The sequence below is a fragment of the Rhodococcus sp. KRD197 genome, from assembly GCF_017168235.1.
Taxonomy (GTDB): domain Bacteria; phylum Actinomycetota; class Actinomycetes; order Mycobacteriales; family Mycobacteriaceae; genus Rhodococcoides.
This window is the reverse complement of sequence record NZ_JABFAO010000004.1, coordinates 975,475-1,090,817: the sequence shown is the minus strand read 5'-3', so window position 1 is coordinate 1,090,817 and position 115,343 is coordinate 975,475. Positions and strand designations below refer to the sequence as shown.

107 protein-coding genes (2 of these 107 only partly in view) are annotated in these 115,343 nt (G+C 64.7%); 67 read left to right on the top strand and 40 right to left on the bottom strand.

The window, feature by feature from the left end:
- Together J1M86_RS11435 and J1M86_RS11430 are read left to right on the top strand one after the other, a co-directional pair.
- Positions 1–657, top strand: partial view of a hypothetical protein gene (locus J1M86_RS11435; protein WP_206509894.1) — the 3' portion only. 183 nt of this gene lie to the left of the window's left edge; only the last 657 of its 840 coding nucleotides appear in the window; its start codon lies beyond the left edge, outside the window; the stop codon is at positions 655–657.
- The gene (locus tag J1M86_RS11430) at positions 654–836 is read left to right on the top strand and encodes a hypothetical protein (protein WP_206509893.1); all 183 of its coding nucleotides are present in this window, start codon (positions 654–656) and stop codon (positions 834–836) included. Before J1M86_RS11435 ends, J1M86_RS11430 begins: the two co-directional genes overlap by 4 nt.
- Here J1M86_RS11430 and J1M86_RS11425 read toward each other — a convergent pair.
- Positions 833–1,183, bottom strand: a complete 351-nt coding sequence (locus tag J1M86_RS11425; RefSeq protein WP_206509892.1) for a hypothetical protein — start codon at positions 1,181–1,183, stop codon at positions 833–835. The genes J1M86_RS11430 and J1M86_RS11425 overlap by 4 nt on opposite strands.
- On the opposite strand from J1M86_RS11425, the gene J1M86_RS11420 reads away from it, so the two are divergent.
- From J1M86_RS11420 to J1M86_RS11345, 16 genes are all read left to right on the top strand, one after another.
- On the top strand, positions 1,184–1,357 hold the full coding sequence (locus tag J1M86_RS11420; protein ID WP_206509891.1) for a hypothetical protein: 174 nt from the start codon (positions 1,184–1,186) through the stop codon (positions 1,355–1,357).
- A 337-nt stretch (positions 1,358–1,694) separates the two neighbouring features.
- Positions 1,695–1,856, top strand: a complete 162-nt coding sequence (locus J1M86_RS11415) for a hypothetical protein (protein ID WP_206509890.1) — start codon at positions 1,695–1,697, stop codon at positions 1,854–1,856.
- 46 nt (positions 1,857–1,902) lie between these two features.
- The gene (locus J1M86_RS11410; protein WP_206509889.1) at positions 1,903–2,256 is read left to right on the top strand and encodes a sigma factor-like helix-turn-helix DNA-binding protein; all 354 of its coding nucleotides are present in this window, start codon (positions 1,903–1,905) and stop codon (positions 2,254–2,256) included.
- 46 nt (positions 2,257–2,302) lie between these two features.
- Positions 2,303–2,563, top strand: a complete 261-nt coding sequence (locus J1M86_RS11405) for a hypothetical protein (protein WP_206509888.1) — start codon at positions 2,303–2,305, stop codon at positions 2,561–2,563.
- A 325-nt stretch (positions 2,564–2,888) separates the two neighbouring features.
- Complete coding sequence (locus J1M86_RS11400; protein ID WP_206509887.1) at positions 2,889–3,833, top strand: hypothetical protein; 945 nt, start codon at positions 2,889–2,891, stop codon at positions 3,831–3,833.
- Between the two features lie 142 nt (positions 3,834–3,975).
- Positions 3,976–4,293, top strand: a complete 318-nt coding sequence (locus tag J1M86_RS11395; protein WP_206509886.1) for a hypothetical protein — start codon at positions 3,976–3,978, stop codon at positions 4,291–4,293.
- Positions 4,290–4,622 (top strand): hypothetical protein, encoded by a 333-nt coding sequence (locus tag J1M86_RS11390; RefSeq protein ID WP_206509885.1) that lies wholly within the window; start codon positions 4,290–4,292, stop codon positions 4,620–4,622. The genes J1M86_RS11395 and J1M86_RS11390 overlap by 4 nt, the downstream gene beginning before the upstream one ends.
- Positions 4,619–5,053, top strand: a complete 435-nt coding sequence (locus tag J1M86_RS11385) for a hypothetical protein (RefSeq protein ID WP_206509884.1) — start codon at positions 4,619–4,621, stop codon at positions 5,051–5,053. Before J1M86_RS11390 ends, J1M86_RS11385 begins: the two co-directional genes overlap by 4 nt.
- Positions 5,050–5,727, top strand: coding sequence for a hypothetical protein (locus tag J1M86_RS11380; RefSeq protein WP_206509883.1), 678 nt, complete (start codon positions 5,050–5,052; stop codon positions 5,725–5,727). Before J1M86_RS11385 ends, J1M86_RS11380 begins: the two co-directional genes overlap by 4 nt.
- A gap of 85 nt (positions 5,728–5,812) precedes the next feature.
- The gene (locus J1M86_RS11375) at positions 5,813–6,334 is read left to right on the top strand and encodes a hypothetical protein (protein ID WP_206509882.1); all 522 of its coding nucleotides are present in this window, start codon (positions 5,813–5,815) and stop codon (positions 6,332–6,334) included.
- 518 nt (positions 6,335–6,852) lie between these two features.
- Positions 6,853–7,125, top strand: coding sequence for a hypothetical protein (locus tag J1M86_RS11370; protein ID WP_206509881.1), 273 nt, complete (start codon positions 6,853–6,855; stop codon positions 7,123–7,125).
- A gap of 212 nt (positions 7,126–7,337) precedes the next feature.
- Positions 7,338–7,571 (top strand): glutaredoxin family protein, encoded by a 234-nt coding sequence (locus J1M86_RS11365; RefSeq protein ID WP_094681194.1) that lies wholly within the window; start codon positions 7,338–7,340, stop codon positions 7,569–7,571.
- Between the two features lie 51 nt (positions 7,572–7,622).
- On the top strand, positions 7,623–7,769 hold the full coding sequence (locus tag J1M86_RS11360; RefSeq protein ID WP_206509880.1) for a hypothetical protein: 147 nt from the start codon (positions 7,623–7,625) through the stop codon (positions 7,767–7,769).
- Complete coding sequence (locus J1M86_RS11355; protein WP_206509879.1) at positions 7,766–8,062, top strand: hypothetical protein; 297 nt, start codon at positions 7,766–7,768, stop codon at positions 8,060–8,062. Before J1M86_RS11360 ends, J1M86_RS11355 begins: the two co-directional genes overlap by 4 nt.
- 33 nt (positions 8,063–8,095) lie before the next feature.
- Complete coding sequence (locus tag J1M86_RS11350) at positions 8,096–8,692, top strand: DnaB-like helicase N-terminal domain-containing protein (RefSeq protein ID WP_206509878.1); 597 nt, start codon at positions 8,096–8,098, stop codon at positions 8,690–8,692.
- Positions 8,689–9,672 carry a DNA adenine methylase gene (locus J1M86_RS11345; RefSeq protein ID WP_241259762.1) on the top strand — a complete coding sequence of 328 codons (984 nt, stop codon included), beginning with the start codon at positions 8,689–8,691 and terminating at the stop codon, positions 9,670–9,672. Before J1M86_RS11350 ends, J1M86_RS11345 begins: the two co-directional genes overlap by 4 nt.
- A 164-nt stretch (positions 9,673–9,836) precedes the next feature.
- On the opposite strand, the gene J1M86_RS11340 is transcribed toward J1M86_RS11345, so the two are convergent.
- The 3 genes from J1M86_RS11340 to J1M86_RS11330 are packed head-to-tail and all read right to left on the bottom strand — an operon-like array spanning position 9,837 to position 11,523.
- Entirely contained in the window at positions 9,837–10,172 is a 336-nt protein-coding gene (locus J1M86_RS11340; protein WP_094681197.1) for a hypothetical protein, read from the bottom strand.
- Positions 10,169–10,588: a hypothetical protein gene (locus J1M86_RS11335; RefSeq protein ID WP_307786607.1), complete on the bottom strand. Its 420-nt coding sequence runs from the start codon at positions 10,586–10,588 to the stop codon at positions 10,169–10,171. Before J1M86_RS11335 ends, J1M86_RS11340 begins: the two co-directional genes overlap by 4 nt.
- Positions 10,585–11,523 (bottom strand): methyltransferase, encoded by a 939-nt coding sequence (locus tag J1M86_RS11330; RefSeq protein ID WP_206509877.1) that lies wholly within the window; start codon positions 11,521–11,523, stop codon positions 10,585–10,587. The genes J1M86_RS11335 and J1M86_RS11330 overlap by 4 nt, the downstream gene beginning before the upstream one ends.
- Positions 11,524–11,710: 187 nt before the next feature.
- On the opposite strand from J1M86_RS11330, the gene J1M86_RS11325 reads away from it, so the two are divergent.
- Complete coding sequence (locus J1M86_RS11325) at positions 11,711–11,923, top strand: hypothetical protein (RefSeq protein ID WP_094681200.1); 213 nt, start codon at positions 11,711–11,713, stop codon at positions 11,921–11,923.
- A gap of 20 nt (positions 11,924–11,943) precedes the next feature.
- Here the strand turns inward: J1M86_RS11325 and J1M86_RS11320 are convergent, their stop codons facing one another.
- Both J1M86_RS11320 and J1M86_RS11315 read right to left on the bottom strand, forming a co-directional pair.
- Positions 11,944–12,450 carry a hypothetical protein gene (locus J1M86_RS11320; protein WP_307786606.1) on the bottom strand — a complete coding sequence of 169 codons (507 nt, stop codon included), beginning with the start codon at positions 12,448–12,450 and terminating at the stop codon, positions 11,944–11,946.
- A 127-nt stretch (positions 12,451–12,577) separates the two neighbouring features.
- Positions 12,578–13,117, bottom strand: coding sequence for a hypothetical protein (locus J1M86_RS11315; RefSeq protein ID WP_206509875.1), 540 nt, complete (start codon positions 13,115–13,117; stop codon positions 12,578–12,580).
- A gap of 272 nt (positions 13,118–13,389) precedes the next feature.
- Between J1M86_RS11315 and J1M86_RS11310 the strand changes: the two genes are divergently transcribed.
- The gene (locus J1M86_RS11310; protein WP_206509874.1) at positions 13,390–14,607 is read left to right on the top strand and encodes a putative nuclear RNA export factor SDE5; all 1,218 of its coding nucleotides are present in this window, start codon (positions 13,390–13,392) and stop codon (positions 14,605–14,607) included.
- 105 nt (positions 14,608–14,712) lie between these two features.
- On the opposite strand, the gene J1M86_RS11305 is transcribed toward J1M86_RS11310, so the two are convergent.
- Positions 14,713–15,357, bottom strand: a complete 645-nt coding sequence (locus tag J1M86_RS11305; protein WP_206509873.1) for a M48 family metalloprotease — start codon at positions 15,355–15,357, stop codon at positions 14,713–14,715.
- A gap of 5 nt (positions 15,358–15,362) precedes the next feature.
- Positions 15,363–15,746, bottom strand: a complete 384-nt coding sequence (locus J1M86_RS11300; protein ID WP_206509872.1) for a hypothetical protein — start codon at positions 15,744–15,746, stop codon at positions 15,363–15,365.
- A 79-nt stretch (positions 15,747–15,825) separates the two neighbouring features.
- Here J1M86_RS11300 and mobF (J1M86_RS11295) point away from each other — a divergent pair, with 79 nt between their 5' ends.
- The 3 genes from mobF (J1M86_RS11295) (at position 15,826) to J1M86_RS26840 (ending at position 29,696) form a co-directional block, all read left to right on the top strand.
- Positions 15,826–21,630, top strand: coding sequence for a MobF family relaxase (mobF, locus tag J1M86_RS11295; RefSeq protein ID WP_206509871.1), 5,805 nt, complete (start codon positions 15,826–15,828; stop codon positions 21,628–21,630).
- A gap of 180 nt (positions 21,631–21,810) precedes the next feature.
- Entirely contained in the window at positions 21,811–22,449 is a 639-nt protein-coding gene (locus tag J1M86_RS26335; RefSeq protein ID WP_241259761.1) for a hypothetical protein, read from the top strand.
- 656 nt (positions 22,450–23,105) lie between these two features.
- Positions 23,106–29,696: a helicase-related protein gene (locus J1M86_RS26840; protein ID WP_307786621.1), complete on the top strand. Its 6,591-nt coding sequence runs from the start codon at positions 23,106–23,108 to the stop codon at positions 29,694–29,696.
- Between the two features lie 87 nt (positions 29,697–29,783).
- On the opposite strand, the gene J1M86_RS11285 is transcribed toward J1M86_RS26840, so the two are convergent.
- Entirely contained in the window at positions 29,784–29,984 is a 201-nt protein-coding gene (locus J1M86_RS11285; protein WP_094681208.1) for a hypothetical protein, read from the bottom strand.
- Positions 29,985–30,326: 342 nt separating this feature from the next.
- Here J1M86_RS11285 and J1M86_RS11280 point away from each other — a divergent pair, with 342 nt between their 5' ends.
- Positions 30,327–30,788, top strand: a complete 462-nt coding sequence (locus J1M86_RS11280; protein ID WP_094681209.1) for a helix-turn-helix transcriptional regulator — start codon at positions 30,327–30,329, stop codon at positions 30,786–30,788.
- An 85-nt stretch (positions 30,789–30,873) separates the two neighbouring features.
- Positions 30,874–31,698, top strand: coding sequence for a zeta toxin family protein (locus J1M86_RS11275; protein ID WP_179276378.1), 825 nt, complete (start codon positions 30,874–30,876; stop codon positions 31,696–31,698).
- Positions 31,699–32,193: 495 nt separating this feature from the next.
- Here the strand turns inward: J1M86_RS11275 and J1M86_RS11270 are convergent, their stop codons facing one another.
- The gene (locus J1M86_RS11270; protein WP_206509869.1) at positions 32,194–33,003 is read right to left on the bottom strand and encodes a pentapeptide repeat-containing protein; all 810 of its coding nucleotides are present in this window, start codon (positions 33,001–33,003) and stop codon (positions 32,194–32,196) included.
- 1,177 nt (positions 33,004–34,180) lie between these two features.
- A protein-coding gene (locus tag J1M86_RS11265; protein ID WP_206509868.1) for an IS3 family transposase occupies positions 34,181–35,361 on the bottom strand; the annotation gives its coding sequence in 2 pieces (ribosomal slippage) (positions 34,181–35,094 and positions 35,094–35,361; 1,182 coding nt in all).
- Between the two features lie 311 nt (positions 35,362–35,672).
- Here J1M86_RS11265 and J1M86_RS11260 point away from each other — a divergent pair.
- Positions 35,673–36,668: a hypothetical protein gene (locus J1M86_RS11260; RefSeq protein ID WP_206509867.1), complete on the top strand. Its 996-nt coding sequence runs from the start codon at positions 35,673–35,675 to the stop codon at positions 36,666–36,668.
- 315 nt (positions 36,669–36,983) lie between these two features.
- Positions 36,984–38,426 (top strand): hypothetical protein, encoded by a 1,443-nt coding sequence (locus J1M86_RS11255; RefSeq protein ID WP_206509866.1) that lies wholly within the window; start codon positions 36,984–36,986, stop codon positions 38,424–38,426.
- Positions 38,427–38,476: 50 nt separating this feature from the next.
- Here J1M86_RS11255 and J1M86_RS11250 read toward each other — a convergent pair whose 3' ends face one another.
- The 14 genes from J1M86_RS11250 to J1M86_RS11185 are packed head-to-tail and all read right to left on the bottom strand — an operon-like array spanning position 38,477 to position 51,415.
- Positions 38,477–39,364 (bottom strand): hypothetical protein, encoded by an 888-nt coding sequence (locus J1M86_RS11250; RefSeq protein WP_206509865.1) that lies wholly within the window; start codon positions 39,362–39,364, stop codon positions 38,477–38,479.
- Positions 39,361–39,864, bottom strand: coding sequence for a hypothetical protein (locus tag J1M86_RS11245; protein WP_206509864.1), 504 nt, complete (start codon positions 39,862–39,864; stop codon positions 39,361–39,363). The genes J1M86_RS11250 and J1M86_RS11245 overlap by 4 nt, the downstream gene beginning before the upstream one ends.
- On the bottom strand, positions 39,809–40,588 hold the full coding sequence (locus tag J1M86_RS11240) for a thermonuclease family protein (RefSeq protein WP_206509863.1): 780 nt from the start codon (positions 40,586–40,588) through the stop codon (positions 39,809–39,811). The genes J1M86_RS11245 and J1M86_RS11240 overlap by 56 nt, the downstream gene beginning before the upstream one ends.
- A complete protein-coding gene (locus tag J1M86_RS11235) occupies positions 40,585–41,280 on the bottom strand; it encodes a hypothetical protein (RefSeq protein WP_206509862.1) in 696 nt (231 codons plus the stop codon). Before J1M86_RS11235 ends, J1M86_RS11240 begins: the two co-directional genes overlap by 4 nt.
- Positions 41,281–41,326: 46 nt before the next feature.
- Entirely contained in the window at positions 41,327–41,725 is a 399-nt protein-coding gene (locus J1M86_RS11230; protein WP_206509861.1) for a hypothetical protein, read from the bottom strand.
- A gap of 31 nt (positions 41,726–41,756) precedes the next feature.
- Entirely contained in the window at positions 41,757–42,596 is an 840-nt protein-coding gene (locus tag J1M86_RS11225) for a DUF4913 domain-containing protein (protein ID WP_206509860.1), read from the bottom strand.
- Positions 42,586–44,544: a type IV secretory system conjugative DNA transfer family protein gene (locus J1M86_RS11220; RefSeq protein ID WP_206509859.1), complete on the bottom strand. Its 1,959-nt coding sequence runs from the start codon at positions 44,542–44,544 to the stop codon at positions 42,586–42,588. Before J1M86_RS11220 ends, J1M86_RS11225 begins: the two co-directional genes overlap by 11 nt.
- Positions 44,544–44,942 carry a hypothetical protein gene (locus tag J1M86_RS11215; RefSeq protein ID WP_206509858.1) on the bottom strand — a complete coding sequence of 133 codons (399 nt, stop codon included), beginning with the start codon at positions 44,940–44,942 and terminating at the stop codon, positions 44,544–44,546. Before J1M86_RS11215 ends, J1M86_RS11220 begins: the two co-directional genes overlap by 1 nt.
- Positions 44,943–44,953: 11 nt before the next feature.
- Positions 44,954–45,502: a hypothetical protein gene (locus tag J1M86_RS11210; protein WP_206509857.1), complete on the bottom strand. Its 549-nt coding sequence runs from the start codon at positions 45,500–45,502 to the stop codon at positions 44,954–44,956.
- Positions 45,499–46,182 carry a hypothetical protein gene (locus J1M86_RS11205; protein WP_206509856.1) on the bottom strand — a complete coding sequence of 228 codons (684 nt, stop codon included), beginning with the start codon at positions 46,180–46,182 and terminating at the stop codon, positions 45,499–45,501. The genes J1M86_RS11210 and J1M86_RS11205 overlap by 4 nt, the downstream gene beginning before the upstream one ends.
- A 43-nt stretch (positions 46,183–46,225) precedes the next feature.
- Complete coding sequence (locus J1M86_RS11200; protein ID WP_206509855.1) at positions 46,226–47,848, bottom strand: M23 family metallopeptidase; 1,623 nt, start codon at positions 47,846–47,848, stop codon at positions 46,226–46,228.
- A gap of 4 nt (positions 47,849–47,852) precedes the next feature.
- Positions 47,853–48,122, bottom strand: a complete 270-nt coding sequence (locus J1M86_RS11195) for a hypothetical protein (protein ID WP_206509854.1) — start codon at positions 48,120–48,122, stop codon at positions 47,853–47,855.
- Position 48,123: 1 nt separating this feature from the next.
- Positions 48,124–49,896: a hypothetical protein gene (locus tag J1M86_RS11190; RefSeq protein ID WP_206509853.1), complete on the bottom strand. Its 1,773-nt coding sequence runs from the start codon at positions 49,894–49,896 to the stop codon at positions 48,124–48,126.
- 1 nt (position 49,897) lies between these two features.
- Positions 49,898–51,415, bottom strand: a complete 1,518-nt coding sequence (locus tag J1M86_RS11185; protein ID WP_052058295.1) for an SCO6880 family protein — start codon at positions 51,413–51,415, stop codon at positions 49,898–49,900.
- A gap of 74 nt (positions 51,416–51,489) precedes the next feature.
- Between J1M86_RS11185 and J1M86_RS11180 the strand changes: the two genes are divergently transcribed.
- The 14 genes from J1M86_RS11180 to J1M86_RS11115 are packed head-to-tail and all read left to right on the top strand — an operon-like array spanning position 51,490 to position 62,323.
- A complete protein-coding gene (locus tag J1M86_RS11180) occupies positions 51,490–51,768 on the top strand; it encodes a hypothetical protein (protein WP_206509852.1) in 279 nt (92 codons plus the stop codon).
- A gap of 37 nt (positions 51,769–51,805) precedes the next feature.
- Complete coding sequence (locus J1M86_RS11175) at positions 51,806–52,102, top strand: hypothetical protein (RefSeq protein WP_206509851.1); 297 nt, start codon at positions 51,806–51,808, stop codon at positions 52,100–52,102.
- Positions 52,099–52,284, top strand: coding sequence for a hypothetical protein (locus J1M86_RS11170; protein ID WP_206509850.1), 186 nt, complete (start codon positions 52,099–52,101; stop codon positions 52,282–52,284). Before J1M86_RS11175 ends, J1M86_RS11170 begins: the two co-directional genes overlap by 4 nt.
- The gene (locus J1M86_RS11165) at positions 52,281–52,547 is read left to right on the top strand and encodes a hypothetical protein (RefSeq protein ID WP_206509849.1); all 267 of its coding nucleotides are present in this window, start codon (positions 52,281–52,283) and stop codon (positions 52,545–52,547) included. The genes J1M86_RS11170 and J1M86_RS11165 overlap by 4 nt, the downstream gene beginning before the upstream one ends.
- Before the next feature lie 53 nt (positions 52,548–52,600).
- Positions 52,601–53,242, top strand: coding sequence for a hypothetical protein (locus tag J1M86_RS11160; RefSeq protein WP_206509848.1), 642 nt, complete (start codon positions 52,601–52,603; stop codon positions 53,240–53,242).
- The gene (locus tag J1M86_RS11155) at positions 53,239–54,072 is read left to right on the top strand and encodes a hypothetical protein (protein WP_206509847.1); all 834 of its coding nucleotides are present in this window, start codon (positions 53,239–53,241) and stop codon (positions 54,070–54,072) included. Before J1M86_RS11160 ends, J1M86_RS11155 begins: the two co-directional genes overlap by 4 nt.
- Positions 54,060–55,637: a hypothetical protein gene (locus tag J1M86_RS11150; protein WP_206509846.1), complete on the top strand. Its 1,578-nt coding sequence runs from the start codon at positions 54,060–54,062 to the stop codon at positions 55,635–55,637. Before J1M86_RS11155 ends, J1M86_RS11150 begins: the two co-directional genes overlap by 13 nt.
- Positions 55,634–55,978, top strand: coding sequence for a hypothetical protein (locus J1M86_RS11145; RefSeq protein ID WP_206509845.1), 345 nt, complete (start codon positions 55,634–55,636; stop codon positions 55,976–55,978). Before J1M86_RS11150 ends, J1M86_RS11145 begins: the two co-directional genes overlap by 4 nt.
- The gene (locus J1M86_RS11140; RefSeq protein WP_206509844.1) at positions 55,975–57,480 is read left to right on the top strand and encodes an SCO6880 family protein; all 1,506 of its coding nucleotides are present in this window, start codon (positions 55,975–55,977) and stop codon (positions 57,478–57,480) included. Before J1M86_RS11145 ends, J1M86_RS11140 begins: the two co-directional genes overlap by 4 nt.
- 50 nt (positions 57,481–57,530) lie before the next feature.
- The gene (locus J1M86_RS11135) at positions 57,531–59,399 is read left to right on the top strand and encodes an ATP/GTP-binding protein (RefSeq protein ID WP_241259760.1); all 1,869 of its coding nucleotides are present in this window, start codon (positions 57,531–57,533) and stop codon (positions 59,397–59,399) included.
- The gene (locus J1M86_RS11130) at positions 59,399–59,743 is read left to right on the top strand and encodes a transposase (protein ID WP_206509843.1); all 345 of its coding nucleotides are present in this window, start codon (positions 59,399–59,401) and stop codon (positions 59,741–59,743) included. The genes J1M86_RS11135 and J1M86_RS11130 overlap by 1 nt, the downstream gene beginning before the upstream one ends.
- Entirely contained in the window at positions 59,740–61,365 is a 1,626-nt protein-coding gene (locus tag J1M86_RS11125; RefSeq protein ID WP_206509842.1) for a M23 family metallopeptidase, read from the top strand. The genes J1M86_RS11130 and J1M86_RS11125 overlap by 4 nt, the downstream gene beginning before the upstream one ends.
- A 47-nt stretch (positions 61,366–61,412) precedes the next feature.
- On the top strand, positions 61,413–61,772 hold the full coding sequence (locus J1M86_RS11120) for a hypothetical protein (protein WP_206509841.1): 360 nt from the start codon (positions 61,413–61,415) through the stop codon (positions 61,770–61,772).
- Positions 61,769–62,323 carry a hypothetical protein gene (locus tag J1M86_RS11115; protein WP_206509840.1) on the top strand — a complete coding sequence of 185 codons (555 nt, stop codon included), beginning with the start codon at positions 61,769–61,771 and terminating at the stop codon, positions 62,321–62,323. The genes J1M86_RS11120 and J1M86_RS11115 overlap by 4 nt, the downstream gene beginning before the upstream one ends.
- 994 nt (positions 62,324–63,317) lie before the next feature.
- Here the strand turns inward: J1M86_RS11115 and J1M86_RS11110 are convergent.
- Positions 63,318–63,743, bottom strand: a complete 426-nt coding sequence (locus J1M86_RS11110; protein ID WP_206509839.1) for a hypothetical protein — start codon at positions 63,741–63,743, stop codon at positions 63,318–63,320.
- A gap of 55 nt (positions 63,744–63,798) precedes the next feature.
- Positions 63,799–64,569 (bottom strand): FAD-dependent thymidylate synthase, encoded by a 771-nt coding sequence (locus J1M86_RS11105; RefSeq protein ID WP_206509838.1) that lies wholly within the window; start codon positions 64,567–64,569, stop codon positions 63,799–63,801.
- 171 nt (positions 64,570–64,740) lie between these two features.
- Between J1M86_RS11105 and J1M86_RS11100 the strand changes: the two genes are divergently transcribed.
- A complete protein-coding gene (locus J1M86_RS11100) occupies positions 64,741–65,556 on the top strand; it encodes a hypothetical protein (protein ID WP_206509837.1) in 816 nt (271 codons plus the stop codon).
- A gap of 1,135 nt (positions 65,557–66,691) precedes the next feature.
- Here J1M86_RS11100 and J1M86_RS26835 read toward each other — a convergent pair.
- Together J1M86_RS26835 and J1M86_RS11090 are read right to left on the bottom strand one after the other, a co-directional pair.
- Complete coding sequence (locus J1M86_RS26835; RefSeq protein WP_206509836.1) at positions 66,692–67,993, bottom strand: nucleotidyltransferase; 1,302 nt, start codon at positions 67,991–67,993, stop codon at positions 66,692–66,694.
- Positions 67,990–68,604, bottom strand: coding sequence for an SLATT domain-containing protein (locus tag J1M86_RS11090; protein ID WP_206509835.1), 615 nt, complete (start codon positions 68,602–68,604; stop codon positions 67,990–67,992). The genes J1M86_RS26835 and J1M86_RS11090 overlap by 4 nt, the downstream gene beginning before the upstream one ends.
- Before the next feature lie 480 nt (positions 68,605–69,084).
- On the opposite strand from J1M86_RS11090, the gene J1M86_RS11085 reads away from it, so the two are divergent.
- Both J1M86_RS11085 and J1M86_RS11080 read left to right on the top strand, forming a co-directional pair.
- Positions 69,085–73,122: a hypothetical protein gene (locus J1M86_RS11085; protein WP_206509834.1), complete on the top strand. Its 4,038-nt coding sequence runs from the start codon at positions 69,085–69,087 to the stop codon at positions 73,120–73,122.
- Positions 73,119–76,505: an SNF2-related protein gene (locus tag J1M86_RS11080; RefSeq protein ID WP_206509833.1), complete on the top strand. Its 3,387-nt coding sequence runs from the start codon at positions 73,119–73,121 to the stop codon at positions 76,503–76,505. The genes J1M86_RS11085 and J1M86_RS11080 overlap by 4 nt, the downstream gene beginning before the upstream one ends.
- Before the next feature lie 178 nt (positions 76,506–76,683).
- On the opposite strand, the gene J1M86_RS11075 is transcribed toward J1M86_RS11080, so the two are convergent.
- Positions 76,684–76,905 (bottom strand): hypothetical protein, encoded by a 222-nt coding sequence (locus J1M86_RS11075; RefSeq protein ID WP_206509832.1) that lies wholly within the window; start codon positions 76,903–76,905, stop codon positions 76,684–76,686.
- A gap of 376 nt (positions 76,906–77,281) precedes the next feature.
- Here J1M86_RS11075 and J1M86_RS11070 point away from each other — a divergent pair, with 376 nt between their 5' ends.
- Positions 77,282–77,752: a hypothetical protein gene (locus J1M86_RS11070; protein WP_206509831.1), complete on the top strand. Its 471-nt coding sequence runs from the start codon at positions 77,282–77,284 to the stop codon at positions 77,750–77,752.
- Between the two features lie 276 nt (positions 77,753–78,028).
- Here the strand turns inward: J1M86_RS11070 and J1M86_RS11065 are convergent, their stop codons facing one another.
- On the bottom strand, positions 78,029–78,316 hold the full coding sequence (locus J1M86_RS11065; RefSeq protein ID WP_206509830.1) for a hypothetical protein: 288 nt from the start codon (positions 78,314–78,316) through the stop codon (positions 78,029–78,031).
- A 1-nt stretch (position 78,317) separates the two neighbouring features.
- Positions 78,318–78,755 carry a hypothetical protein gene (locus J1M86_RS11060; RefSeq protein ID WP_206509829.1) on the bottom strand — a complete coding sequence of 146 codons (438 nt, stop codon included), beginning with the start codon at positions 78,753–78,755 and terminating at the stop codon, positions 78,318–78,320.
- A 265-nt stretch (positions 78,756–79,020) separates the two neighbouring features.
- On the opposite strand from J1M86_RS11060, the gene J1M86_RS11055 reads away from it, so the two are divergent.
- Both J1M86_RS11055 and J1M86_RS11050 read left to right on the top strand, forming a co-directional pair.
- The gene (locus tag J1M86_RS11055) at positions 79,021–80,193 is read left to right on the top strand and encodes an ATP-binding protein (protein ID WP_206509828.1); all 1,173 of its coding nucleotides are present in this window, start codon (positions 79,021–79,023) and stop codon (positions 80,191–80,193) included.
- 47 nt (positions 80,194–80,240) lie between these two features.
- A complete protein-coding gene (locus tag J1M86_RS11050; protein ID WP_206509827.1) occupies positions 80,241–80,816 on the top strand; it encodes a hypothetical protein in 576 nt (191 codons plus the stop codon).
- A gap of 71 nt (positions 80,817–80,887) precedes the next feature.
- On the opposite strand, the gene J1M86_RS11045 is transcribed toward J1M86_RS11050, so the two are convergent.
- The gene (locus J1M86_RS11045) at positions 80,888–81,121 is read right to left on the bottom strand and encodes a hypothetical protein (protein ID WP_206509826.1); all 234 of its coding nucleotides are present in this window, start codon (positions 81,119–81,121) and stop codon (positions 80,888–80,890) included.
- Between the two features lie 280 nt (positions 81,122–81,401).
- On the opposite strand from J1M86_RS11045, the gene J1M86_RS11040 reads away from it, so the two are divergent.
- The 6 genes from J1M86_RS11040 (at position 81,402) to J1M86_RS11015 (ending at position 92,389) form a co-directional block, all read left to right on the top strand.
- Positions 81,402–81,914 carry a hypothetical protein gene (locus tag J1M86_RS11040; RefSeq protein ID WP_206509825.1) on the top strand — a complete coding sequence of 171 codons (513 nt, stop codon included), beginning with the start codon at positions 81,402–81,404 and terminating at the stop codon, positions 81,912–81,914.
- A 440-nt stretch (positions 81,915–82,354) separates the two neighbouring features.
- On the top strand, positions 82,355–83,023 hold the full coding sequence (locus J1M86_RS11035; protein ID WP_206509824.1) for a TraI DNA relaxase: 669 nt from the start codon (positions 82,355–82,357) through the stop codon (positions 83,021–83,023).
- Complete coding sequence (locus tag J1M86_RS11030; RefSeq protein ID WP_206509823.1) at positions 83,017–84,906, top strand: type IV secretory system conjugative DNA transfer family protein; 1,890 nt, start codon at positions 83,017–83,019, stop codon at positions 84,904–84,906. The genes J1M86_RS11035 and J1M86_RS11030 overlap by 7 nt, the downstream gene beginning before the upstream one ends.
- On the top strand, positions 84,903–85,319 hold the full coding sequence (locus J1M86_RS11025) for a DUF4913 domain-containing protein (protein WP_307786604.1): 417 nt from the start codon (positions 84,903–84,905) through the stop codon (positions 85,317–85,319). The genes J1M86_RS11030 and J1M86_RS11025 overlap by 4 nt, the downstream gene beginning before the upstream one ends.
- A 234-nt stretch (positions 85,320–85,553) precedes the next feature.
- On the top strand, positions 85,554–86,168 hold the full coding sequence (locus tag J1M86_RS11020) for a hypothetical protein (RefSeq protein ID WP_206509822.1): 615 nt from the start codon (positions 85,554–85,556) through the stop codon (positions 86,166–86,168).
- Between the two features lie 32 nt (positions 86,169–86,200).
- A complete protein-coding gene (locus J1M86_RS11015; protein ID WP_241259758.1) occupies positions 86,201–92,389 on the top strand; it encodes a helicase-related protein in 6,189 nt (2,062 codons plus the stop codon).
- Between the two features lie 189 nt (positions 92,390–92,578).
- Here the strand turns inward: J1M86_RS11015 and mobF (J1M86_RS11010) are convergent, their stop codons facing one another.
- A complete protein-coding gene (gene mobF, locus J1M86_RS11010) occupies positions 92,579–98,800 on the bottom strand; it encodes a MobF family relaxase (RefSeq protein ID WP_206509821.1) in 6,222 nt (2,073 codons plus the stop codon).
- Positions 98,801–99,002: 202 nt separating this feature from the next.
- Between mobF (J1M86_RS11010) and J1M86_RS11005 the strand changes: the two genes are divergently transcribed.
- From J1M86_RS11005 to J1M86_RS10980, 6 genes are all read left to right on the top strand, one after another.
- Entirely contained in the window at positions 99,003–99,467 is a 465-nt protein-coding gene (locus tag J1M86_RS11005; RefSeq protein WP_206509820.1) for a hypothetical protein, read from the top strand.
- A 3-nt stretch (positions 99,468–99,470) separates the two neighbouring features.
- The gene (locus tag J1M86_RS11000; protein ID WP_206509819.1) at positions 99,471–99,743 is read left to right on the top strand and encodes a hypothetical protein; all 273 of its coding nucleotides are present in this window, start codon (positions 99,471–99,473) and stop codon (positions 99,741–99,743) included.
- 93 nt (positions 99,744–99,836) lie between these two features.
- Positions 99,837–100,952 (top strand): tyrosine-type recombinase/integrase, encoded by a 1,116-nt coding sequence (locus J1M86_RS10995; RefSeq protein WP_206509818.1) that lies wholly within the window; start codon positions 99,837–99,839, stop codon positions 100,950–100,952.
- Positions 100,952–101,281, top strand: coding sequence for a helix-turn-helix transcriptional regulator (locus tag J1M86_RS10990; protein ID WP_206509817.1), 330 nt, complete (start codon positions 100,952–100,954; stop codon positions 101,279–101,281). Before J1M86_RS10995 ends, J1M86_RS10990 begins: the two co-directional genes overlap by 1 nt.
- A gap of 1,253 nt (positions 101,282–102,534) precedes the next feature.
- A complete protein-coding gene (locus J1M86_RS10985; RefSeq protein WP_206509816.1) occupies positions 102,535–103,689 on the top strand; it encodes a hypothetical protein in 1,155 nt (384 codons plus the stop codon).
- A 105-nt stretch (positions 103,690–103,794) separates the two neighbouring features.
- Positions 103,795–104,433 carry a hypothetical protein gene (locus tag J1M86_RS10980; RefSeq protein WP_241259757.1) on the top strand — a complete coding sequence of 213 codons (639 nt, stop codon included), beginning with the start codon at positions 103,795–103,797 and terminating at the stop codon, positions 104,431–104,433.
- 19 nt (positions 104,434–104,452) lie between these two features.
- Here J1M86_RS10980 and J1M86_RS10975 read toward each other — a convergent pair whose 3' ends face one another.
- Genes J1M86_RS10975 through J1M86_RS10965 form a run of 3 tightly spaced genes read right to left on the bottom strand, consistent with a single transcriptional unit; the run spans position 104,453 to position 108,320 of the window.
- Positions 104,453–106,843, bottom strand: coding sequence for an ABC transporter permease (locus J1M86_RS10975; protein ID WP_206509815.1), 2,391 nt, complete (start codon positions 106,841–106,843; stop codon positions 104,453–104,455).
- A complete protein-coding gene (locus J1M86_RS10970) occupies positions 106,840–107,622 on the bottom strand; it encodes an ABC transporter ATP-binding protein (RefSeq protein WP_206509814.1) in 783 nt (260 codons plus the stop codon). Before J1M86_RS10970 ends, J1M86_RS10975 begins: the two co-directional genes overlap by 4 nt.
- Before the next feature lie 14 nt (positions 107,623–107,636).
- A complete protein-coding gene (locus tag J1M86_RS10965; protein WP_206509813.1) occupies positions 107,637–108,320 on the bottom strand; it encodes a DedA family protein in 684 nt (227 codons plus the stop codon).
- 174 nt (positions 108,321–108,494) lie between these two features.
- Between J1M86_RS10965 and J1M86_RS10960 the strand changes: the two genes are divergently transcribed.
- The 5 genes from J1M86_RS10960 to J1M86_RS10940 all read left to right on the top strand — a co-directional run bounded on the left by J1M86_RS10960 (position 108,495) and on the right by J1M86_RS10940 (position 112,099).
- Positions 108,495–109,715: a sensor histidine kinase gene (locus J1M86_RS10960; protein ID WP_206509812.1), complete on the top strand. Its 1,221-nt coding sequence runs from the start codon at positions 108,495–108,497 to the stop codon at positions 109,713–109,715.
- Entirely contained in the window at positions 109,706–110,350 is a 645-nt protein-coding gene (locus J1M86_RS10955) for a response regulator transcription factor (protein ID WP_206509811.1), read from the top strand. The genes J1M86_RS10960 and J1M86_RS10955 overlap by 10 nt, the downstream gene beginning before the upstream one ends.
- 205 nt (positions 110,351–110,555) lie before the next feature.
- On the top strand, positions 110,556–111,140 hold the full coding sequence (locus J1M86_RS10950) for a GNAT family N-acetyltransferase (protein ID WP_206509810.1): 585 nt from the start codon (positions 110,556–110,558) through the stop codon (positions 111,138–111,140).
- Positions 111,141–111,287: 147 nt separating this feature from the next.
- Entirely contained in the window at positions 111,288–111,653 is a 366-nt protein-coding gene (locus tag J1M86_RS10945; protein WP_206509809.1) for a hypothetical protein, read from the top strand.
- Positions 111,654–111,763: 110 nt separating this feature from the next.
- A complete protein-coding gene (locus J1M86_RS10940; protein ID WP_206509808.1) occupies positions 111,764–112,099 on the top strand; it encodes a hypothetical protein in 336 nt (111 codons plus the stop codon).
- 372 nt (positions 112,100–112,471) lie between these two features.
- Here the strand turns inward: J1M86_RS10940 and J1M86_RS10935 are convergent, their stop codons facing one another.
- Positions 112,472–112,867 carry a hypothetical protein gene (locus J1M86_RS10935; RefSeq protein WP_206509807.1) on the bottom strand — a complete coding sequence of 132 codons (396 nt, stop codon included), beginning with the start codon at positions 112,865–112,867 and terminating at the stop codon, positions 112,472–112,474.
- Positions 112,868–113,145: 278 nt separating this feature from the next.
- On the opposite strand from J1M86_RS10935, the gene J1M86_RS10930 reads away from it, so the two are divergent.
- From J1M86_RS10930 to J1M86_RS10920, 3 genes are all read left to right on the top strand, one after another.
- Positions 113,146–113,580, top strand: coding sequence for a hypothetical protein (locus J1M86_RS10930; protein WP_206509806.1), 435 nt, complete (start codon positions 113,146–113,148; stop codon positions 113,578–113,580).
- Positions 113,581–113,704: 124 nt separating this feature from the next.
- Positions 113,705–114,634, top strand: coding sequence for a methyltransferase (locus J1M86_RS10925; RefSeq protein WP_206509805.1), 930 nt, complete (start codon positions 113,705–113,707; stop codon positions 114,632–114,634).
- Positions 114,631–115,005, top strand: a complete 375-nt coding sequence (locus J1M86_RS10920) for a hypothetical protein (protein ID WP_206509804.1) — start codon at positions 114,631–114,633, stop codon at positions 115,003–115,005. The genes J1M86_RS10925 and J1M86_RS10920 overlap by 4 nt, the downstream gene beginning before the upstream one ends.
- A 78-nt stretch (positions 115,006–115,083) precedes the next feature.
- Here J1M86_RS10920 and J1M86_RS10915 read toward each other — a convergent pair whose 3' ends face one another.
- Both J1M86_RS10915 and J1M86_RS10910 read right to left on the bottom strand, forming a co-directional pair.
- Positions 115,084–115,293: a hypothetical protein gene (locus tag J1M86_RS10915; protein ID WP_206509803.1), complete on the bottom strand. Its 210-nt coding sequence runs from the start codon at positions 115,291–115,293 to the stop codon at positions 115,084–115,086.
- Positions 115,290–115,343, bottom strand: the 3' end of a protein-coding gene (locus J1M86_RS10910; protein WP_206509802.1) for a ribbon-helix-helix domain-containing protein. It continues 402 nt past the right edge of the window; the window shows 54 of its 456 coding nt (coding positions 403–456); the start codon falls outside the window, past its right edge; its stop codon occupies positions 115,290–115,292. Before J1M86_RS10910 ends, J1M86_RS10915 begins: the two co-directional genes overlap by 4 nt.

Below are 115,343 nucleotides of genomic sequence, written 5' to 3'. Positions count from 1 at the left end.
GAACCGCTCATCGCCGCTGTACGCGGCAAAACCCTGCGGACCATGCCCGTGCCGCGACCACTGGCCGAACTGCTCCCACGCGGTGCCCTGGCCCGCGGAACCGCCATCGCCGTCACCGGTGCCGGATCGATGCTCATCGCCCTCATCGCCGAAGCATCCGCCGCAGGCCACCACGTCGCCCTCGTCGGCCAACCCCGCTTGAGCCTGCTCGCCGTCCACGAACACGGCGGCAATCTCGCGAAGATCCATCTCGTAGATCCGGGATCGACCGACCCTCTCGATGCCGCGTCGATCTGTCTCGACGGCATAGATCTGGTCGTGACGACCGTGCACGGTCGAGACGTACCACCCACGCGCGCAAGAGCTTTGCTTGCCAGGAATCGTCGGCACGGCAGCATCCTGGCCGTCACGGACGGACGCATGCCCGGTATCGATCTCACCATCGCATCGACCGTCCACAGCTACGGCGGCATCGAGCAGGGGAGGGGCCGCATCAAGTCGATCACCCTCGACACCACCGTCCACGGACGTGGAACGCAGCACCGCACCGGCCGCTACACCCTCACCGCCCCAAGTTTCGGCGAGCAAGGCCTGCGGTGGACACCCGCACCCGCCGACGAACTCGCCGGCCGACGACCGCTCGCGGCAGCGCAATGACCACCGACAACGAGGCCGGCATCTTCGACGCCTGGCCCACCACCTTCGAGCCACCCACCCGCCGCATCGTCGATCCACCGATGTCAGTGAACGTGAACGTGGCAACCGCGATCGGACGATCCCGAGGCGGACGATTCCGCGACACCACAGCTCTCAAAGTGAGAGCCGAAGGTCTCTAGCCAGTGAAGTGTTGTTGCTGCGAGAAGTACGCGTGCCAGTAGGCCGCTGAACTGCTGGTTTGCTTGACCACTCGATCCGGGGCAGTGGGTGCCGGCCACAGTTGCAACAAGTAATCATCGGAATCTGCGACGAAATTGGTGGATGCGGGATGGGCATTGTCCGTTCCCGAAGCGCTGTACCGCACCCGGTAACTGCCGGCGGACAGGTACGTGGCATCCCCGAGTGCGGCTCCGGACCACTCCACGATGGAGTACGCCGAACGCTCAGGGACGATCATGGTTGCTTCCACGATGTCCTCCCATCGGTCGTCGAGAGCGGGTTCGCGAGTGTGGAGCACGGCGCGCACATGCGGATCGCCTACGTTCGGCCCGGTGATCAGGACGAGCTGACCTGGCGTTGCTGCACCGCACAACCCGTTGCGCTGACCAACAAAAGCTTCATCGAACTCGCACCCGCCCTGTCCATCAGGGGATCGAAAATAGAACTGGCCGTAATCGAGCTGGACGCTGCCGTCGAATAGGACAATGCACCCTGGGACGTCGGCGGTGCTCGACCCATCCGGAACCGAAGGCGGAGGTAGGGACATCGGTCGATCGTAAGCTGATCGGCCGACACCCGCACTCGCGCTTGCCGTGTCGTCGATCACTGCTGCAAAACTCAGAACCACCCCGGACAACAAACAACGCCCAGCGATCTCCCGCGCGAAAGAAAAAAGACACCCGACAAGCACAAACGGCATGCCCCTTCAACCACCACACCACACCCGCCGGTTCCACGGCAGGACGACGGCTTCACCCCTCAACGAGATACGGCCCCAGCAACAGTGCCGGACAGGCGAGAGATCCGAAGGGCTCGCGATGGACACCATTGTCGAGGGGACCTTGTACGCGTGGGCCCGCACGAACGTCGGGGATTGGCTTGCGAGCGTGACGTTTTCGATACCCACGGGCAACAAGATGGGGCGGCTCGACCTCGATCGGCAGTGGGTGCCCGCCGACGCGGTCACGCCGCGGCCGTAACCATCTGGGCATTGCGGTACCAGACGTGTACCGGCATACTGGACGCATGACCGCCACACCCGACGTCGACACACTTGCCGAACAACGCCGACGATCACGCAGATTCGTCCAGCAATTCACCTACCTTGCCGACAACTACGTCGACCAAGCATTGGTCAAAACCGCACTCCTACAGGGGCTCAGTCAATCCGAGACCGCGAAAGCGCTCGGCATGAGCAAGAAGACCGTCAACACACACGCCCGACGCCCCTGGGTGCCGACCGCCGCCGCGAAAGGGTTGGAGCTGCCCGACGCCACGCCGTTCTACCGCTACATCTGGGGATCCGACGACGCTGCAGCCGCAGCCATCGCCACGTGCAAGCGATACGACCGCGAACGACTCCACATCGAAACATACTGATACGCAGCACCATCCGATTCGTCCACACCCGAACGAAGGATCGACCATGACATCCGCAGACCGTTTCGCCACCGACTGGCTCGACAAAGCCCGATTTGCCCGCACCTGCAACGATCGGGACGAACCCTGGCCCGCCTGGTCCACCGGCGAAGTCCTCGCCGTCGCCGTCCTCCTCCGCGACACAGCCATGCTCACGCGCCTCGGCTACACCGAAGTCGAAGCACTCGACCGACTCCGGTACGACATCGGCAAACCCGACCTCGACACAGCAGCGCAGTGGTTCGCAGACATCCGAGCCCGCCTCTGACCCGCCAGTGCTAGCCGTCCGCCGAACCGGCCTCACGCCTGAGGGCCCGCCTCGCAGACGCCACACCACGTGCCCGCAGAAACGCACTCAACGTCACACCCTCAGCCGCCGCAGCAGCCGACACCTCGCCATGCTCGGACTCGGTAAACCTCACCGGCACAACCCGATCCCTCGTCGGCTCCGTCGACTTCGGCCTACCGCGCTGACCCATGCTCGCAATATTACCTGACTACGATAAATGGTTGCTCCGCACTATTTAATCGACTACAATAAAGCGTGGACAGAGTCGGGGATCGACTGCAGTTGGCAATGATTCGGGGAACTCATGCAAAACAATTACGTCGCCACGTCGAGCGAGCAGTTCGTCGTCGTCCTCTCGTACCTGATGTGGGGATGCACCCTGCTCGGTCTCCTAGGCATGGCCTACGGCGCAGCCATGGTTTTTCGACCTCAGTATTCAGGTGGTGGAGTCAGTAAGGCCCTACCGATCTGCGGTGGAGGGCTCCTCTTCGCCATCGCCGCCACCGCAGTCCGAGTGATGCTCTTTCCGGTGTCGACCGAGGAGGCGACGGACCTGACGGACCTGCCGTCCGCCGACCCGCCCGCGATTCCGGCAGCCCCGGCACCGCCGACGGTCGATGCCGCCCCCGACGTTCCGATGGACTGGACTCCGCTGGTCTGGATCGTCGTGGTTGTGCTCGCCCTCGCATTGGCCGCGTACCTGATCGTTCGGACCCGCAGCCATGTCGTCGACCGCCGCAACGCCAAGAAGGCACTCGAAGCCGACTACGCCGCCGCTCACGCGGTCTACAGCGAGGTCGCGGACGCCTACGCCGCCTACCTGGCCGACCCGTACTCCATCTTCATCAGGCCCCTGCTCGACGACCTCACCGAGCCCCGCACTGCGGCCTTCATCGACGCCTTCGCCGCCATGAACGATGTTCGGCTCGAACAGTGCCCCGACACCGCAGAGCGCGTGCAGGCCTTCGCGGTCGCCGCGCAGAAAGCACGCACCGCCTGGCGCAGTGCCGACGGCTACGCCCGCACCATGGGCCTACGCGTGACAAGCGTCGAGGGCCAACGCACCGTTCGCCGGATCCGCAGCGCACTCGGTATCGCCCTCGACACCTCGGCCACCGGGCAGGAACGCGAGACAGCGCTACGCACCGTCGAGGAACTCGCGGCCGGGATCGTCACCCTCCCCGACCGCATCTACGACAACGTCAAGATCGCCATAGAAACCACCACACGCAAACAACTCACCAGCTGACCCCAACCCGGCCCCGGTGGCGGTCGACACCCAGCAATGTGTCGGCCCCACCTGGCAACATGACCCACCGACAACACAACGACGGACACAACTGTCGATCACGGCAGACTCGAGTCGACACAATGCAAGGGGGGCAGACCACATGCTCATCACCGCCGGAATCGCGCTGATCTTCGCCGCAGCCGTCGTCAATCTCGCTTTTCGCACCAAGGACAAGACCACCCTGGCGAACTGGGCGTTCCTGCTCATGATCGTCGGCAACATCGTCACCATCGCAGGGCTCTGGACCCAGCTCGACGATCCCCACAACGTCGTGCACTGGATCATGAAAATCGGCGGCACCGCAGCAGTGGCCATGATCGCCGCCGCAGGTGTCCACGCGCTCCGCCGCACCGGCCCTGCCGCCTTGCTCGGCACACGACACGGAACCGCCGAACCCGAATCAGGTGAACACGCATGAACCTGGTCAACACCACAGCCTTCATCGTGTTCGTCGTACTCGTCACCGGGTCCTACGCCGTTGGGGCCGTCTACGTACGCAAGCCGTCCCGAGTGACACTGCACGCCAACGCACTCGCCCTCATCGGCCTCGCCGTAGTCGCCGCCAGCGTCTTCGCCCTCACCTACCCCGACCTCATCTTCGAATGGAAAGCGGCCCTCATCGCAGGCTCCATCCTGTTCGGCTACCTGACCGCACGGCAGTTCAACAGCACCCGCGCCGAATACGAAGCCGACCAGCAACGCAGCTTCACCCAAGCCACCCTCGACGACGACAGGAACCACCGATGACACTGCCCCACGCACTCTGGATCGCAACCATCGACACCCTCACATCCACTGCCTACGTCGCCATCTCGGCAATCCTGATCACCACCGTCACCATCAGCAAACTCGTCCACTACTACCGAACCCGACCCACCCACGACACCACCAACCGACGCCGAGCCATCCTCGGATGCATCGCAGCAGCCATCGCGGCCCTCTGCTGGATCACCCTCAACCTGCCCACCAAATTCATCGCAGTATTCGACCCCGACAGCAACTACAGCCAAGTCCCAATCATCGTCCTACTGCTGGCCATGGCCGTCGCACTGGCCGTCCCCGCCCTGCTCGCACGCCACCTCACAGACACGATCACCGGCCGATACGACTACGCCACCCGCGAACCACACACCGGCCACACCCAGACCGTCGACCATCGCGACAGGAACAACCGATGAACACACGCAAGCAATACGCATTCTTCGCACTCACCGGCATCATCGGACTCGGCATCGCAGCCCTGGTGATCTGTTTCGCCTACTCAGGCAACGACAATCCCGACAGTAGCGGGATCCAACCGCAGATGCCCAGCCTCGGCACCTTTCTGTTCAGCGTCGGCGCGGCGATCTCACTCATCTTGGTCGCCTTCGTGATCTGGGTGGAAGTCATCACCCCCCCTACGAGTAGAACGCGCGCACCGCAAGGGCCTCAACGGAAGCCACGAGACCATCGACCCCACGGGCGGCAACCGATGAACCCGTTCACCGCGTTCCGCGACCACGCCCGGATCCGCCACGAATTCCTGTTCGACGACAGCGCAGACAACGCCGAACGTTACTTCGAATCCGCGGACGCGATGGACCGGCTTCGGATCGGGCTCAACAGATTTGCCGCTGTTGTGGTAGGCATCCTCGGGGTGGCCGCAGCCGCGTACAACGTCAAGATGGGCTTCGACGGATCTGGCGTCAGCATCATCGAGCTCTTATTTCCCGCTCTTGCAGTGGCATTGGTGTTCGCTCTTGTACGTATCGGCAACGAACTGGGCTCGAAAGGTACGAAAGAGGTCGTCGCCACCGCGAACAGGGCCAAGTTCATCGGCGATCAACGCCGAGCGAGCGCGTCCGACCACTGACCGCCCGACTCAACCAGGGGGGAACACACCGCACCCGACCCTACGAACTCGACTACTGACGACCGACACCCAGCGAGAAGCCGACATGCCTGCAGCAATGCGCTACAACGTCATCAGACGCAAACACGCCATCACACGAAAAGCCCTCCGCTACTACAACATCAAGACCGCCGCAACGCTCGCCGCCGTCCTGACCCTCGGAAGCGGAGTCCTCACACCAGCTGTCGCCCAATGGTGCAAGGAGACCGTCGAACACGCCGACCCCGACAACCCCGCCTCGGCAGTCCTGGCCTTCACCGTCAGTCTCGGATTCGCCATCTTCACCCTCGCCAGCCTCGCAGCGCGACTCGCCACCATCGTCATCATCGTGACCGCTCTCGTAGCTGCAGTCGTCGGATACGCATACAACCGATTCGCCAAAGCAACCAGCCGCTGGCCCTACGACATTCCCCCGCTCGGAGTCGAAACCCTCCGCACCCGACACGGCAACGACATCCCCATCGACTACGACCCCCACACCGGCACCAGCACCGCCTACCACCCCAACGGCCAAATACTGCAACAAATCCAACACGACGCCGACAAGAACCACCCACACCCATACTGACGCCCACCGCACACCCACCCAGGCAACACCGAAGAGCTACCGCGACACCCAGCGTCCTCACCCTCCGTCGCTCCCGCACAATCACCTTCCCAGCCGTACCCCACTATCGCGCCGCCGTAGAGCACCAGCTCCGGCGGCGTTTCGCGTCCCACCACTAGAGGCCGGCACCGCTCACAGGCAGGCCCTGGCGGGCTACACGTACCCCTACGGGCTGCACCGAATCGAACTCCGCTGCGCTCCGCACTCACAAGAGCGAGAAGAATCAATTTCTTTGACGTAGGTGGCTTCTCCGAGCATCCATCACCCGGGCCCGCCGCCTCAACCCCTCGCTCCGCTGCGCTACGGCCAAGGCTCCGAACACTTTTCGTCCCGTACTCGCTGCGCTCCCACGAAAACTGTCCGAGACGAGGGATTGCCCCGTCGTTCCCGTGCGCTGGTTTCTCTCCCCAGCCACCACGGCAAAAGAAATTGGCAGGGCAGCAGGTCCTGTCACCAGTCGAGAAGGAAGAGGGCCCGTCATGCACGAGGACCACAATGCAGCAAGTGACGACAACACCACCGGGCTCTACGCAGGCACTCTCTGCGACTGCCGCGACTACAACTGCCCCGCAGGTGCCATCCCCGGACTCCCGTGCCTCCACGAAGACACACGCGGCGCTACCGACAACTCACCATGCGAAGACCACGACTGTCCCACCTGCTACGAGCACACCATCGACTGGTTCGACGTAGCCGTCACCGGCCAATCCATCACCGACAGAATCCGCCGCTTCCTACGACGCATTATTTGAATGCCATAGCCGCCGATATTGGCGGAGATACAGAAATTTCAGCAGTATTCGGAACGCGCAAATAGGAAACTGTGGAGCGACATAATGCGCGGTCCGAATCACGTTATGCAGCAATCGAATAGATGCAAATTACGGTTAGAAAGGGATGGCACAGCGGGCCTTATTGAAGTAGAATGGAAGCCAACAGAAACAATTCTCACCAGGAGAAACCTATGTCGATCACCGTCTACACAAAACCGCAATGCGACCCCTGCAGCGCAACCAAAACAATGCTCGACAACAAGAAGGTGAGCTACCGAATCATCGACGTCACCGAAGATCCCGACGCCTACCGATTCATCACCGACGAACTCGGCTACCGACAGACCCCCGTCGTCTACGTCGACGAGAACAACCACTGGAGCGGGTTCCGGATCGACGCGCTGAAGAAGCTCGCGGCAGCCTGAAACGTACAAACCCACAAACCCACACACCCGCCGACACAGGAGAGACCCGCCATGCGACTCGTACCCGCCTACACACCGGACCCCGACTACATCGACCGACAGATCGACGCCGAACTGGCCGCAGAACACGACCAGGCGCAGGCCCCCACCCAGCAGTCCGGCACCGGGCAGTCCGACACCGACAAGATCGCATCATGACCACACTGAGCAGCGCGGACACCGACGTCGACGACTCCACCCCGAGCCGGCCCACCCTTGCGCTACGCAGGGCAGTGGAGGCCGTCGAAGAGCTCGACGACAGCCTCGAGGATGCATTGATGGTTCTCGGCCCCACGCAGAAGATCCTCCACGGACTCCGAGGCCGCACCACCGGACTCGTGCTGTCCCACGAGGACGCAGCGGCCACCGCCGAGCGCCTCGACGACGTCCGCACCACGCTCGAAGCGATACGCGCCGACCTCGCCCACACGCTCGACAACCACAACTTCTGACCGCCCAGACCACCGACACGAACGAGGCCCGCAATGACACCGCTACGCGCAGTCCCCACACCCGGCGACGACGCGGGCCAGGCACACGCGGACCTCGCACCCGTCGAGCACGTGCTACAGGTCCTCGCGGACGAAGTCGGCTACAACCCCGCCACCGACCCCGAAGCACTGCTGCTGTGCGCGCTGATGTGGAGCAACAACACCGGGGGAGTGTCCACCGAAGACCACCGCGTCGCGACCATCGTGACCGCCGACGACTTCGACAATCCCGCCTACCGGCGCATGTTCACCGTCATCGCCGACCTCATCACCGCAAGCCAGCCGTACGACCCGGCCAGCGTCACCGCCGCCCTCATGCGATCCGGAGCCGACGGAGCCAAAGACTCAGCACTGCGACGACGCCTCAACGAAGTCATCACCACCGGAGCCGACGGACTGGCCGTCGCCCACTACGCCGGCATCGTCCTGTCCCAGAGCTACCGACGCAGCTTTCACACCGCCGGCCAAGCGATCATGCAGGGCGCCGAAGAACTACCCGAGGAAGACCTGTTCGAGCAGATGCTCGACTACGGACGCCGCCAACGCGCAGCGTTCAACCGGCTCAACGCTTTTCGGCAGCCCCGCCCATGACGATCGCCAGCCCGCCGCTACGGCCCCCGATGGTCTACTACGGCGGCAAGACGCGACTGGCACCGTCCATCGTCGCGGCACTGCCCGAGCACGTGCACTACGTCGAACCGTACGCAGGATCACTGGCCGTCCTGCTCGCCAAGCAACCGAGCCGACTCGAAACGGTCAACGACCTCGACGGCGACATCGTGCACTTTTGGAAGATGCTGCGCGATCGCCCCCACGATCTCGCCCGCGCCTGCGCCCTCACCCCGCACTCACGTACCGAACGATCCGACGCGCTGCACCGACGCGGACCTCTCGACGACATCGAACGAGCACGCCGGATCTGGGTATGTCTGACCGAAGGGCGCACCGGCACCCTGCGCAACACCGGGTGGCGGCACGACACCGCCGACACCCCCACCACCTCGATGCCCCGACGGCTCGACGCCTACGTCGCCCGCATCGAAGCATCCGCGCAACGCCTGCGGCAGGTCTCTCTCGAGCACCGCGCCGCCGTCGACGTCATCGACGCCTACGGCACCGGTCGACGCACGCTCATCTACGCCGATCCGCCCTACGTCGGCGGTATCCGCGCGCGGAACTACCGAACCGAAATGGCGAGTACGGCAAAGCATCACGAACTTGCCGAACACGTGCGCGCCTGCAACGCCACCGTGGTGGTGTCCGGCTACGCGTGCGATCTGTACGACCGCGAGCTCTACCCCGACTGGTACCGCACCGAACTGGCCTCCCACACCAGCCAAGGCGGAACCTGGAAGGCGCGTACCGAAGTGCTGTGGTCCAACAGTCCACTCCGCACCCCACCCGCTACGTGTAACGAAACGCAGCCCGTCACCGCCGAATGTAACGAAACTCTGTGCGCTGCTCTCGACTGCAGGATGGTGCTCACTCAACCCGTCACCGGACGACGTCGCCGGTTCTGTTCGACCTCCTGCAGAGTCCGCTCCCATCGAGCCACCGCCGCGAACGACTGAGCACTTCGCCGGGGACCCTGAGGCGGGGGAGTATGAGGGTCGCTGCGCGCCCGACGGTGCTGATCGCCAGGCAGTGAGGGCAAACAGAACCCCTCCGAACGCCGAAGCCCCACAGGCCAATGTGCGCCTGTGGGGCTTCGGTGCGTGAGGAACGGGCGTGGCAGTCACGCTCGGTGGTAGGTCCGCAAAAGCTGCGCGACAGAAAGTGCGGTGATCGGATGGTCGAGGCGTGACGCGACGGACTCGACGAACTCGAGGTCCGACGAATCCTCGATCGCCTCGAGCAGATTCAGAGACGCGGCATCGGCGAAATTCGGGCCCGACAGTCCGTTGATGATCGAGAGCAAGTCGGCGAACCGCGCCGCATTGGACGGGCGGATGCTGGCATGCATCATCTCGAACGCGGCCACCGCTTCGGGGGAACACAGTTCAGTGAGGACCGCCAGTTCCAGACTGTCGATCTCAGACAGTGCGGCGGTGGAGGATTCGGATGAACTCATGGTGTGGGTCCTTCGGTCGATACGTCACCGGTGGCCGGCGGCGCAGGGTGGACAAGATGCAATGGGGATACCGCGTGTCCGCTGGCCAGATCCAGCTGTATCCGCGCGGCCATGCGGTGTTGGTGTGCGAGGTAGGTCAGCAGCTCGGAGACGAGCAGTGCAGCACCGGCAGGGCCGCCGTACTGCTGAGCCCACTGTTCACCATCACGATCGGGGGAATGCAACAGTCGGTTCGGATCACTGAGAACCTCCTCGAGGATCTCCGCAGTGACACCGCACGCCCGAAACCGCTCGACAATTTCGGGGATCTCCTCGGCCGTGCGGTGGCCCAGCAGCCCGACATACCAGCCGACCTCGATCACGTCGCTGCGCTCGGATCGTCGACCATGCGACTCAGCAGGCCCGTCATCGCTCACCGTCCGAGATCGTGTGCAGCGCGCGGTTGAGCGGATTGCACCGGTGGGGCCGCTTCGCGTGGGTGACTCGGCTGGCGATTGAGCACTGCCCGCAACGAGGGAGGAGTCGACGATACGGCGGGCTCGCCGGCAACTGGCGCGCGTGACCGACCCAGCGCCGCCGGGTCGTCCATCGGCGCGATGTCCGGCCGTGGCTCGAACGACTGCATTCGCTTCTGCAGATCGTCCAGTTCGCCACTGAGCGCGGAGACATGGTCGCGGTCTCGCACCGTGTCCAGGGTTGCGATGTTCGCCCGAAGCGAGGCGATGCGATGACGCCGCTCGACTGCCTCACGCTCCTGCGCTGCGATCGGTGCCGCATGGCTGACGGTCAGTGTTTGGCTCCCGGGATCTGCGGTGACCGAACCGCCGACCCGTTCGGCGATCGCGGTGGCAATGCGCGTTGCGTCCGCTGTCGAGTACACCCCGACCACGGTCCGCGAATCGGGAATCGGCTCCGGACGGGTCGACTGCACTCGGACCTCACTCACGTCCGGGGCGGTAGGAGAAGCGTCGATCCGTGAGGGTGCCGAGTCGGCGAATCGAGCGATCACCTCGGCTACTGCGGCCGGGGCCGGCACCTGCGCCTTGCGCACACCCGCCGCGTACCCGGGTTCGCTGCTGAGCATCACCGCCAATTCGTTGGGAGTCCCGGTGAAGGGGAGCTCGGTGTGTGCACCGTCGCGCGCCCGAACGCTGACCGTGGCGGCGATACGGTCGATTTCCCTGCCGGCGGAGAGCATCGCGGCTTGGCTGACGGCGAAGGACGCAGCCGCTGTCCGCGACTGGAACTCGGCGCGAGCGAACACATGTCCGGGATCGTTGTGCTGATCGAGGGTCGCGACCTCGACCGTGATCAATTCGGAGCGGGTAGGGCGATTTCGTGGAGAAGTCATGAGGAGTGATCCTTTGTCGTCGTGCGCGCGTGTTCTCCCGAAGACGGCACGCGCGGAAGAAGTGCGAAAGTGTGTTGGTTCAGCCGGCGTCGACACGCCGGCTGGAACCGAGCGCGCGGAAACCTGTCGGTGGCGTGGTGTCTACTGGCCGCCACACGGGGCGACCCCCAGAACGAGAAGTGAGGTAATGATCGTGGTGATCGCGATAGTGGTCGGCATCGTCATCGTCGTTGCGGTGTTGCGCGCCGGCGTCACCGACGACGGCGGCTGGCGATTCGCACCGATGCGCGCCACGGGCATGGTGTTCGGAATGGGCTTCCGACTCGTGGCCGTGGTGGTCGGGATCCTGTTCGCCATGGCCGTGGCCGTCGTGGCCAGTGCTTTCAGCAGCCCACTGTGACCTCGCGCCCGGCCCCTGTGTCAGAACAGCGTGGGAGTACCGCTCTCCAATAGAGCTGCCTGTACCGCTGCGTCGTCCCAACCCGTGCGGACCGCGGCACGTAGCCGACGCGATCGAGCCGCACGCGCGGCTCGATCCGGCCCGTACCAAAGCCCGGGTTGGCGACGTCCACCGCCGCGTCCCTTCGCGGCCATGTCTCGCAGATTCTGCGACTGATTCCCGTCGACGACGTGAAGCGGCTGTTGCTGCGCCTCGTCGAGCGTGACCCGAACGCAGATCGGGTTGTCGCACATGTGCAAGGCGTTCACCGTGTCGTCGATCGACCCACCGAGTTCGATCGCAAGCGCGTAGCGGTGCGGGCGAACCACCCGCTGCCGTCCATCGCGTGCAACCCAGAATCGGCCGTACCCGTCGTCGGCAATGGCTCCGATCCAGATCGCACACGAGGACCGATGCGGCCCGTGCACGATGTAGCTGCGGAACCGAGCTCGTTCGTCGGCGTCGCCCACTGCTAACGGTTTCGGCACGAACTCCCCACCCACCTAACGCTTCCCGGCCGTTCGGCCTGTCGTGGACACGACGACCGCTGTGCGCCAACGACTTCTCGCCGCGAGCACGGCCCGCTGTCGAGGATCTCATGACCCGTCGCCCGCGCTATCCGGTGTAGGCCAGTGACTGTACGTCGGGAGCGTTGCCGGTGTGCCCGTGTTCGTTCTGCAGCTGGTGTTCCGGGGGAGTCGTACCCGGTTCGGTGGAGCCTTGTTCACCGGCGTTGGTCGACGCCGCGTCTTCGCTGGCGTTCAGGCTGATCCGGGGGCGCTTCGGTGTGGTGCTCGCACTGCGTTTGCGCGACTCCGACGTTTTACCGCCGGCGGCGGCAGCGATGACCGATGTCGGCACGGTGAGCCCGATGTCGCGGAGCTCGGCTGCAGTCCATCCGCCCGTCAGCGCTTCTTTCATGGCGGTGTGGACGGCCTTCTTGCTGACCTCGACCGATTTCGTTGCTGCGCGTTTGGTTGCTTCGGCGGCTTTGATCGCGGCGTCGGCTTCGGCTCGTTGCTTGGCGGCGTTCTCCTCGGCGGTGCCGACTGCTTGCTGGGCAGTGACGATGGCTTCGGCCAAGGCGACACGTCCGCGAACGGCAGCCTCCGCTGCGGCATAGATGGCGTCTGTGTTGATGGGGGTGGCACTCATGAGTTGCGGGCCTTTCAAGTCGCCCGAACCGTCGGCAACATCGGCGCGACGAGTTCGGTGGGTACACGAATCGGCGCTTGAAGGATCGACCCGCAACGGCATCCTCAGCGCCGCCGAGTCTACCCGGTAAAGGCCGCACACACACGGGTCGAACGACGGCATTCCTCCGCGATCGAGAACGACGGAACGCCGCATCGATATGGCGAGGTGCGCGACGGCAGGTGGCTACTCTCGCGGGTGCACCGTTGTTCGAGATCGGAAGGCCCCTTTAGATGACGCGCACAGACGAGACGTGGTTCCGCCTCCGAGAGTGGACGCAAGGCCAGACTCCATCGGAACGCCTCGCGGCGCACGTCCTCGACGCGGAGGGGTACGAGAACATCGACCCCTCACACCCGCTCGGCGGCAAGGACGGCGGCAAAGACGCCGTCGCCACCAAGGACGGAAAAAGCTGGATCATGGGTGTGTACTTCCCCAGAGGGCAGCAGACGTTCACCACGATCAAGAAGAAGTTCACCGAGGACCTGGCCGGTGCAAAGACGCACTCACCGCATGGCTTCGTCTTCGTCACCAACCAGGAGCTGACCTTGGGTGAACGAGCGGACCTGGAAGATCTCGGAGACGGAACCGCGGTTGAGCTCTACCACCTCGAGCGAACCACTGGTGTCATCGATCGGCCCAAGATGGCGCAGATCCGCAAGCAGTACCTCGACATCGAGGCCGGCCCACCGCCCATCGACGTATCACTGTCCATCGACGGCGCTGCTCGCTACTTCTCCAATGGCGACGCTGCGCGAGCGCATTTCACTTCCGCGGTCGGTGACATCGAGAGAAAGCAATTCGCCGAGGCCGACGAGGCTGCGCGAAAGGCATCGCCGTTCGGTGTCCCGCCCCACCTCTCAAGCTTGTTGGGAATCGAGAGCGACTCACAGCCGCGAACGAGAGCAGACCTCGACAACCGTCTAAATCAGTGGTCTGAGGAAGTGCGAGAAGGCTGGGCCGACAGCGAGCAGTACCTGGCCGCAATCACGTGGCCGGGCATGCGACTGCGTCTACGAAACATTGAGAAGGTTTTTCTCAACGACGTTCAGGTCATCATCACGATCAAGGGCGCGCAAGGTCTCGACTGGGTGGATCGCGATGCCTTCGAGTTCAGCGAGTTCATCCCCCCCGTCTCGCCACCCGGAGAGCCATTGTTCGACTCCTTTCTTCGACCCCCGGTGATGGGCTACAGCAAAGGCTTGCAACTTGCAGGCGCGCCCCTTGAGTGGGAGAACGTCGACGACGAGACGGTCGTCATCACAATCGATCTGCAACACCTCCGCCCCGACCAGACGTGGACAAGCGACGACGAACTGCTGATCCTGCACGCGATCGATCACACCGCGTCCTCTCTGACCGCTGAGTGGACCGTGACCGCGCAAACCTACGGCGAGTCCTACAGCGGAGCGCCAATCAACATCCCGGTTCAGGCCGGGACCATCCGGTGACAGCTACCAAGCGGCGGTCGCACAGTCCGATCAGACCTGATCGACACAGGCGTGGAGGGGTGAGCGAAGAAACCCGCCCGTCCACGTGCTCTCGTGCCGGGCAACCTAACGTCTCTGGGTTTCGCGGCGGCGTTGCCGTGCGATCCGCATGCGGTGTGAGGGGTGCGTGTGCGACGGCCAGACGGTCGAACGAGGACCGTTGGCGGCGTACACGGCCAAGCATGCCGCAACACCGTCACTGCCGAACAGACGCGCCGCCACACCGTCCGCGTAGTACTCACGCGGCCAACTCATCACCATGAGCGAGACCACGATGGCAACACCCATCGACGCAATGAACAAGGGGAACCACACCGAGCCGGCCAACCCGCCGTTGGCATCGCGCGTCGACGACACGAACGCGGCGGCGCAGCCACCGAGCAGGATCACCACCAGAACGACGTACGCCACGTAGTAGAGCCGGCGGGCGCGACGCAGCTTGGTCAAGTCCTCGCGGTGCCCCAGTTCGTGGGCCAGCAATGCCGACGACGGCAACGACCGCGGATCCGGCTCTGCACTGATCCATCCGTCCGTGACACCCAACGTGTCGGTGCCGTGGTGATAGCGAGCACCCATACCCAACGGACCGGGCAGGAACTCGACGGACGGGGGAGTGGACTGACCGAGTAGCGCCGCAAGCTCACCGACACGAGCCACCCACACCTCGCGCTGCTCGGCAGTCGTCGCCGACTGCGGCACCGACCGACGCACGGACCTCACCCGCCTCCGCGCTCGGTGCCATCGGCAGCCACACGCGAGACCAAGGCCCGCGCCGACTCGGCATCCAGGCCCACCATCTCCGCCGCCACGTCCAGGCCACCGACATGGGACTGCAACTCGATCAACGCCGCCACCATCGCCCGCTCCGCCGCGACCACTTGGGCGTGCGCTGCCAGAAACGATGCCACCGCCGGACGCGCCGACACGGCTGCATCGGCCACTTTCGCCGCTGCCGCCGCGCGGAGCTGAGTCCGTGTGGAGATCCGATCACCCGACTTGCTCACCGCAGTCCCCACCTCCAACCCAGACGCCAGCCTGACCTCGTCACGGCCCCACAGGCCCTCGCCTGCAGTTCCGTTCTCGTCGCCACACCATTTCACCTCACGAACCCAAGATCAAGCCCCACAGACCTCTTGCATTAAGGATAACGACACGATAACAGCAGCTATGATCTTTTTCGTGACCGCGACGATGCACAAGCTGACGGCCGGGGACGGGTACATGTACCTGATCCGGCAGGTCGCTGCGCACGACGCCACCGCACGTGGACGCGACACCCTCGCGGACTACTACTCCTCGAAAGGCGAGTCACCCGGCCTCTGGATGGGCTCGGGGCTGCCCACCCTGCGCACCATCGGGGCAGGCGACGAGGTCACCGAAGCGCACATGCTCGCCCTGTTCGGCGAAGGCAAGCACCCCGACGCCACCGCCATCGAGGGCAGGCACGCCACCGCCCTGGTCGCCGACGGTGCCAGCAAGAAGGACGCCGCCGCGCTCGCGCTGCGGGAGAGCAAGCTGGGCAACCCCTTTCGCATTCACTCCGGCGTCACCGAGTTCCGCAAGGCGGTCGGCGAAGCGTTCACCGAACACAACGCAGCCCTCGGTCTGCCCTCCCACGCGCCGGTCGACGACGATGTCCGCGCGCAGATCCGCACCCGTATCGCCCGCGACATGTTCGAGACCGAACTCGGCCGCGCGCCGCTCGACGACCGCGAACTCAGCGGCTGGGTCGCCAAGAACTCCCGCGCCAAGACCACCGCCGTCGCCGGATACGACGTCACCTTCTCCCCGGTGAAATCGGTCAGTGCCCTGTGGGCGCTGGCCCCGCGCGAGATGTCCGAAGCGATCGAAGCCGCGCACCACGACGCGGTCAAAGACGCGCTCGACTGGTTCGAGAACAACGCCCTGCTCACCCGGCTCGGCACCGACGGTGTGCAGCAGGTCGACACCGAAGGGATGCTCGCCGCCGCCTTCACTCACCGCGACTCCCGCGCCGGCGAGCCCGACCTGCACACCCACGTCGCGATCTCGAACAAGGTGAAAGTCAAAGGGCAGAACAAGTGGCTCGCCATCGACGGCCGGCCTCTGCACAAAGCGATGGTCGCGATCTCCGAGACCTACAACACCCGCCTCGAGGGATACCTCCGCGAACGTCTCGGGGTCGACTTCGCCGAACGCGCCGGCACCGACCCCGGCAAACGCCCGATCCGCGAAATCATCGGCGTCGACGCCGATCTGGCGGCCCGCTGGTCCTCCCGCGCCGGCATGATCGACCTGCGCCGCGGAGAGCTCGCCGCCGAGTTCCAACGCGAACTCGGCCGCGAACCCACACCCGCCGAAGCTCGCAAACTCAACCAACGCGCCAACCTCGAAACCCGCGAAGCAAAACACGAACCCCGCTCCCTGGCAGAGCAACGCGCCGCCTGGCGCGCCGAAGCGATCGAAGTCCTCGGAGACGAACGCGCCCTCTCGGAGATGATCCGCCGCACCACCCACGACCACGGACCCGTACGCGAACCCGTCACCGTCGACGCGCAGTGGATCGCCGAGAGCGCCGACCACGCCCTGTCGGTGGTCGGTCAGAGCCGCGCCCGCTGGCAGGAATGGCATGTGCGCGCCGAAGCGGCCCGTATCGTGCGCGCGCACTCGGTCCCGAGCGAGCAGATGGAATACGCCATCACTGCCATCACCGATGCTGCGTTGGACCCGCAGCGATCGGTCGCCTTGGGACCGGACGACGACCTCGACGAGCCGGAGGTGTTGCGCCGCAGCAACGGGGCGAGTGTCTACACCACCGAAGGCACCCGCCTCTACACCTGCGAGTCCATCCTCGCCGCCGAAGACCGCCTCGTACAGGCCGCGCAACTCGGCGGGGGACGCAGCGTCGACCCGCTCACCGTCGACCTCGCCCTGCTCGAACACGCCGCCAACAAGTTCGACCTCAACGCCTCCCAAGCGCAGATGGTCCGCGAGCTCGCCACCTCCGGGCAACGCCTGCAGCTCGCCCTCGCACCCGCCGGCACCGGCAAGACCACCGCCATGGCCGTACTGCGCAGCAGCTGGGAAGCAGAAGGGGGCCACGTCCTCGGTCTGGCACCGACCGCCGCCGCCGCCTCCGCCCTCGAACAAGACCTCGACGCAACCACCGACACCCTCGGCAAACTCATCCGCACCCTCCGCGATCTCGACGACGCCCAACCCGGCGACGTCGTGACAGTCCCCGACTGGTTCGACAGCATCGACCACCGTTCCCTCGTCGTCATCGACGAAGCCGGCATGGCCTCGACCGCCGACCTCGACCTGGCCGTGCAGTTCGTCCTCGACCGTGGTGGCAGCGTCCGTCTGGTCGGAGACGATCAACAGCTCGCCTCCGTCGCCGCCGGCGGAGTGCTGCGCGACATCGCCACCACCGCCGGGGCGATCACCCTCACCGACGTCGTCCGATTCAAGGACAACGCCGAAGGCCTCGCCTCCCTGGATCTGCGAGCCGGAAACGCCGAAGCCATCGGCTTCTACATCGACAATGGCCGCGTCCACGTCGGAGATCTCGTCGCCGCCGAAGACCAGGCTTACTCGGCATGGCAACGCGACATCGACAACGGCCTCGACGCGGTCATGCTCGCCCCCACCCGGGAGACGGTCCGCACCCTCAACGAACGTGCCCGCATCGACCGACTCGCCGCCGCAGGCAAGTCGATCCTCGGCCGCGAAGTCACCTTGGCCGACGGACTGCACGCCTCCGTCGGTGACGTCATCACCACCCGCCGCAACGATCGACGACTCGTCGTCGGTGCCACCGACTTCGTCCGCAACGGCAACCGGTGGACCGTCGAAGACACGCTCCCGGGCGGTGGCCTGAAAGTCCGCCGCATCGGAGACGGCCGTCTGGTTACGCTGCCCGCCGACTACGTCAGCGAACAGGTCACCCTCGGCTACGCCCGCACCATCCACGGCGCACAGGGCATCACCGCCGACACCTGCCACACCGTCCTGAGCGGCCACGAGACCCGCCAACTCGCCTACGTCGCCGCCACCCGTGGCCGCCACGAGAACCACCTGTACTTCGGGTCCGCCCTCGACGGCGACGAACACTCGGTCATCACCCCCGAAGCCGTCACACCCCACACGGCGGTGGACCTGTTCACCCGCATCCTCGGCCGAGACGGCGCGCAGGAATCGGCCACCACCGCCGCCCGCCGACTCGCAGACCCCGCCGAGCGACTCCCGATTGCCGCAGCGGCCTACGACGATGCCGTCGGCACCGCCGCCGAACAGGTCCTCGGCGACGACGAGATGGAGCGCATCGACGCCGAAGCGGACAAGGTTGTCACCGGTGTCACCGACGCCGCAGCATGGCCGGTGCTGCGCAAGCACCTGGCCATCCGCGCCATCGGGGGAACCGACCCGATCGCCGCCCTCACCCGCGCCGCCGGCTACCGCGAACTCGACACCGCGGTGGACGTCGCCGCCGTGCTGGACTGGAGGCTCGACCCGAGCGGGGAGCACTCTGCCGGCCGCGGACCCCTGCCGTGGCTGCCCGCCATACCCCCCGCCCTCCAAGCAGACCCGACGTGGAGCAGCTACCTCACCGCCCGCGCCGAGCTGGTCGACTCGCTCTCGGAGGCGGTCGACGAACGTGCCCGCGACTGGACGAGCGAGACCGCGCCCGTCTGGGCCCGACCCTTCCTCGAACACCCGGACCTGCTCGCGGATCTCGCCGTGTGGCGCGCAGCACGCACCGTCGACGACATCGACCTCCGGCCCACCGGCCCACCGCAGTACGCCGCCGCCCACAAGCGGCAGCAGAACCGGCTCGACAAGAGGGCAGCAGCGGTTATCGGCTCGCCCGATGCCGCCACCAATGCCTGGAGAGCGCTCGCACAGAAGATCGAGCCGCGGATCCTCACCGACCCGTTCTGGCCGGTGCTCGCACTCCGTCTGACCACCGCCCGCCGCGCCGGTCTCGACGTCCCCGCTCTGCTGCGCTCGGTCACCGGGGACCGCCCACTTCCCGACGAGATGCCCGCCGCAGCCCTGTGGTGGCGGCTCTCGCGCACCCTGAGCTCGGCAGCTCTGGACTCCACGACACCGTCCAAGCACCTCGCACCGCACTGGACGCCGGCGCTCGACGTCGTGTTCGGCGAGGAGAGGGCTCGCACGATCCGCAGCGATCACGCATGGCCCTCCCTCGTCGCCGCGGTCGACAACGCGCCCATCAGCTGGACACCGGAACAGATCCTGGCCTTCGCCGACGAGTTGCTCACCCAGGCCCGCGAGGTCGACGACGAACTACGCCCCGACGAGCTCACCCAGGCGTTGGCGTGGCGGATCACCGCACTGAGCCATCACGAGCTCACCCACCACGACTTCCCGGCGGCCGAACACGCATTGGTCGACCCCGCCGAGGACGAGGCGGCAGCAGCGGTCGCCGGGAAGACCGACCCCTACGAGTCGGCCCCCGCCACCGCACAGAGCCACGGCCCCGAGACCACCATCGCCGCCGTTGCCGAGATCGGCCCGGTGCTCGAAGTCGGCTTCGACGACTACTACCCCGAGCTGAGCGACGCGGACCTACCTCCCGACCCGGAGACCGACCTGCCCCCACCGGACTTCGAGTACGACACCGGAGCCGACTGGGACATGCTCGCGGAGTCGATGGACTCCCTGCGCATGGTCCGCCCCGAACACGAAGACATCGCACCCGCCGCACGCGTGGCCGCGCTGCACGCCGAGCTCGCCGACGCACGCACCCGCAGCAACGATCTCTGGCGCGCGTACCTCGACGAACGAGGCCCCGCGATGACCGCCGCGATCCCCATGATCATCGAGATCCGCAGCCGCGCCGACGCCCTGCGCCCGCTGTACTTCGCCGCACAGGACGCGCACGCCCGATGGCTGGAGACGACCCACGAACTCGAAACCACCGACGCCCGATGCCGAGACCTGGCCCGAGCTGCAGCAGCAGCGACCAAGGACGGCCGCGACGACGACGCACTCCACGCCCAAGCCGACCTCGCCCTGCTCGAGATCCTGCGCGAGCACGCTCACGCCACCGAACGCGACGCCCACCAACTCTGGCAGCGGGCCCAGGACGGCCTCGAGACCGCCGCCGGGGGACCCGGCAACATCGTGACCACCGCCGACGCCGACGTCATCCGCGACACAGCCGCCAGCATCGACCAGATGTCCGTCGACGACGCCCGCGCCACCGTCCGCGCACTCGAAGGCGAGATCATGCGCGCGGAAATGCACGAGGCCCACCACGATGCACCCGCCGTCGCCGAACACACCCCACTCCCGCCGGCACGCTCGCCCGAGCCGGGCGGTCCGGGCCAGGTCGCCGTCCTCACCAGGCCCGACGTCGACCGTGCAAGCCCCGCCGCCGCACTGAAAAAGCCTGCGCAGAATCGCAGTACACCGGCTCGATCCGACCGCACCACAGCGCGCCTTGCCCTGTCGGATCCAGCGTTCGCGGCGGTCGAGCCCTCCCGAGATCCCCGTGCACTCACCACCGAGTCCGTCGATTCGGAACTTCCGGCATCCGACGCGTCGGCGATGCCCGACTCCGAGCCGGACCTGCACGGGACATCGCTTCCCGACGAGAGCACCCCACCGGTGCCGAGCAGTGTCAGCACCGAGGCCACTGGGCCTACTGCCGAACCGGCAGAGACCACGGTCGATCCGGACCTGATCGAGGAACGCATCACACAAGGAACCAAAGCCATGAAAACCGCTACACCCGAGCTCAAAGCAAAGATCAAACAGACCACGCTCAGTCAGCGGCTCAACCCTAGCGAGAGCGGGGCCGCGACGCTCGCTCGCTACCGCGCAGAACTCGAACGCCGCGCCGCCCTCACGCAGGACGAACGCGCCGTCGAGGACGCGGTGCGCGAGCGACTACGCAAACAGCAGGCGAAGGGAGCCAAGGGGCCGCACCGAGAACCCGAGAGCGGCCCACGAAAGGACCGTGGCCATGAACTGTGAGCACCGACCGAAGGACGGACCACGATGGACGAGCCCGATCAGCCGAACGGACGCACCCGACCGGTGTGCCGCATGGGTAGATTTTTCGCTTTCACCACACACCGAACGGGGGCGCAGCGACCATGGCGCGTGACGACCAGGACCAGCCGACCCTGTTTTCGATCGGAGAGGGGACCGACGATGTCGGAACCAGAGATGACCGTGGATCTGCGGATCCGCGACGAAGTGCGCAGGATCTGGGGGGAGTGGATCGGACTCGATCCGGACCTGCCCGAGGCCGCCCGCGAGGAACAGATCGAACGCGAAGCGGCGCGACTGACCCAACTGGTGGAGGAAACGGTGGGGGACAGCGCTCACGGCTTCCTGATGGACCGGTGGCGGGCCGAGAACCCGGGAGTGACACCGGACTACCCCACGACCGTGGCGTTGATGACCACGGCCTGGCAGTCGGCACGGTCGAAGATCCTCGAGGAACACCTCTACCCGCAGGTGACCGAGGAGATCTACCAACGGGTGATCTCCACGGACGCAGTGATCGAGGAGGAGCGCCGAGCGCACCTGCAGACCGCGCAGGACAATCGCGACGAGATGCGTTGGACGACACTGTCGGTGGACATCTCGCCGCTGGCGAGCCGGATCGTGGACCGGGTGTGGATGGACCGGCCGGGCCGATTCCTGCTGCTCGCCCAGGCGCTGATCCAACAACGACTCGACGACAACCAGCCGACGCCGACCACAGCGAACGATCCGATCGCCGCGGAGCTCGAAACACTGATCCTCGACGAGATGGACCGGACACCGGGCACGACTCCCTTCTGACCCTGCGGGCGCAGTGGGTCGACGCCCACACGGCCACCGCCGACATCCTGCACCGAGGAGGCCGGCTCAGGCAGCACCTCGACAACGCCGAGAGGGCGCTCGAACGCGCACGCCAGCAAGGCAACCGCGACGGCATCGAGGCACTGACACAGCGGATCTCGGACCTGTCCTACCGCCGCACCCGACTGCTCGCCGACTACGAGCGCGCCCGCGCGGCCGAGGGGCAGCTCGGCAACGCCCTGCGCGCGTCCGGAATCGATCCCGCCTCGATCAACCACAGCGCCGTCGCCCGCGCCGACGCCGCGCAACGCCGCACCCCACCGACCTGGGCGAACGATCCCGCCACCGGACGCCAACTCGACACCCTGCGCACGCTGCTCGCCCGATCCGGACTGCCCGACGACACCGTCGACGCGCGCCTGACCAAAGCCGAAGCAGACCGCTCCATCAAAGCCATCCTCGCCGGCGAGCTACCACTGCTGCGCAGCGGCGAGGACGCGACGACGGCACCCCCGCCGGCGTCGGCACACGAGGCACTCACCGAGCGGATCCGCGCCGCCGTCCTCGCCGACGCAGATCTGACCGTCTCGGCCCAGGCGTCCTCGAACACCTACGCCCAGTTCCAGTCCTGGGCACTGGCCCGGACGAAAACGGTCATGCTCGACGCCGTCGTGGCCATCGACGACACCGACACCCCGCTCACCGCCGCCGCACAATCGCTACTGGCCGACCCTGCCCGCCTCGACGCACTTCCCCACGAGCTGGTCGACCTGCTCTGGCAGACCCACCACCGGGCACCCGAGGCCGACCCCACAGAGCCGGACACCACAGGGCCAGAGACCACCGACGAAGCAGCACGTCAGCACCGCGCCCAGGACGAGCTCGACAACGCGGCCACTGCCGAGATCGTGGACTTCGGCGATCGCGGACGTCGCGCCTACGACCCGCGCGCACCCTTCGCCGCGCCCGATCCCTCCGCCGACCCCGTCGTCGGCGCAGCACTCGAATCACTGCCCTCCGACAGCGTCGACGCCACACAGATCCGCGCCGACTTCATCGACGGCTACACCACCGCCGCCAGCGCCGATGCGGCCAGTGTCGACGCCGCGGGAACCGAAACATCCGGTCCTGCTGGCGATCTCACCGACACTGCGACACCCCGGGAGGTACCCGACGCGCCGGTCGAGGTGCCTCAGTACGAGACCGGAGAACCCCTCACCAGCCCGTTGTGGCGTAGCAACAGCCTCATCGCCGCCCAACGCCCCGACGGCTCCACCGTCTACATCAGCGCCGACACCGCCCGCCGCTATGCCGGCGTCTCCGATACCGTCACGCCGGAACCCGAACCCCGGACCACGTCCGAACAGGAAGCGACGCCCGAACCCGAGACCGCCCCCGAACCCGAGACCGCCCCCGAACTCGGCGGCGTCGACGCAGGCGACCGGGGCCGGGAACCGTTAGGTAGTGGGGTCGAGGCAACCGCCGATCCAGTCAGAACTGTCGCTCCCGCAGTCGATTTCACTCTCGGCACGGACGTTCTCGTTCCGTCCGGAGCCAAAGCCCGAGCCCGCGCCAACCTCGACGCCCTCGCCGTCGTCCAGGCGTTGGCCGCCGACTCTCGCCCCGCCACCGCTGCCGAGCAGGACACCCTGGCTCGCTGGTCGGGATGGGGCGGCGTTCCGCAGATATTCGATACCGCCAAGGCCGAATGGGAGCCCGAGCGCGAGGAACTGCGCACCCTGCTCAGCGCCCCGGACTACGCCGCGGCCCGCCTGAGCACCGTCAACGCCCACTACACCGACCCCGCCATCGCCTCCGCCCTCTGGCGCGCCGTCGAACGCGCCGGTCTGCCCGAGGGTGCCCGCGTCCTCGAACCGGGCTGCGGCAGTGGACACTTCGTCGGTCTCGCACCCACCGGAACCACGATGGTCGGCGTCGAGCTCGACCCGATCACCGCAGCGATCGCCCATCACCTCTATCCGAACCAGCACATCCGCAATCACGGATTCGAGGCAGCGTTCGCCGCCGACGGCACCTTCACCGCAACGATCGGCAACGTCCCGTTCGGTGACTATCCGGTCTACGACGACATCCACAACCCCAACAGCCGCTCGATCCACAACCACTTCATCATCAAATCCCTGCACCTGACCGCCCCCGGCGGGTACGTCGCGGTCATCACCAGCACGTTCACCTCCGATTCGGTGCGCCCGGCCGCGCGGCGCGAGATCGCAGCCCTGGGCGACCTCGTCGGCGGCGTCCGGCTCCCGTCGGCCGCGCATCGCCGCCAGGCCGCCACCGACGTGCTCACCGACGTTCTGATCTTCCGCCGGCGAGAGCCGGGCCGCGAGGCCACCGAACAGACCACGCTGTGGACCGAGGTCGCCCAAGTCACCCTTCCCACCGGGAACGGAGACAGCACCGCACCGGCCCACCTGAACCGGTACTTCAACCGGCACCGGGACCGCATCCTGGGCACCGTCGAGGTCGGTTCCGGAATGTACGGCTCGACCACGATGAAAGTCGTTGCCCCGCAGTCGCAGTCCGTACCGGCACTGCTGACCCGGGCGCTGGAGACCATCGTCGACGACGCCCTGGACTCGGGCCTGGCCATGACCGCGGCGGCTCCGGATCGAACCCAGCATCACGAGCTCAACGACGCCGGCCTGCACACGGACTCCGGGAGCGATACCGGAACCATCCCCGGCACACTGCGATTCGACGCCCACAGCTCCCGGTGGGAGCAGTACCAAGTCGGTGCCGGATGGGTCCTCACCCCCGCCAAGGGCCGCGAGATCAACGATCAGTGGCAACGACTGCTCGCCATGGGCGACACCGTCCTGGACATCGGTGACAGTGCGCGCACCGCGGACTCGACACCCGAACACCGACAGGATCTGCGCGAGAAGCTCGATCGGCAATACACCGACTACACCAGCCGGTACGGCTTCATCAACCGGTTCAAGTGGACCAACCACGCCACCGAGAACAGTCCCGAGAAGACCGCCGAGAACTTCACCGCCCTCGAAGCGCAGTGGCGTATCGACGCAGCCCAACAGGCTGCTCTCGACCGGGGAGTGGACCCCGACGACCTCGCGGATCTCGATCTACCCCCTTACCGGGGTGAGATGCCCGCCGAGGTCACCGAAGCGCTGTTGGAGAAGGCACGCACCCCGGCGCAGGGGCCCCGTAAGAGCCGCCATCACCTGCAAGGGGCCATCAGCTTCGACCCCCGCATGGCGATGGTCCGATCGCTCGAACTCTTCGACGACGAGACCGAGCAGGCCTCCAAGACCTCGATCTTCGATACCGACGTCACCTTCACCACCGAACGCGCCACCAGCGCCGCCGGCATCGACGAAGCGATCGCCATCGCCTTCGACGAAAGCGGCCGCATCGACCCCGAACGGGTGGCCGAGCTCCTCGATACCGACGTCGAGGACGTACTCGACCGTGCGCGAGGCAAGATCTACCCCTCGCTCACCGATCCGAGCACCTACGAGGTCGCCGGCCAATTCCTCGCCGGCGATGTCCGCAGCAAGCTCGCACGCGCCCGCGTCGCCGAAGCGGAGAACCCCGACGTCTACACCGGCGTCGTCGACGCTCTCGAAGCCGTCGTGCCACCCGACGCCGACCCGGCCCGTATCGGGGTGCGCCCCGGCGCGGAATGGGTCGGAGTCGACAACCACAAGCAGTTCCTGGTCCAGGAGTTCGGGATCGACCCCGACGAGCTGACCGTCTCGTACGCCGCAGTCAACGCGACCTGGCAGTTCGAGACCAGCTCGGCACCGAACTGGGACGACCCGCAAGGCTACGAGGACCCGTGGGGCATCGCCGGCCGCTACTCCGGGCTCGAGCTGTTCACCGCGATCGCCAACAACAAGCCCGTCGAAGTGCTCAAGACCGAGAGCGAGCTCGACCGCGAGCCCAAACCGCGATTCCACCCCAAACACACCACCGACCTGCGTAATCGCGCCGTTCGGCTGGAAGAGAAGTTCGTGCAGTGGCTCTGGTCCGATCCGGCCCGCTACGAGCACCTCACCGAGGTCTACAACGGCCGGTTCAACCGGTTCGTCAAACCCCAGTTCGCCACCGAACACAAGCAGTACCCGGGCCTGAACCCCAACTACATTCCGTACTACTACCAGCGCCAAGCCGAGCAGCGTCTGACCCACGGTGAGACGATCCTGCTCGATCACTGCGTCGGATCGGGCAAGACCCTCACCATCACCATCAGCTGCATGGAGATGCGCCGACTCGGACACAAACGCCAGCCGTGGGTGGTCGTGCCGAACCATCTCGTCGACCAGTGGGCCGCGGAAGTTCGCGATGCCTACCCGGCCGCGAAAGTGCTCGTCGGCGGCGACCTGTCCGGCCCCCGTGACCGGCAACGCTTCATCGGCCAAACAGCGGTGACCGACTGGGACATGGTCATCGTCCCCGAATCGGTGATGAAGCTGATCGCCGTCAGCAAGGACACCGAACTCGCCTACATCGAGACCCGCATGATGGAACTACGCGAAGGCCTCGAACGCGCCAAGGAGACCGGCGGCGAGCACACCGTCAAACAGATCGAACGCGTCCTCAAACGCGAACAGGCCAAACAGCAGAAACTGGTGTCCTCCAAGGCATCCGACACCGGCCTGACGTTCGAGCAGTCCGGCTGCGACTTCCTGTGGGTCGACGAGGCGCACTACTACAAGAACCTCGCCCGCACCTCCAACTCCGCCGACCTGTCCCTGCCCGAGGGATCGCAACGCGCCTCCGACCTGGAGATGAAAGCGCGGTGGCTGCGCGACCGCGCGATCCTGCGCAACATCGAATCCGGACAGCCCGACGCGCCCGCGAAAGCGATCGCCTTCGCCACCGGAACACCGGTGAGCAACTCCCTGTCCGAGCTGTGGGTGATGAACCGCTACCTGCGCCCCGATCTGCTCGACGCCGCCGGCATCGGCCACATCGACGCCTGGGCACAGACATTCGCCAAACAACGCACCACCGTCGAAATGAACATCACCGGCACCTCACTGCGTCCGATCTCGCGGATGGCCGAGTACCAGAACCTGCGTCAACTGATCGCCATGGTCGATCAGTTCCGCGACGTGGTCACCGAGGACCAGATCCCCGTCGAGCTGCCGCGAATGCGCACCGGCAAGCCGCTGGTCGTCGAGTTCGACCTCGCACCGCAGGTCCGCGACTTCATGTTCGACCTCGACGAACGCATGGCCGCGACCTCCGGTCGCAGCATGGACGTCGACAACGCGTTGAAGATCTCCAACGACGGGCGCAACGCCTCCCTGCACCCGACGCTCGCGAAACTGCCCGAACCCGAGCCCGAACACGACCGGGTCGCTGTCGCGGCGGATCTGCTCTGGAAGACCCACCTCGAGCACCGCGACCTGTTCACCCCCGCCGACCGGCACGGCCCCGACGCCCGCGGGGTGTTCCAGATGGTCTTCTGTGACCGCGGCACTCCGAAGGCCGGTGGGGCGGGGGAGAAGAGTCTCTACGCGCGACTGCGAGAAGCGTTGGTGGACAGAGGCATGGAGCGATCGGAGGTCGTGTTCATTCACGACTACCCGACACCGAAACAGAAGCAGCAGCTCTTCGCCGACTGCCGCGCCGGAAAGGTTCGCGTGCTGATCGGCTCGACACCCAAGCTCGGCACCGGGGTCAACGCCCAACGCCTACTCAAACAGCTCATCTCCCTCGATCCCGCGTGGACCGCAGCGGACATGCAGCAGCGGTTCGGGCGCATCATCCGGCAGGGCAACGTCCACCGCGAGGTCGACGTGGTCAACATCGTCGCCCGACGCTCCTACGACGCCACCATGTGGCAGATCATCGAACGCAAAGCCCACTCCGTCCAGCAGCTACGCGGCGGCGAGATCCCCGACACGATGGAAGACGTCGGCGGCGACATCGCCCTCTCCGCCGCGCAGACCAAGGCCGCCGCCACCGGCGACCCCGTCTACGTCCGGGCGATCGAGCAGCAGGCGCACGTCGACGCGCTCGAATCCGAACAGACCATGATCGCCAACGCGAATGCCTCCCGCCGCGCGGCCATCGACCGCCTCGACCGCGCCGCCCAGCGCCTCGACGCCGACATGCCGACGATCGAGGCCAATGCCGACCGCGCTGCAGCATGGCTCGACATCGACGACCGCGCCGAGAAGATGATCACCATCGATCACCGGACCGCCGCCGACGACGACACCGAATCGCTCGTCGACGCGCTGCAGAACGTCCTGCAGACCACGTACATCGACATGCGGGCGGTCAAGAGCGGACGACCGAGCGAGTTCGCGGAGATCGCCGGCGTCGCGATCGCAGGCACCTACCGCCCGGTCAACGACCAACTCGAACTGTCCATCGCAGCAGGACCGAAACGGTACGTCGAGCACCGCAAACTCACCGAAGCGATGTCCAGTGCCACCGCCGCTCGGGGGATCCTCCAGCAGATGCGCAACATGATCAAAGAACTGCCCGTGCGAGCGACCGCAGCGCACGCCGACCGCGCGCACATCGCCGGGAGACTGACCGAACTCACCGCGCAGGAGGACCGAATCTTCACGCGCACCGACGAACTCGCCCAGGCACGCTACGCGCTCGCCGAACTCAAAGCGGACGTCAACGCGCGCGAGAACTCACCCGAAGCGCTCACCGAACGTGGCCGCGACCTCGACCGGCGCCGATCGCAAGGGCTGTACCCGAAATGGAGCCTTGACCTCAACCCCACCCCCGCACACGCCGACGCCCAACACAGCAGCCGGGCAGCGCTCGTCGAGTCCGTCCCCGATCGGATGCAGGCATTCGCCGAGAAGTGGGCCGCGGCCCAAGCCGAGCGAGACGCACGCCGAGCCGATGACCCGTGGAAGCCGAAATCGCCTGACGGGTCGCGCTTTCAGCGCGGAGCGGACCGCGACAGTGGTGCACCGGGAGCGGCGATCCAATGGACAGACCGCACTTGGCACTGGACGGCATGGACCAGTCCCGACAACTCGACCTCCGGGTTCGAGGAACGCCGGGACGCCGCCCGCTACGCCGCCGACGATGCGATACGAAAGCTCGACGCGGAGCCGGAATCGAATAGCGAATCCGCGGCCGGACCGGAACGGTCCTCAGAGGTGGGCTCGGCACCGTCGCTGAGATCCATGCTCAACCGGCAGTCGGGCAAGAAGCGCGAGAACTCACGACCCGACCTGCCGGATTCGAACCACTCCCGCGATCAGGGCCTCGAGCGGTGACGGACATCTCCTGGCGGGCCCTACCAGGGAAATTTTGGAGGCCAAACAACGCAGTGCGACACGTCTGACCCCGCTACGGCGGTCGTACTACGTCTTCTTGCGCGATTTGGCAGGACGGTTCGTCAACGCGACGGCTGTTGGCGAGGACGCCAGTTCCACGGAGGTCCATGCTGCCAGGGTGAGCAGATACAGGATGGATGCTGTTGTGGTCTGGCCAGTCAAAGTGAGGGTGAGGAGCAGCGATGAGGCGACTGTTGTAGTCGTTCGGCTGTTGGCGAGTTCGGGCATAGTCGGTCCTGACGTCCATGTGTCCTGAGGTATGGACCCATAACCGTCAGAATCAGCTACAGAGGTTGGGGCGAACCCCATGGCAACTTGTGTCCGACGCTGGCTGATCTGGGAACCGCTTCTGTTGGGCGAACCCATTGCCAGTGCGCCGTTCCCACCTCGACCCTGAGCGTACGCGGCAAGCTACTCGACCGACCAGAGATACCCGCACGCGACAAGACGGTGATCTAGGACATGAGCGGTAGCCAATGTGACACGGGCTCTAAGAGCATTGCCATGCGGAAATAGATTTTGCACCCCTCGAACTGTAGGTATAAGATTACTTATACCGAGGAGGTAGTCATGACAGATCTATTGGAACGCGCACTCGAGGCGACCATGACGACGTCCAAAGCGCGTGGTGCTGTCGATCGCATCGAGCACCTTCGAAGCGTGCGGCAGCTCCATGAGCAGAAGGGGTGGACGCAGACGCGTCTGGCGGAAGCGAACGGGGTCAGTCAGCCCGCCATCTCGCAGTGGTTGAAGATGGCGCGCATCGATGCACCGGATGTGCGTCCAGGTTTGGCTGGCGGTACCCCGTACGAGATCGCGGCACGGTACGCAGCGAAGATGCTCGATCGGGAGACGATGATCGAACAGCTCTCAACATGGATCTACGAGCCGGTCGAGCAGGCTCCGGCAGGCGAGGGCGACGTGCCGCGACTGAACTTGTCGGGCTTCAACCTCCAGGTCGGGCGGGCATTGGACGATCGATTCATCGACGAGGCCGACTACGACCGCATCCTCGAGGCAGTAGCAGACTGACTTGGCCCACGAAGCAGTAGAGGACCGTCGGGCGCGGCTGGAAAGTTTGTCGACGCCCGTCGGCCCGCTAAACATCGATGCTCCATTGGCGACCGTCAAGGACCGACGCCATTTCCGGACAGTAGCTGGCGAACTCGTACCCACGTCGGCTCGCAGAAAGCTGCACGCTGCCCTGCTCGGCAGGTGGCGCGACAGTTCCCAGGATCTACGGAGCGCGCGCCGGGCGACGCTCTTTGCCGGGCCGCCCGCCGCGGGCAAGAGCACTCTGATGGGGGCATCGAACACGCACCTCGCGGACCACCGTCGCATCGATGCCGACGACTTCAAGACACTGCTGCTTCAATCTGCTGTGGAGGACGGCTCGATCGCGTCCCTGATACCACGACCCCTGCGAGACAACTTCGAGGAACAGTTTCACCCGCTCGAACTCTCCGCGCTGGTGCACCGCGAGTCGACCATCCTTCAAGAACGTGCATTGAGCGACGCGATGCGTGCGGGCGAGAACGTAGCCATCGACGGGACGCTGGGGTACATGCCGTGGGCGAAGGATTTGGTTCGGCAGCTGGGGGACTTCGGTTACAAGATCCACGTGATCGACGTCGAGGCTGAGGAGGAGCTATCACTCGCACGCGTTGTCACACGGTGGAGGACGGGCTACGAGAACGCCCTGGCTGATCCGCATGATCCGACGGCGGCGATGGGCGGCCGGTGGTTGCCTGCGTCGGCCGTGACTCGACTCTTCGCGACAGGGCGGACCGTCTCGCACTGCGAAATGAACGCGAGCGAGATCGCCTTCAACTTCTCCGAGGTCGTGAAATACGACCTGTACAGAACAACCGCCCCTATGGAACCGCCGAAGCACGAGCAGTCATGGTCAAGAGACCGCAGCGGGGAGTGGACAAGCCCATAGACCTGACCGCCGACTGCATTTAAGCGTTTGCTATGTCCCGCATTGAGCTCCTCCAACATTTCCCGCTTTGGCGAGCATGACGGTCCACTGTGCCAGGGCGCGCCCTCGGCCAGCTCAACCCCGACGGTCACCCGGTCCAGCGAGCAACGGACCCCGAGCTGTGACACGGAACCCTGGCCGTACTTATCGGCCTCGGCCTGCTCGCCGCCTCCGGGATCGCAACCATCGTCGTACTCATCTTCGGCGGCAGCACCAGCACCCCCGAACAACCCGGCACCGACGCCGGCTACGCCATCGCACCCATCGGAACCGAACCCGCCGATGTCGCCGTAACCGTGATGTCCGGCGTGTTCACCTGGCAACCCGCCGTCCAAGACTCCTCGTGGGACGCACTGCACACAGTTCCGATCAATGGAAAGTCTTGGACTACCGCCTTCGGAACAGCGGTCGTTGAGACCGACATCTCTACAGCGGACAGGACTCTTCGTGGCGGAGTCAAAATTCGAACTTGCCAAAAGGGCTGACGGCTATGCGGCCACACCCCTGTTCACGTCGGGTCGGATCTCCAAGGTTCGTGGGCTTTAGGTAGCTTTCTGGCCACTGTGTCGTGTCGTCATAGAACAAGCCAGAACCCCACGTCACGCCGTCGAGCGACACACGGCTGAAATCGACACCCCTTATATCCGCTCCGTCCAACCTAGCGGTACCGATTGGGGGTGGCCAGAAGGTGACTTGAAGAGGTGGTTGCAAGACGAGTCCACGGAGATCAGCAGCCCGTAGGTCGGTTGGAATCACTCTGTCGCCCTTCAGTGCTCCAATTGACGCAACGCGAGCGCCACCGAGCCGGGCACACTGCATCTGTGCGCCGGCGAAGGTCGACGTGAAACTCAAGTCAGCACCTTCAAGGTTTACGGAATTGAGTTGTGTCCGTGCCCAAGTCGGCGATCCTGAAGGGGTATTGCCCGGTTGATCGCCTGCCGGCATCTCCGACACAGCAGTCAAGTCTGCTGCAGTAATATTTGAGAGATTGGCTTTGTTCAAATTTAGTCCACTAATGTCGATGCCAGACAGATCCATTCCGTGCAAGTCAATACTCGGCATCCCTAAGACGAAGCGCTCTGGGGCCGGTGTTTGTGCCAGCGTTCTGAGGTAACGCAAGTTTTCTAACCGCTCAGACGACTTAGCTCGTTGGTCCTCGATGTCCCGTGCTGTCGCAGCCTGTTCACCTGCAATAGCCCTATCGGCCTCAGTGCGCTGGTTGGTCGTGTAGATCGTTGCCCCGAAAATGGTAAAACCTACGATCATCGGGGTGAGAAGCTTCTCGCCGATCCATCTCACAGTTGCTGGAAAGCGATCAGAACTCGCATCTCGTCGCGCTCGACGAACGTCGGAGGACCGCCCGAGCCGGGTAGGTTTACGTTCTGTCTTTCTCCCTCGAAGCCTAGGGCGATACCACGGCTTGTGAGACGATGGACTAAGTACAGACACCCGGTTAACGAGGCGGCCCGATCGCCGTCCGACTGCATTCATCATCTAGGAATTGTCGCAGCCACAACGGAATCCCGCCGCAGGTCAGATGAGACCTCGGCATACTGTAAGAACAGTTGCTCTCCCTAACAATCGCTTTGCCCGCCCACCTATCTCTATGGTTTCACCTATGGGAGATGAGATACCGAAGCGCCTGACACCGGACAAGCCAACCACCGGGATTCTGTTCTTGAAGTCGGGCAATCGTTGCGCATATCCCGGCTGTGACCAGCCTCTGTTGGGGTCTGACAGCGTCTTGGTCGGGGAAATCGCGCATATCGAGGCGGCGATGCCGGACGGACCACGCTTCAACGACAATATGACGAACGAGCAGCGCCGCCTCGAATCGAATCTGGTTCTGATGTGCGGAACCCACCACTCTGTCATAGACGGCGACCTCGACACGTGGACAGTGCAGGCGCTCCAAAGCCTCAAGGCTAAGCATGAAGCTATATACACAGGCGCGGTCGACCGATTGAGAGCGCAATTGGGTGACGTCACGGAGGGAACCACTTGGACTATGCCGACCACTCTGTCCGCCATCTTCGGCACAGAAGACAGGACAGAAGAGCTACCCTTTGACCTGGCCGTTCTAGAGCGCTTCGCAACTCGTTTGGCGCAGCTGCCCATAGGAGCTCGGTCGCTCTTAGCGATGGTCGTGACCCGCGGCGAGTCACGCCGAGCACTGGGACCGCGAGACGCTGAATTCCGCATACGTTGGTCACTACTTCGCAGCATCGTGAGCAGTAATGAACACTTGGACGACTATCTGGACATTCTTGATCACGCCAAGCTCGCATGGTTCGACGAACCTTTCGACGGCGATCCTTTGTATGTTGAGGCGGGACGATCGACGGAGGAGATTGGTTGGCCGTTATTGCAAGACATCAAGACAGCATCTGGGGGCGATCCATTGATCTGCCGCGAGGATTTCGGACACTGGAGATGGTTAATTTCAGGCCGCGTTGTCGTGCTGCCGGTAACTGTAGTGGACATCGTTCGGAACTTGATAGCCGAGCGCCGAATGCCTGCGTCGAGGATTGTAGAAGCCCTCGATATATTTGATGACATCTTGACGCGCTTGTGATTTCGTGGCGTACACCGTGCGATACACGCATTCGTTCTTGAGTGCAGCGAAGAAACTTTCGGCCATACTGTTATCCCAGCAGACCCCGGTACGTCCCATCGAGGACCGCATCCCCACGCTGGCCACCAGAGCCCGGTAGGCCTGCGATGTGTAGACACTGCCCCGATCGGAGTGAAAGATCGCTCCTGTCTCGATCAGAGTTGTCGACGCAGCATTGTCGAGCGCAGCCGCGACGAGCTCGGTGCGCATGTGATCAGCGATCGACCAACCCACCACCTTGCGGGAGAAGCAGTCGATCACCGTTGCCAAGTACACGAACCCCTGCCAGGTGTGGACGTAGGTGATGTCGCCGACGAACTTCACCCCGGGCCGATCAGCAGTGAAATCCCGCTTGACCAGGTCCGGGACCGCGTCGTCGTCACCGGACTGCGTGGTCGTGCGAAACGGTCGCGGCTGGCACGGGACCAGCTCGTGTTCGCGCATGATCGAGCGGACCAACTCCGGGGAGCATTCGACACCCGCGGCACGCAGATCTACGTGGATCCGCCGGTATCCGTATGTTCCGTGCGCGGCATCGAAGAACACGCGAATCTGTTGCGCCAGAAATTCTCTGCGTTTCGATGTAGCTGATTGTGGCCGGCTTCGCCAGTTGTAGAAACCCGAGGTGGACACCTCGAGCCAGCGGCAACGGTCGATGACAGGTGCGGTCTCGGAGTCGCCCGGGACATGGGAATCTATGAACTCGTACTTCGCCACTACCGTGGCTCCCGCGCGAAGTACGAGGCTGCTTTTTTCAAAAAGGCTGCCTCAGAACGAAGTTCACGATTCTCTCGTTCGAGCTGGGCCAGTCGCGCTCGTTCGGTCACAGTGAGTTCGCTGCCTGGACTACCACCGTGGGTGTCACGATACTTGGCAAGCCAACGGCGCAGGCTGTCGTCGCCGACCCCGTAGGCCTTGGCGACTTCGCTGATCGGCTTCGATGACTCGATCACCTCTCGGCACAGTTCATCTTTGAACTCGGCCGAGAACGATCGCCGTGCTCTGCTCATGCTGGTCGGACTCATTTCAGTAGATCCCTATTCTAAGCGGGTCCACTGTCCGAAATCCCTGGGCCGATCACATCGTACGTCCGCCAAGTCTTAGTCGACCTAGACTTCGCTGCGCTTGACCAGCCGCCAACGCTGCGGGGCCGAGCCTAGGACTAGACCGAGGGGGCATCTACCCAGGACGCTCGGGGATCGGAACACATCATCTCGGGAACGTGAACTGCCCGCTACATATCAATGGCTACTAGCCTCAAGGTTCCGACTCAGGAACTTGGTCGGTTCCGAATCGGGAACCCGACGACTATGGTTGCAGAATGGAATCCGCACTCGATGTGACCACGGTACGAATGGCTGGATCTGCCAGGGAGATCTCCGACGCGTACGTGGCCACGTTCGACGAACTCGTGAAGATGCTGGTCCTCAACCCCACCGTCAAGCAACTGCTCGCGGCCGGCTACACACACGCGCAAGTGGCGCGAACGATGCACATCAGAAAACAGCAGGTCGGGGATCAGGCCCGCACACCGTTCCATCCGGTACGCCGCGCGGAGATGCTGCACTCGATCGACGTATGGGCACTTGCCCACTCGCTGTGGGGGAAGTCCGAACAACGGTTGAAGCTCGCAATCGACGCCGCGTTCGAGTGGGATGCCACGCGGCTGCCCGACGTCGCTCAGCCCGAGCGAAACTTGGAGCAGTACCGGATCGGTTCTGTGACCGATGAACTCGACACTTACAGCTGCGCTTTCGCTCGCTGCGAGGTAGCGCGGCCGTATACGCCGCGACAGGAGGACGTGGACGCGGCACGCGTCGGTGCTCTACGTGCCGCTGCAGCGGGAGCGACGGAGGTCGATCTGCGGGCCCGTGAGGACGAAATGCTGGAGTTTCTGCGCACTCCCGTGGTTTCCGAAGTTCCCGACTTCCTTTACCGTCACCCGCACAGGCACTCTGCGATGTTCGATCACGGAAAACCCTGGGAGAAGAAGAAGTTCGAGGAGCGAGCCGCGCGCGAACAGGACGAGATGAAGCGCTACGGAACACTGTTGCCGACCTTGCCCGACGATTCGACAGATCCACGTGTGCTCGCGCGTGACCTTCTGTTGTTCAACTTCGGTGATCTACGTGTCCTGGACCACCATTTGGATGCGGATCCGCTCGATGAGCGACGTGCGCGTGTTCTCGAAAGATTCGCTGGTGAGCTGGGTGTTCGTTGGGACCAGTGGCAGACATTCAGCCCTGAATGCCGTCCCGCGGAGGAAGTGGAGTCCGAGATCCGTCAGGCGCTCGAAACGTATCTGGCCGCGCAGTGAGCGAGTAGTTATGCGAAGCCGGCTCGCCAACCGTCCCGGAAAGGTCCGTGGCTGGTAGAGCGACTTGTGGGTGCACATCGGTCCATTCGTCGGTACGGTGGACGGCTCAGTTTCCTCCAGCGAAAGGAAGTGCCCGAATGCTCGGACTCGGCCCGCTCGGTTTCTGGCTCCGTGATTGGAGCGGCGCGATGGGTAACGTCGCCCCCCAAGGCCCCATGGCTTGATTCCCGTAGAAAAATGGGCACGGACAGTTGTTGTCCGTGCCCTTTTCGTCTGAACAGGCTCCGAGGACAGATCCAGAAGAGAGTTGCGTCGATGGGCTTTCCACGAATTGCACGACAAGGGAAGGCCGCGGGCGATCCGCCTGGCCCGTTCGATCAGGGTGGTCGGCCGCTGCGCATCGTCGTAGACGTCGTACAGGATCAGCGCCAGGTCGAAGACTGGGATGGAAATACCTACGCCCCGCTCGCAATGCCGGACCCGGAGGTCTTTCTGTGGTCGCTGACAGAGGGCGAGAGTATCGACCGCTACTGGATCGGCACCGCCGACGACCCGGCCGCTGCCGGCCGGGTCGTGATACCGCCGGGACCCCTAGACCCCTGCGCCCACGACTACCTGGAGTTCTCGACCATCGACGGCCAGGGGCACCGGACCGGATATGCGATCTGGCCCTACAGCACCTACGAAACGTTCGCGCAGGAGGACGCCGGAGCCCACGCAGGTCTATCCGCTGAGCAGTGGCTGGCGGAGCTTCTCGTTGCCCGGGCCAGCAACGAGATGCGCGCGGACCTGCTGGCCACCATCAATCCGCGCCTCCTGTCGAGCCAGGCAGCGTACGTAACGGAGACGAACCCGCTTTCGGCCGTCCAAGCGGTGGGGGTCGTCGGGTTGTATCTCCGCAGCAAAGGTCAGTACCCCGTAGTCGGTCCGGAGCGTCTGGTGCTCGATGAGCGCTCGATGTTTCTTCTGGCAGTGGAGGAGCTCCTTCCGTCGTGGCGGGTGTGGGCTTCCGAGCTCAGTCGACACACGTACGCGACCGACAACGACACGCCTGCGCTGTTGGCTCAGTCGGTCCGCGAGCGAATCATCCGCATGCTGCGGTGCCGCGACCAACTGCTCATCGCGTCGATGGCAAGCCAGACCAACACCACTATGGATCGTCTGGTCGAGTCCCTGGACTACTTTCTGGTCAATCTCGTCGGGGCCTTCGACGCCGCGGCCCGCGCCGCGCACCTCGTCTACGACTTACCGAAAGACAGGACCAGAACTGCGGGTTGGCAAAAAGAAGAGTGGTTGAAGAAGCTGCGCAACGCCGATTTGGAGGACCTGTTCGCACCGGACAGCACCGGCTACCGGTTGTTCGAGATCTGCCGATTTCTCCGGAACACCGTTCACGGCGAAGGACTACCGGCCATTGCGTTGAACGAATCCAGGGTTGCGCACACGCAGACTCTCGTGCGGTTGCCTCGGAATGAAGCCGATGTCCTTGTCGACCACTTCGACCAGCTCGGAGGCCAAGACGCCTGGGGATTGCGTCGATTCGGTGACGGGCTCGGGGACTACATCGACGCGGCAACGTTCGTCGAGCGGCTCATTCCATCGGCCATGGGTGTGTTGGACGAAGCCATCAAGAACACACCGACCTCGAGGCTGACCGGTATCGGTCAGTTCACGATCGAGCCTCCTGTTGACCATGCGCGCGATAGTCCAGGGACGCGCGCACGTGTGATGTTCCTGCTCGGTCTCCCGAAGACGTGACGGGTCGACCCTTGTCTCATCGATCGGTTCCCGACCGCACTCCAGGCCCGCTACTGCGATGTCACGGGCCAGAATCCGGCCGGCTGCAGAGGGCCCGTCGAGAGTGTGGCGGTGACGTGGTCGATGAGTGCTGCGTGCCGCGGGTCGAGCTGCAGGTAGTACTCCGGATCGTCGGTGGTGGTGTCGAGCTCGGCACTGCCGACGGCGTACGGGTTGAGGACGAGCTCGCCGTCGGCAGTGACTTCGAGGTCGACGGTGAGATGCGCGGCCATGCCGGAATCTCCGATAGCGTTGTGGGCCTTGGTGATCCGTGACCATAGGTCACCGTCTGTGTCCAACGACTTGTCGACGACGATCCGCAGGTCGCCGGGGTGTTCGGTGAGCATGGTCGGCCAGTCGATCGGCTCCTCGATTCGGGCTACGCGCAGGGAGTCCGAGTAGCTGCGGATCAGTGCGCCGGCGGTGACCTGGCGTAGCCAGTCCGGTACGTCGGCGGCGCGGGTGAAGGTTCCGCGGAATCCGCCGATGACGCGCTGCCACTCGATACTTGCTTGCAGCAGTGCATGTTTCCGGTGTGCTCGCGGGCTCCATCCGCCCCAATGGAGGTCGGTCCACCGGCGGGTCTGGGTCCGTAGTTCGTGCAGTGACCGCGCGCACGGGAGGCAGTACCGCTGTTCGGATCCGGTGTGGCGAACGTTGCCGAAGCGCCCAGGGAGCTCGAACGGTTCCCGGTCGCTACCTCCGGAGAGACTGCCCGACAACACAGTTCCGTTGTCCGGCGATGCGATCGTCACCTCGAACTCGATGAGCCGGTGTCCGGTTTGAGCGACCCACACGGCGCGGTCGCCGATGTTCCAGTGGTCGCCGCTCTCCCATGCTTCGGTGGTCGAGCGGGCGGAATCCGATGGTCCGGCGGGCATCGAACGTAGCGCTGTCATGCCTCACCATCGAACTCTGATGGGGACATCGAGACTGCGGTCACTCGTATCTGCTGGCCGTCCGCGGTGACGATGGCACGCACCGTGCGGCTGATTTCCTCGAGCGGCGTACGACCGAGTTCTGTCGCTGACTGCTCACACGTGAGATCCACGGCGATGGTTCGCGCGGTTTCGGGAATTGCTGTGATGGTGGTGCAACGAGCCTGCACCGTGAGCCGATCTTCGGCCATTCGGTCCCACAACCGAGTCTGGGCGGGTTTGCCGGCACCGGCCGAGACGATGCGGTCGACCAGAGCGTCGGCGAGGTAGCCGCGTGCGCGGTCGGCGGCCGCTGCCTCGTTGGCGTCACTGCCTGGGAACCAGGACAACAGAAGTTCCGCGCCGTTGCGGGCGGTGTCCATGGCACGGCCGGCGTCGACGTCGGAGTCGAGTATCGCGGTGTGGTCACTGCTGGACGGCGTCGCCGACGGTGGTGTGGAGGCGGGGGAGCTGCATCCCACCGTCAATGCGGCGACAGCCGCGACGGTGCACGCGAGCGGGCGATAGTAGGACTCGTACGAGCGGAGTTGGTTCACGGCAAGGGCCTTTCTGGAATCTGACGACGAAAACGGTTGTGCGAGAGAGAAGGAATGGGTCAGCGTCGAGCTGTCTGTCCGTAGCACGGCGAGCCCCAGAGGCCGGCACCGTTGCGTTGCGTTGCGCTGTCGACTGCGCGGCACCGATGTTCGCTGCTTCCGAGAGCTGCTGATCCTTGTATGTGTAGGCGCGGGCCATGCCGGCTTCGGCTGCGACGGTGCTGTAGTTGCGTCCATCCGGAAGAACGACGTAGCGCAGGGCGCGCCCGTACCGGTCGACGCTCTCCGCCACTGGGTCGGAAATGAGGGTGACGACGGTGTTGTCGAGCTGCTGGTGCGCCCACGCGCTTGCTTCCGGCCCCCAGCACTGCACGTCGGTGTCGGGGTCGACGGTCTCAGGGGTGTCGATACCGAGGATGCGAACCCGTACCGAATCGCTACCCGTGGACAGGTGCACCTCGATGGTGTCGCCGTCGATCACCCGTTCCACCACCCCGCTGGACACAGAGGCAGCCTCAGCGGCGGTCTCGGGGTTCGGTGGAGCGATCAGGGGATTGCATCCCGACAGCAGGGCCACCGCCCCGGGCGCGGCCATGCAGGCCGTGAGTACCCGAACGGTCGATCCGTACCGGGCTCGTAGCGTGTTCATGCGCGCCCGAAGACTACGAGCACGCCGATCAGGTACGTTCCGAGCGCGATGATCGCCGGTGCCGCGACCGCCATGATGGAATGTGCGACCAGGACCGAGCAGTGCCGAAGCGGAGTGCGGCTGCGACGATGTGCTCTCGCCGGAATCCAGTAGTCGCTCAGGGACGTCGCGAGCACCAGGGCCAGGAGCCAGGCTGCGATCTCCACGATGACGGTGGTGCCCGATGAGAGCGCATCCGTCATCCGCTCGATCGAGGTCCCTGCGGGCCAGTCGTAGTACGACAGTTCGGGGGACCAGCCCCACCACGCCAGGATCGCGAACGCGATCGAAGCTGCTGCTGCAGCTGCCAGATACGCGGCCGTCACGCCGGGGTGAGTGACGCGGCTTGCTGCGCGGGTGTGGGCGTCCGCGATCGAGGCGAGCTGGCGACCGGTGATGACCGGTTGCCGCCCCCGACCACGGGGCGCGAGCCGGCGTTCGACTTCCAGTATTGCCGCGGAGTGCGCGGCCGCACGCTCGGTCGGCGTCGACGACAGACCGTGCCGCGCACGGAATCGCTTCTGGTCACGGTCTATGTCGCGGATCCACTCGTCACGATCGCTCTCGGGGGTGTAGCGCACCTCGATGCCCCCGACTGCGCTGACGATCGAGCTGAGCATGGAGCTGGGGTGGTGTTGTGTACTCGTCTTCATGGTTGTTGCTCGCTTTCTCGGGCGTGGTCGGTAGTCGAGTTGGTGGTCACAGGGGTTGCACTCCGCCGGCGGCGAGAACGCTCGCGGTCCAGATGGCCCACATCACGGCGAGGGTGCTCGCCAGGCGTACCGCGTTCTTCCATGCGGTGAGCGCCCAGCGGCGTCCGTTCACGTAGTCGAGGGCCACGGCGACGAGGCTGCCGATCGACAGCGCGAAGACGACGGTGATGATCGCCCACCACCCCTGTGCCACAGCATCGTTGGCAGCCTCGCGCCGGACGGGGTCGGCCGAGCCACTCGACGACGAGGACAGCACCCACTCGGCGACGGGAATCGACCAGGCGAGCCACCAGGTGACGGCCGTCAACGCGATCGATGCCAGTAGTCGGGTCCGGTCGCCGGGCGCGGTCGACGATTCGAGTGCGGGTGCAGGTGCTGTCTTCATGGGAGAGGCCTTCTCTCGGTGACGATGGTGGTCAGGGGGTCAGATATTTCGGGGCCTGCCAGTCCTCGGGTGGGTAGGCGATGAGCAGAGTGCCGTGGCCGGGCCAGCTCCCGTCGACGTCGGCGTTGCTCATCGGTCCGGATTCACCGTCGAGGAGCAATCGCATGTGGGGGTCGCAGTGCCGAAGCCACCAGCTCGACATCGCCGCCGGATCGTCCGGTGAACTGCGTGCTTCCTCGAACGCCCACCACAGGGCCTTGAGCCGCGACACGACCTCCTGGTGCTGCCACCAGCGCCGATCCCAGGACAGCCCACGACCAGGCTTGTCGTCGATCTGGCGGTTGATGACGTGGCGGAGGTAGTTCTCCACGAAGTCCTCGAGCCGCAGAAAAGCCGGGGCCGGCAACTCGTCGGCGTCTTCCCCGATCGGGATCGGATGCTCGTGCGAGAGGTCTGCAAGATCGTCCGCGACCCAGTCTGCGGGAACCGGATCGCAGGTCAGAGGCCCGTATCCGGCCCAGGTGCCGGCTTCGTCGGCGCCGCTCATCGGCCCGGTGGCACCGTCTAGGAGCATCCGCAGGTGAGGTTCGCAATGCTCGACCCACCATCCCGACATCGCGGCCCGGTCCTCGACCGAACGTCGCGCGGACTCCCATGCCCACCACAGAGCGGTCAGTCGTGCGACCGCTTCACCGTGCCGCCACCACCGCGCATCCCAGGTCAGCCCGTGGCCAGGTCGCTCACTGATGCGACGCTGGATCACCCGCGCGAGGTAATGCTGAACCCAGTCCTCGACCGACTCGTACGCGGGCTCGACCTCCTGTTCCGCGTCGAGATCCAGTTCGTCGTCGAGGTCGAATTCATCGTCCATCGACGCTCACCGCCGATCGATCCCAGTCTTCGAGCTCGTACTCGTCGACGTGCTCGGGTTCGTAGTCGATGTTGAACGGGCCGTCGAGCAGTTCTTTCGCTTGCTCGGCGGATCCGCTGTATCTCATGATCGATTGTTTGATGGTGTCGGCGTCGTCGGTGTCGGTCCACCAGATCTTCTTGATCAGAACAGGCGGATTCTCCGGAAAGACCACGATGGCACGGCTTTTCGGGAGGGCCGCGAGTTCGTTGATCGGAAGAATGGGCCGTTCCTGCCAGCTGTGCGAAGAGCTGCGACTGCCCTGGCCGCTGCTGCGAGTGGTCGATTGCACTTCGTGCGAACCGATTTGCTCGGACAGGTCGCTGAGGTACTGCTTGTCCTTGATGTTGCCGCCGTAGAAGTGCACGGCCCCGGCGATCATCGAGTCGAACTCGTCGCGGCCCCATACTCGCGCACCCTGCTGTGGTGACTGCAGAATCGCGATCGGGATGATTCCGCGGCCACCGAAGTGTGAGTACTGGTCCGGCAGTTGGCGAAGAAGGACGGTGTTGGCGGCCTCGTCGAGAATGGCCAGCAACGGGACGTCGAGCCGCCCGCCCTGAGTGCGGACGGTGGGCTGCCACAGCCTGATCGGCCACCACCGCGGCATTTTCTTGTCGTAGGAGCGTGCCGGGGTCCGTGAGGCCAACGCAGCGGCTTCGTCGAAGATCTGCCCCACCAATGCGGTGGTCAGTGGTGCCGCCGAATCGGGGCCTTCGAGTGAGAGCGCGTAGAGGGTGTCGGTACTGGCCACGAACGCCCGCGGGTCGAACTCGGGGAGATCGTGCAGCGGCTCCCCGTACCGGGTGGTCACAAGCGGGGCGATGGTTCTGTCCCTCGCGTCGACTTCGATGATTGCCCGCGCCGGCGGTGTGACAGCGCGGGCGTACTCGTCGTCGGAGAGGATGTCGAGGAATCGGCGCGCCATGTCGAACAGACCGTCACGCTGACGCTCGGTCAGGCCCTGCGCCTCAAGGACTCGCGCCGCGGCGCGCTTCTTGTCGAAGGCATCGAGAATCTGCGCGGGGGTCTTGTTCTGGTCGCTGCCGAGCCAACTGACCGCGTGCAGGAGATCTCCGCCTGCCAATGCCGCCGCCAGGCAGTAGAGGGCGAGCAGTTCTTGAGCGCCGCCGTCGAAGTAGCCGTCGGTTTTGGCGTCCTTCTTCGTCGACGCGGAGACGAAGAACGAGGCGAGCTTGCGAGCTTGCGCGAGGGTTCTGACGTGCTTGAGGGCGTTCCACCAGAACGTGAGCTGCACAGATCCGCTGACACCCTGCAGGTCGGACACCCACGCGTGTCCGACCTGTTCGCGGCCGAGGCGAGTCGCGGCATGCAGGTCGGGCTTGTTGCTCGTCACGATGGCGGGGCCGGGGGCAGCCAGTGTCGCGCGCACCGCGAGGGCGACGGTCTTCCCCATCCGGGTGCCGGCCAGGGCAACCATGACCATTTCCCACGACAGGTACACCGGCTTGTCGCCCACCACGGTGGTGCCGAGGAGAAATCCCCAGGACCGCGGATCCGACTTGTCGAATTGAGGCATCAGGCGATGCGACTCTTTCGGGGAGACTCCGCGAAGCTTGTTCGGTGCCACCATCGTGCGCGCTGCCCGGTCGACTTCGGTACGTCCCTTGGCTCGTCGAATTGCGATCGGCAGTGCGACCGCGGCGACCGACACCACCAGTGCCACGGCGATGACCGTCGACTGCCACGGCCAGGGGCGTTGGCCGGTGAAGGACTCGAACACACCCTGAATGGGGTTTCCGCTGGGATCCCCGCCGGCGAGGAACGTTCCTGCCCACCAGGACAACACGAGGGTGATCACGACGGCCAGGACGATGCAGAGCAGCACCGCCTGCAGAAGGTTCTCCTGCGATCGTGCACCGGTTCCGGATCTGCGTGTCTGGGCCATCAGAGCGCCCTCCCCTCGAGCGCGTCCTGCGCGGTGGCAGCGGTCATCGGATCGTCTTTCTGATCGTTCGATGCGCGTGGGGGGCGATGGTGCACGAACACGTGCAGCAGGCCGGCCAAGCCCAGGGTGAATACGGGCAGGACAAATGCGATCGCCGCCAGACCGGTATGGGGTGTGACGATCGAGCGCCCGGCGACCGCCGCACCGCCGAGAACGGCAATGGTGAGGGCCACCGTTGCCGGTCTGGCCCAGGGGCGGCGAACCGACCAGAGCAGCACAATGACGGAGACGAGCAGAGCTGCAACTGTATTGACCACCGCAAGCTCTGCGAGGTCGAACCCCGATGGTCCCGGCAAGAAGGCACCGATCGGGTCCGGATGGATGATCTGTTCTCTCATGATCGACGTCCTCACTTCGGTGCCAAGTTGTATTCGGTCAGTTGCCATGTGTCGGAGTTCTTTTCGACGACGGCCCTCACGCGGTAGTCGCTGTACGGTGTGGTGCTTCCGTCTCGGTGTAGGACGGTCTGGGTGAGGGCGACGTCGAGTACCTGCCGAGTGTCGGATGCGGTGATCGCCTCGCCCGATTGTGCTGTGGCAGTGACGATGTCCCCGGACTCGCGCCATCCCGCCCACTGCGGCAGCGGCCGGATCCCGGTCGCGGTCGGTTGTGTGGCATCGGCGGCGAGCTGACCGCCGAGCCAGCGCTGAGACCGTCCGACGGCGGCAGCGGGGGAGGGGTCGACTGCCGGTTGCCAGGAGAACATCGCCGCCAGCGCCGCTTCGGCGACACCGCCGGGATCGGAGCCGCGGTCGTCGTCGAGGTGTACGTGGGCGTCCGTGGCCGGGCCATGGCTGTCGTCGGTGCCACTGAACTTGACGAGAGCTACCACAGCGGCGGCGACCGTGACGACGAAGACCAACACCGCACAGACCGCGATGAGCTGGCCGCGTTTCATCCTGCGATCCGTTCGTCGTCGACGACGAGGGTGGTCAAATTCGTCTCTCGCCAGGACTTGTAGCCGTTCTCACGGCACCATTCCGCCGCAGGGTTGTCCCGGTCGATTTCGATGCTCATGTGTACTCGGCCGCGCAGAGCCGTTCGCTCCAGAGCCGGGTCATCGGCACCGACTTCATGGTTGAGCACGTGCAGGATCAGCCGGACCGCCTCGACGTCGAGTTCCTCGCGGGCCTGACCGGCGACGAACACCGCGAGCTGCGCCACCGAACGATCGGCCGAGACCTGATCACCGTTGCGGTAGAGCTTGTCGTCGGGGTGAAAGGTGGCGTAAGTGACGACGGCTCCTTCGGGTCCGCAGATCGCGAACGAGGACACCTCGTCGTCGGCCGCTGTCCACATCTCCAGTACCGGCCCGTCGGCTGCCGCTGCGGCGATCTGCTCTCGGCGTTGGGTGTAGGCCTGCTCGCGCAGCGCGTCGTAGTCGATGCCCAGCTGCTTGGACAGTTCGGTCTTGAACTTCGGGAACAGGCCTGGGACGGCGAGGTCGTGCTCTTTCGCCCATGCGTAGAGCTCGCCGTGGGTCTCGAGCGCGCGGAGGTCGTCGAGGTGTTCCTTGACTGTCTTTTTCGCGGTCTCCCATTCGGCGACGGAGTTGTGGGTGCTGCGTCGTTTGGCCATATCGGGTATCTCCTTGGTTGTCGTGTCGGTCGGTCTCGTGCGCTCAGGCGATCGAGGCGAATTCGGTGGCGTACTGCTGGATCAGGTCGGCGTAGGGGCGGGTCTGATTGACGTAGTCCGGTGAGCCGGTGGGGAATCCGCCGGAGGACTGCACCGCGCCGAAGCCCGCGTTGTAGGCGGCGAGATACAGCTCGACGGGCCCGTTGGGGGCCGAGATGGACCCGTTGGCGATACCGGCGTCGACCTGGCCGGCGATCTCGCACATGTAGCGGCCTTGGGCCATCACTGCGTCTCCGATGTCGTAGGGGGAGACCGAGCCGTTGCCGTCGTCGTCGCGCCCGTATCCGGGCCAGGTGCCGGGCATGAACTGGGCCGGTCCTTCGGCTCCACTCGGGCTGACCGCGCGGGGGTTGAAGCCCGATTCCTGCTTGAGCTGTCCGGCGATCATCGGCGGGCGGATCTGCGGGCAGGTGTTGCCGGCCTTGATCACCCACGGCTCGAACTCGGGAGGTACTTTCCCGGGTGCGAGATCGGTTTCGCCGCCGCCCGCAGCCGGGTTGACCCCGCACGGGGTCGGAACGGCCCCTGGACTGCCTGCTGCGCCCGGTGCCGGGCCGTAGGTGGTCAGAGCATCGGGCATCCCGCCGCCGACGGTGGTGACGTGGACGTGGTCGAAGTGATTCTGGGTGGGGGAGCCGCGGTCCTCCATCTGGTTCGAGGAGCCGTCGGCGGGGATGTAGGTCTGACGCCAGATGATGTACTCGATGCGCAACTCGGTCTTGTTCGCCATCAGGTACTCGACGACCCGATCGCCGAGTTCTTTTCCGGCGCCGGTGTCGTAGTCCGGGATCATGATGTCCGCGGCGCGGCCACTGGGGTGATCGTCGTAGGCGTCGTACGGCCGCCATCCACCGATCGTTTTGATCTCGGGGAACTTCTGCGCGACCGCTCGGGCCAGACGGACGGTGTCGACCTGCCAGTGCTCTTCGGACCCGACGGACGGCGGTAAAGGCGGGAGGTCGCCGCCGGGGGCCGGTGCTGTCGGTGACGGCGACGGCGTGGCCGGGCTCGCGGCGGGGGCGTCGGGCTCGGACGCTGCGGCGATCCACGGGGCCGGGTCGACGGCTTCGCCGGCGTCGTGTCCGCCTTGCCAGATCTCGAAGTGCAGGTGCGCACCTCCCGGCCCGGGTGGTGAGACTTCGCCGTTGTATCCGACTTTCGCGATTTCCTGGCCGGCGTGGACCTGCTGGCCGGGGGTCACCTCGAGGTCGTCGGGGAACATGTGGCCGTAGACGCTCGAGATGATCTGTCCGTCGATGTTGTGGTCGATGACGATCCACTGCCCGAACCCCGTTGCCGGTCCGGCCTTGGACACCACACCGTCGGCGGTGGCGTAGATCGGTTCGCCTGCGGCCGATCCGAAGTCCTGTCCCTTGTGCATGGTGCCCCAGCGAGGACCGAATCCGGACGTCAACTGGTAGGTGCCGGCCTTCATCGGCTTGACCTTGGTGCCGGCGGGGAACGTCGCGGTCGGTGCGCCGCCGGGTAGGCAGTCCCCGACTTTGGGTTCGTCGTCGTCGGGGAAGATCAGCAGCACCAGCGCCAGGATCAGGGCGAGGAACAGGGCGACGCCGACCAACGTCCCCTTGCTGGCGGTGCTTTTCACCGGTTCAGATCCTTTCGCGGCCGAGAGCGCGTTGCAGGATGGTCACTTGGTCGCGGAGCTCGCGGACGGCCAGTTCGGTGTCGGCGGGGAATTGGGTGGTGCGTGCTGCGCCGCGTTCGTTGCGCACCCAGTTACGCAGGGTGGTCACCGGGATGCGCAGTGCGGCAGCGACAGCGACGACGGCCTCTTCGCGTGAGGACGCGGTCTTCATCTGCTCGCCGACGAGCGCGAGGCATTTGTCGCGAAACTCGCTGGTGTAGATCCGTTTTGCCATCTCACGCGACCTCGTCGTAGTCGTCGGCGTCGTCGCCTACGAAGGTGAATCGGTGGTTGGTGTCGTGGACACCGGATTCGATCTCGGAGGGCATGAGCACGGTCCGGAACGGAATGCCCGGTGCGCCTTGCTCTCCGAGTTTGACGATGAACTTGCCCTGCCCGGGTGGAGCGCTCAGAGCGCCGGCCTCGCCGGTCAACGCTTTCGGGGACGACCAGGAGGTGATGTCGGCGATTTCGGTGTCGGTGAACGGTTTGATGTCGGACAGTCGCGTCATCTCCTTGCGTGGCAATGCACCCACCACCAGTACTCCGGCGCGTTCGACCAGGCCTTTGGCGGTCGCGACGTCTTCGGGGTTGGGGAGGGATTCGAGGTCGCTGATGGTGTGGGTGCACATCAACAGCGCGGTGCCCCAGGCCCGGTTCAGGCGAGTCAGTTCGTCGACGCGGTCGACCATGCCGACGCCCGCGCGCAGGACCTGCCACATCTCGTCGAGGACGACCAGGAAGTTGCGGCGTGGCCCGCATCCGGCGTCGGCCAGGTAATGGGCGGCGTCGGTGGCGGCGAAGCCGTGTTCCCAGCAGGCGAGCAGCACTGCGCCTTTGAGGGTTTTGTCGGCGGTTCCGATGCCGGAGACGTCGACGCAGACAGCAGCGGCGTTGATGTCGATCGGCACGGTGGTCTGGCCGCAGAACACCTCACCGAACTCACCGTCGATCAGGGCGTTGAGGGTGCGGCGCAGTGTCTTCGAGTCGGCGCGGTAGTCGGCGTCGGTGTCGGATTTGAATGCCCGCCGTACCGGGTCAGGGCCTTCCTCGAGGACGTCGGCGAGGTCGGAGAGCAGCGGTTGGACGTCGCCGGTGAAGCGTTCTTCGAGGAGACGGATCGCGGCACCGAGGGCGGAGATCTCGAAGTCGTCGATCGGGGCGTTGCCGCGGGTGACCTGCAGCAATGTCTTGACTCGGCGTACTCGGTCGCCGGCGATGCGTTTGCGCACCAGGGCCGCGGTCTTGTCGGCGGCGTCGGTGCCGGCGGCATCGAGGGTCGCCAGGATCTGGGCGAGAGGTCCCATGTCGAGGGGGTTGATCTGCCCGCGGCCCAGGCCGAGGTCGATGATTTGGCCTCGATCGCCGAGGGCTTCGACGAGTTTGCGGTAGTCGGGCCGCATGTCGCCCATGATCAGGGTGGACACTCCGGCGTAGATCAGTCCGAGGATGATCTTGCGGGCCAGCGTCGATTTACCGAAGCCGGGCAGGCCGAGCAGCATCATCGAGGGCTGTTGGAGGAATCGGGCGCGGGTCATCCATGAGAGCGGGTCGAAGCACACCGGTGCGCCGGTGTAGAGGTGCACACCGAGTGGGACGCCGACGATCGGCGCTCCGGCCCCGACCGGGAACGGCCACATACCGGCTGCTTGCAGTGTGGTGGCGCGGAATTCGGTCAGGGGTAGGACGGGTCCGGCTTTGCCGCCGCCGCGTCCGGACAGGCCCATGTGGTTGCCGCGCAGGGTCTCTGCGTCGCGGCTGTGCCCCACGGTCTTGGACCGCGCTGCAGCGTCACGTCCGAGATGCAGGCGTGCGCGCCAGGAGACGGCGATGTTCTTCGATTCGGCGGCGCGTTCGAGTTCGCGGCGTTCGTTGTCGTCGAGTACGGCCACCGGTGCGGAATCGATGCTCTCGCAGTGTTGTTCGCGCTGACGTTGCGCAGCGGTGCGGCTGAGGTCGCGGTGGGAGGCGGTACTGGCGGCGCGTCTCCAGGGGCGTTTGATGCTCATTTCACGCTCCCAGCTTCTTCGCGACGTTCTTGGTGTGCGAGGGCATGAGGACGCCGACGCCGAGGGTCGCGGCGAATCCGGTGTCCTGGGTGAACCACAAGCGCTGCAGGCGAAGTGAGGATCGGGTGCCGAGATCTTTGGTGACCGAATCGGCCTTGGGTCGGTCTTCGCCTTCGGGTGTCGTCACGGTCACCAACAGTCCGATCATGGTCAGACCGTGTCCGTGGCCCTGTTCTTCGAGCTGGTCCTCGACACTCTTCAGTCGTTGCTGCGCCTCGAAACTGGGGCCCTTCTTGCCGAGGTTGTTCACACCGCTGTTGGCGTGTTTGAGGTCGCGGCCGATGATGGTCGCCGCTTCGGCCGGCGAGTGGGGGCGGTAGCAGATGGCCACGCGCTTGCGCAGGACGTCCGGGTTGGGGTCGAGCAGTGGCCGCAGCACGGTCTCGACGAAGGCATTTTTCGGTCGTTCTGCCATTTCCCATGTCGTGGAGTAGCAGCCGTCGTGGAAGAGGTTGGAGATGTTCGCTTTCTGGGCTTGAGGGCCGGCGTCCTCCCAGCCCAGATCGTGCCCGCCCTTCATTTCCGAGAGTTCGAGATCGTCCAATGCGGCCGGGGTGTAGGCGTGTTTGACGAACGAGACGATCTCGTCCGAGGCGAGCAGTCGCGGGTTGAGCTGTGCTTCGTTGAGCACGGTCAGGACACCGCCGATTCGGCGTGCCAGTTCCTTGATCTGCTCGCCCGGGTCCTTTCGGCGGCTCGCGGTCGCGGCCCGGTAGGTGATGGCCACCCGTGCCCACAGTCGCGGTGTGCCGGTGGCGAGGTATTCCGCTGACTCGAGCATCATGCGTGCGGGGAGTTCTCCGCCGTAGAAACCGTCTTCGTGGGCCATCGACCGCACTTCACGGCGGAGCCGATTGCCGGACTCGGGGCCGTTCTCGATCACGACGGTGACACCGTCCACGTCGCCGGTCTGGGAGATGAAGTTGACCGCCGCACCCCAGGAGAACACCGAATTGTCGACTGCGTCCTGGTCGATGGCTTCGTTGCCCTGGGGCCAGCATTCGATGACGATGGTGAATTGGTGGGTCTTGGGCATCTCGATGACCCCGAACTTCTGCCGGGACTGATGTTGGACCCAGCCGTCGTGCAGGACGCTGTCGTAGAGCACGCCGGGCAGGCGGTTGGTGCCGCCGGGAACGCGGGAGAAACGTCCGGAGAGGTACAAGTTCTCGCCTTTCGACAGGTGGATCAGCCACTGCACGGACAGGGCGATCCACTGGTAATAGGTTTTGCGTTGGAACCGCAGAATCAGCGGTAGCGCGGTGATGGCCATGACGCCGATGAAGGCGAGGGCGTAAAGCTTGTTGTCGGCGATCGAGAGCACGCCCACACCCATCAGGGCGCAGCCGAAGAGGTAGACGCTTGCGGCGATGTTCAGGCCCAGTAGGAACGATTCCTTCGGGACGGGGCCGATCACGTAGGTCTGGCGCCGACGCATGGGTGCGCTGGTGGTGCTCACTTCATGACCTCGTTCGTTGCGAAGGGACGGCCCGGAACATCGCCGGCGATGTCTTGGGCCATGGAGTCGAGGGAGTGACTGCCGCGCGAGATCCCGGCGCGGGCGGACTGGACGCCTCCCGAGATCGACGGGATCCGCCGCCCGCCGCTGCGGCCTGCGAAGCTGCCCCGCGAGGGGCCGGTGCCAGCGCTCGATGTACGACTGCGAGCCCCACCGCCACCGCCACCGCGGCCGCCACCGCCGCACCTGGACGAATGCGCGCACCCGCCCCCTCGACCACCAGCCCGCATCCCGAACTCGCCGCGATCGGGCGGGAGATCTTCACCGCCGCTCGCGTTGCAGCAGGCCGGTAGTTCCCGCCATTTTCTCACCCGCACAAAGGAGAACACCATGATCACCACCCTTACCGCGTCGACGACCACGTTCCTTGCGCAGAACATCGGCGACGTCGACCCCACCCCGCCCAGCGGGCCGACCGGTGAGAAGATCCTGACCCTGCTGTCCTGGTTGATGTGGGGCTGCATCATCGCCGCCGTCGCCGGCATCATGATCTGCGGCGCGATGCTCGCCTACGAGAAGATCACCGGCGGCGGCCAGGGCAACGCCACCGGCAAACTCGTCGGCGGACTGTTCGGGTCCATCGTCATCGGTGGTGCCGCCGGCCTGGTCAACATGCTCGTCCTATGACCATCCTCAACTGGGCCCTGTGGGGCCTGATCATCGCCTCGGTCATGGCGATATTGACCACCGGTGGCGTGATTGCCTTCGACAAGACCACCTGCAACCGACACGACCGCGCGACAGCACTCATGCTGGTCTCGGCCGTCGTCGGCACTGTCGCCGCAGGCATCGGCTCGGTGATCGCATGACCGACGTGCTCGCTCAACCTCCGACCTCACCAGTGGACTGGCCTGACGAGGTGTGGCAGCCGATCATGACAGGGCTGTCGTGGCTGCTCTGGTTCGCGATCGTCACCTGCATCGCCGCGCTGTTCGTGTGCGGGGCGGTGTTCGTCAACCAACGCAAATCGACCGGCACACAGATGGTCGAGGACGCCACCCTGGCCCGCATCCTGATCTGCGCCGCCGTCATCGGCTCCGCATCCGGGATCGCCCAATCCGTCCTCGCCTGAACACCCGAATCCGCTGCACCCGAACTGCATTCGACCCGAAAGGCATGCTCCTGATGACCGTCTCCCGCACACTCCGGATCGCCGCAACAACGGCAACCGTCCTCGCACTCGCTGCGTGCGGATCCGGCAACGACGACGCACCCACCACCTCTGCGGAAAATCCGGCACCGGATCTGCGGTCCGCCCCCGCCGAGCTGGCCTGGCGCGAGGTCGCAGGGGTGTCGGTACCGACTTCACGGGTCGACGGCCCAGATACCCGAACGTCGGTGAACCGCAGCGGATACTCCCAAACTCCACAGGGCGCGGTCCTGGCCGCGATCAACGGTCAGACCGCGCTCGCCGTTGCCGATGACCGCGCGTGGCCGGAGGTGGTCAACACCGTCACCGCACCCGGACCAGGGCGCGACGAATTCGCGGCCGCGCGCATCGCAGTGACCGTCTCCGGATCGGTCCCTGCCGCAGCGGCCCCGAAGTTCGTCGGGTTCGAGGTCACCGACTACCAGAGCGACCCACTCTCCGCAGCGGTGTCGGTGGCACAGACCATCGGCAGCGACAACCAGATCTACTCCTATCCCGTTGCATTGCAGTGGATCGGCGATGACTGGCGCATCGTGTTGCCGACGGCAGAAGAGAACATCGACGCCGTCGAGCTGGATTCCCTTGATGGCTACACCACCTTCGAGCGCACCGCATGAGCCGCCGCCTACGCACTGTCCTGATTGGCTTAGCAGCCATTGCGGTCGTGGTCCTCGTCGGCGTGATCGCCTTCATCGTCCCCATGCGCGAGGACGAACCGCCAACCACCGCTGGTCCACCGGCGACGACAGCGGCACCTACGCCTGATGACTCCGACCTCGACACCGGCGCGGAAGGCTTCGGTGTTCCCGACGCGGACCTGTCCGGGCGCACGATCATGGTCCCGAACAACCCCGCCGGCCAACCCCTTCCGCAGCGTGACCCCACCGGACCACGTGTCGAATGCAGCATCGACGGGCAGCCGGTCACGTCCCCGGAGTCGATGATGATCCAACGCAACTTCGGCGTCTCGACGCTCTACTCCGAGACGGATGGGCCCTCGTACCTCGACGGCCTGGTCCTCGCCGGCTACACCCGCACACCGCAAGGCGCAGCGCTGGCCGCAGCCAACTTCCTCCCCCGCGGACTCGCCGGGGGTCCGGTGGCTGTCGAAACCACCGAGAAGCTCACCCTGATCCCCGACGAGGAGATCGGTAGCCAGGAGCAGAAGGAAGCAGAGCTCGCCAAACCGGTCAACACCGAGATTGTGGCGCTGCGCGCACCTATGGCGTTCAAGATTCTCTCCTGCACGGACAGCTTTGCCGTCGTCGAACTCGCCGTCATCCGCGATGTCGACGACACCGGAAACCGCCTACAGAATCCGACCTACACAGGTATGCGCCTGAACATGGCGTGGGATGGCGGCACCTGGAAGGTCAGCAAACTCACCGGTTCCACTACTGGTGGGCCGTACAACTCCCTAGATGGCTTCACCCGGTGGGCACTGTGATCCGCGTAGCGGCCCTGGCCGCCCGTGCTGTGATGATTCTGCTGCTCTCGCTCATCGCGGTCGTCGGGGCAAGTGGACTCGCGCACGCCCAAGACCCGGCACCCGCTCCTGCACCGAATCTGACCGAGCAGATCAACCCCGACGCCGACGGCAACGACTTCCAGCAACAACGACGTGAGTGCGTCGCCGAAGGCTCACCGGTACTCGGCGACGGGTGGCTCAACGACGCACTGGACGGGTCGGTGATCGGTGACATCGCCGACGAGGCCCTGTGCCTGGACAATGCTTTCAGCGATCACCCCGGCGACGCCCTCTCGACTGCCGTCGACTCCGCACTCTCGACATTTTGGGGCGACCCGGTCGGCGACTTCGCGAAATCGGTCATGGAAGGAAACACCCAAGCATTCCGGTCGGTGATGACCTTCTGGATGTCCTCCGGCATCCCCGGCCTCGCCGCAGAGAACGCCATGTCCGGGCTCCGCAACATCATCTCCGGATTCACCGTCGTCGCCTTGTTCGCCTCGATCGTCATTGCGATGACCAAACTCGCCATCGCCCGCAAACAAGCAGTCATGGAAGGAGCCACCGAGACCGCGAACATGCTGGTCCGCACCGTCGTCACCGTCTCGCTGCTTCCGATCCTGGTGCTGATGTTCCACCAGGGCGGAGACATCGCCTCGTCGTACGCGCTGGAGAAGTTCGTCGGCGGCAACCTCGACGAGAAGATCACCGCCATCACCGCGTTCGACGACAAGACCGGTCTCGGCCCAATTCTCGCGCTCGCCTGCGCCGGGTTCGCCTTCCTCGGCTCCGTCGCCCAATTGATCGCACTGCTGATCCGCGAAGCAGTCCTGTGCGTCGTCGTCGCCGTCATCCCGATTGCCGCCGCAGCGTCGGCCACCGGCACCGGCCGCAGCTCCTACAAGTCGATGACCGCCTTCACCCTCGGCGCACTGCTGTTCAAGCCTGTCGCGACGCTGTTGTACCTGTTCGCGTTCTGGGCGGCATCGGCATCGAGCACAGACCAGATCGCCACCGTCATCATCGGCTCGATCCTCCTCGCCGTCGTCGGGTTCTCCCTGCCGACACTGATCAAGATCGTCGCTCCCGCAGCGGACACCATCTCCGCCGGTGGCCGGGAAGTGGGCATGCTCGGAGCGGCTGGCGGCGCAATCATGGGAGCGGGCGGCATGGCCGCATCCCGCGCTCTCGGCGCAGCGGCGAACACCGTCTCCGGATCGGCCGCCGGGGGCGGCGGAAAGGGTGGATCATCCGGGGCCGCCGGTACCGGCGCACGTTCGTCGCCCGGTTTCCAGGGCCGTTACAACGGTGGATCGAGTCCCTCGCACGCGGGCGCATCGTCCGGGCCGATGGGCGCAGCCCGCAGAGTCGGATCCACAGTGGGATCCGCGTCTCGGGGCGGTGCCTCGGCGACTCTTCGAGGAGCGGCAGGGGCACTCAAGGCCGCCGGCACCGTCGGGCGCACCGCCGGGTCGGTCTCCACCAGTCTCGGCTCAGCGGCCGAAGGCGCAGTCGGCAACTACCACGGACGGATCCAACGATGACACAACACAATCAACCGCGCGCACACAAGCGCACCGTGTTGATCTTCGACCCCCGCGCACACAAGGGCACCGTCAAGACCTTTTTCGACCCGCGCACCGCCGTCATGACCTCAGACAAGACACTGATCGACGGAGTGTTCTCCCCACCTGCCAGCGTCGGCAGAGCACCGCTGCCAACCCAGGACCTTAGGTCGCCCGCCACCTACACATGGGGAACTGCGGAGCAGCGTGCGTGGTGGGAGAACATCAGTACCCGCACGGTCGCCCTGGCGTCGGTTGCCGTGGTCCTCAGCGCAGCCGTCGCGGGGGCGGCAGTCATCGCACGCGGTGTCGTCCGATGACCGCCCAACTCGAAGCCCCGTACGAACCGCCGATCTACTCCGCGGGCAACCGGCCGCAGTCGACGTTCGCGTTCGGGTTACCGACGAAGATCATCGCCTACGGCGCAGGGTTTTTCGCGGTCTCGTTCGCCGTCCTGATCTTCGTGCACGTCGTCGCCGGCCTGGCCCTGATGGGTATCGGCGCGCTCATCCTCACCCCGCTGGTCATCGCCCCGAACGGCCGGACCCTTTACGAGACAGGACAACTGAGAATGCAATGGTTCTGGCGCAGAGGCATCGACAAGTCCACCGAGTACCACGCCGGACCGCACTCGCGGATCCCCGGTGGGCGCTACAAGCTCCCCGGCCTACTCGCCCGCACCAAGGTCTACATGGGCATCGACCGGCACGGCAACGAATTCGGGATGATCCACAACCCCGACGATCACCGCTACACCGTCATCTTCGACGCCCTCCCCGGCGGCGACGAAGCGATCATCCAGCGCGACAAAGACCTCTACACCGCCGACTGGGGCGTCTACCTCGCCGACCTCGGCCTGCCCGGCGACATCGTCGGCGCAGTCGTCGTCGTGGAGAACATCCCCGCCACCGGACTACGCCTGGCTCGGCGCGCCGAACACGAACTCGTCTCCACCGCGCCGCCGCTGGCCGCGACGTTCGTCGAGCAGTCCGCGATCCGGATGCCCTCGGGTCGCCACCGCACCCTTGCCCGCCTGTCGATCACTTTCCGCGCCACCACCCGCGAGCGGCAGAAAGACCCAGAGGAGATGGCCACCGAACTCGCTCGCCGACTGCCTGACCTGTACGAGTCGCTCTCCGGTGCCGGAATCGATGCTCAGCCGATGACCGCCGCCGAGATCACCGCGGCGGTGCACCGCTCCTACAACCCGTCTACGGAGAACGACTTCGAGGAACTGGAGATCTCCGGTGAAGAGCACGGCGTCGACTGGGACGACGCCGGTCCCGGCCGTGCGAAGACCGAATGGGGCCACTACCGCCACGACGGCGGCGTCTCGGTCGTCTGGGAGATGGCCGCACCCCCGGAGTCGGTGTTCACCGACACCGTCCTCAAACCGCTCCTGCAGCCGCACGACGACCTGCCGCGCAAGCGGTTGACGCTCGTCTACCGCCCCTACACCGCCGGGGACGCGGCGAAGAAGGTCGACAAGCAGCACCGAGACGCGTTGCATGCGATCAACTCTCGCGGGACGAAGATCACCTCCGCCGGATCGGAGAAGCGCCACGAGATCGCCGAACAGGCCCGCCGGGAGATGGTCTCCGGAGCGGGATACGAACGCTATTCCGCGCTGCTGACGATCACCGTCGGATCCGTCGAAGAGATCGCCAATGCCGCCGCCGTCACCGAATCCCTCGCCGCCCGCTCCCGACTGCGACTGCGGCGCGCGTTCGCTTTTCAGGACGCTGCGTTCGCTGCCGGTCTCGGCGTCGGCGTGCTTCTGCCCGATCAGATTTCGACGTCGATCCTGGTGCGCCGCAGCTAGGGGCTGCGCGTCCGCATCGGCCCACCCTGCGTGAGAAAGAGATTCCGAAGATGACCATGACCGACGACCGGCCCCGCCGACACTACGACCCGCGGTCCGACGATCCCGACCTGTACGAGACCAACGCTCCGGAGCCGTCGGCGTTCGTCCGCTGGATCATCGGCGACACCGACTACGCCGAGCTCGCCGCCCTCATCGCCGTCGGCGATGCCGAAGAGCCCTACACGCTCTCCCGGCGCGGCATAGGACTGGCGCGGTGGCGAAACGATCACCCCCAGGCCGACCAGGCCGTCCACGAGGCAGCCGGGGACCCGTGGTGGCGCGCTGCGCTGTCATCGAGCGCGCGCGGCCTCAAAGGCGCAGGCGGTGGCCGTATGTCGACTGTCCCGGCCCCGATCGAGTACGAAGCGACGTCGGTGCAGATGTGCGGGCTCAACCCGTGGGCGATCGGCGCGGCCGCACCGTCGTCGGGGACCATCGTCGGTCAGCACGCCATCACCGGCAACGCCGTCTCCTGCGATCCGTTCGCCTACTTCCGCGACAAACTCATCGGCAACCCCTCGATGTTCGTCCTGTCCCTCCCCGGACTGGGCAAGTCGACGCTGATCCGCAAGATCCTCCTCGGCGCGTGCGGGTGGGGACAGACACCGATCATCGCGGGCGACATCAAGGGCGAATACGTCAAGCTCACCCGCCTGCTCGGCGGACAGGTCATCACCCTCGGCCACGGCGGCGGACACCTCAACCCCCTCGCCGCCGGGGCACTCGGGCAGGCCGTTGTCCGCGCCATCGCCGCACGGGGCGACTCCACCGACCCCGCCCGCATCGCCGAACTCGACGAGCTGATCAACGTCGCCACCATTACCATCTCCACCCGCCAGATCAACGCCGTGTGCGCGCTGGTGGAGCTGATCCGCTACGACACACACTCGGTGAAGGCGTTCGAGAACTCCCTGATCGGTATCGCCCTGCGTGAGCTCTACGCCGACAGCGGATTCTCCTACACCCACCCGCCGCTGCTCAAAGACCTCTACACCCGCATCGACGCCGGATCGGCGGACATGCTCCAAGCGGCGTACAAGACCGACCGCGAGGGCTACCGCGAGGCCATCACCGAACTGATGCAGGCCCTCGGCGCACTGACCTCCGGCCCACTCGGGGACATCTTCGCCGACCACACCACCGAACCGATCGACCTCGACGCACCGATGATCTGCATCGACGTCTCGAGCCTCGACCGCGGCGACACCACCCTTAAAGCCGCCGTGATGCTCTCCTGCTGGGCGGATGCCTACGGCACCGTGGAAGCGGCGCACCTGCTCGCCGACGCAGGCCTGGACCGCCAGCGCCTGTTCCTGATGGCTCTCGATGAGCTGTGGCAGGTCATCGGCGCAGGCCCCGGCATGGTCGCCCGCGTCAACGAGATCACCCGCCTCAACCGCACCGACGCGACCGGGTTGCTGATGATCACTCACACCGGCCGCGACCTCGAAACCTTGCCCACCGAAGCTGATATCAAGACCGCCAAAGGGTTCATCGACCGCGCCGGCATGGTCGTCTGCGGCGGCCTGCCGATCGGTGAGGTCGAACGCCTCTCCGGAGAACTCAAGTTCACTGCCGCCGAAGCGGACATGGTCACCTCCTGGTCCCGCGGCGCCGCGCTCCGCGGATCCGAGCGCCGTACCGTCCGTGCGCCGATCGGGCGCGGGAAGTTCTTGATCAAGGTGGCCAAGGACAACACCCCCGGCATCCCGATCCAGACCGTGCTCACCGACGTCGAGTACGACACCGGGGTTCACGACACCAACGCACGCTTCGCCGAATACTTCGCCGGCGGGCACCACACCGTCGACAGCGCAGATGTCCACGGGGCCGACCAGTCCTACACCGGCGCCTCCGAGATGGTCGGTGCACGGTGATGCCCGCTGTGTACCCGCGCGCTGAATACCCGGCCGCGACCCGATCCTGGGCGATCGAAGAGTACGAGAAGTCGCGACACAATTACGGCTCACGCGCCGAATGCGTTGCGGAAACGATCGGCGCGCACGAGAACACCGTGGCGCGGTGGATCAAGGACAAGTTCGGTTCACCGCGCTCCCCTGCCGCCGATGAGATGACCGCACGGCTGCGTTTGGCTGAGGCGGAGAACGAGCGGCTGCGCAGCGAGAACCGCACTCTTTCCGAACGTCTCGCTGCCTGCTCCCCGCGATCGGTCACCGCACACTCACTCGACGCGCGATCGTTCGGGGCGGCGGCGCTGTGAAGAAGGGCGGCGCGATCGCCCTCGCGGTGGTGCTCGCACTGTCGCTGTTCGTGGTCCTGTTCGTCACCACCGGCGTCCGCGAAGAGGTGACCGATTGCGTTCCCGGGCGCGGTGTCTCCTCCGCTGCGGGCGGTGTCCCGGCGGGATCGTTCGCCAAGCCCGTCAAGACCAGCGAATCGGTGCTTTCCAGCCCGTTCGGGCAGCGGTGGGGAACCAACCACAACGGCATGGACCTCGCCGGGCCTGTCGGTACCCCGATCTACGCCTACGCCGACGGCATTGTCTCCAAAGCCGGACCCGCCGACGGGTTCGGGATGTGGATCGTCCTCGATCACAACATCGGCGGCCAGACCGTCTCGACCGTCTACGGCCACATGTACCCCGATGGCATACACGTCCAGGTCGGAGACCACGTCGCCGCCGGTCAACACATCGCCGACATCGGCAACAACGGTCAATCCACCGGCGCGCACCTGCACTTCGAATACCACCCAGGCGGCTGGGGCCAGGGCAACGCCATCGACCCGGGGCCCTTCTATGCTGCGGCCGCCGACCCCGGCACCGGGCAGAACGGCCAAAGCCCACTACCCCCGGACTCGACGAGCACACCGACCCAGCCGCCTGCAGGCGACACAGCAGAGATGGCCGCCCTGCCCGCCACTGTCGGCTCCGAAGAGCACTACCAGGTCGACACCGTGCGCGTCGCCCGCGCTGTGCACGCGAAGTTCCCGCAGATCACGCGCATCGGCGGCTGGCGGGCCGACGGCGGAGGCTTCGACGATCACCCGTCCGGGCGCGCCGCCGACATCATGATCGACAACTGGTCCTCCGAGGAAGGCAAAGCCCTCGGCGACCAGGTCAAGGACTACCTGTGGGCGAACCGCGACTACTTCCAGATCGAATACATGATCTGGCGACAGGAGTACATCCCAAGCAATGGTGTCCCGAACACCATGGAAGACAGGGGATCACCCACCGCGAACCATTTCGACCACGTACACATCACCACCGTCGGCCACGGCGCACCGGTACCCGGGCAGACTTACGGGCCCGTCCCCGGCGGCTCCGGATCCGCACCGAAGGCCGCAGGGAGCTGCACCACCGCACCCGGCGCTGGTCTCGGTGATCACGCCGACCTCGCCGCCGGTCAGGTACCGCCGGAGTTCGAGCCGTGGCTCGCCCTCTCGGCCGCGCAGTGCCGCGAGCTGTCCCCGGCGATCCTCGCCGCGCAGCTCAAACAAGAATCCGGCTTCACACCCGGCCTGACCAGCCCATCCGGGGCCGAAGGGTACGGGCAGTTCCTCCCCGGCACCTGGGCCGCGTACGGGTTCCCCGTCGACAACAACGGCGTCGTCACCGGGGCAGCCGGAGAGGGCGACCCAAACGACGTCGGCGACGCCGTCATGGCCCAGGGCCGCTACAACTGCTCCGTCGCAGACACCCTGCGCCCCAGCATCGAATCAGGCTCCATCACAGGCGATCCCATCGAGCTGATGCTCGCCGGCTACAACGCCGGACCCGGTGCGGTCCAACAATTCGGCGGCATCCCTCCCTACAGCGAAACGCAGAACTACGTCACCACCATCACCGCCACCGCATCCGACTACGACCTGGCCCGATAGGGCCATCCCTGACTGAGCGCACACCGACCCGAAACGGAGACCCGCAGATGAGCACACGGACCAGCGATGACCAGACGACCGCGCAGCAAAGCCACGCACACCAGCCCACCGCGGAGCAGCTCTACGACGCCCGCGGATGGCTACTGGATTGCGGGTTCAGCGACGAACTGATCTTCGACCTCACCGACCGCCACATCATTCGATTCGTCGAGCGTGAATACGACGGTGGGTGGCCAGCATTCGTTCTCGACAACACCGGGCACATCATCGCCCGACTCCCCCTCGTCGAACGCCCTTTCACCACGACCGACGCACTGGCACAGTGGACCGTCATGATCGCCAAAGCAGACGCACTCGGCCTCCTGACCGAGGACACCGACACCTCGGCCAGCGGCGGAACGCTGTGACACGCCGAGCCCTGGCGGTACTCGTCGGAGTCGGCCTGACCGGAGCCGCTGCGCTCGCTGTCATCGTCGTCCTCGTCTTCGGTGCCGCGAACGCCCCCGCCCCAGAACAACCGGGAACAGACGCCGGCTACGCCTTCGACCCGATCGGCACCGAACCCGCCGCCGTCGCCGTCGCCGTGATGTCCGGAGTCTTCACCTGGCAGCCCGCCGTCCAAGACTCGACGTGGGAAGCACTGCACAGCCAGCAGGACCACCTGACCGGACCGATGGCCACCGCGGCCGCGCAACCGCCCACTCCGGCGCCGAACCCGCTGCCGGAGTGGGCAGCCTGGTCCCGCAGCGGCGACGTCGTCACCGCCGTCGTCCGGCTAAACGGCGACCCGACCATCGACGCAGACACCGCCACCGTGCCCGTCACCATCAGTCAGACCGTCCAGCACTCAGACGGTGACACCACCTCGTACACGCACTACGCCGCCAACGTGACCCTCGCCCAACAGTCAGGCGCATGGAAAGTCTCGAACTACCAACTCGACAACAACGACAGCTAGCGCCGACGGCAGAACTGACAAACGCGGAAGACCGCCGATCCCATCCCATGCCGTAGCGGCCCTCCTACAAGGTCTCCACCCTCGAACTGGGGCCATTCGACGACCTCACCTCGCGTCATCGCGAGGTCTCAAATCACACTCGGGTTTCGCCGCGGAGGTCTGCGCCCGCTCGAGACAACCCGCCGTTGTTTTCTCACACCCGACAGTGCACATCGACGCATCATCAGGGGAGGCGCTCGGAGAAGGGCACAGTGACCGTCCGGAAGGATGCGTCCATCGCGCCACCCCATGCAGGCCCATATCGGTCCTGGCTCACCCCTTTTCCGGGTACGGACACCCAGATAGCGGCGTTCGTCACCTAGGTGGGGTAGGGAGCAGCGAAATGAAGATGGGGTTGCCCTCTTCGGCGCAGGCCTCGGCAACACGCTGTGAATCGCTGTTGAACTCCGTGACGTCGTGGAAACTATCGATGAGCCGTGCAGGCTCAGAAGGTAGGGCTTTCGACATGAAGAACATGGCGACTCCCGACCCTGACCCACGCCCTAGAACGCCAAGATAGTAGAAAATGTTCTCTTTACCGGGTTCCGGCTTCAACGTGCTCTCTGCAATCCAAAATGGACTGCCATCCCTAATATCTCGTACTAACGAATCATGAACATGCTCGAAGTCCGTGCAGACGACGTCCGGATCGTAGTTCTCGTTGGCCCTGGTAGTTGTCGACGCCGGTGCTGGGCCTGTCGTATCGCCGTTCTCAGACCCGCACCCCGCGCACACCACAGTGCCCGCTGCGGCGAGAATCAGCATCGTCCGCGCAAGCGCCCCCGACTCCAGGCTGCCGCACCGACACGAAAACACCATTGACGTGACGCGCGAAGCGTGAGCTGTAGTCATCGCATCTCCTACATCCGATGTAGGTGAGATACCCGAAGACGTTCGATTTGTTACGCCGTTTGCAGGTTGATGGGGCCTGCCGCCCCCAAAAAGGTCGGCGCAGCTACAGGTCGTCGACGATCCCCTTGACCTCCGCACCGCCGTCGGCTGAGAGCCCTTCGTTGATCTGTACGAACACAAGAGCGCTGTCAGAGCCGTATCGGTGCGGCCCGGCGAGAAAGGCCGCTTCCTCGAAGCTCTCCACCGTTCTGCTGTATTGCTCCGGATTGTCGAATTTCATGACCGCTCCGCCCTCTCCGGGCACCGATATGAGGTCGAAATCGTAGACTTCTGTTGCTGCCACTTGAAGCCCACCGGGTTCGCTTGGGACGCAATTTTCACCGATGCCGGCGTCTTCGATCTGTGCACACACACTTGCGGCCGTTACTTCGTCGTTGGAAGCATCGGACGAGCAGCCCGCTGCAACAGCGACCAATGCGGCACCGACGGTGTAGGCGACGACGTGGGAACGGATGCCGGTTGCATTCATTTTCACTCCTTGGGTTTGCGCGTCCAGGCTTACCCGTGACAGGCAAGCAACCCCATCAAGGGTGCCTCATCGCCCTGCCTGAACGGTTCGATACAGCCCACTTCTCGTTCTTGTCGACATCCCACACCTCGAATCGCACGTCGCCGAACAACGCCGGGTGCCGCTCGGCGAGGATCGCTCCAATCGACTCCGCGAACCGCTGCATGTCAGGCTCCGACCTCACCGAGTCACATTCGACGAGCAGCTGGGCCCATGACCGCACACTGCCCGTAACCGTCAGCTTCGTCGTCGCCATGTTCGGAAGTGCGGCCCGCGCCGCAGCTGCCGAATACTCGCTGTACACACCTCGATTCCTGAGCTTGTTGCGGATGTTTCCCCACACGCGCACGGAGTGTTGGAACAGCTCGTGCATCTCAGCGCGGAGGTCGTCGTGGGCCTCGACCTCTTCGGGAAGGGTCGGGCCGATCTCGAAACGGTCGTACCTCGTGTTTCGCTGCGCGCGCTCGCTGATCACAAGACCGTCGCGGCTGTGCAATTGGTTCGCCAACGATATCGCGATGTCCTCGACATAGAAGGTGACGAAGCTGTGTTCGAGAAATCTCCAGGCCGATGCCGACAACAAGAAGCGGAGGTAGTCGCGGGTGTTGTGCCGACCGTCGTCGACGCGCCAAATCAGGTGAGTGCGTGATAGTGCCGCGAACTCGACTGTCAACTCCACCCCGCTCGGCTCATAGCCAGCGTTGACGGGGCCGCTGTATGTCTCTTGAAAGAAGTCGTGATCTTCGGGGATCACGCATGACGTTTCTGCAACCACCGTTATCTTCACTCACTGCACCTTTTCCATATTTCGAGCTCGCACCAATTCCTCACGTGCGCCGATCTAGAAGCGCCTTGGCCTCAGCAAGCTGACGAACCCGGCTGTCCGTAACCGTGATCGTGATCATGATCGTTCGGCAATACTGACATGGTGCCTGCATCCGAAACCGACTATCTGCCTGTGACAGTTCTGCTCCCGGAAACGGTGGTTGATCCCATCGTGATGTACGACTCTCACGCTGCGCTTCGACTTGCGGTCGTCGAACGTAGTTACGTCTCGCGGCTCGGTCCCGAGTGGGACCGGCCCGGCAACTACGTGCTGCTCGATCCTGTCGACGCCGACGGGAAATGGGGGTGCTACGTCGGGATGGCCGCTCCCGGTGGCATCCGTACACGCCTGATGTCGCATCTCAAATCCAAAGACCATTGGCGTAGGGCTTTGCTGATCCAGCGAGACACCACGCACAGCTTTAACTCGGCGCAGGTCGCGTGGCTCGAAGGCAGGCTTTACGACCTGTTGAACGCAGCAGAGAACGCGCAGCTGAGCAACGGCGTGAGACCCAGCGACGAAACGTTGCCGGCTTTCGATCGCGCGACGTTGGAAGCCTGTGTGTTGCCGGTCAGCCGTGTCCTGCGGCTGCTCGGGCATAATCCAGCCACCGCTGATGACTCCGGCATCAGTACCTCCGAAACCGGCAGAACCCGGACAAGTCGTTTCCACGGCATCACGGTCTCCCACCTCATCGCAACGGGTCTCGTGTCCGGCGGAACGACATTGACCTCAACAAACGGTGCTTGGCCGGCGAGCGCAACAATCCTCGACGGCGGTGGGATCGGGTTCAACGGAACCGAATACCCCACGCCGAGCGCCGCTGCGAGCGCGGCCAAGGACGGCGGTGCAGTCAATGGCTGGGATTTTTGGGCAGTCGAGGAAGAATCCGGAAAGACGACGCTGGCAACGCTGCGGGGCCGATATCCCGCCGTCCACACCACCTGATGACCGCCTCCCACGGATCGATCTGACAAGGGCGAGGCCGTACGACACCCGAATCTTGATACTACCGAGAAACAGCGGTTCGATCGGGGAGACGACCTCAGCCTGCGTCTGGTCTGTGCTACTGGGCCAGCGCAACGCCAGGGGCTGCTGGGGTCGGCCTTCGGTGCCTCATAGGCCCGCCACCGAGACGTCCCCGCCTTTACACACAGCGGCTTGTCAAAACTTGAACTCCTCTTCCCTGTGGGTCTCGTCGAACCACGTATGTCCGCAGGTCAGGCACGGGCATTTTATCTACTCGATCGGTTCCAATGTCAGGACGCAACCCATCGACACAACTCCTGTTTGCGGCCCGGGCGGCATTCCGAACATCGGATAGGCGACGGTGCGGCAAAGCCACGACGATCATTGCGGTCACTTACGAGGCAGCAGCGCCGGCAGAGGACGTCGTGTTGCCCTGCGTGGCCAGTAGAGGCGGCAACCTCGCGGTGACGCTGTACTTCAATTCGCCGCTCGGGTGGATTGTTCGGTCGTCGCCCACACCACTGGAACGGCGTGAGCTGACGGACAAATTCGCTCTCGGCCGACTTCAGCGGAAGGTTCTGAACTCAGCTTGAACTGATCTTGATACCGAACGTATTCAGCGCTGTAGCGGTTGTGAGCAGCGCATACGTCATAATATCTGTTATCGGTAATGAATGTCGTTGTAGAAATACCTGGACAGCCGCGCGTTGGCAGCGCAACTCGTTCGCTCGTGAAACGTGTGCAGTCGATCGAAAAACTGGCAAGCTCGACGCGGTGTGGTTTGATCCCGGCTCATCGACGAAGACGGCGTCTGCGAGGCGTTCAACAGAGCAATTGAAGAGGCGCGCTCGTGGTAACTGAGCTCCGACGAATCCGTGGCGAGGATGGCAGCTGCCCCGCGCGCTCTCTCCAGCAAACGCACCAAGGATCGTAACTTGGCCAGTCGCGTCGGATCGACGCGCGTCAGGCCGATGCCGTCCGGTAAAGATGACACAAACTAGCGGACACGAATCGCACCCGATGCCCGATTCGGTCACGCTCGATGGCTTCCTTGCGCCTCCCTATCTGACGCCAGGTCGGACTGCCGGTCCCCTGCGCGTCAAGGCGGTATCAACTAGGCGGAAGCACCAGGCGTCGCGCTGATCGGCACGTCAATGCGGTCCCGTGCGACCACTACTCCATCCTGTACCACATAGCATTCGACCACATGCTCGCCGCGGAAGGAGGTGCGTTCGTGCCTGCCGGTCACGCGGTTCGGCTCGACGATCTGCCCGCGAATTTGGTTCCGACGCTCGGCTTCATCACCTTGGTTGAGCACTTTCCAACGGACATCGTATGAACCAGGAACGTCGCACTCGGCGATGGTGAAGTCCAATTCCTTGTTGGGCAGAAGCAGAGATTTGGCGTGGAGCATCTCGCGCAGGGATGCCGGACGCCAACCGTTTTGGGCAACGGTGCAGTCAATTGCGAGCATGTACTGGACGTCGATCGGGTACTTCTGCTCGACAAACTCTTCGGTGTTGTCGAAAGAGCGAGCCGATTCGACGACGGCCTTGAGTGGCACTGATGTTCCAAAGACCTCGCGCCACTTCTTGTTCGCCGAAGTTTTGCCCTCTTCAGCGATCGCTTCGAGGCAACGGTTGTACGCCTTCTTGGCTTTCGGCTGGAACCGCGCCTTGACCTTTACTCGCTGGCTACTGCCCAGTGCCAGGTAAAAGTCCTTGTCCGGCTCCTGGTGGAGGAAGCCGAAGAAGTCGCGGACCATCAAATCGAACGATCCACTCCCAGCCGAGTCGTAGTCAGTGGTCTGGGCGAAGAACCGATGCACCAGTGTGTCAATGAGCAGGCCGCCGATACCTACACCGTTAGCGTTCTTCCACGCTCGGGCCATCCTCGCAAGATGCCGCATATTCGTCGACGTGCGGTCGTTGCACGCCTTTGTGGCCTCGATCTCGGCGCGAGGCTTGGTGACCTTCCAACTTCCAGCGGCTGTGTCCGGGTAATCGAAACTGCCATCAGAGTTCTCGAACGCTGGCTGGACCTCAAACTTGAAAGCGTTGCTCGTGAATTGCACGCGCACAACGCACTGATCGACGCGGATGTCGGTGTTCGAGTAGCGAGCCTTCAGGTCGTCCCGGACGCGCTCGAGCATCCTTCGCGGACCGGATTCACTGCTGTAATCGGTCCGGATATCGGAAGGGAGGATGTAAATCATATCGAGATCGGAAACACCTTTGACGGCGGTGTGCCGGCCGTAGGAGCCGACCATCAACTTGTGGGCGGTGTCGCCGTCCTTGGACCGGAAGTCCTTGTTCAGCGACTTCGTAATTTCGTCTCTGCGCGCCCCAACCGACGCCGCCGTGCCGCCGACTTTGAGGTTCGCGAGTAACGCGTCGAAGATTTCCGATGTCTTCACGATCGTGCCTCGCCCCGACTGAGACGAAGCGCTTCGGGGAGGAACAGGTCGATCTCGTTGCCAGAGAAGGTCATCTCCTCGTTGTGCTTGAGTCCTTCTTGCGCCCGTGTGTATGCCTTCGAGGTCGTCCTAGGAGAGTCGGCGTAAGCGCCGCGGGTGGCCTCCTGGAGCTCGTCGCGCCGAGTCCTGGCCTGCTCATCGGAGATGCCGCCGGACATCAGGTCGGAGATCAAGGAGATGTAAGACTCACGGATGTCCCAGAGCTGGGAGGCGACGCCGCGATGGGCGTCGGATTCGTCCGCGAACCTGAAATTCTTGGCCCCAAGGCTGATCCAGGTCACCAGGAGCGCGATGAACGATGTGACCAGACTGGTAAGTGCCGAGTCTCCGAATAGGCCGACCACCGCGACCAGGAAGGTGCCGGAGCTGACAGCCGTGAGCGCAATAAGGACACCCTGCTGCCACCGGTGCTTCGTGAAGCAAATGTCGGCCTGCTTTTCGCGGGTTTTGTGGCTGTAGACCACGCGACCGAAGGACTCTCGTACCTGCGCTAGCAAGTACGAGTCCTCTCCAGCCTGACCTGTATAGCCAGGCTCCGTCTCTTCTGCCACATCTTTCCGATCGTCGTCACCGGCCGGTGCATCCCCGTGAGGATCTCCGAGTAAGTGTCGCCCAGATGCGACGCCTGATGACGGTCGCTGCACTTGGTGCCAAGTATGCCCAAGGCCACCGACACGAAAAGAACCACTCTTCGATTACACCCTCGCTTCGCCGACCTCATGCCAGAGCAACTGCTTATGCCTCTCTACCCGCCACGGACCGCTCGATCTGGACCCGGCCTCGTACGGGAAGAACGTGAATCCAGGTAGCGAGTCCGCGTGACCGTCCTCCACTCGCCCAATTTTTACCGTTCTCTCTGGGCCACTTCTGCGGCCGTTGGGATGCTGCACATCACGAGATGTCAGCTGTGATGAGCACCAGTATGGCCTGTCGGCCACGCTGCATATGGGCCGATCACTCTTCGTTCGACCTCCGCAAACTAGGGTCGACAACGTTGATCTCGTGATTGAAGTAACCCCCACGGAGGCTTAGTGAGCGACTTCGAGCAGTTCCTCGGTGACGCGGATGTCCGTGAAATCCCGTGGACGAAGCCAACCGGTGCCCCGGTGTCGCTCGTTACTGACAGAGTGCTCATCGCGGACGGCATCGACGCATTGGAAATCGCGGTGGCCTCTGCGGCGATTAGACCCAAAGTCGACGAGGTTCGTCGGTTGTGGTCCATCAGATGGGGACGTCGGGCAGCGCCGGTCGTTCTCGTTGTTGCTTACGTTGTCGACGGAACTTACAAAGCTGCTGTGTGTGGCACTAAGGACGACCCTGTCGTCTTGACTGACTTAGACCTATCGCAGGTCGAGAGGATTTGCGCGGCCGCGCTCTCTGCGCCAGACCAGGCCAACGCTGAACGCGCCTTCCATCGGCTGCTGATCGGACAAAAAGATCAACTGGTTGCCGGCCTTACCAACGCTGGATTATTCGCCTCTCACGAACTGAGGGCAGGTGTTCCTACACGACCGGATTGGCAGAGTGAACGCGACAAGGGAAGCGCACTACTGCGGCAGCGCGGAACCGATCTGATTCGCGGCCTGGGATACAAGGCGACGCCCCACGGATCTGTTGCGCTGATCCTGATGTCGAACGATACCCACCGCGCAGTAGCCGTTCTGCTCGATGACCACGAGGTATTTGATCGTCCAACAGCTCGCTTTGGCGCAGTATCGCCGGTCGCGCAAGGTCTGGCTATTGCCCAACAACAAGGCTTGCCTTGGCTGGTCATCACCAGAGGGACACAGATTCGGCTCTATCCCGCCAAACCCGACGTCGGCGTCGGGCGGAAGGGTCAGGCAGAGACATTCACGGAACTGGACTTGGCGTTGCTCGCCGACAGCGATGCGGCATACCTTCCTTTACTCTTTTCGTCCAATGCACTGAGCTCCAACGGCAGCGTCTCCGCGATACTCGACGCCTCGTCCGATCACGCCGCCGCACTCGGAAAGCGGCTCCGCGACCGGGTCTACGTCGACGTGGTCCCTCAACTGGCAGTGGCTGTCGCGAACCGGATGGGTGCCACATCGGAGGCTGATCTCGGGGAGGCCTACCACCAAACCCTGATCATCTTGTTCCGACTTCTCTTCGTCTCCTACGCAGAAGACCGTGGCCTGCTCCCCTACCAACGCAACCCTCGATACACCAAGAAAGCCCTTAAGACCACCGCACGCGAACTGGCCGAGAACCCAGACATGACGTTCGACCCGGCGGCCACCGACCGGTGGGACGACCTCCTGGCGATCTGGCGCGCGGTCGACGACGGAAACAAAGAGTGGGGTGTGCCGGCATACAACGGTGGTCTCTTCGCAAGTGACGAGGTGCACCCATCGGGCAAGGCCATAGCCGCGATGCGACTGACCAACGACGAGATCGGCCCAGCTCTCAAAGCGCTCGTCGTAGACACCGGAGAAGACGGAACGTTCGGTCCCGTCGACTTTCGATCATTGTCTGTACGCGAGTTCGGCACGATCTATGAAGGCCTTCTCGAATCATCATTGAGTGTCGCGCCGCATGATCTGACAGTCGACCCCAAGACGGGTGCCTATCTACCTGCGAAGTCCTCGGACATGGTCGAGATCCCATCGGGCCAGGTGTACTTCCACAATGCCTCCGGCTCACGAAAAGCGTCCGGCTCCTACTTCACCAAAGCGTTCGCCGTCGAGCACCTGCTCGACGCATCTCTCGAACCAGCCCTCACTGCGCATCTTGAGGCCATTGCGCTCCTGCTTGAGCAAGGTGACGGCGCTCGGGCCGCCGACAAGTTCTTTGATTTCCGCGTAGCCGACCTCGCGATGGGATCCGGACACTTCCTGGTAGCAGCAATAGACCGCATCGAAAACCGGTTCGCGACGTTTCTTGCGAATCACCCGATACCAGAGGTGACGGAGGAACTACGCCGGCTGACCGTTACCGCCCAAGAGACGCTGGGGCCGGAATCACTCGACATCGAGCTAGAATCCCGCGCGGTCTTGCGCCGGCAAATCGCGCGGCGATGCATCTACGGCTTGGACTTGAATCTCATTGCCGTCGAGCTGGCGCGCCTCGCTATTTGGATCCACACATTCGTGCCAGGACTCCCAATGAGCTCACTGTCGCACGGATTGGTCGTGGGCAATAGCTTGACCGGAATCGCCACCGTCGAGGAAGTGTTGGACATCCTCGACCCCGACGCAAGCGACGGCACAATCAGCATCTTCGAAGACCAGATCCTCGAAGAACTGAACACCGCGCGCGAACGACTACTGAGGGTCGCCAGGACATCCGAAGCAACCAAGAAGGAAGTCCGAGAAGCTACCAAAGCACATGCTCAGGCACGGAAGGACGCACACGGCGTCTCGGCGATCTTCGACGCCGCTATTGCCACCAGGCTGGGATTGATCAGTCGGGTCGCGACCCCGGACTCTGCGATCCGCGCCGCAAAGAAAAGTGACGTGCAGCAACAGATCAGGCATCTTCAAGCAGCGCATTTTCCCGTCCTCTTCCCTGAGGTATTTCTCCGCGAACGACCCGGCTTCGACGTTCTCCTTGGCAACCCCCCGTGGGAAGAAACCACCGTAGAAAAACTGGGATGGTGGGCACTTCGCTTCCCTGGTTTGAAGAGTTTGAAAGATAAAGCGCAGAAGGAGCGGATTACAGAACTCGAAGAAACGCGCACGGACCTCGTCTCCGAGTACGAGGCAGCAATTATTGAGGCCGGTCTGCTGCGCGGCGCTCTTCTCAAGGGCCCGTTTCCGGGGATGGGCACGGGCGATCCAGACCTGTACAAGGCGTTTACCTGGAGATTCTGGCAGGCACTTCGCCAAGACGGTGCGATCGGGGTTGTCCTACCGCGAAGCGCTCTCAGCGCTGCGGGCAGTGCCGAGTGGCGTGAAGATATTTTAACGAACGGCACTTTCTCCGACGTGACCCTTCTGGTCAACACTAAAGGATGGGTATTCGATGACATGGAGCACCGCTACACGGTTGGCCTGGTGACGATCAGAAAGGGCCAGCAATACTCCGGTGCGCTTAAGCTTCGCGGGCCGTTCGCCTCACTTTCCGAGTATCGACAGAAAGTTGGATTGGGGAGTGCGGAAGTATCGACGGAAGACTTTCGGGGATGGTCCGACGGCGCAGCTTTCCCTGCAATTCCAGACGCTGCGGCGCTGTCGATCTTCATCAAGATGCGGTCACACCCGCGGCTCGACGTCCGTTCAGGATCGTGGAGGGCACGTCCTCAACGTGAATTCGACGCGACAAACGACAAGAAGCATTTTTCGACAGATCTATCCAAGGCAGTCGGATGGCCGGTTTTCAAAGGTGCTTCTTTCGACATATGGCAACCCGACACCGGAACTTACTACGGATGGGCGGACCCCAAACATGCACAGGCCGAGCTCCAATCTCGCCGGCACCGACAGGCACGACTGAAAAGGTCCGCGTTCTCCGAATTCTCTCAATCCCAAATTGAAGATGAGACCACTCTGCCGTGCCTGAATACTCGCATCATGTTCAGGGATATATCGCGATCGACCGATACCCGGACGATGCGCGCTGTATTGGTTCCCGCCGGGCGGGTTGCCACTAATAAAGCGCCGTACTTTTTGTTTCCGTCAGGAGATAGCCGAGACGAAGCGTATCTCCTCGGTGTCCTGTGCAGCATTCCGCTGGACTGGATCGCGCGTACGGTCGTTGAGCTCAGCATGAATTTCCACATTCTCAATGGTCTTCCTGTCCCACGGCCAGACCCTGACAGTGTTTTGCGAAAGCAGGTAGTCGAAATTGCCGGACGGCTGGCAGCTACTGATGAGCGCTACCGTAAGTGGGCCGATGAAGTCGGGGTCAAAACCGGTTCCGTCGCAGACGAGACGATGAAGTCTGACCTGATTGCCGAACTCGATGCGCTGGTCAGCCTGTTGTACGACCTCGACCGCGACGAGGTCGTGCATGTCTTCGAAACCTTCCACCGAGGATGGAACTACCAACCGCGCTTGACCGCGGTTTTGAGTCATTTCGATTCATGGAAGGCCAAGGTGACAAAGTGATCAACGACGGACCGAATGCGACGTATCGTGCGGAGTTCAGCACCAACAGGGAAGGGATCGAACGGGTCGCGGACGCGATTAACAGCCTCTTGGGAGGCCTTCGTACCCGTCTTGTCGTTCCCCCTGCCTTGGCCATCGCTACGGCTTATTTCAACCCCGGCGGATTCAACCTCCTGGCCGAAGAGCTCGAGCAAACCGGTGGGGTGAGGCTCCTGCTCGGTGCCGAACCCACAGAGGCCGAAGACCGCCCACGTATACGCGTCCTTGCCGAGCGCCGTCGTCGCCGCGGTCCATCGCCTGAAATACAGCGTGCGCTTGAGGGCCACCGTCGCTCGTTGGAAGAGGACCGCGACCTCCTGGGGTTCACACGAGAATCCGACCAGCAAGCCCGCCGACTCGTTCGATGGTTGAAAGACAATCCGTCCGTTCAGGTTCGCCGCTACGAGCAGGGTTTTCTGCACGGCAAAGCCTTCATCGTCGAAACAGATGCGACAGCCGTCATCGCCGGATCGTCGAACTTCACTTACGCCGGTCTCGCCAAGAACAAGGAACTCAACCTCGGCAAGTACGACCCCCACACCGTCAACCAGGTACTGGACTGGTTCAACGAACAATGGGAGGCATCGGCACCCTACGATCTGGCGGCACTGTTCGAGGCTCGCTGGTCACAGCACCAACCATGGGATGTATTCCTCCGAATGCTGTTCGAGCTCTACGGCGCTGACCTCGACGACGAAACTGCCATCTCCTCCCGACTGGGGTTGACGGCCTTTCAGGCAGACGGCGTCTGGCGCGCCCGCCGCATCCTCGCACGGCGTAAAGGGGTCCTAATCGCCGACGAAGTCGGACTCGGTAAGACCTTTCTCGCCGGCGAACTGATTCACGAAGCCGTGTTCGACCGTCGCCAGAAGGTACTGATAATCTGCCCGGCCACCTTGCGTGATTCGACGTGGACACCGTTCCTGCGGGAGAAGAATCTGCGGGCCGACGTCCTGTCGTTCGAGCAGCTGGTCGTGGACATCGAAGATGCAGGTGCGCGAACAGCGAGGCTGCAAGCGCTCGACGAATACGCCATGGTGGTCGTCGACGAGGCCCACGCGCTCCGCAATGACAAGACGCTACGCGCAGATGCGATACGGCAGTTGCTGTCCGGGCCCAATCCGAAGGATCTCGTCGAACTGACTGCGACGCCGGTCAACAACAGTCTCGAAGATCTGTACAACTTGATCACGTATTTCGCGCCGAACGATGCTGCGTTCGGCGATGTCGGTATCCCGTCGCTTCGCGCGTACTTCCAGCGTGCAATCGCGATGAATCCCGATGATCTCTCCCCCGAGCATCTTTTCGACGTTCTCGACGAAGTGGCCGTTCGCCGCACCCGTCGGTTCGTCAAGAACCACTACGTCGGGGACAAGATCGTCATCAACGGTATCGAGAAGGAGATCACGTTCCCAACCTGCCGGGTGGTCAAGGTCGACTACAACCTCAACGAAGTACTGCCCGGAGTGTTCGACGACCTCGCGATCGCGCTCGGCGCGAACGTGCAGGATGACCCCGATTCCGATGCCCTCGCCGCCGGTGTGATCCTCGACGACCCCGGCGCGGTGCTGACAATGGCGCGGTACGTGCCTTCCCGATTTCGCAAGGACGGCGACACCGAGCAGTACGAGGCTCAGAATGCGGGACTGCTCCGGTCGGGTCTGCTCAAGCGATTCGAGTCATCGTCGTTTGCGTTCGAGCGCACTGTCGGCAAGATGATCGGCTCCCACGATCAGTTTCTCGCTGCACTGGACGCCGGCCTCGTCCTGACCGGCGACACCCTGCGGGAGTGGGCGACGACCAACGTCGAGGACGTCGACGAGTGGATGGACTCCCTGGACGATCTGGACGGTGTCGCTCCTGCCGCCGACTACGACGTCGCGGCACTCACCGACGCCGTGCGAGCGGACCGCGACCTGCTCAAGGCATTCGAGCTCCGGGTACGCACGGTCCATTCGGGCACAGATCCCAAGATCAAGGCCCTCGTCGAGGAACTCGCCGCCATCGCCCACGACGCCGCGGCCGAGGGCATCGGTGAGCAGGACACCCGCAACAAGCGCAAGGTTCTGGTGTTCACGTACTTCGCGGACACCGCGCGATATCTCGAGACTGCCTTGGTGGGTGCGATACAAACCGATCCGCGGCTTGCGGTGTACCAGGGACGCGCGGTCACCGTGAGCGGGCCGGACAAGATCAACCGGTCCGACGTCATCATCGGTTTCGCACCGCTCACCGCCGGGACCGGCGTGGAAGAAGACAAGTACGACCTCATCGTGACCACCGACGTTCTCGCCGAAGGCGTCAACCTGCAACAGGCACGGCACATCATCAACTACGACCTGCCCTGGAACCCGATGCGTTTGGTGCAGCGCCATGGCCGCATCGACCGCATCGGATCACCACACACGGAAGTGTTCATGCGGTGCTTCTTCCCTGACGTCGACCTCGACAGGCTGCTGCGATTGGAAGAACGGCTTCAACGCAAGCTCAAACAAGCGGCGGCGTCCATCGGTGTCGGTGAAGTCCTCCCCGGCGTCGCCCCGGTCGATCGCAGCATCACCGACACACGAGAGCGCATCGAGCAGATCCGGCGGGAAGAAGCGGCGCTGTTCAACGATGACGGCAATGCCACTCTCTCCGGAGAGGAATACCGCAGGCGACTGGCCAATGCGTTCCGTGACACGAACACCAAGCATCGCGTCCTCGCCCTGCCGTGGGGCTCGGGCACCGGCTTCGCGCGAGCGGGAGCCGATCCTGGTTTCGTGTTCTGCGCGCGCATCGGTGACCACGCGAAGCCCTGGTATCGATATGTCCCCCTGAATGCGGACTTGACCGTGCAGACTGTCGGCGACGATCCCGTCGTTGTCGAGGACACACTGTCGTGCCTGGCGCACGCCGACCCGCAGGTCGAGACGACGCCGGTGATCCTGGGCGAAACCATGTACGAGGCAGCGTTCGCCGCGTGGGCGGTAGCGCAGCAGCACATCCATACGCAGTGGATGTATCAAACCGACCCTGCGAATCTCGCAGCTGAGATACCGCGGGTGATGCGCGATGCGACAGCTCTGGTTCGCGATCACGGCAGCTTTCTCGGCGATCTGCAGGATTCGCTGGCGACCAGGCTCAATGCACCGTATGCGCTGCGTATTCAACGCGAGATTCGCCGCGAGCTGACCATGCCGGGCGTATCGGACCGCGACAGAGTTCTTGCGCTGCGGGACTTGGCCGATCTTCGCGGGCTGACTCCACCTCCCGCGCCGCCGGTGCTCCCGGTGATCGACTCCAACGACATCTATCTGGTCTGCTGGACGGCAATAACACCGGCGAATCCTGTTGTTACATAACGATCGTCCGATACCGAGCGTGCGAATAGGCTCCTGGCCGGCCTGACATAAGGGTTGCTTATCGGCCTCCGGCCACGCTGGGGTCCGGCCCGGCACTCCCCTGCGCCGGGTCGTCGCCGGCGTTTGTGGCGGCTGGACTCTGTGTCGGTGCGCCACGCCCCTCGTGTCGGTGGGATCGTCAGAAGAATCGGTAGCTCAAGGTGTTGATGGTGAAGCCGTGTCCGGTTCCGTCGTGGCGGCAGCTCGCACCACCGTTCAGGCCGTCGAACGCGCAGGTCATTCCGTACGCCGTCAGGGTGCTGCCGTGGGGAATGTGGTGGTCCTGCATCGATTGCCTATCTTCGAGGTGCGACTTGCCGCCCGAATCCGCCAGGAAGCCTGTCTCGCCATCCGAACCCACTGTGATCAGGCCATCGTAGATTTCCGCGGTGAGGGGTTCCCCCAACGGTGGTGAACAGAACGCGCGCCCGTCTGCGAAATCGTGCAGTAGTAGTTACCGCTGGGTGCGGAGAGTTCGCAGAGACCGCCGTCCGCGCACCACCGGTCCGCTCCCTTGCCCGGTCTAGCCCGACCCCTCGATGTGGACCAGCCACAAGGGCTGTTCCTCCGTTGCGACCACGCTGTGAACATGCCCTGGAACTCCCCTGGGGTCCACCATCTCGAAGTGAGAGTGGCACAGGGGAGTTCGGCGCAGAACGCGTGGGTGGCGCGTATCCGTCGGCGCAGATACCCCGAGGCGGCAGTCCGATCGGGCTGCCGCTGGCACACTTGCTCAGGTGGACAAACTGTCGCTTCCTCCGCCCTTCCTCCTGCCTCCGCTGCCCGTCCTCAAGCCCCGCAGCAGACTGCATATCTGCACGGGCGCTCCGTACGCCGAGGCACTGCGCGATATGCACACCGGATACGGGGGCGGTGACCTGTGGTTCGTGACCCACCCGATGTCTGCAGGAGATCTCGTGCTCTCGTTCGTCGACACCGCTCCCCGGATGATCATCGGGCTCGACGCAGTCGAGGTCGATTACGACCCGGCCACGAGCGTCACGATGGAATGCGACTCGAATACCGCGGTCGTCTTCCACCACGGGATCTTGGCGAAAGCGGTAGCGACGAGGTGCGGCATGAAGAATCTTCCGGACGGGGGCCACCTCTCCGGCCAAGAAGCACTGGATATGTGGCACGCGCTCGATGCCGAGTACCAGCTCAACGTGCCGTGGTTCACGCCCAGCCGCTGGCAGGAGGTTCAGTAGCGGGTATCGGTGCGCGGGTTGGCAAAAGCCGGTCGGGGATAGAGCATCCGCCATCGTCTGATCATCCACCCGCCCACCTCTCGAACACAGGACGTGCGGTCGAGCGTGTCACAGACACTGCTGCGGGCATCTGCTCGAATGATTCGCGATACTGCGCTGGCTGGGGAGTATGCGGGTCGAAGGCGCACCGCCGAGGAATCCGAAGACGCCCATGGCGGACTACAACTTTGGCAGGCTGCCCTCACAAATCATGTAACTGCCTCTTCACAACCTTTCTCAGCTGTGCGGGTGGATAATGACGGTCGAGTGCGGTGGTGGGTAGAGATGAGCGTGTCCGTCGTTGACGGTCAACTCGAACCCGCCGACCGCGACCAGCGGTAGTGCGTCCGATACGACGAACCTCAGCCCACGCCCACCGTCAGCATGCCTCGCGTGGTTCATCCCTGCCGCTCGCTCGCGTGCGACGTCCTCTGCGTAGACCCCCACACACCGCATGTACATCGGATCGGTGTCGTCGACTTCGAAGACCATTCGTTGGACCGGTGATCGCCGCAGCGCTGCCATCTCACGCACCTGCGTGGATATGGACGTCGCCACCTCGGGGCATGTGCAGATGAGCGATCCCGACTGCGTCAACGCTCAACCTGTACCCCCCGAGGCTGACCTCCGGAGGTCCTGCACGGTGGGCTTCGAGAACCGTGTCGGTATCGAAAAGCTTGACCGGCCAGCCCTGTCCGGGCTTCCACGCGAAGTCCGGTGACAGACGCTGCCCCAGTAGACCTCGGATCCGCTCATCGAGTGTGGTGTCGTCCTCGGTGAGGACTTCCCACCGGTTCGAGTCAGCGGTCGACGGTACAACTTTCGCGACGGCCTTGACGACCGTGATGATTCCGCTCGTGACACCGATGATGATGTCCGCGTACGACTCGATGTCTGCGATCGTCTGGCTGCGATGGAACGGCCAGATTCCCACGGTGTAGTGGGCCTTGTCAGCCTCGCTCATATCGGGACCGACTGTCCGGGATGTATTGACCAACACTGCCATCGAATTCCCCTGTCGCTTGAGAGCAGCCCTTCCGGCTGCCCGCATGCAGCATCACATAAGACCGCTCTCAGTGTCAATACCTGTCCGCAATAAGTACACGAAGTACTATCCGAATGCGGAAGCCAAGCCCGTACTGGTAAGTCCACCCCGTTTGAGGCTCGTTATCTATGGCCAATTATTGGTATTTATGGGCACCTGACCATAAACAGCTATAGTTGTCCATATGGACCCAGCTCTGAACCCGTTCAAGCCTGGATCGGGCCTGCGCCCGCCCGCACTCGAAGGACGCACCCGTCAACGAGAGGAGTTCGACCTGCTGGTAGCCCGGAGCAAGAACCGCAACTACGACCGGGGCATGATCCTGTCCGGCCTGCGCGGAGTCGGCAAAACCACGCTGCTCAACAACTTGTCCGAACACGCCGAACGTCAAGGTTGGTTGACGATCGGCCTCGAGGCACGGCCCAACGAGTCCGGCGTCAGCGCCGTGCGCGCCAAGCTCGGGGCCGAACTCGCCGCTGGCCTGCGCAGGTTCAGCCGCAAACATCAGATGCAGAAGGCCCTCGACGACCTGATTTCTCTCGCCCGCGGGTTCACCCTCGGTGTTGGAGTTGGACCGGCAAAAGTCGAATTGTCGCTCGATCACGGTGCCGCGAGCGGAGACATCGACCTTGACCTCGAAGAGCTCGTCGAGGCGATCAGCGCCGCGATGAAGAGGAAGGGCACCGCGTTCGGGTTGTTCATCGACGAGATGCAGGACCTCGATTCCGACCTCCTTGGCGCGTTGCTGTCGGTACAGCATCGGGCCAGCCAGCGGGAGTGGCCGTTCTTCGTCATCGGCGCGGGCCTGCCCAACCTTCCGTCGGTGCTCGCCGACAACCGGTCGTACGCGGAGCGGCAGTTCGCCTACAGCACCATCGGCCCCCTGACACCGGCCGATGCCGCCGAAGCTCTGGAAATCCCTGTCAACCAGCACGGCGGGTCCTTCACCCCCGACGCCCTGGCCCTTCTCGTCGAGGTCAGCGGCGGGTACCCGTACTTCCTGCAGGAATACGGCAAAGCCGTCTGGAACGTCGCTGCCACAGCAGTATTCGATGAGGACGATGCCCACCTCGCGGTCGAGGAAGGACGACGAGCGCTGGACGAGGGGTTCTTCCCGTCGCGATGGAATCGCCCCTCCGACAGGGAGCGTCGCTACATGCGCGCGATAGCGCTCGCCGCAGACGAAGCACCGCGTTCGGGAGTCGTCGCCGCGGCGATGGGAGTGACCACGACGGGCGTCAGCGATGTCCGGGACTCGCTCATTCGCAAAGGTCTGATCTGGTCCCCCGAACACGGCCGGATCGCGTTCACCGTGCCGGGGATGTCGGACTTCATCCGGCGTCAGCCCACCGACTGAAAAGCCCTGCGATTGCCCAGCGCAGCGCTGTGCACGATCCTGTAGCGATGGCACCCAATAGCAAACGCGTCGTGCTCTCCAACGGACGCGACTGGATCAGCATCTTTCTCGACGGTCGCGTCAAAGTTGCTTCCAGGAACCATCTCTGGGAGATCGTGGACACCGGCAGGCACACCGCGTTGGGTCAGTACGTCACCCTCGGTGTCGGCCGAGAACTCGACGTGGACCCGCCCAGCGGTGCACGTAAGGTTCCCGACTTCGCCGTCGACCTCGATCCACAGGGCGGGCAGGCCACGGCGGCCACCGTGGCCGCGGACAACGGCACCTTCGTCGAGCTCCATCACGATGGCAGCATCACCGTGGGGAACGACGGCCGCGACATCGCCGAAACGTTCAACACCGGACGAGCATCGCTCGACGGTGGGCCATCCGGCCGCGGCGGCGCAGTCATGATCACGTTCGCCGGCACTTACAGGCCATCACTGTTGCGCAAGAACAACTTTCTGGTGGAAGTACCCGCTCGCGAGCGTCCCGCTGCCAACCGCCGCTACCCGGGCGAATACATCATCGACGACGGCAAGATCGGGCCACCGGCGAACGCTCCTGAGTCGTGGTTCAAATAGTGGCAGGTCCACGCATCGAATTTCGCGCGCCGCCAGACGCCGACCCGTTCAGCTCGGGCGCGCGACGGGACCTATGCCTCTGGGTTGTCGAACGCAGCAATGACATGCGCGGTGGGGTTGCTCCCGGAGCGGAACTCCTGAGCAGTGACTCCGCGTGTGCCACCACGAAGGACGGATCCTTGACGGCCGACCTTTATCCGGCCGTCGGCGAAGCGAACGAGCTTGAGGCCATCCGGCCATTCGGTGACGTCGTTGCCGCTGCGGTTCTTATATGTCTTCGGCATTCCGAAGTCGAGCCCATCCATGATGCGGAGTCTATGACTGCCGGACTCGAACGCGCGCCACACCCGTGTACGGCAGTTGTCAGCCTCGCCGGTGAATGCTGGTCGCGGTGACGTGTGCGAGTCGGCGGCCGTCCGTCAGCTCCCCTGTTCGCCACCCGCAGCCTAACCTCGTCGCGGCCAGATGCATTCGTGCTACAAACCAAAGATGATCAAAGCTGTGCGCATCAAATCGGTACTGGTTGCGTTAACTTTCGTATGCGCCGCCTGCGGTTCATCGGACCCCGTAGCACCGACTGGGCCGATGTCCACTTTCGCACCGACGTCGACCCAAGCGGGGCCGACGCTCGCGACCGGTGCACCAACGAATGCGCGTGACGCCCTGGAGAAGCAGTGGGGCGAATTGGCAGGGATGGGCTGCGAAGACCCTGCACAGTGCGATGTCCTCTTCTCACTGGACAAACCGGCGGACGCGACCGGGTGCATGGAGCAGCTACCCTCTGAGAACGGTCGGCTTTCCGCCTTTCCTGTCACGGTCCAAACAGGTGAAAAGTTCGATGCGTCGGACTACGGGACTCTGCTCCGGAGCTTCGATTTCGTCGCGATCCGCGCAAACGGAGTGACCACGTCGAACCTCATGACAGACGCAACGCTGAACTGCTCGGAATCAGATGGTGCACTGCCTGCGAATCCGGTCAGGTCATCGAGATACCAGGGTTTTGTTGTGCTGGATCTTCCGCTCGACACCACGTCCGTCGGATACGTGCCGTTCAGCGATCAAGGCGGTTGGGAATGGAAAATCGGTGGCATTGCCTAGTCAATCGTGGAAGCCCAACCCACTTCGCAGAGTCTTCCCGCATCTGAGCCACGATGAGGCACTTACGGCCCGGGCGTCACTCGCCTACGTCAGGAACGGCTCCTGCGCGCGCGAGAGTGCCGGTGATGGCCACCCACGGCGCCTTCGGATGGCGGCTCGTGACGGGAGCGCCATATCCCCAGAACGATGTCCACAGGAGTGGAGAGCTGCGAAACGGCATGCCGATGCCTTAAGGTAGTCATTGTTCGACCGTCGATGAGGGTCACGGTCGAGCGTCCACCCAGCAACGACACTGCACTGCACGCCTTTAGGCGACGGTGTGATCGTCGTCGGCTGGCCGACGCTCCCAGTGAAGGCCCTCCCATGTCGAAATTATTTCCGCTCATGCCGAGCACGCATACGCTTCAGGCAACGTCAGACGGCGACGGCGGTGACCGTCGATGAGCTCCCAGACAGCACCTACTGCTGAACAGCAGCGTCGCTCGCAGATCGCTGCCGCCGCCTACGAACGCGGCCACCGCGCCGCGTTGGCTGCTGCACGTCGACGTAGTCTTCCCGACCGCGCTCACGCCCGGCGCGACGAGATCCGGGCTCGTCCGCACTCGTACGAGCCGCGCAGTGACAGTCGCGCGTTCGGACTGCTCGACTCCGATGTGTCGTTGGTCCGTGCGACTGCGTACCTCGCTGCGACCGGTGTCGCACTCGAGCTCGCCGTCTTTCACGCGAACAGCTCCACAGACCCCGTGCAGTACGACTGGGCTAGCGCCACCGCCGACCGCCTTGATGTCCACGAGGATGCCTGGCGGGAGCGCATCGTCGACAACGGCATCGATGATGCGGTTCTGTGGCCCAATCTGGCGCTGGACTTCGTGGAATTGCCCACCGAACTCGACGCCATCGACTTCGACGACATCGCCGAGCGCACCCTCGACGTCTCCTCCACCGCAGCCGACGTCGAACCAATTCGCCTGGCCGATCTGATGCTCGAAACACCCCGACAGAACCGCTCGTCGGACTCGGTCGTCGACATCACCGACCGGGTCTCCAATGTCATCGAGATCGACCGCAACGTCGACTCGGCCCTCGACGGCGGTGTAGACGCATGGTGACGAAGAAGCCGACTTCCAAAGGCGCCGGAGCCTCATCGTCGGTGCTGCCGTTGATCGCGGTCTCGGTGGTGATCGTGTTGATCGCCCTCGCGTATGGCTCACTGTGGCTCGGACACGCGTTCGCCGGCACCGGGGAGGAAATTCCCGGCAACCCGTTCGGGGCATTGTTCTCCGTCGCCGGCGGGCAATTGACCTGGCCGACGGTTTCGACCTGGATCTTCGTGATCGTGGTGATCATCGTCTCCGGTCTCACCGGCGTCGTCACCGCTGCCCGCGCAGCGGGCGGCGGTCAGAACGACGTCGATGCCAAAGCCCGCCTGATGGGGCCAACGTCGAAACTGACCGGGGTGACCGGCAAGCAGGCCCGCGAACGCGCGAAGTCGCTGCGATCGGATCTTGCTGAACTGGACTCGCTCGACGACGCCGACATCGGGGTCATCGTCGGTAGCACGGTGCAAGGCAATCAGAAAGTGTTCATGTCCTGGGAGGACATGCTCTTCGCCCTCGCCGGACCTCGGATGGGTAAAACCGCGGCATTGGCGATCGACGCCCTGTGCACCGCACCCGGCGCTGCGTTGTTCACCTCCAACAAACGTGACGGCCACGACTTCACTCGCGGCGTCCGCGAACTAATCGGGAAAGTGTGGCGCTACGACCTGCAGGGCATCGCCGAAGGGCCGCTCACCACGGGCGACGGGTTCTGGTGGAACCCGCTACGCGGAATCGACACCATCGTCGCCGCCCGCAAGCTCGCCTCATATTTTGCGGCCGCATCACGCGATGATTCGGCGAAGGTCGATGCCTACTTCGACGGCGGCGCACAGGAACTGCTCGCGCAGATGATGTTCGCGGCCGCATGCGGCGGCGGGGATCTGCTGCACGTCTACGGCTGGCTCTCGGAGGAGGAGAACGAACTCCCCCAAAAGCTTCTGCAGGCGCACGGCCATAGCATCGTTGCACTGCGCCTGAAGTCGACGAGCGATCTCAACCCGCGCCAGCGAGACGGTCTCTACGACATGGCACGCCGGTTCATCGGCCTGCTGGAAGAGAAGTCGTACGCAATGTCGATTCTCCCGCCGAACAGAGTCGACCTCGGGGTCGAGGACACTCCGGACACGAAGATCGGAAGCGGGGTCCGCTACCCGCACTCGATGCCGGAGTTCGTCGTCGACAAGTTCGTCACCAGCACCGACACCCTCTACGCCCTGTCGAAGGAAGGCCCGGACTCCTCGTCGGCGCTGACCACAGCGTTGATCGGGTCGATCATCGACGCCGCGCAACGCGTCGCACGCCGAAGCCCGCGTGGACGGTTGCCGGTGCCGATGCTGTGCATCCTCGACGAGGCCGCCAACGTGTGCCGCCTCCCCGAGCTCCCGGCCTGGTACTCCCACCTCGGCTCCCAAGGCATCTGCGTGATGACAATCGTGCAGAACCTCTCGCAGGCGATACGAGTGTGGGGTCAGGACGGAGTCAAGCAGCTTCTCGATGCCGCGAACTTTCTCTGGTACGGCGGCGGTCTCAAGGACAAGACCACCCTGTCCGAGCTGTCCGCGCTCGTCGGCGATCACGACGTCGAACGCTGGTCGAAATCCCGCAGCGGCGGCATGTTCGAGGGTGGTTCGTCGTCGAAGTCGCAGTCCTGGTCGAAGGAGCCGATTCTGACCGTCGACGACCTCGGAGCGATCCCGAAGACCCGCGCGCTGGTGCTGATTTCCGGTAACCGGCCGGTGTTGGTGGTGAAGGTGTACTGGTCCGACGGACCGAACGCCGACGCCATCACCGCGTCGTTCGCTCGCTACGGCATTCCGGAGAAGGCGCTCCTACAGGTCGAGAGCACAGCATTCGACACCGAGGACGAGATCGACAAGGAGCCGTACCGGTGACCGCCCCCGAGGAGATGGATCCGGAGAGCACCGACGAGACAGCGCCGCTGAGGTTTCCGACCTTCGACGCCTGGTTCGACGACTGGCTGTCGGCAATCCTGGCTCGCAAGTTGTCCTCGACCGCCGGGAAGAACAGGGTGTTCTGCCCACGCTGGTGGGATCACCCCGAAGTCGTCGTGCGGCTGCATTCGCTGTGGACGGCGTGGGAGGCAGCGACCGCAGCCGACGACGGCGCGGCGATGTCGGGGTGGTGGGTTCACCACGCCGACCCCCAACTGCGCACGATGCTCGACGCCGAGCACGGCCCGATGTATCGGTGCGCACGAGATGCCCACCAAGCAACCCCGGCGCTGCGCAACGAGTTCGTTGCCGCCCCGCCCGGGTGGTTCGACGAACTCAACGCCCAAACCTGACACAACCCTGACCCGAAGTAGCCAGAGGCCCTGGTGGGTCCTGCATGACCCACCAGGGCCGATATGGCCGGAGATTGCGCCTCCAGCCGACGACGACGTTAGCGACCGGTCACCCTCCGCGGGTGGTGCGGGTCGCACACGTCTCGCCCGACTCCAGGAGCGCACCTACCGTGGCCAAAAATTCCGACGATGACCAACTCGATTTGTTCGCCGACGCAGAGGACAGTGATCACCATGATCGACCCGATAACGCAGGACATCATGAAGCTCTATCTCGAACACCAGGGACTGCCGCAGGAGCTCAGCCCAGAAGATCAGCAGGAGTTCCTCGAACGGGAGAGCGAGCGGATCGCGGAGCGGATCGACAACATGAAGATCCACATGCAGGACCAAGTGCTGCGCCGCTACATGAAGGAGAACGGGGCAACGGCCCCGTACTTGGAGCAGGTGGGTTTGATCAATCAAGCGTGGGCGCAGGCGACGGACTTCGTGATCAACGAGGAGATCTACAACCAGCTCCCGGAGGACATGGAGGCGTACCCGCCGGACCAGGAGAGCGCGGAGGCGGAAGCGGAGCGGGACCGGGCGCGGATTCAGGTCCACCAGAGCGATCCGGAGCGGTGGCGCAACCCGATGAACTGCGCGGACCCGATCGAGTCGACTCGGCGGCTGATGCGTCTGCTGTGGAAGGACAAGCCGGTTCGGTTCCAGTACTACGCGGTGCATCTTCTGCAGGCGAGGATCGAGGACGACCAGCCGTACCCGACGTCGCAGAGCCACCCGCTGTATCGATCGTTCACGAACCTGCTCGACGAGAGAGTGGCCGAGCACGCGGCAAGCGGAAAGTAACCCGCCGCAGCGAAAGCGACGCTCAGCTGGACTTGTTCGCGTTCGACGCTGACGGCGCGGCACCGATCAATCCGGCCGGGGCCGACGTCGGCGCGGCGCCGCTGCCTACACCGCGAGACCCGGCTGACCTTGTCGCCGAAGCCGCGGCCGCCGCGCCGGCCTCGGCCCTGACACCAGCACCGACCACCACGGTTCCGGCGCCTGCGACAGAATCGACTCCGATCGAGCTGGTGCGCGACTCCTATGGGCGGCTCGCGCGTAGGGACGAGGCATTGGTGCGGCTGGCGCGTATTCGCGCCGACCTCGCCGGCACACTGACCGACCAGCAGATCACCGACGCGCTGCTGGAGATGCGGCGAGACTCCGACATCGCCCTGATCCCGGAGGAGAATCAGAAAACCCTCGACCGCGACGATCACGCGGCCGCGGTGAGCTTTGGTAACCAGAACCGGCACCTGCTGTCCATCGACGGCCGCCGCGTCGACCAACTCCTCCCGTCGCAGGATGCACCCGCACCCGGCAGCGAGACCGACTCCCCCACAGCCGATCCAGGCCGCGAATCACCGGCGACGGTGTCGACCACAGCCGACTCCGTAGCGCCCGACTCCGTAGCGCCGGATTCGGTGGTGCCAGATACAGCCGAAGGCATGGCGGTGGACAGTCAGACGCTGGCCGAACGGCTATGGACGACGCCGCCCGTCGACTTCCGGCCCGGCGGACAGGTGCTGGTGCCATCGGGGACGAAGGCGCGAGTGAGCGCGAACATCGCCGCCCTGCGCACGCTGGCCACGGTTACCGGCCAGGACCGCTACGCCACCGAAGCCGAGCAAGCAGTACTCGCACGCTGGTCGAGCTGGGGCGCGGCTCCGCAGGTATTCGATCCACGCCGACCCGACTGGGCCGCCGAACGAGAGCAGATCCGTGGCCTGCTCGACGACACCGCCTGGGCACAGGCTCAGCGCACCGTCCTCAACGCCCACTACACCGACCCGGCGATCGCCGCCGCAATGTGGAAGGCGACGATTCGAGCCGGATTCGCCGGTGGCAGGGTTCTCGAACCCGGCTGCGGGTCAGGGACATTCATCGCCCACGCCCCGGCGTCGGCGCAGATGGTTGGAGTCGAGCTCGACGCCACCACAGCGGCAATCGCGGCCGCACTGTCCCCGTCGGCGCAGATCCGCGCCGAAGGTTTCGAGAAAACCAGCGTCCCGCCGAGCTCGTTTACCGCCGCGATCGGCAACGTCCCGTTCGGGGACTACCGGCTCTACGACCCGGTCCACAACCAGGCCAAGCACTCGATCCACAACCACTTCATCGTCAAATCGTTGGCCATGACTGCACCCGGCGGCTACGTCACCGTCCTGACCTCCCGCTACACCCTTGACGCGCAGAATCAGCGGGCCCGCCGCGACATCGCCGCCCTCGGCGACCTGGTCGGTGCGGTGCGGCTGCCGTCGAACGCGTTCCGCCGGGTCGCCGGCACCGAGGTCGTCACCGACATTCTCGTGCTGCGCCGACGCGAGGACGGCAAGAAGCCCGCGCCGCTGACCGAGCGGTTCCTCCACCTCGAGAACGCGACCGCCCTCGACGAGGCCGGCGAGGACAAGGGCGTGCCGATCAACGCCGTCTACACCGATCACCCGGAATGGGTGCTCGGGCAGCTACGGGTCGGGCACGGCATGTACGGCAACGACACCCTGTCCGTGGCCGCGACCGAGGAAGGAGACCTCCCAACACTGGTCGAAGACACCCTCGGCGTCATCGTCGACACCGCAAAAGATGCCGGTCTCGGGCATACCGCGTCCTGGCGGGACACCCTCGGCCCGACGCGTGAGGACTTCGAGCGAGGATTGCTCGCGATCGGCGACGGCCCGGCAGCGGACGATCTCGCGGTCGGAACGCTGCGCCACGACGACCAGATGGGAACCATCGAACGCTGGACCGCGTGGGAGTGGGAGCCGGTGAACACCCGCGGAGCCAAGCAGGTCACCGAATGGGGCGCTCTGCTCGCACTACGCGACACCACTCGGGCTCTGATCGAGTCGCAGAAGGACGAGTCCACCAGCCCCGGGCAACGGCAAGCGCTGCGAGAGATCCTGAGCGAGCAATACGACGCCTACGTCGCCCGCTACGGCCCGATCAACCGATTCAAGATGTCGGTACCGAAGGACCTCACGGACGCCCAGCACGAGCAAGCTCTGACCAAACTGATCGACTCCTGGCGCAAAGACGAAGGCGTCGCCGGCGACCCCTTCGCCGGGGAGATTCCCGAAGATGTCTACGACCGGCTCTCCGACGACGCCTGGATCAATCCACGCCAGCCCACGAAGTTGCAGAGCCACCTCGGCAAGGCCCTGCGCACCGACCCGACCTTTGCCCCGGTGCTCGCGCTCGAGCACTTCGACGAAGAGACCATGACGGCGCGCAAGGCGGCGATCTTTCACACCGACGTGCTGCATTCACGTGAGCTGCGCACACACGCCGACACCGTCGACGAGGCGATGGCCATCAGTCTCGACGAGCAAGCGCGCCTCGACGTCGGCCGGATCGCTGAACTGCTCGGGACCACCGCCGAGCAGACAGAGATCGCGATGGAGGGGCGGGCATTTCGCACCCTGACCGACCCGACCCGCTGGGTGTCGGCGTCGAGGTATCTCTCCGGCAACGTCCGGCACAAGCTCGCCGACGCAGAAGAAATCGCCGCGCTCGATCCGCGCTACCGAGCCAACGTCGACGCACTGACCGCGGTAATCCCGCCGCGTAAGACCGACGTCGATGTCTCCCTCGGTGCCCCGTGGGTGCCAATCGAGACCTACACCGCGTTCATCCGGGAAACCTTCGAGGTGCCGAACGATGTAGAGGTGACAGTCGAGCGGGCATCAGGCCGGTGGGCGGTCTCTGTCGATCACTACCCGGGTGCAGCAGAACAGGACCTCAAATGGGGGCTGGTTCCCAAACGAGGGTCCTGGTCGACCAAGTTCAACTTCGAGCACCGACCTGCCGAGGACCGGGGCATCGGCAACGCCGGAATGCGCGCCGGCGACTACGAATGGCACAAACTGCTCAACGACCTGCTCAACAACGATCCGATCGAGATCACCAGCTCCAAAGAGTTCCGCGAGAGCGCCGGCGCACCCACCATTCACGACGCCGCGACCCGCGCGGCACAGTCCAAAGCCCGCCGGCTGGCCCAAGAGTTCGGGCAATGGGCGCTGCACGCCGACGAGGTCCGCCGCGAGCAACTTCTCGACATCTACAACGACAAGTTCAACTCCCTTGTCGCACCAGTGCATTCAGGCGCTCACATGAGCTTCCCCGGCCTGGGTGAGAAGTACTCTCCGTACCCTTACCAGCGCGACGCCGCCGCCCGAATCGTCTCCGAACCGACCGTGCTACTCGATCACGTCGTCGGAGCGGGAAAGACCGGCACCATTCTGATGGGCGCGATGGAGCTGGGGCGCCTCGGGTTGGCCGACAAGCCGTGGGTCGTGGTGCCCAACCACATCATCGACCAAGTCGTCCGCGAAGCGGGCCAGTGGTATCCCGGCGCACGGATTCTCTCCGGATCCGCAGCCACCGACGCCGAAGGTCGCCGGTTGCTCGTCGCGCAGTCCGCCTCGCAGGACTGGGACATCGTCATCGTGCCGCGTTCGGCGTTCTCCTCGATCGGCGTCGACCCCGGCACCAAAGCCGAGTACATACGCACCCAAGTAGCCGATCTCGACGCCGAGCTGACAGAAGCAACCTCGGACCTCACCGTCAAGCGACTCGAAGCGATGAAGACCAAGCTCGAGGAAAAGCTCGAAACAGCGCTGGAGCAGGCCGGCAAAGACCGTGGGCTGACGTTCGAGGCAACGGGGTGCGACTACCTGTTCGTCGACGAGGCCCACGAGTTCAAAAACCTCGCCCGCGCATCCGGGGTGACCGAGCTCGCGAACGAAGGCTCGCACCGAGCCACCGACATGGACTTGAAGCTGGGCTATCTGCGGTCGATGCGCCGCGAAGAGGCAATCACCAAGGGCATCCCCCCGGAGGAATACATCGAACGGGTCGCCACGTTCGCCACCGGTACCCCGGTCGCGAACTCCCTCGCCGAGCTGTGGGTGATGCAGCACTACTTGCGGCCCGACCTGCTCGACGACGCCGGGGTGTCTCAGATCAACGACTGGGGAGCGACGTTCACCGACACCGTCGAACGGGTCGAGCTCAACTCCTCCGGATCACGGCTACGCGCCATCACCCGAGTCGGAGAGTTCACCAACGTCGGTGACCTGATCGGCATGACGAGCGTGTTCACCGACGCCGTCACCCGCGACCAGGTGCCGGCGAACCTGCCGGTCAAGGACGGCGGCCGCAACACCGACGTCACGTTCACCCCCGCCCTGGAGGTCCAAGACTTCATCGCCGACCTCGGCCACCGCGCCGACACCGCCGACGTCAAGCGTCCAGATCTCGACAACGCGCTCAAGGTCGCCAACGACGGCCGCAATGCCACCCTCGATCCGAGGGTCGCGCACCTCGATGCGGCACCGCCGGAGAACTCCCGCGCGCACATCGTCGCGCAGCGAATCCTGGACGTGCACAACGACTCGGCCGAGAACATCTACCTCGAGTCCGCCGGCGAGCCACACCCCACACCCGGGGCGTTGCAGATCGTGTTCTGTGACCGCTCCACCCCGAAACCGAACGGCTCCTGGTCCATCTACGACGGGATTCGGGCCGAGCTCATTGCCGGCGGGATGGACCCCGCCCGGATCGCCTACGTCCACGACTACCCCAAGCCGTCGGAGAAGGCGCGGCTGTTCGAGATGTGCCGCACCGGGCGGGTGTCGGTGGTGTTCGGATCGACCGAGAAGATGGGCACCGGCACCAACATTCAAGACCGCGCGATCGCACTACACCACGTCGATGTGCCGTGGCGACCCGCCGATCTCGAACAACGAGAGGGCCGAATCATTCGGCAGGGCAATCAGAATGCGCATGTGAAGGTGTTCAACTACGTCGCCGAGAAAACCTTCGACACCGTGATGTGGCAGACCGTGCACCGCAAGGCGCACTTCATCGAGCAACTCAAGAAAGCGGACCGCTCGATGCGGCGCGTGGTCGACCTCGATTCCGACTCGCTCGCCGAGAACTCCGCGATGACCAAAGCCCTCGCCACGGGCGATGATCGGTATATCCAGCAGATCGAACTCGACTCCCAACTCCAGGAGCTCCAGTCCGAAGCGGATTCGCATTTCGCCGAACAACGCTCCATCGAACGTGACCGCGACCGGTTGCGCCGGGAAGTTCCGCGGGCACGCGATCGGGTCGCCGGCCTGAAAGAAGCGGCACCGATACTGAAGTCACGTCGCGTCGCTGAAAAGTGGCCGGGAATCACCATTCGAGGGGTTTTCTACGACAAGCGCAGCGAGGCGGCGTCCGCGATCGCGCTGGCGTTGCAGGGCACCTACCAGTCGCTCAAAGGTGAGGGCATGACCAAAACGACGGTGATCGCCGAGATGAACGGCTTTCCGATCGAGGCCTCCCGCCCAGCGCAGGACAGCCTGCTCTACCTCTCGTTCTCCGGGCTCGGCTCGTCGACGAAAGCGATCGAAGCGCACGACCTGTATCCGCGGATCGGGGACGGAGAACGCAGCCAACACTCCCTCGGGTTACTCACCCGCGTGGAGAACATGGCCTACACCGTCGATACGGACCTGGCGAAAGCCGAACACTCACTCGACCGCGACGAGCAACGCCTCGACGACCTCGAACTGGTCGAGCTGTCGGACTTCCCCAAGGCAACGCAGCTCAAAGACCTCTCGAACGAAGTCTCACGCCTACGGCGCGAAATCAAAGAAGCCGAAACAAGTCCTGAGGCCCTCGCCCGAGATGCCGCCCGGGCCGAACGGGCGGCAGCAAAGGGAAGAGAAAAAGGCTGGTCACTGATGCTCAATCCCACCCCTGCACTCATCGAGCAACTCGGCATGGGCAGCGCCGACGACGTACGAGCGATGATGCGTGACAACGAACTAGCTGTCACGCACGCGCGGAAAGTGACCGGCGGTATCGCGGCCGGCCAGTCCGAACCCAATGAACCCGACACCCGCCCCGGAAAGTTTCTGCGCGCCATGGAACACGACATCGGAACCGTAGGAGAGTGGAAAGGCACCGACCGCGATATCCCGGAGCCAGGCCCCGGCAACGAGCCCGGCAACGGGTACGACCTCGATACATGACCTTGGATCAGCGGTGAAAGCAACGCGGGCCGTCAACAATTCTTGACGGCCCGCGTTGTGGCTACTGTTCGATGGCTGCTTGGCCATCGGCGTTGTCCCTTTGATACAAAGGTTCGCTGCGTTGCCTCGGCCTCAGCGCCGGCCCACGAGTGAGAACAGCCTCGAACTGGCCGAGTCCTTAGAGGGTCCTTAGAGGCCACGCTCGTTGTCGTTTCCTCGCTCCGGGGTAGTCGGATCGGGCTGTGGCACCGGACGCTGGTGCGTCCATGTCGGCCGACTCACCCGTCCGGGGCCTGGCGCGTCCGCAAGCAGACGAGCGATGCTTTTCTGCGCGTCCGGATTGAGGGTGCTTACTTCGGCGACATGGTTCTCGGTATCCGTCACGCCCTCGATCGTGGGCGCTTTAACAGCGCCGTCTGTACCGGCGGCGGCACGGATGCGTTGTTCGGCGGCATGGCGCTCGCCGGCCAAGGTGACTGCCCGCAGACGTCGGCTGCGTTCGGTGATGGCGGTGTCGAAGACTGCGGCGGCGGCGACGTCGGCGGCCCGGCGGTCCGGGTCGGCGGCGCGTTGCACGATCGCGGGCCATTCGCTGGTCTCGGCCCGTACACGTCCGGCGGCGTCCTGAGCGGCGCGTTGGGTGTCGCGGACCTGGCGTGCGAGTCGTTCTTGGCGTAGTCGTGCGTCGTCGACGGCGGGTTCGAGGGTTTTACGGTCGCGCCGTTTCGTCGTAGCCAGTCGGTCGGTGAGTGCGGCATGTTCGCTGCGCGCTGCTTCGTGGTCGGCGCGGACGCGACGCAGTTCGGTTGCGACTTCGCGGGCGGCGGCGACCGCTGCGGCTTGTTCGGTGAGCTGGGCGTAGAGCTTCTCGGTATCGGCGAGGACGGTCGGTGCGGTGCGGGATCGTCCGGCGCGGTCGACGAACGCAATCAGCTCTGCGTCCGGTACGAGCCGGATCGGGTCTTGTTCCATCTTCGCGAGGAGTGCGGCGTCGGCAGGCGAGAGCACCGTCTGTGAGTCGGGAACGCGCGCTACGTCCTGCTGTGCGACCTCTTCCTGCGCGACCTCGTCCTGGACGTGTACCTCTGTCCGAGTCGTTGTCGACTGTGCCGCGTGCGTCGAGGTCATCGCGATACGCCGCGCTGCGTTCTCGGCGCGCAACACCATGCCGCCCAGGCGGTCCACTTCCTGCTGGAGTTCTGCCAGCGCGGCGAGGTCGATGCTTTCGGCTGTTCCGCGGGCGGTGATGACATCGGCTGTCGTGACTTCTCCTCCGTCGGCTGCGGTGACGCGTTCGTACTCGGCGGCTGCCTCCTGGGCGCGGGTGCGGGCGGCGGTAGCGGCGTCGTCGGCGAATCCGGCGCGCCAAATCTCCCAGTCGAGACCGCGCTGCGCGAGCGCACGCGCGTCTTCGTCGTCCCCGGCCGCTGCGACGTCGGCGGCCACAGCGGGCCGGACGACGGTGTCGATTCGGTGCCAGAGCGCTTCGGCCTCGAACTCGGTGTCCATCCAGTCCTGACGGGCATCGAGCATCGCGATCCGGGCGGGGCGTTGCCGGTCCGCTTGTTCCTGCATCTCGGTGAGCGCCGTGAGCATGTGCAGCAACGTCGGACTGGTGCCGACGGCCACTGCTGTGCGCAACGCGCGGTGTTCGACTTTGGCTGCGTCGAGATCAGCGGTGAGCAGTCGGACTCGTTCGTCTGCGGTGACCGTCGGGTACGGCAACGCAAGCACTTTCGCGTGCTCGAGCATCGCCTCGTAGGGATCGACCTCGCCGCCGTAGGGCTCGACAGCACTGGGTTCGACAGCATCAGGTTCGGTGTCGTAAGCATCAGGTGCGGTGTCGTAGCCGTCGTACTCCGGCGGCGGCGGCACGTCGTACTCGACCGGCGCATCGAGTGCGTCGAGCGAGGCAAGGTAGTCGGCGTCGGCACCGTCGGGGATCGACGGAGAGCTGGCATCCGGCGCTTCGGGACCCGCACCGCCGGTCTTTGGGCCGGACTTCGAACGGCGGATCGGAATGTGTGGCTCGACGAGTGCGGCGAACTCCTCAGGCAGCTCTGCGCCGGTGGTGTCGGAAACACCGGTGTCGGCAGTGAGGGTTTCTTCGTCCTCGACCGTGAGTGGTTCGACGTCTGGGCCGATGTAGGTGCGGGCGAGGTGGTTTTCGCGCACGAGCATTTCGGCCCGCCACGTCAATGCGGTGGCAAGTTCGTGCGCGGGGACGGTCAGTCCGTGATCGACGGGGTCGATGCCGCCGTGCAGGAACTCGTACGCGGTGCCGAGCAGCTGTCCCGGTGTCCACATGCTCGGGTCGGCGGCGTCGACGGTCGCCACGAGCGAGGGCCACCGTGGGTCGGACATGACCCGCGCGGCAGCTTTGTCGCCGAGCAGTTCGGTCAGCACCGGTGTCCACGACGGTTCGAGGACCGAGCCGTCGGCGTCGGTGTCGAGGGCGGCTGCGGAGAGCTCACCGGACAGTCGCCACCACAGTGCGGCAGCGGGCAGCTCGTCCGGGAGCGGAGATGCAGCGAGTGAGTCCCGCACCAATGTGTGCACGTCGATGCCGGCGCGGGCGGCGGCGGCGAGTCGGTCGGCGAGGACGGGGAAGTACGGGTCTTGCGCGATGTGGGTGTCGAGTTCGTCGACGAACGGACGCCACAGTGCCGACGCGGTGTGCGCGGCGCCGAGTACACGTTCGGCGCGCTTGTCGAGCTTGTGCTGCGCTTTCAGTGATGCGGCGGCTAGTTGCATCGGTCCGGTCGGTCGGCGGTCGTCAGGATCGACGCCGTGTGCGTCGCGGAAGACCGCGAGATCGCTCAGTAGATCGAAGTTCGGTTCCTCGGCGCCGAAGAACGGCCGCGCCCACAATTGTGCGGTCGTCGGTGTCCACGATCGGATGTCGGCGTCGATACGGTCGCGGAGCGCCGTGACGGAGTCGCCGCGGGCATCGAGGTAGTTGCCCCATTCGGCGGACTCCCCCTTGTCGGGGTCGCCGCGGAGTGCGGCAGGGATCGCCGGGAGCCACGGCAGCGGTCCCCGTCCGGAGGAATGACCGCCGCTGGTGTCGAGTCGCCAGTCCAGGACGGCGGCTTTGTCGAGCGCGGTGCCGAGCTCGCGGGAGCGCACCGCGACGCGCAGTGCCTCGACGGGATCGCGCCCGTGCGCGCCGACGATCGCCAGGTGTCCGCGCAGGACCGGCCATGCAGGCTCGTCGGTGAGTCCGGAAACTTCGGCCTCGGCGGCGTCGTCGATCTCGGCCATCTTGTCGGGTCCGAGGAACACCTCTGCGCCGGTAGCGACGGAGTAGTCGTAGGCGTTCGCGGCCGGGGCCAGATTCACGTGCGGGTTGTCGGCTGCGGTGAGGGTGGAGTGCGCGGAGATCTGTGCGCCGTCGCGGCGCAGGATCGCCCGGAAGTCGTCGACCGCGGTCGGGGGGAGCATCCCGCGTTCGGTCATCGCGGTGTGCAGATCGCCCTCGGATGCGGTTACGAGGTACATGTGGTTGTTGAGGCGTCCGCGGGTGAGCGCGACGTAGGCGAGCTGGCGGGTTTCGTCACCGGTGGCCACGACGTGGCAGGTGTCCGCGGTCGAGCCTTGCGCGGAGTGCACGGTGCCGGCGTAGCCGAGTTCGGTCGATTCCGCGGCGTAGTCGGCGGCGAGGGTGACGGTGCGTCCGAGTTCGAGATGCCGCACTACCAGTGACCCGTCGGCGCCGACGTTCTCGACTGTCCAGCGGTCACCGTTGCGGACCCAGTCGGTCTTGGAAAGGGTGTTGCGGCGGTCGTTGGAGCGGGTGCGCACGGTATCCCCGGTGCTGGCGCGCAGTCCGTCGGCGAGCACTGCTTCACGCCCGACTTTTCCGTCGCCGTCTGTCGCAGCGGCAGCGAGCCGGTCGGTGCGGGCGCGGGTGTTGAGTTCGGCGACGAGCTCGCGTGTCGGGGCGAGCAGGAGTGCGTCTTTGCCGGCGGCGCGGTCCGTCGACCACGCGATGTAGGCGTCGTCGGTGACCGTGGCAATCGACCCGACATGCAGCCGAGAGTGGTCGATGTAGAAACCGATCGCCGCGTCGTCGCCGTCACGCAACGCCAGCGACGCCGCACCTTCGGCCGCGCCGGTGACCTTGTCGCGGAACCGCACAACCTGCGAGAGCGTGAGCGCGCCGACACGGTCGTGGATATCGCGCAAAACACCGCCGGATGCAACGGAGGCGAGCTGCTGATCGTCACCGATCAACCGCACCGTCGCGCCGCGCTCGGCGAGGGCGGATACCGCTTCGTCGAGATCACGGGTGCCGGTCATCCCGGCCTCGTCGACGATGATCATCGTGTCGGGGCCGATGTCGGCGTACCACTGCGGAACGGACACCGGCTTGCCGTCCCGCAGACGCTTGGTGATGTCGACGAACTTCGCCAACGTATCGGTAGTCGTCAAGATATCTTGACGCAGGACTGCGGCGGCGGCAGCAGTCGGCGCGAACCCGACAACACGTCCGCCCGCGTTCTGCCACGACCGCGTCAGTGCAGTCATGGCGGTGGTCTTGCCGGTTCCGGCGGGCGCGAGTGCGAGCTGAAGTTTCGTACCGGACGTGGCCATCGCGCGGACGAGTGAGCGCTGTCCCGCGTTGAGTTCGCGGCCGTTCGCGGCGGATTCGAGGAGCGCCATCTCCACGTGCTCGTCGGCCACTGCAACACCATCGTTGCGCTGTGCAAGCGCGACGATGCGCGCTTCGGCGTCGAGCACTGCGGTGGTGGTGAACAGTGTTGCTTCGTGCCGGGTGTGCACGTCTCTGCCGTCGCGGCGACGCATCACCTCCGGGGCGAGATCCGAGGCGACGTCGTCCCCCAGATCGTCACCCAACGTGACCGCAAGCTCGGTACTGCACGCGCGGTCGGTGATCGCCTCGACGAGGTCGTTAATCCGATCGGCCGGCGGGTTGACGGTACGGACTTGCCTGATCGCTTCGGCGCGGATGTTGTGCCGTTGATAGCGCGAACGAGCACGCGAGACGACCTCGACGACCTCTGCTGCGGCGACGTCGATCCACCGTGGGTCGTCGATGTCCACACTCGCCCGGGTCCGCTTCTTGCCGGTCACCGCAGCGACCATCTTCGACAGCGCAGCGGGTGAGCCGAGAACGTCGACTGCTTCGGCGCGCCATCCTCCGCGTTGCTCGGCGTGAGAAAGCGGTTCATGTTTGGCCTGTCGAGTTTCCAGCGTTGCGCGTTGCGCGAGACGGATCGCTTCGATGGCGGTCGGTTCGCGGTGATGCTCGATTTGGAACTGCCGCGCGAGCTCGGCGGTGCGGACGGTGATCGCCGCACTGCGCGAGGACCAGCGTTCGGCGAGACGCGTGTCCAGGCCGACGATTTCGCGGACCGGTCGCTTGCTGCGATCGACACTCGGACGCTCCGCGAAGTCCACACCGATACGTTCACGCAGTTGCGCTTCGAGCGCGGTGTTGTAGACCTCGGAGGCAGGAACATTGTTGCGGTACAACGCGGCACCGTCGAGTGCGAGCCACTTCGTCGTGCCGTCCGGCAGGGTCGTGGAAACCTTGTTCGAGATGGCGACGTGGGTGTGCAGGTTCGGATCTCCGGCGCGTGAATCGCGGTGTGTGAACGCCGCGGCGATCAGACCGTTCGCGTCGACCTGCGCGACACCGCCGTTGCCGAGACGGGTGAAGCAGGCGTGCTCTTCGAGGTAGTCGAGCGCGGCAGCGATCGCGGCATCGTGCGCTGCTTCGATCTCCTGCGAGATCTCCCGCGGCGCAACTGCCCACAGCGCCGACACGCTTTTCACGGGCGTGAACGTCAGGTCGAAACCGGCGACGGCTTTGGTGTTCTGTCGTCCCGACTTTGCGACCCAGCCCGACAGTTCGCGTTCGTCCGCCGGGGTGCGTCCGTACTCGCGGCCGAACATCTCCGTCGCGACGCGGGTGCGGATCGTTGCGCGCGCCTCGGCTTCGATTGCTGCGTTCCACTTCTCGCCGCCGGCGAGGTTGTGCTCGACGAACGCCTTCGCGCACGCGACCCGGTAATCCGAGGCTCCGTTGTCGATCTTGAACGCACGTCCGAGCTTGATCGCCGCCGATGCCGCCCGCTCCGCGTCCTTCGTCGACGCGCCGCCGGCGAGTGCGGCTGCGAACTTTTCCGCGTACATCGTGTCGGCCTCGGGGTGCAGGCCGTCGCCGAAGAGCGCCTTCATGTGCGCCTCGGAGACCGGACTGCCCGCGTCGATCGTCTCCAGGCCGGTCAGTCCGGTTCCGGTCCACTGCCCTGGTGACTCGCCTTTTTCGGAGTAGTAGTCGGCCAGAGATGCCGCTCCTCGTTCGGTCGAATCCGCCGCTGCAACCTGCCTGGTCAGGTATGTATACCCGTCCCCGGCAGTGAGCTTGTGCAGACCCATCATGGACCGGACCATACCAGCGGGATCCGCGAAGAGGCCTTAATGCATGAGGTATGTGGGTTCGACTTTGACTTTGGGACGTGGAGTACAGGGGGCAAATCTAGTGTGTCTGGGGTCAGGATTTGGGGTTGTCAGATTGGTGATCTGAGAGGAGCTTGTGTCAGGATCTGGAACTTTGACGGTGTCTGACACTAGGGTTGGCCGCATGGCGTCGACTCAGGCACGGCAGACAGCGCGCGCTCGGGCACGGGCAGCGCAGCAGAAAGTTCTCGCCGACCGGAAAGCGCGCGACGAGAAGAACATGGGCTCGCTGACGGACTATTTCGCTGCCGCCGAGCAGATCGACGCGGCTCGGCTGGCGATGGCCCGCGCGCTCGACGACATCCGGGGCCGGGAAGGAACCCTCAGCGCCGCTGCGACACTCGTGGGGATCACGACCGGGGAGGCACGCAAACTTCTGGCGCTACTCACCGACACCGCAGCGACGTCGGCGAGCACAGACACCGGCGACGACACCTCGGACTCCGACTCGGATGCGGAGGCAGATCCTCGCAACGGCTCGGCTGGGCACGATGCCGCCGACACGGCGTCGACAGTGGATGCAACGACGAGCAAGACCGCGTCCGGCGACAGCGTCACGGACGCCGAGCCCGCGACGAGTCAGGGGTAACTGGTGAGCGCTCCGGTGCTGCAACTGGCGTTGTTCGGGGATGACACCGACGCTGCAACACCTCAGCCCGTTCGTCGGGTGTGGCGACCGTTGCAGCAACCGTTGACCGCGAAGACCGTGGCGCGGTTCTGGCAGAAGGTCGTGCGAACTCCAACCTGCTTCTTCTTCAACGGGTCGGTGAGTTTTCCCGACGGGTACGGGAGAAACCGAGCGGAGTTGCATCGGTTCATGCATTCGACGGTCCGCCGATATTTAGCGACCGTGCACGTCAAGTAGTTGCCTCGGACTGATCGTTGCACGCGCCGCCCCGCCTGAACAGGCCAACAGTGGGGGTTGCCAATAACGCAACGATGATGCATCGTATGCAACATGGTGTCGGCGACGGATTTACCGGGAGCCAGCCATCTCGTCCTCGCTTCCGGAGTAGTACATCTCGATCCGCAGACAGCGGTGTTCGAGGCAATGCTGGACGGCTGGGCACGGCAACAACGGGTCCGATTCCTCAAACCCGGGACGATTGCCGGACGGTCGTTGAAGATCCGGCGCATGACCGAATACACCAACGATTACCCGTGGCTCTGGACTTGCTCGGACGTCGAGGAGTTCATCGACACCCGACGCCATTGCGGACAACGCATTGCCGTCTCGACCGCACGCCTGTACGAGCACACGCTGCGAACATTTCTCGAGTTCGTCACCGACCCGCGGTACGGCTGGCCCGCCGAATGCATGCAACGGTTCGGTGCCGCGCCGTCGCAACTACTGCACAAAGACAACACCGTCGTCCACGTCAACGAATACGAAGGCAACCCCCATCGGCGGCCGTTGACCTACGACGAAGTTCAACTGTTGTTCGATGCCGCCGACAGCCGAGTCGACGACATCCGTACCCGTCACCGCAAGGGCGCACTCGGCGCGATGCGCGATGCAGCACTGCTCAAAACGATTTACGCGTTCGGGCTTCGTCGCCGCGAAGCGTGGGGGTTGGACCTGACCGATCTGCGGCACAACCCGAAGGTCCCCGAGTTCGGCCGCAGCGGCGGCTTGTTCGTGCGGTGGGGCAAATCTTCACGCGGCGGACCTCCCAAACGGCGCACCGTCCTCACCGTCCCCGAGATGGATTGGATCGTCCCCGTTCTCGACCAGTGGATCGATGAGATACGACCAGAGTTCGGCGTCGGAGCGCACCCTGCAATGTGGGTGACCGAACGCTCGGACCGTATGTCGCTGCGCCGCATCAACGAAGCGTTCACCGCCGCGCGTGAGGCAGCCGGTCTTTCGACCCAGCTCGATCTTCACTGCCTGCGCCACAGCTACGTCACACACCTCGTCGAGTTCGACTACCCGGAAAAATTTGTCTCCGTTCAGGTCGGCCATGCGTACGCCGCGACGACGGCGCTCTACACCGGAGTGTCCGACGACTATCGCAACAGGTTGCTCCAACGCGCGATGAAACGACACTCCGACGTATGGGAGCAGCTGTGATGACGAGAAAGATGGGCTACCACTGGCACCTGCGAAAGATCATGGCCACCCGGGACATGTTCGCCACCTCGGACCTCGTTCCACTGTTGGCCGAACGCGGCATTCACCTCTCCCGCGAACAAGTCTTCCGGCTCGTCACCCAACCCCCACAACGACTGAGCATGGACACCCTCGCCGCTCTCTGCGACATCCTCGACGTCGGAGTCGACGACCTGATCGAAATCACCGCCGTCAACGAACAGATCACTAAGACCGTCAACAGCTCCCCCGTACCGAAACCTGCCCCGACGGTGCGGCGCTCCACGATTCGCCGCCCGCAGGGACTGTGAACTTCCGCGAGCAAAGGCGACTGAGCAAGGCCGCTGACTCGGCTGCGATCGTTGCCTGGATCTGCGATCTGCTTCCCACCGCCGATCCTGACGCCGTGACGCGAGGGCTGGTCGCGCTGAAACTGACACCGGCGCACACCGCACAGGTTCTCGCACACGTGCATACCCATCCGGACGCATTGACCTCCGGCGACTCTGCAGGCCCCACAGGCGTGCGCCGACTCCTCGACATGCTCGCTGTCGATCACCCCGAGGTACACCGCGCGAGATGTGGACGCTGCGGCGACTCGAACCGACCGTTGCCCTACCGCAGCAAAGGCGACGACTCCTCGATCTGTGCCCGCTGCTATTTCCGATCGCATCGCATCACCTGTGTCCGCTGTGGGCAGTCGGGCCCGCCCGCGCACCGAGAGGTCGGCGGCACAGTCTGTGCTCACTGCGCACGCAAGGACACGGCCCGTCACAGTCCGTGCACCAAATGCGCGAAGGTGACGCTGGTGGCCTACCGCGTCGACGGCCGGCCGCTGTGCCAGAACTGTGGCCCGAAGCCGCGCCACACGTGCGCCGAGTGCGGCCGTACCGACCAACTCGCGAAAGCGGTCACCGAGCACGGTCCGATCTGTTCGAGCTGTTACCACCGCTCCCGCCAACACCGATGCCACCAGTGCAGCCGCGTCACCAGCTATGCGCGGCGCGATGGCTCGCTCTGGATCTGTGATCGGTGCCGCATCCCGCCGACTGCCACATGTTTCGTGTGCGGCATAGCCAAGCCCTGCGAAAAGGGTCGTACCCTCGGACGGCCGATCTGCTCGACGTGTGCATCGCGCACGCGCCCACACAAGCCGTGCACTGATTGTGGGGCCACCCGGCGCGTCCGCGCGGTGTTGCCGGCTGGACCGATCTGCGCGCCCTGCCACGCTGCGTGCACACCGAAACCGTCGTGTTCGCGGTGCGGCGCACTGCGAGATACGCGCATCACCCTGCCGATCGGATCGATCTGCGCCCCGTGCTTCTACGCCCTGCGCGACAACCCGGCACCGTGCGCCCGGTGCAGTCTCCGCCGTCCACTCGTCGGCACCGATAGCGGCGGAGACTCCTTATGCGGGCCGTGTGCCGGAGACAACCGCCTGTGGAACTGCCGGACGTGCCACGGGTTCGATCTGCTCGTCAACGACACCTGTCACAGCTGCACCACCACAGGGCAACTCGACGCAGTCCTCGCGGGCCCCGACGGGGCTGTTCATCCACAGCTGATGGCTCTGCGCACGGTGATGCTTGCGCTGTACACGCCCCCGCAGATCGAGCATCGCTGCAAGTACTCGCAGTGGACGCATCTGCTTCGCGATCTCGCCGCCGCCCACCACGACATTGCTCACGCCCACTTGGACGCGCTGCCTCAGGACAACCACGTGCGGTTGCTGCGACACGTCCTCGTCGACACCGGCGCTTTGAGTCCGCGCAGCAGGTTGACCGACGCGGTCGATCCGTGGCTGCAGCACTACCTCGCCGACCAGCAGCCCGACGTGGCAGCCCTGCTGCGGCCCTACGCCGCTTGGTCTGTGCTGCGCCGTGCACGACATCGAGCCGCACGCGGCCTCGACTCCCCCAGCACCCCGAAATACGTGCGCACCCGCATCGCAGTCGCAGCCCAGTTCATGGCGTGGCTCGCTACCCGCGATACGGCACTGTCGACATCAACTCAGGCCGACGTCGACCTGTGGCTGTCGCAGGGCGCAACAACCCGCCACCGGATCCGCGACTTCCTCCACTGGGCGCACGCCAACGGATATGCCACCGATCTGACAGTGATACCGCTCGGACGAACAGGTCTCGCCACCCACCTTCTCGCCGAAGACACCCGATGGGCACTATTGCGGCGCTGCTTGCACGAAGACACCACACCGCTGGAACTGCGTGTCGCCGGTGCCCTCGTCCTGCTCTACGGCTACATCCCCACCCGAATAGTCGAACTCACACGAAACGACCTCACCACCGACGAGTCCGGCACTTACCTGACTCTCGCCGCGCATCCTGTGCTGTTACCGCCGGCACTGGCGCAGCTCGTGACCCGATTCGCCGAACAGCATTCGCTGCCCTCCGACATCGACAGCCCACCATGGTTGTTTCCCGGTGCACGTCGCGGACACCACCGCGACCCCGGGAACCTGACGAAGCGCCTCAATACCGAACTTGGCATCTTCGTCCGTCCCGCCCGCGGCGCAGCCCTGTGCGACCTCGCCGCAGACCTACCATCACCCGTCCTCGCCGAATTGCTCGGCGTCTCGGCTTCCGCCGCTGCTCGGTGGACCGCGCTCGCCGCGCGCGACTGGACCACCTACATCGCCCGCCGAACACACCGCGAAACCCCTCCGATAATCGACGACGAGAGCTCTGGCACACGTCGGTAACAGCTCCCAGCGGAGCTGTTACCGGCGAACGCATACGAAAGTTGTCAGTATCGCCGCATACTCTCGCGCCGGTCGGTAACAGTCCGGATCGGAACGGAGGCAGCGATGTCGGCGACGACCAACAGCGAGATGCTGCCGCTGCGCGGCCTACCCGCCGCTGCCCACAGAAGCAACGCGGAACAGTCTCTGCAAATGGTGTTGCTCGGAGAGCCTCAACCGGTGCGGATTCCGGCGCACCTGTTGCGTTCCTGGCTCGATGATTCGACGGTGATCGCCCGGTTCGAGTCGAAACGCTATCGGCGGGCCGACCACCTCTGCTGGGTCTGGACAGCCGCGGTGTCCTCCACCGGTCATGGGTCGTTTCGCGCCGCGAGCCGACCGGGCGCGTCGAGACGAGGCACGATCCCCGCGCACCTGTTCGCCTACCAACTCGAATACGGCGTGATCCCCCGGCTCGGATGGTCCGACACCGAAGACGCCGTGCTGTGTCATCAATGCGACTTCGCCGGCTGCACCAATCCTGCGCATATGCAGCTGGGCACCAACACCACCAATCGTGCCGAATACACCGCGCGGCGACGGAATCTCGCCAGCCCCCTCTCCGACGTCCGCGGCGCAGCCGGTCGAACCCGCGCCATCGCCACAGCCATCCGGACTGGATTGGCCACCGGCGACGACTCCGCCACCATCGAGGCCCGCATTCTCGCTGCCGAAGTCGCAGGACGACCCCTCACCCTTTGGTGATTGGAAGATGAGCCCGGGGTCACTGAACGTTCGCCTGCTCCTGGCGAAAGCTCACAACCGATGCAGTCCCGGCCATCAGGCACACGATCCCCAGCGGCACCAGCAGGGCTTGCCCCCAGTCGAGGTGAACGCCTACTGGGCTTCCTGTGGTGTTCGACAGACCGGCCGCCATCTCGTGTAGCGGCACGAGCGTACAGAGCGCACCGAGCAACACGCCGCACGCGCCGGCGACGATAGCCTCGATGACGACCACTCCGCTGATTTGCCGCTTGGTGGCACCGGAACGTGCCAGTGTGCGCACCTGGGCCTGCCGATGCCGCATGGACATCGCGATTGTGATGGCGGCGGCGAGTACGGCGTAACTGACAGCGATTGCGATAAAGGTCATGACGTAACGATTGAGCAAAGTCAGGTCCTTGTCATAGCGGGTCGAAGACCAGGTGATCGCATCCGTGACGCGGGTGCCTGCCGGGGGCGACGCGGCGGAGGTCTCGACAGATGACGATTGCACGAACACCTCGTCCGCCACGGCCGAGGGGTCATGGAGCCGAATGATGCCTTCGGACAGGGCCACACCAGGATGCTCGCCCCTCGGTTCGTCCACAATCGACGTGATCTTCGGGTTGAGGTCGGTCCCATCCGCCATTACCAGCGCAACGGAGTCGCCTGTCTGCCAGCCGTTCTCGTCGGCTAGATATCGGGGCACCTCGAAGGCAGAGGGCTCGGCCGCACTCGGAAGTGCCGTGACGGGAAGCGCGACAGTCCATCCCGGAACGACAAGTCGGGCGCGACTGGAGATCCCGACCTCGATGACGTCGTACTTCTCGAACGCTTGGGACACTTGGTCAGCCGTGAGGTAGTCACCATCGGATACCACCACCGACTGGCCCTGTATCTGATTTGCGGTTTCCGCGGGGTAGGCGATTCGCATCGTAGGAATGAATCCACTGGCCAGGATGGCGAGAGCGGCCGCGATGATCGCCGGAGCAGCGATCGAGGCAGACCGGCGCGGGTTTGTGGTGACCTCGGCGCTGCCGACCATGAGAGGGGCGGACGGCCGGATCCGCCACGGCAGCCACAGCAAGATTCGTGCCAGTCGAGGCACCAGTACCGGTGCGAGACACGCGGCAGCGATAGCAGCAGTGAGAGCGATGACGATCGCCATCAACACCGAGTCCAGACCCGGCACCGTGCGGCCAGCGATCACCTCGATCACGACGAGTGCGGCCAATGCGGTTCCGCTGATTGTTCGTAAGCGCCCGTGGCCCTTACGTGGACGAGTCGACTCGGGGCGCATTGCGGCCAGCGGGCTCACCCGCGAAGCGCTCACCGCCGAGATGGCGGCCCCGATCACGGCGATGGCGATACCGCCCAGGGTCGTCGCCAAGACAGTGGGCACGTCGACCGTCACGCTGAGCTCGGCCGGCAAAATCCCCCACGATCGCAGCATGGCGGCCAACGGCACCGTCGCCAGCACCCCGGCCGCAGCTCCCGCGACCGATCCCACCGTCCCCAGCAGCGCGGCTTCCAGCAGCACCACGCGGCGCAACTGCTTCGGCAACGCTCCGGTTGCGCGAAGGAGACCGAACTCCTGAGTGCGCTCGTCGACGGCGAACTTCGAGGTGACCGCGACGACGAAGAGACTCACAACCAACGACGCCAGCGCCAGCGCCGTCAGGAACTGACTGCTCAGGTAGCGGCTTTTCGCGATCGAGTCATCCTGCAGGGCACTGCGATCCGTCACCACCTCGCCACCGAACTGCGCCGCAACCGCCTGCACCGAGGCTTCTGCCGACTGATCGGGGACCTCGATACCGAGGAGGCTGGCGGCGGGGGCCAACTGCGCGGCGGTAGCGTCGTCGAAGTAGACGCCAGGACCGTCGGTGGTACCGGCGACTGTCACCTCGATATCGCCCTGTGCGGTCCGAAGAGTGACCCGTTCGCCAACGGAGGCACCGAACTCGGGCCCGAGCGCGATCTCCGACGCCTGCTGCGGTTGCTCGCCGGAAGTCAGTCGGTAGGGAGCCAGCGACGTGCTCGACCACCCATGCCCGGCGACCTGGGGATCAGCACTCGGCAGTGCTCCGGACGGAGTAACGATCTGCGCAAGGAAGCTGCGGTCCGCCACAACATCGGTGATACCCGGGATCGAGCGGATCTGCTGCGTCAGTTGGGCGAGCCGGTCTCCGCCCCACGCGCTGCGGTCACCCGCCTGTCCTAGCACGTTCGTTGCTCGCTCGCCGGCCACCACCAACGACGCCCCTTGTAGCCGCTCGGGTGGCTGCGGCCGCGCGGCAGCCATGACTTGTGCTGTGGCAGTGGTGATCAGAACGCCGACGAACACCGCCAGCAGTACCCCCAGCGCAGCCGTGATCCGGCGTCGGAACGACGCCAATGCCCAGGTGATCATGCTCTGACCTCGGCCATCCGAGCTGCGATCTGGGCGGCGGTCCGGTTGTCGCCTGGCAGGCCCCGGCGGTGCTGTAGATCGTCGACCACTTTCCCGTCACGGAGAAACAGCACTCGATCGGCGAACGAAGCCGCGGTCGGATCGTGGGTCACCATCACCACGGTCTGACCCTCGTGATCGACGACGCTTCGCAGTAGCTCCAGGACTGACCGCGAGCCGGCAGAGTCCAATGCGCCCGTGGGCTCGTCGGCGAACACCACTTCAGGTTCGGAGACCAGGGCGCGGGCGATGGCGACCCGTTGCTGCTGGCCGCCGGACAGTTGAGACGGCCGATGATGCATTCGATCCGCGAGACCGACCCTCGTCAGTCCTGCGGTGATTCTGGAACGGTCAGGCTTGCGTCCGGCAAGCCGCAGTGGCAGCTCGAGATTCTGGATTGCCGTCAGCGAGTCAATGAGGTTGTAGGACTGAAAGACGAAACCCACCTTGGATCGGCGCAGGAGGGTCCGTGCCTGCTCGCTGAGGGATCCCACCTCCACGTCGCCTATGAAGGTCTCCCCGCCGTCCAATCTGTCGAGCCCCGCAGCGCACTGCAACAGAGTCGATTTGCCCGATCCCGATGGGCCCATCACCGCAGTGAAAGTTCTGCGGTGAAAGTCCACGCTGAGATCGTTCAGGGCGTTGACGGTCTCGTCGCCCAGGTCGTATCGGCGACGCGCGGCACGCACGCGGACTGCGGGCTGCTCACTGGTGGTCTGATCGAAATTCACTTGGTTCATCTTTGGCCCCCTCGTCATCGCGCTCGGTGTCCGGTTTGATCGGGTGGCCCGGTCTGGAGGCGGGACCGCAACCGCAGCGCCACGAAGACGACAAAAGCGATTGCGACCGTGACTATGACGATCTTCTGCAGGATTTCGGCATACGCGTCGACCAGGTGCCAGTTCTCGCCCAGCTGATATCCCGCGGTGACGAAAATGGTGTTCCAGATCAGACTGCCGATAGTGGTGAGCAGGAGGAACTTCGTCATTCCCATCCGCTCGATCCCGGCCGGCAGGGAGATGAAGCTACGAAACAATGGGACCATGCGGCCGAGCAGCACTGCCTTCGAGCCATGCCTGGTGAACCACGCCTCCGAGCGGTCGAAGTCGCTGGCCTTGATCAGCGGGATTCGCGCCACCAGTGCCCGCGTGCGCTCGCGTCCGATGAGCGCGCCGACCGCATAGACGATGACCGCGCCCAAGACCGAGCCGAGCGTCGTCCAGAGGAGCGCGGCACCGAAGGAGAACACTCCCTGGCTGGCCGAGAACCCGGCAAGCGGGAGAACGAGCTCGCTCGGAATCGGCGGGAACAGATTGTCGGCACCGACGACGACGGCGGCACCGGGGCCACCGAGCGCGTCCATGACGCCGACCGCCCACCCGGCCAGCCCATCAAGCGGCTCGGTTTCAGTCGCCGCAGCGATCAGTAAGTCAGACATTGTCATTCCTTTATTTGTCGGTGCCATCGCTCGTCAGGAAGGTCACTGAAAACGTTAGAAACTTTCCGAATGGGAGACATCGAGGAAGACCGTCGATCATGAGGGGGCTTCCCCCGCAAAAACCCTGTGGTTTACCGCAATATCAGTGGCCACAAGCTCGGTTAGGCTGCTGGAGTGTTGAAAAACCATGTCGTGTATCCACCCGACCTGGCGGATCGAACGTCGATCAGCTCTGTTTATCGGCGATGGCTGACGGCACTGGCCGGGGTTCTGCTCGGTAGCCTCACGGCGGTGTCGGCGCTCGTGTTCACCGTGGTGGGAGTACTCGCCCTCGCGTTGGCGCGCGTCCTAGGCCGGCGGGGAGTACCGGGGAGGAGCGCAGTCGATGATGGCGCACTGGCGTTGACCGGGCTCGAGCTCCGGCGGATCACCCGCTTCCACGGTCGGCTCTACACGGACGTGCTGACCCCTCGCCGCTGTCGCTGGTATCTCAGCGGTCGATGGATGATCGGATCACTCGGAATAGGCGTGGTCCTCTTTCTGACTCTCTGTTTCGTCGTGGCCGGATCGATGATCTCTGCGTGGATCCTGAACGGCAGCTGGGGCCTGATCGAAAACTCGGACCGCGTTGACGGTCGACTCGTAGCGGTAGCGGCGCTGCCCGGAATCCTGCTGATCTTCACCGCGGTCGTCGGCGTGGCAGGGGTGGCATCGCTGGACCGCTGGTTCGCCATCCTCGTGCTCGGACGACAGTCCGACCGGTTGCTGCAGCAACGGGTGGCCGAACTGACGACCAGCCGCGATCACGTCGTCGACGCCATCGATGACGAACGCCGCCGCATCGAGCGCGACCTGCACGACGGTGCACAGCAGCGACTGGTTGCCCTGGGAATGCTCATCGGCCGCGCGCGCCGCGCCGAAAAACCCGACAAGGTGCACGAACTCCTTGCCCAAGCCCACGTCGCATCCCAGGAAGCGATCAGCGAGCTGCGCGAGGTCGCCAACCGGGTGTACCCGATCGCACTCGACCAAGCCGGTCTGCACACGGCGATCGAGACAATGGCCGAACGGGCAAGCATTCCAGTCCGACTCACCTACGAATTGACGGAGAGGCCGCGGCCCGCTGTAGAAACGGCCGTCTACTTCGTCATCTCGGAGGCGGTGACCAACGCAGCCAAGCACGCATCTCCAAAACTATTGGAGGTCAACGTCACTCACCAGGGGTTCGACCGCGTACTAGTGACCGTTACCGACGACGGGCCCGGCGGGGCCGACCCGTCAGGAACCGGATTGTCCGGATTGGCCCGCCGCGTCGCGGCCTTAGATGGCACCCTCACTGTGGACAGCCCGGTCGGCGGCCCGACCGTCGTGACGGCGAGCGTCCCGTGCGGGTGATCGTCGCGGAGGACTCGACGTTGCTGCGTGAGGGTCTGGTGCGGCTGCTCGTCGACGAAGGCCACGACGTGATCGCGTCCGTGGGCGACGCCGACGCGCTACTCGCCGCGGTGGAACAGGATCGCCCGGACATCGTCGTCACCGACGTCCGTATGCCTCCCGACCACAGCGACGAGGGATTGCAGGCGGCATTGACCATTCGCCGTCGATGGCCGGAGGTGGCGGTACTCGTACTCTCCCAGTACGTCGAAAACCGTTATGCAGCAGAGCTGATCAGCGGATCCGGCGGCAAGGTCGGCTACCTGCTCAAGGACCGCGTCGCGCAAGTCGACGAGTTCTTGGACGCCTTGAACAGGGTTGCCGACGGCGGGACGGCCTTCGACCCGGAGGTGGTGCGGCAGCTGTTGTCTCGCACGACCCGATCGAATCCCCTCGAACGACTTACTCCTCGTGAACGCGATGTCCTCGAGCTGATGGCTCAGGGTTTCACCAACGCGCGAATAGCTGCTGATCTGTACGTTTCGGTGAGCTCGGTCGAGAAGCACATCAACGCTGTCTTCGAGAAGCTGGGACTGGCGAACTCCTCGGGTCTGAGCCGTCGTGTGATGGCTGTGGTGGCCTACCTGGGTACCTGACCGCGTCACTGGTCAATAGCGCACATTCGAATACGTCTGCGTTACCAGTCAACCGACCAAACCTTGCTACATCGGAGGAGCCATTCGTTTGTTCGCCGTTAATCGAACGACTACGCAACGACTCCTTCCCCTATGGGGTGTACCGGTGGTGGGTTTTTGGTCGCGACGCCAGTACATCGATCGCGCTTATCACTGCTGCTTCTAGATGGTCCTCGAAACCGAAGGCTGCGATAGTTTCGCGGTTGTGTTCACAGATATCAAAACTAACCGGCTGATCCTGCGTTCACTGCGCGAAGAAGACCGGCCGACAATGATCAAGTTGCACACCGATCCCCGCACAACCCAGTTCGAGTCGGACCCGCCCGACGCGGCGCAGGTCGGCCTGTTAGTCGACACGTGGCTCGCGCACTGGATCGAGCACGGGTACGGCTACTGCGCGGTGACTACTCGCGCCAGCCCCGACGTGATCGGACTGGCCGGGGCGCGTGTCCGCGACTTCCACGACGAGAAGGTACTGAACCTCGGCTACCGCTTCCACCCGGAGGTATGGGGCCGCGGTTACGCGGTGGAGGCGGCAAAAGCAGTTGTGGACTGGCGCGCCCGCGCGATGCCCTGGATGCCGTTGGTGGCGAGCGTGAATGTAGCGAACGAACGCTCGGGACGCGTAGCCGAACGCATCGGCTTCACCGAATACACAGAGGAGTTCTACGACGGTGCGCTCTCGCGCCATTACCGGCTTGAAGCGACCCCGCCAGGGAAGGGGGTGGATTCGGCGGTGCATGGAAGCTGACGATTTGGTCTGACGCTGCGGGTGTAGCGCCGACTATTCTGCGGGCTTGGAGAACCGAGGATCTGTGATGGGGTCTGGAACGCTGTCCTGCCTGCCCGGGAAGTCTCCGAGTGATCGAGAATTGCGCACAAATCAAATACGTACCCATTGCCAGTCTTTACCTTCACCGACGGCGACGCACCACGCACGCTGTCGGCGCACCGGTTCGCGTTGCTGCTCGAATACGGCGACCTCGGTGACGGGATCGTCGGTGAGCACGACTGCGACGAAACACTGTGCGTGCGAGTGACGGACGGTCACCTCAAACGCGGCACCCAGTCAGCGAATCTTGCGCACGCTGTTGCAGTCGGGCGGCACATCGGGCCGACACCGGCAGGCGGTGATCCGCGCGGACGTTACGGGCGCGCCGTCGCGATCCGCGACGCACTCAAAGACGGCTACGACGAACAACGAATGCTGGCCGCGCTCGCCGGCCACAGCTTCGACGCACAAGCACCACCGACTCTGTTCTGAACCGAACGCCACCGACACATGTCGGTGGCACGCGGTAGAGATAGATCCATCAGGCTTCGGGCCGCTGCACCGCACCGGTGAGAGCAGTCCTCGACGATAGGACTTACGAGATGACGCTCTCCTCGCTCTTCACTGACGACGTCGGACCTCTCCCCCTGCTCGCGATTGCCGGTGCCGGATTCCTGATCTGGTACGTGCGGTACCTCGGAGAGAACGACCCCGGATGGAAGGGGTTCGTCGCGAACATTCTCACCGTGATCGGCGTCGGCGCGTACCTCGTCGTTCTCGCAGTCGTGTTCTCCACGTTCATCGCGGTGATCGGCGCGTTCATCGCGGTGATGCTGTTCACGCTTCCCCTGTTCGCGCTCGGCGGTGCCAGCGGAGTCGCCGACCGCAGACCCCGGCGCGGGTACCGCCGCGACCCCTACGGCAACGACTACTACTGACCGACCGCCGTGCTCGCACCGACGCTTCTGCACACACCGCACTTTGTTCGATGTGCAGGCGATGCAACGCCGACTGAGTACGCGCTGCAACGGTATTCCTGCAACCACTGCGTGCGCCGCCTCCAGCGCCCGGTGCACGGTTGTCGACGTCTCCTTGCCGCGCGTCCAACTGATGACGTCAAAGACGCGCAGCCAACCGTGCGCCGTGGTGACGTCGGCGACGGTCACGGTCGGCAGAGTGCCAGCAGACGCCTATGTGCAACATCTCCCCGCCGCCGGTGTAGACGCACTCGCAGAGACCGAGTGGAACCTACGCTGGCGACGCAAGTTTCCGTCCGCTCGCTACACACCCTTTGGGAACTGCGAGCGTCGTCAGCGCTCTCGAAGCCACCTCGTAAGCGCACTACGGACCTGCGCTTCGGTGGGGGGCGTCAGCGAGGTGTAACTGGGATCGGAGCTGGGCATGCCGCCGTAGTTGCACAGGACGACGGTGCCGTTGCTGTGAATACGGACCTTGGCACCGTTGGAATGTGCATAGCCGTCGGAGACCTCGCCGTTGGGGACGCTGAGGTCAAGGTCCCAGCGAGGTCGAACCCAACCGTTTGTGGGCTTTATTTTCAGACGGCGAGCTGAGGCAATGAAGTCCTCAGCCTGATCTTCGAGATGCTTCTTGAGCGTGCTGCGCGCAGCGGCGCGTTTTGCTTCCCATTCAAGTCGGTCGCGCTCCACGCTGCTGCGGTGAGAGTTGATGTCGTCCGCCATACTCATAGTGGAATTGTGTCGCATCCAGCTTCGATCTGCACCCCTACAGGGCGCTGTGAACCAAAGCCCAGACATCGGTTTCGACTCATAGCGATACACACTGGTTTGCCCTAAGCTGTAGACCAAGTTCGAGCGTCGATGAGGGTCACGTTCGAGCGCGCCCCACCCGTACCGATTCACCCCGCACTGCGTTCACCGCACTGTGGGTTGTGTTGCTCTTGTGAGTGATCGGTGCCTGTCCGGTGGGGATTTCGCGCACCGAAACTGGAAGGCCCTCACATCTGATGTCCATCTCCCCCACGGTCGACAAAGACACCGTCATCGCCCGCGCACGCGCCGCGATCGAGAACCGCACCAAATACATCGAGTCCCTCTTCGACGCCGCCGAAGCGTCCGCCGCCGCACGCGAGAAAGTCGCCGAGGCATCCCGCGAGGCCGATCGCGCCACCGCCGAACACGCCGCCGCGTACAAAGAGGCGATCGACGCCGGATGGACAGCAGCCGAACTCACCGAGAGCGGCCTGACCGCACCAACGCCGCCGACCGGCAAGAAGGCATCCAAGGCGTCAACGAAGCGCAGCACCAGTCGCGGTACGCCGCGCCGCCGAGTCGGTGCCGAGAACACCGCCGGCCCCGACCGACAACACGACGACGTCGCCTCGTCGCCTGCACCCGACGTGTCGACCGAACCGCAGTCCTCGACTACCCCCGCGCACTGACACCGCTGCCCTCACACCACCCGCGCACCGGCACCGGTCGCGGATCCCCGTGCACCCTCGCACGCTCGACACATCTTCTCCTCGTGCGGGCGCACCCACATCACTTAAAAAGGACCCATTCACCATGAGCCAGCCCGAATTCAACGTCGAAGTAGCCTCCCTCGACCGCAACGGCGACCCCGGTTTCGTGCACTACCGCGGAGCGTTCTACACCTCGCGCTCCGCCGGGCAGTTCGCACTCACCCAAGCAGCGGCACTGTCGGACACCCGCGAAGTCGACACCGTCTCAGTCGTCATCGACGCCGTCTCCGAGGGAAGCTCTCGCCGTGACGTCGAGTTCATCGGTACGCCCGGCGAGCTCGCCGCCGAGCTGAGTGCGCTACCGGCATACAAGAACGGTGTACTGCGCACCGTCATCTCCGCACCGCGAGAGGTCACCACTGCCGTCGCCGCCGTTCTCGACGCGTCGCCGCCGTTGCCCGACAGTGAGGTCGATGCACCCGGGGTGCTCGACGTTCAGGTGTACTCCACCCGCCCAGGCCCGATCCCGAACTCGCGCACCGACGTCGGCGCGTACGCCAGCCACGACGCGCACCGCATCGCCGAATCACTCGCGGCCGATCTCGGCGGCACGATCGAACCAATGCGCAACGACACCGTCCTGCGCGTGATCCATGAAGCAGAGGTCTCCGATACCGACCGCATCGCCGCCGAGCGGTCCGTTCAGGTGCGGAACTTGCGCGCGAACATCTCCGTCCTCGACCCGGTCGCCGACGCCGAACACATCACCGCCCTCGCAGCCGACCTCGACGAGCTGCGGGCGCGGTCGACGCCGGACGCACGCACCGACAACACTGAGGCTGTGTCCGCGTCGGTATCGACGTCGAACGCGGTCGACGTCGAGGGCGCGTCGACGCGTCCGCGCGGGTTGGTCACTGCCCCGTCCGGACGCTCGTCCGGTACGGCGTGGGCCACCTCGTCCGCGCTGCACACCGCACCGGGCCCGACACACACAGCGGCGACATCGCGGTCGGCCGATCACGGTCTCGGATGACCACCGACCATCAGTTTCCACCGCAGGTACGGGAAGGGCGGCACCGCTTGCCTCCGCCTCCGCAGCGGTCCGCCGCGATCGGCATGGAGGGCATCGCACTAGAGGGCGTCGGTAAGCCTGCGTTCCGGCTCGACGGCGGCGACCTCGGCGCGGTCCTGGCGTTCGATGCGGTGCTGTGGAACGAACCGATGACCGGCGTACTACGCGAAATCCACCTCACGCCCGGGCGCGTGCGGGTGGTCGTTCTCCAGACCGAACAGCAGAAAGGTCTCTACCCGCGGTACACCGCGAGCGGTGACCCCGATGCGCCGTATCTGGCCGATTACGACATCGACTTCGGCGACGAGGTCTGGGTCAGCGATCACCACTGACACCGCTCGCAACCGACGAGAAAGGCACCCATACAGCCAATGTGGGTGCCTTTTCCGTACGGGCCGGTTAACGCGCGGTCAGCGCTGCGGGCGCGGCGCGGTGTCGACCGCCTGTGCCCATACGGTCAGAGTGCGGCGTTCGGCGACGGTCATCTCGACGGCGTGAAGGTAGTCCCACTCCTGCAGCGCATCGAGGTCATATGCGTCGGCTCCGACGTGTCCGCACCACCGCAGGTACGCCCCGATCGGCGATTCCACCTCGGAGCAGACACCGCCTGCAGCGCTCACACGTTCGCGCTGTGCGCGTCGGCGTACTCGGCGACTGCATCGCGCAGTAC

What these genes read in the sequence shown, in the direction of transcription:
- J1M86_RS11430 (WP_206509893.1), top strand. Translation starts at nt 654, where the DNA reads ATGACCACCGACAACGAGGCCGGCATCTTCGACGCCTGGCCCACCACC.
- J1M86_RS11420 (WP_206509891.1), top strand. Translation starts at nt 1,184, where the DNA reads ATGCGGATCGCCTACGTTCGGCCCGGTGATCAGGACGAGCTGACCTGG.
- J1M86_RS11415 (WP_206509890.1), top strand. Translation starts at nt 1,695, where the DNA reads ATGGACACCATTGTCGAGGGGACCTTGTACGCGTGGGCCCGCACGAAC.
- J1M86_RS11410 (WP_206509889.1), top strand. Translation starts at nt 1,903, where the DNA reads ATGACCGCCACACCCGACGTCGACACACTTGCCGAACAACGCCGACGA.
- J1M86_RS11405 (WP_206509888.1), top strand. Translation starts at nt 2,303, where the DNA reads ATGACATCCGCAGACCGTTTCGCCACCGACTGGCTCGACAAAGCCCGA.
- J1M86_RS11400 (WP_206509887.1), top strand. Translation starts at nt 2,889, where the DNA reads ATGCAAAACAATTACGTCGCCACGTCGAGCGAGCAGTTCGTCGTCGTC.
- J1M86_RS11395 (WP_206509886.1), top strand. Translation starts at nt 3,976, where the DNA reads ATGCTCATCACCGCCGGAATCGCGCTGATCTTCGCCGCAGCCGTCGTC.
- J1M86_RS11390 (WP_206509885.1), top strand. Translation starts at nt 4,290, where the DNA reads ATGAACCTGGTCAACACCACAGCCTTCATCGTGTTCGTCGTACTCGTC.
- J1M86_RS11385 (WP_206509884.1), top strand. Translation starts at nt 4,619, where the DNA reads ATGACACTGCCCCACGCACTCTGGATCGCAACCATCGACACCCTCACA.
- J1M86_RS11380 (WP_206509883.1), top strand. Translation starts at nt 5,050, where the DNA reads ATGAACACACGCAAGCAATACGCATTCTTCGCACTCACCGGCATCATC.
- J1M86_RS11375 (WP_206509882.1), top strand. Translation starts at nt 5,813, where the DNA reads ATGCCTGCAGCAATGCGCTACAACGTCATCAGACGCAAACACGCCATC.
- J1M86_RS11370 (WP_206509881.1), top strand. Translation starts at nt 6,853, where the DNA reads ATGCACGAGGACCACAATGCAGCAAGTGACGACAACACCACCGGGCTC.
- J1M86_RS11365 (WP_094681194.1), top strand. Translation starts at nt 7,338, where the DNA reads ATGTCGATCACCGTCTACACAAAACCGCAATGCGACCCCTGCAGCGCA.
- J1M86_RS11360 (WP_206509880.1), top strand. Translation starts at nt 7,623, where the DNA reads ATGCGACTCGTACCCGCCTACACACCGGACCCCGACTACATCGACCGA.
- J1M86_RS11355 (WP_206509879.1), top strand. Translation starts at nt 7,766, where the DNA reads ATGACCACACTGAGCAGCGCGGACACCGACGTCGACGACTCCACCCCG.
- J1M86_RS11350 (WP_206509878.1), top strand. Translation starts at nt 8,096, where the DNA reads ATGACACCGCTACGCGCAGTCCCCACACCCGGCGACGACGCGGGCCAG.
- J1M86_RS11345 (WP_241259762.1), top strand. Translation starts at nt 8,689, where the DNA reads ATGACGATCGCCAGCCCGCCGCTACGGCCCCCGATGGTCTACTACGGC.
- J1M86_RS11340 (WP_094681197.1), bottom strand. Translation starts at nt 10,172, where the DNA reads ATGAGTTCATCCGAATCCTCCACCGCCGCACTGTCTGAGATCGACAGT.
- J1M86_RS11330 (WP_206509877.1), bottom strand. Translation starts at nt 11,523, where the DNA reads ATGACTTCTCCACGAAATCGCCCTACCCGCTCCGAATTGATCACGGTC.
- J1M86_RS11325 (WP_094681200.1), top strand. Translation starts at nt 11,711, where the DNA reads ATGATCGTGGTGATCGCGATAGTGGTCGGCATCGTCATCGTCGTTGCG.
- J1M86_RS11315 (WP_206509875.1), bottom strand. Translation starts at nt 13,117, where the DNA reads ATGAGTGCCACCCCCATCAACACAGACGCCATCTATGCCGCAGCGGAG.
- J1M86_RS11310 (WP_206509874.1), top strand. Translation starts at nt 13,390, where the DNA reads ATGACGCGCACAGACGAGACGTGGTTCCGCCTCCGAGAGTGGACGCAA.
- J1M86_RS26335 (WP_241259761.1), top strand. Translation starts at nt 21,811, where the DNA reads ATGTCGGAACCAGAGATGACCGTGGATCTGCGGATCCGCGACGAAGTG.
- J1M86_RS26840 (WP_307786621.1), top strand. Translation starts at nt 23,106, where the DNA reads ATGCTCGACGCCGTCGTGGCCATCGACGACACCGACACCCCGCTCACC.
- J1M86_RS11285 (WP_094681208.1), bottom strand. Translation starts at nt 29,984, where the DNA reads ATGCCCGAACTCGCCAACAGCCGAACGACTACAACAGTCGCCTCATCG.
- J1M86_RS11280 (WP_094681209.1), top strand. Translation starts at nt 30,327, where the DNA reads ATGACAGATCTATTGGAACGCGCACTCGAGGCGACCATGACGACGTCC.
- J1M86_RS11270 (WP_206509869.1), bottom strand. Translation starts at nt 33,003, where the DNA reads ATGATCGTAGGTTTTACCATTTTCGGGGCAACGATCTACACGACCAAC.
- J1M86_RS11260 (WP_206509867.1), top strand. Translation starts at nt 35,673, where the DNA reads ATGGAATCCGCACTCGATGTGACCACGGTACGAATGGCTGGATCTGCC.
- J1M86_RS11255 (WP_206509866.1), top strand. Translation starts at nt 36,984, where the DNA reads ATGGGCTTTCCACGAATTGCACGACAAGGGAAGGCCGCGGGCGATCCG.
- J1M86_RS11250 (WP_206509865.1), bottom strand. Translation starts at nt 39,364, where the DNA reads ATGACAGCGCTACGTTCGATGCCCGCCGGACCATCGGATTCCGCCCGC.
- J1M86_RS11240 (WP_206509863.1), bottom strand. Translation starts at nt 40,588, where the DNA reads ATGAACACGCTACGAGCCCGGTACGGATCGACCGTTCGGGTACTCACG.
- J1M86_RS11235 (WP_206509862.1), bottom strand. Translation starts at nt 41,280, where the DNA reads ATGAAGACGAGTACACAACACCACCCCAGCTCCATGCTCAGCTCGATC.
- J1M86_RS11230 (WP_206509861.1), bottom strand. Translation starts at nt 41,725, where the DNA reads ATGAAGACAGCACCTGCACCCGCACTCGAATCGTCGACCGCGCCCGGC.
- J1M86_RS11225 (WP_206509860.1), bottom strand. Translation starts at nt 42,596, where the DNA reads ATGGACGATGAATTCGACCTCGACGACGAACTGGATCTCGACGCGGAA.
- J1M86_RS11220 (WP_206509859.1), bottom strand. Translation starts at nt 44,544, where the DNA reads ATGGCCCAGACACGCAGATCCGGAACCGGTGCACGATCGCAGGAGAAC.
- J1M86_RS11215 (WP_206509858.1), bottom strand. Translation starts at nt 44,942, where the DNA reads ATGAGAGAACAGATCATCCATCCGGACCCGATCGGTGCCTTCTTGCCG.
- J1M86_RS11210 (WP_206509857.1), bottom strand. Translation starts at nt 45,502, where the DNA reads ATGAAACGCGGCCAGCTCATCGCGGTCTGTGCGGTGTTGGTCTTCGTC.
- J1M86_RS11205 (WP_206509856.1), bottom strand. Translation starts at nt 46,182, where the DNA reads ATGGCCAAACGACGCAGCACCCACAACTCCGTCGCCGAATGGGAGACC.
- J1M86_RS11195 (WP_206509854.1), bottom strand. Translation starts at nt 48,122, where the DNA reads ATGGCAAAACGGATCTACACCAGCGAGTTTCGCGACAAATGCCTCGCG.
- J1M86_RS11190 (WP_206509853.1), bottom strand. Translation starts at nt 49,896, where the DNA reads ATGAGCATCAAACGCCCCTGGAGACGCGCCGCCAGTACCGCCTCCCAC.
- J1M86_RS11175 (WP_206509851.1), top strand. Translation starts at nt 51,806, where the DNA reads ATGATCACCACCCTTACCGCGTCGACGACCACGTTCCTTGCGCAGAAC.
- J1M86_RS11170 (WP_206509850.1), top strand. Translation starts at nt 52,099, where the DNA reads ATGACCATCCTCAACTGGGCCCTGTGGGGCCTGATCATCGCCTCGGTC.
- J1M86_RS11165 (WP_206509849.1), top strand. Translation starts at nt 52,281, where the DNA reads ATGACCGACGTGCTCGCTCAACCTCCGACCTCACCAGTGGACTGGCCT.
- J1M86_RS11160 (WP_206509848.1), top strand. Translation starts at nt 52,601, where the DNA reads ATGACCGTCTCCCGCACACTCCGGATCGCCGCAACAACGGCAACCGTC.
- J1M86_RS11155 (WP_206509847.1), top strand. Translation starts at nt 53,239, where the DNA reads ATGAGCCGCCGCCTACGCACTGTCCTGATTGGCTTAGCAGCCATTGCG.
- J1M86_RS11145 (WP_206509845.1), top strand. Translation starts at nt 55,634, where the DNA reads ATGACACAACACAATCAACCGCGCGCACACAAGCGCACCGTGTTGATC.
- J1M86_RS11140 (WP_206509844.1), top strand. Translation starts at nt 55,975, where the DNA reads ATGACCGCCCAACTCGAAGCCCCGTACGAACCGCCGATCTACTCCGCG.
- J1M86_RS11135 (WP_241259760.1), top strand. Translation starts at nt 57,531, where the DNA reads ATGACCATGACCGACGACCGGCCCCGCCGACACTACGACCCGCGGTCC.
- J1M86_RS11130 (WP_206509843.1), top strand. Translation starts at nt 59,399, where the DNA reads ATGCCCGCTGTGTACCCGCGCGCTGAATACCCGGCCGCGACCCGATCC.
- J1M86_RS11120 (WP_206509841.1), top strand. Translation starts at nt 61,413, where the DNA reads ATGAGCACACGGACCAGCGATGACCAGACGACCGCGCAGCAAAGCCAC.
- J1M86_RS11110 (WP_206509839.1), bottom strand. Translation starts at nt 63,743, where the DNA reads ATGAATGCAACCGGCATCCGTTCCCACGTCGTCGCCTACACCGTCGGT.
- J1M86_RS11065 (WP_206509830.1), bottom strand. Translation starts at nt 78,316, where the DNA reads ATGGCAGCGCTGCGGCGATCACCGGTCCAACGAATGGTCTTCGAAGTC.
- J1M86_RS11060 (WP_206509829.1), bottom strand. Translation starts at nt 78,755, where the DNA reads ATGAGCGAGGCTGACAAGGCCCACTACACCGTGGGAATCTGGCCGTTC.
- J1M86_RS11055 (WP_206509828.1), top strand. Translation starts at nt 79,021, where the DNA reads ATGGACCCAGCTCTGAACCCGTTCAAGCCTGGATCGGGCCTGCGCCCG.
- J1M86_RS11050 (WP_206509827.1), top strand. Translation starts at nt 80,241, where the DNA reads ATGGCACCCAATAGCAAACGCGTCGTGCTCTCCAACGGACGCGACTGG.
- J1M86_RS11045 (WP_206509826.1), bottom strand. Translation starts at nt 81,121, where the DNA reads ATGGATGGGCTCGACTTCGGAATGCCGAAGACATATAAGAACCGCAGC.
- J1M86_RS11040 (WP_206509825.1), top strand. Translation starts at nt 81,402, where the DNA reads ATGTCCACTTTCGCACCGACGTCGACCCAAGCGGGGCCGACGCTCGCG.
- J1M86_RS11035 (WP_206509824.1), top strand. Translation starts at nt 82,355, where the DNA reads ATGAGCTCCCAGACAGCACCTACTGCTGAACAGCAGCGTCGCTCGCAG.
- J1M86_RS11030 (WP_206509823.1), top strand. Translation starts at nt 83,017, where the DNA reads ATGGTGACGAAGAAGCCGACTTCCAAAGGCGCCGGAGCCTCATCGTCG.
- J1M86_RS11020 (WP_206509822.1), top strand. Translation starts at nt 85,554, where the DNA reads ATGATCGACCCGATAACGCAGGACATCATGAAGCTCTATCTCGAACAC.
- mobF (WP_206509821.1), bottom strand. Translation starts at nt 98,800, where the DNA reads ATGATGGGTCTGCACAAGCTCACTGCCGGGGACGGGTATACATACCTG.
- J1M86_RS11005 (WP_206509820.1), top strand. Translation starts at nt 99,003, where the DNA reads ATGGCGTCGACTCAGGCACGGCAGACAGCGCGCGCTCGGGCACGGGCA.
- J1M86_RS10995 (WP_206509818.1), top strand. Translation starts at nt 99,837, where the DNA reads ATGGTGTCGGCGACGGATTTACCGGGAGCCAGCCATCTCGTCCTCGCT.
- J1M86_RS10990 (WP_206509817.1), top strand. Translation starts at nt 100,952, where the DNA reads ATGACGAGAAAGATGGGCTACCACTGGCACCTGCGAAAGATCATGGCC.
- J1M86_RS10985 (WP_206509816.1), top strand. Translation starts at nt 102,535, where the DNA reads ATGGCTCTGCGCACGGTGATGCTTGCGCTGTACACGCCCCCGCAGATC.
- J1M86_RS10980 (WP_241259757.1), top strand. Translation starts at nt 103,795, where the DNA reads ATGTCGGCGACGACCAACAGCGAGATGCTGCCGCTGCGCGGCCTACCC.
- J1M86_RS10975 (WP_206509815.1), bottom strand. Translation starts at nt 106,843, where the DNA reads ATGATCACCTGGGCATTGGCGTCGTTCCGACGCCGGATCACGGCTGCG.
- J1M86_RS10970 (WP_206509814.1), bottom strand. Translation starts at nt 107,622, where the DNA reads ATGAACCAAGTGAATTTCGATCAGACCACCAGTGAGCAGCCCGCAGTC.
- J1M86_RS10965 (WP_206509813.1), bottom strand. Translation starts at nt 108,320, where the DNA reads ATGTCTGACTTACTGATCGCTGCGGCGACTGAAACCGAGCCGCTTGAT.
- J1M86_RS10950 (WP_206509810.1), top strand. Translation starts at nt 110,556, where the DNA reads ATGGTCCTCGAAACCGAAGGCTGCGATAGTTTCGCGGTTGTGTTCACA.
- J1M86_RS10940 (WP_206509808.1), top strand. Translation starts at nt 111,764, where the DNA reads ATGACGCTCTCCTCGCTCTTCACTGACGACGTCGGACCTCTCCCCCTG.
- J1M86_RS10935 (WP_206509807.1), bottom strand. Translation starts at nt 112,867, where the DNA reads ATGAGTATGGCGGACGACATCAACTCTCACCGCAGCAGCGTGGAGCGC.
- J1M86_RS10930 (WP_206509806.1), top strand. Translation starts at nt 113,146, where the DNA reads ATGTCCATCTCCCCCACGGTCGACAAAGACACCGTCATCGCCCGCGCA.
- J1M86_RS10925 (WP_206509805.1), top strand. Translation starts at nt 113,705, where the DNA reads ATGAGCCAGCCCGAATTCAACGTCGAAGTAGCCTCCCTCGACCGCAAC.
- J1M86_RS10920 (WP_206509804.1), top strand. Translation starts at nt 114,631, where the DNA reads ATGACCACCGACCATCAGTTTCCACCGCAGGTACGGGAAGGGCGGCAC.